This window comes from Knoellia terrae (genome assembly GCF_048606435.1).
In the GTDB taxonomy this organism is placed as follows: domain Bacteria; phylum Actinomycetota; class Actinomycetes; order Actinomycetales; family Dermatophilaceae; genus Knoellia; species Knoellia terrae.
Window position 1 is genome coordinate 57,672 of sequence record NZ_JBMBWH010000005.1, and the last position, 112,452, is coordinate 170,123.

General features: G+C 71.5%; 111 protein-coding genes and 1 pseudogene (2 of these 112 running past the window's edge). 41 read left to right on the top strand and 71 right to left on the bottom strand.

What is annotated here, in order from left to right:
• Window positions 1–963, top strand: the 3' portion of a protein-coding gene (locus ACOJV9_RS08620; RefSeq protein WP_420184789.1) for a LacI family DNA-binding transcriptional regulator. The gene continues 48 nt to the left of window position 1, outside the view; the window shows 963 of its 1,011 coding nt (coding positions 49–1,011); the start codon falls outside the window, past its left edge; the stop codon is at window positions 961–963.
• A 119-nt stretch (window positions 964–1,082) separates the two neighbouring features.
• On the opposite strand, the gene ACOJV9_RS08625 is transcribed toward ACOJV9_RS08620, so the two are convergent.
• Both ACOJV9_RS08625 and ACOJV9_RS08630 read right to left on the bottom strand, forming a co-directional pair.
• The gene (locus ACOJV9_RS08625; protein ID WP_420184790.1) at window positions 1,083–2,552 is read right to left on the bottom strand and encodes an APC family permease; all 1,470 of its coding nucleotides are present in this window, start codon (window positions 2,550–2,552) and stop codon (window positions 1,083–1,085) included.
• A 115-nt stretch (window positions 2,553–2,667) separates the two neighbouring features.
• Window positions 2,668–4,815 carry a DNA gyrase/topoisomerase IV subunit B gene (locus ACOJV9_RS08630; protein ID WP_420184791.1) on the bottom strand — a complete coding sequence of 716 codons (2,148 nt, stop codon included), beginning with the start codon at window positions 4,813–4,815 and terminating at the stop codon, window positions 2,668–2,670.
• 233 nt (window positions 4,816–5,048) lie between these two features.
• On the opposite strand from ACOJV9_RS08630, the gene ACOJV9_RS08635 reads away from it, so the two are divergent.
• The gene (locus ACOJV9_RS08635) at window positions 5,049–5,267 is read left to right on the top strand and encodes a DUF7455 domain-containing protein (protein ID WP_420184792.1); all 219 of its coding nucleotides are present in this window, start codon (window positions 5,049–5,051) and stop codon (window positions 5,265–5,267) included.
• A 7-nt stretch (window positions 5,268–5,274) separates the two neighbouring features.
• Complete coding sequence (locus ACOJV9_RS08640; protein ID WP_420184793.1) at window positions 5,275–5,769, top strand: DUF456 domain-containing protein; 495 nt, start codon at window positions 5,275–5,277, stop codon at window positions 5,767–5,769.
• A 149-nt stretch (window positions 5,770–5,918) separates the two neighbouring features.
• Here ACOJV9_RS08640 and ACOJV9_RS08645 read toward each other — a convergent pair whose 3' ends face one another.
• The 8 genes from ACOJV9_RS08645 to ACOJV9_RS08680 all read right to left on the bottom strand — a co-directional run bounded on the left by ACOJV9_RS08645 (window position 5,919) and on the right by ACOJV9_RS08680 (window position 16,016).
• Entirely contained in the window at window positions 5,919–6,314 is a 396-nt protein-coding gene (locus tag ACOJV9_RS08645; protein WP_420184794.1) for a DUF3040 domain-containing protein, read from the bottom strand.
• 106 nt (window positions 6,315–6,420) lie between these two features.
• Window positions 6,421–7,674, bottom strand: coding sequence for a DNA polymerase IV (gene dinB, locus ACOJV9_RS08650; protein WP_420184795.1), 1,254 nt, complete (start codon window positions 7,672–7,674; stop codon window positions 6,421–6,423).
• Between the two features lie 8 nt (window positions 7,675–7,682).
• Window positions 7,683–8,459 (bottom strand): methyltransferase domain-containing protein, encoded by a 777-nt coding sequence (locus ACOJV9_RS08655; RefSeq protein ID WP_420184796.1) that lies wholly within the window; start codon window positions 8,457–8,459, stop codon window positions 7,683–7,685.
• A 163-nt stretch (window positions 8,460–8,622) separates the two neighbouring features.
• On the bottom strand, window positions 8,623–10,899 hold the full coding sequence (gene katG, locus ACOJV9_RS08660) for a catalase/peroxidase HPI (RefSeq protein ID WP_420184797.1): 2,277 nt from the start codon (window positions 10,897–10,899) through the stop codon (window positions 8,623–8,625).
• Window positions 10,896–11,387: a Fur family transcriptional regulator gene (locus ACOJV9_RS08665; RefSeq protein ID WP_420184798.1), complete on the bottom strand. Its 492-nt coding sequence runs from the start codon at window positions 11,385–11,387 to the stop codon at window positions 10,896–10,898. Before ACOJV9_RS08665 ends, katG begins: the two co-directional genes overlap by 4 nt.
• 41 nt (window positions 11,388–11,428) lie before the next feature.
• Window positions 11,429–15,235 carry a DNA polymerase III subunit alpha gene (locus tag ACOJV9_RS08670; RefSeq protein ID WP_420184799.1) on the bottom strand — a complete coding sequence of 1,269 codons (3,807 nt, stop codon included), beginning with the start codon at window positions 15,233–15,235 and terminating at the stop codon, window positions 11,429–11,431.
• Complete coding sequence (locus tag ACOJV9_RS08675; RefSeq protein WP_420184800.1) at window positions 15,232–15,678, bottom strand: SAV_6107 family HEPN domain-containing protein; 447 nt, start codon at window positions 15,676–15,678, stop codon at window positions 15,232–15,234. Before ACOJV9_RS08675 ends, ACOJV9_RS08670 begins: the two co-directional genes overlap by 4 nt.
• 5 nt (window positions 15,679–15,683) lie before the next feature.
• A complete protein-coding gene (locus ACOJV9_RS08680; RefSeq protein ID WP_420184801.1) occupies window positions 15,684–16,016 on the bottom strand; it encodes a DUF6504 family protein in 333 nt (110 codons plus the stop codon).
• 124 nt (window positions 16,017–16,140) lie between these two features.
• Here ACOJV9_RS08680 and ACOJV9_RS08685 point away from each other — a divergent pair, with 124 nt between their 5' ends.
• Entirely contained in the window at window positions 16,141–16,662 is a 522-nt protein-coding gene (locus ACOJV9_RS08685) for a YbaK/EbsC family protein (protein ID WP_420184802.1), read from the top strand.
• Window positions 16,663–16,829: 167 nt separating this feature from the next.
• Here ACOJV9_RS08685 and metF read toward each other — a convergent pair whose 3' ends face one another.
• Window positions 16,830–17,717, bottom strand: a complete 888-nt coding sequence (gene metF, locus ACOJV9_RS08690) for a methylenetetrahydrofolate reductase [NAD(P)H] (RefSeq protein ID WP_420184803.1) — start codon at window positions 17,715–17,717, stop codon at window positions 16,830–16,832.
• Between the two features lie 71 nt (window positions 17,718–17,788).
• Between metF and ACOJV9_RS08695 the strand changes: the two genes are divergently transcribed.
• Window positions 17,789–18,874, top strand: a complete 1,086-nt coding sequence (locus tag ACOJV9_RS08695) for a polyprenyl synthetase family protein (RefSeq protein WP_420184804.1) — start codon at window positions 17,789–17,791, stop codon at window positions 18,872–18,874.
• A gap of 333 nt (window positions 18,875–19,207) precedes the next feature.
• Here ACOJV9_RS08695 and ACOJV9_RS08700 read toward each other — a convergent pair whose 3' ends face one another.
• A complete protein-coding gene (locus ACOJV9_RS08700; RefSeq protein ID WP_420184805.1) occupies window positions 19,208–19,597 on the bottom strand; it encodes an Rv2175c family DNA-binding protein in 390 nt (129 codons plus the stop codon).
• A 130-nt stretch (window positions 19,598–19,727) separates the two neighbouring features.
• Between ACOJV9_RS08700 and ACOJV9_RS08705 the strand changes: the two genes are divergently transcribed.
• The 3 genes from ACOJV9_RS08705 to ACOJV9_RS08715 are packed head-to-tail and all read left to right on the top strand — an operon-like array spanning window position 19,728 to window position 23,786.
• Complete coding sequence (locus ACOJV9_RS08705) at window positions 19,728–20,843, top strand: lytic transglycosylase (RefSeq protein WP_420184806.1); 1,116 nt, start codon at window positions 19,728–19,730, stop codon at window positions 20,841–20,843.
• A 59-nt stretch (window positions 20,844–20,902) separates the two neighbouring features.
• A complete protein-coding gene (gene pknB, locus ACOJV9_RS08710) occupies window positions 20,903–22,849 on the top strand; it encodes a Stk1 family PASTA domain-containing Ser/Thr kinase (RefSeq protein ID WP_420184807.1) in 1,947 nt (648 codons plus the stop codon).
• Window position 22,850: 1 nt separating this feature from the next.
• Window positions 22,851–23,786: a DMT family transporter gene (locus ACOJV9_RS08715; RefSeq protein ID WP_420184808.1), complete on the top strand. Its 936-nt coding sequence runs from the start codon at window positions 22,851–22,853 to the stop codon at window positions 23,784–23,786.
• A gap of 74 nt (window positions 23,787–23,860) precedes the next feature.
• Here the strand turns inward: ACOJV9_RS08715 and ACOJV9_RS08720 are convergent, their stop codons facing one another.
• The 5 genes from ACOJV9_RS08720 to ACOJV9_RS08740 form a co-directional block, all read right to left on the bottom strand.
• A complete protein-coding gene (locus ACOJV9_RS08720; protein ID WP_420184809.1) occupies window positions 23,861–24,940 on the bottom strand; it encodes a threonine aldolase family protein in 1,080 nt (359 codons plus the stop codon).
• Entirely contained in the window at window positions 24,937–26,292 is a 1,356-nt protein-coding gene (locus ACOJV9_RS08725; protein WP_420184810.1) for a class II 3-deoxy-7-phosphoheptulonate synthase, read from the bottom strand. The genes ACOJV9_RS08720 and ACOJV9_RS08725 overlap by 4 nt, the downstream gene beginning before the upstream one ends.
• Before the next feature lie 74 nt (window positions 26,293–26,366).
• Window positions 26,367–27,053 carry a response regulator gene (locus tag ACOJV9_RS08730; RefSeq protein ID WP_420184811.1) on the bottom strand — a complete coding sequence of 229 codons (687 nt, stop codon included), beginning with the start codon at window positions 27,051–27,053 and terminating at the stop codon, window positions 26,367–26,369.
• Complete coding sequence (gene macS / locus ACOJV9_RS08735; protein ID WP_420184812.1) at window positions 27,050–28,264, bottom strand: MacS family sensor histidine kinase; 1,215 nt, start codon at window positions 28,262–28,264, stop codon at window positions 27,050–27,052. The genes ACOJV9_RS08730 and macS overlap by 4 nt, the downstream gene beginning before the upstream one ends.
• On the bottom strand, window positions 28,239–29,051 hold the full coding sequence (locus ACOJV9_RS08740; RefSeq protein ID WP_420184813.1) for a lysophospholipid acyltransferase family protein: 813 nt from the start codon (window positions 29,049–29,051) through the stop codon (window positions 28,239–28,241). The genes macS and ACOJV9_RS08740 overlap by 26 nt, the downstream gene beginning before the upstream one ends.
• Before the next feature lie 119 nt (window positions 29,052–29,170).
• Between ACOJV9_RS08740 and ACOJV9_RS08745 the strand changes: the two genes are divergently transcribed.
• Window positions 29,171–29,791, top strand: coding sequence for a hypothetical protein (locus tag ACOJV9_RS08745; RefSeq protein WP_420184814.1), 621 nt, complete (start codon window positions 29,171–29,173; stop codon window positions 29,789–29,791).
• A gap of 12 nt (window positions 29,792–29,803) precedes the next feature.
• Here the strand turns inward: ACOJV9_RS08745 and ACOJV9_RS08750 are convergent, their stop codons facing one another.
• From ACOJV9_RS08750 to ACOJV9_RS08770, 5 genes are read right to left on the bottom strand one after another with little or no spacing between them, the layout of a single operon-like run.
• Window positions 29,804–30,601 (bottom strand): endonuclease/exonuclease/phosphatase family protein, encoded by a 798-nt coding sequence (locus ACOJV9_RS08750; RefSeq protein ID WP_420184974.1) that lies wholly within the window; start codon window positions 30,599–30,601, stop codon window positions 29,804–29,806.
• Complete coding sequence (locus ACOJV9_RS08755) at window positions 30,598–31,560, bottom strand: ROK family glucokinase (RefSeq protein WP_420184815.1); 963 nt, start codon at window positions 31,558–31,560, stop codon at window positions 30,598–30,600. Before ACOJV9_RS08755 ends, ACOJV9_RS08750 begins: the two co-directional genes overlap by 4 nt.
• Complete coding sequence (locus ACOJV9_RS08760; RefSeq protein ID WP_420184816.1) at window positions 31,557–31,940, bottom strand: hypothetical protein; 384 nt, start codon at window positions 31,938–31,940, stop codon at window positions 31,557–31,559. The genes ACOJV9_RS08755 and ACOJV9_RS08760 overlap by 4 nt, the downstream gene beginning before the upstream one ends.
• Entirely contained in the window at window positions 31,930–33,150 is a 1,221-nt protein-coding gene (locus ACOJV9_RS08765; protein WP_420184817.1) for an ArsA family ATPase, read from the bottom strand. The genes ACOJV9_RS08760 and ACOJV9_RS08765 overlap by 11 nt, the downstream gene beginning before the upstream one ends.
• Before the next feature lie 31 nt (window positions 33,151–33,181).
• Window positions 33,182–33,634, bottom strand: a complete 453-nt coding sequence (locus ACOJV9_RS08770) for an SRPBCC family protein (RefSeq protein ID WP_420184818.1) — start codon at window positions 33,632–33,634, stop codon at window positions 33,182–33,184.
• A 119-nt stretch (window positions 33,635–33,753) separates the two neighbouring features.
• Here ACOJV9_RS08770 and ACOJV9_RS08775 point away from each other — a divergent pair, with 119 nt between their 5' ends.
• Window positions 33,754–35,544 (top strand): AMP-dependent synthetase/ligase, encoded by a 1,791-nt coding sequence (locus tag ACOJV9_RS08775; protein ID WP_420184819.1) that lies wholly within the window; start codon window positions 33,754–33,756, stop codon window positions 35,542–35,544.
• Window positions 35,525–36,922 (top strand): hypothetical protein, encoded by a 1,398-nt coding sequence (locus ACOJV9_RS08780; RefSeq protein WP_420184820.1) that lies wholly within the window; start codon window positions 35,525–35,527, stop codon window positions 36,920–36,922. Before ACOJV9_RS08775 ends, ACOJV9_RS08780 begins: the two co-directional genes overlap by 20 nt.
• Here the strand turns inward: ACOJV9_RS08780 and ACOJV9_RS08785 are convergent.
• Window positions 36,873–37,886, bottom strand: coding sequence for a hypothetical protein (locus ACOJV9_RS08785; protein WP_420184821.1), 1,014 nt, complete (start codon window positions 37,884–37,886; stop codon window positions 36,873–36,875). The two genes, ACOJV9_RS08780 and ACOJV9_RS08785, sit on opposite strands and share 50 nt — an antisense overlap.
• Before the next feature lie 23 nt (window positions 37,887–37,909).
• Entirely contained in the window at window positions 37,910–38,167 is a 258-nt protein-coding gene (locus ACOJV9_RS08790; protein ID WP_420184822.1) for a hypothetical protein, read from the bottom strand.
• A 119-nt stretch (window positions 38,168–38,286) separates the two neighbouring features.
• On the opposite strand from ACOJV9_RS08790, the gene ACOJV9_RS08795 reads away from it, so the two are divergent.
• Entirely contained in the window at window positions 38,287–40,002 is a 1,716-nt protein-coding gene (locus ACOJV9_RS08795; RefSeq protein ID WP_420184823.1) for a DEDD exonuclease domain-containing protein, read from the top strand.
• A gap of 129 nt (window positions 40,003–40,131) precedes the next feature.
• Complete coding sequence (locus ACOJV9_RS08800; RefSeq protein ID WP_420184824.1) at window positions 40,132–40,410, top strand: Lrp/AsnC family transcriptional regulator; 279 nt, start codon at window positions 40,132–40,134, stop codon at window positions 40,408–40,410.
• Window positions 40,411–40,531: 121 nt separating this feature from the next.
• Here ACOJV9_RS08800 and trpD read toward each other — a convergent pair whose 3' ends face one another.
• Window positions 40,532–41,602, bottom strand: a complete 1,071-nt coding sequence (gene trpD / locus ACOJV9_RS08805; RefSeq protein WP_420184825.1) for an anthranilate phosphoribosyltransferase — start codon at window positions 41,600–41,602, stop codon at window positions 40,532–40,534.
• Window position 41,603: 1 nt separating this feature from the next.
• Window positions 41,604–42,062, bottom strand: coding sequence for a response regulator transcription factor (locus ACOJV9_RS08810; RefSeq protein ID WP_420184826.1), 459 nt, complete (start codon window positions 42,060–42,062; stop codon window positions 41,604–41,606).
• Between the two features lie 100 nt (window positions 42,063–42,162).
• Here ACOJV9_RS08810 and ctaE point away from each other — a divergent pair, with 100 nt between their 5' ends.
• The 5 genes from ctaE to ACOJV9_RS08835 all read left to right on the top strand — a co-directional run bounded on the left by ctaE (window position 42,163) and on the right by ACOJV9_RS08835 (window position 47,232).
• A complete protein-coding gene (ctaE, locus tag ACOJV9_RS08815; RefSeq protein WP_474544484.1) occupies window positions 42,163–42,813 on the top strand; it encodes an aa3-type cytochrome oxidase subunit III in 651 nt (216 codons plus the stop codon).
• A 64-nt stretch (window positions 42,814–42,877) separates the two neighbouring features.
• Window positions 42,878–43,681 carry a cytochrome bc1 complex diheme cytochrome c subunit gene (gene qcrC / locus ACOJV9_RS08820; RefSeq protein ID WP_420184827.1) on the top strand — a complete coding sequence of 268 codons (804 nt, stop codon included), beginning with the start codon at window positions 42,878–42,880 and terminating at the stop codon, window positions 43,679–43,681.
• Between the two features lie 50 nt (window positions 43,682–43,731).
• Window positions 43,732–44,862 carry a cytochrome bc1 complex Rieske iron-sulfur subunit gene (gene qcrA / locus ACOJV9_RS08825; protein ID WP_420184828.1) on the top strand — a complete coding sequence of 377 codons (1,131 nt, stop codon included), beginning with the start codon at window positions 43,732–43,734 and terminating at the stop codon, window positions 44,860–44,862.
• On the top strand, window positions 44,859–46,676 hold the full coding sequence (gene qcrB, locus ACOJV9_RS08830; protein WP_420184829.1) for a cytochrome bc1 complex cytochrome b subunit: 1,818 nt from the start codon (window positions 44,859–44,861) through the stop codon (window positions 46,674–46,676). The genes qcrA and qcrB overlap by 4 nt, the downstream gene beginning before the upstream one ends.
• Window positions 46,677–46,878: 202 nt before the next feature.
• On the top strand, window positions 46,879–47,232 hold the full coding sequence (locus ACOJV9_RS08835) for a metallopeptidase family protein (protein ID WP_420184830.1): 354 nt from the start codon (window positions 46,879–46,881) through the stop codon (window positions 47,230–47,232).
• Between the two features lie 114 nt (window positions 47,233–47,346).
• Here the strand turns inward: ACOJV9_RS08835 and ACOJV9_RS08840 are convergent, their stop codons facing one another.
• From ACOJV9_RS08840 to ctaC, 3 genes are read right to left on the bottom strand one after another with little or no spacing between them, the layout of a single operon-like run.
• On the bottom strand, window positions 47,347–47,751 hold the full coding sequence (locus tag ACOJV9_RS08840; protein WP_420184831.1) for a cytochrome c oxidase subunit 4: 405 nt from the start codon (window positions 47,749–47,751) through the stop codon (window positions 47,347–47,349).
• A gap of 3 nt (window positions 47,752–47,754) precedes the next feature.
• A complete protein-coding gene (ctaD, locus tag ACOJV9_RS08845) occupies window positions 47,755–49,476 on the bottom strand; it encodes an aa3-type cytochrome oxidase subunit I (protein WP_420184976.1) in 1,722 nt (573 codons plus the stop codon).
• A gap of 23 nt (window positions 49,477–49,499) precedes the next feature.
• Window positions 49,500–50,390: an aa3-type cytochrome oxidase subunit II gene (gene ctaC / locus ACOJV9_RS08850; RefSeq protein WP_420184832.1), complete on the bottom strand. Its 891-nt coding sequence runs from the start codon at window positions 50,388–50,390 to the stop codon at window positions 49,500–49,502.
• A 92-nt stretch (window positions 50,391–50,482) separates the two neighbouring features.
• Between ctaC and ACOJV9_RS08855 the strand changes: the two genes are divergently transcribed.
• Both ACOJV9_RS08855 and ACOJV9_RS08860 read left to right on the top strand, forming a co-directional pair.
• Complete coding sequence (locus tag ACOJV9_RS08855) at window positions 50,483–51,610, top strand: cysteine desulfurase family protein (RefSeq protein WP_420184833.1); 1,128 nt, start codon at window positions 50,483–50,485, stop codon at window positions 51,608–51,610.
• The gene (locus ACOJV9_RS08860) at window positions 51,607–51,831 is read left to right on the top strand and encodes a sulfurtransferase TusA family protein (protein WP_420184834.1); all 225 of its coding nucleotides are present in this window, start codon (window positions 51,607–51,609) and stop codon (window positions 51,829–51,831) included. Before ACOJV9_RS08855 ends, ACOJV9_RS08860 begins: the two co-directional genes overlap by 4 nt.
• 3 nt (window positions 51,832–51,834) lie before the next feature.
• Here ACOJV9_RS08860 and aat read toward each other — a convergent pair whose 3' ends face one another.
• A complete protein-coding gene (aat, locus tag ACOJV9_RS08865) occupies window positions 51,835–52,521 on the bottom strand; it encodes a leucyl/phenylalanyl-tRNA--protein transferase (RefSeq protein WP_420184835.1) in 687 nt (228 codons plus the stop codon).
• Window positions 52,522–52,531: 10 nt separating this feature from the next.
• On the bottom strand, window positions 52,532–53,512 hold the full coding sequence (locus tag ACOJV9_RS08870) for a carbohydrate kinase family protein (protein ID WP_420184836.1): 981 nt from the start codon (window positions 53,510–53,512) through the stop codon (window positions 52,532–52,534).
• Between the two features lie 79 nt (window positions 53,513–53,591).
• Here ACOJV9_RS08870 and ACOJV9_RS08875 point away from each other — a divergent pair, with 79 nt between their 5' ends.
• Together ACOJV9_RS08875 and ACOJV9_RS08880 are read left to right on the top strand one after the other, a co-directional pair.
• Window positions 53,592–53,948 (top strand): PadR family transcriptional regulator, encoded by a 357-nt coding sequence (locus tag ACOJV9_RS08875; protein WP_420184837.1) that lies wholly within the window; start codon window positions 53,592–53,594, stop codon window positions 53,946–53,948.
• Entirely contained in the window at window positions 53,945–54,493 is a 549-nt protein-coding gene (locus tag ACOJV9_RS08880; RefSeq protein WP_420184838.1) for a hypothetical protein, read from the top strand. Before ACOJV9_RS08875 ends, ACOJV9_RS08880 begins: the two co-directional genes overlap by 4 nt.
• Window positions 54,494–54,578: 85 nt before the next feature.
• On the opposite strand, the gene ACOJV9_RS08885 is transcribed toward ACOJV9_RS08880, so the two are convergent.
• From ACOJV9_RS08885 to ACOJV9_RS08895, 3 genes are all read right to left on the bottom strand, one after another.
• Window positions 54,579–54,953, bottom strand: coding sequence for a HesB/IscA family protein (locus ACOJV9_RS08885; RefSeq protein WP_035937310.1), 375 nt, complete (start codon window positions 54,951–54,953; stop codon window positions 54,579–54,581).
• Window positions 54,954–55,072: 119 nt separating this feature from the next.
• The gene (locus tag ACOJV9_RS08890) at window positions 55,073–56,236 is read right to left on the bottom strand and encodes a glycerate kinase family protein (protein WP_420184839.1); all 1,164 of its coding nucleotides are present in this window, start codon (window positions 56,234–56,236) and stop codon (window positions 55,073–55,075) included.
• Between the two features lie 93 nt (window positions 56,237–56,329).
• Entirely contained in the window at window positions 56,330–57,943 is a 1,614-nt protein-coding gene (locus ACOJV9_RS08895) for a M28 family metallopeptidase (protein WP_420184840.1), read from the bottom strand.
• Between the two features lie 159 nt (window positions 57,944–58,102).
• Between ACOJV9_RS08895 and nadA the strand changes: the two genes are divergently transcribed.
• Window positions 58,103–59,302 (top strand): quinolinate synthase NadA, encoded by a 1,200-nt coding sequence (gene nadA, locus ACOJV9_RS08900; protein WP_420184841.1) that lies wholly within the window; start codon window positions 58,103–58,105, stop codon window positions 59,300–59,302.
• Here the strand turns inward: nadA and ACOJV9_RS08905 are convergent.
• The 5 genes and pseudogenes from ACOJV9_RS08905 to ACOJV9_RS08925 form a co-directional block, all read right to left on the bottom strand.
• Window positions 59,208–60,029 carry a hypothetical protein gene (locus tag ACOJV9_RS08905; RefSeq protein WP_420184842.1) on the bottom strand — a complete coding sequence of 274 codons (822 nt, stop codon included), beginning with the start codon at window positions 60,027–60,029 and terminating at the stop codon, window positions 59,208–59,210. The two genes, nadA and ACOJV9_RS08905, sit on opposite strands and share 95 nt — an antisense overlap.
• Entirely contained in the window at window positions 60,026–60,325 is a 300-nt protein-coding gene (locus ACOJV9_RS08910) for an RNA polymerase sigma factor (protein WP_420184843.1), read from the bottom strand. Before ACOJV9_RS08910 ends, ACOJV9_RS08905 begins: the two co-directional genes overlap by 4 nt.
• Window positions 60,326–60,354: 29 nt before the next feature.
• Window positions 60,355–60,588 (bottom strand): annotated as a pseudogene (locus ACOJV9_RS08915) (RNA polymerase sigma factor); the annotation flags it as partial.
• A gap of 97 nt (window positions 60,589–60,685) precedes the next feature.
• Entirely contained in the window at window positions 60,686–61,729 is a 1,044-nt protein-coding gene (locus ACOJV9_RS08920; protein WP_420184844.1) for a glutathione S-transferase family protein, read from the bottom strand.
• A 2-nt stretch (window positions 61,730–61,731) separates the two neighbouring features.
• Window positions 61,732–63,105 carry a dipeptidase gene (locus tag ACOJV9_RS08925; RefSeq protein WP_420184845.1) on the bottom strand — a complete coding sequence of 458 codons (1,374 nt, stop codon included), beginning with the start codon at window positions 63,103–63,105 and terminating at the stop codon, window positions 61,732–61,734.
• Window positions 63,106–63,168: 63 nt separating this feature from the next.
• Between ACOJV9_RS08925 and ACOJV9_RS08930 the strand changes: the two genes are divergently transcribed.
• Entirely contained in the window at window positions 63,169–63,750 is a 582-nt protein-coding gene (locus ACOJV9_RS08930; RefSeq protein ID WP_420184846.1) for a DUF3043 domain-containing protein, read from the top strand.
• Window positions 63,751–63,754: 4 nt separating this feature from the next.
• Here ACOJV9_RS08930 and ACOJV9_RS08935 read toward each other — a convergent pair whose 3' ends face one another.
• The 3 genes from ACOJV9_RS08935 to gcvT are packed head-to-tail and all read right to left on the bottom strand — an operon-like array spanning window position 63,755 to window position 65,577.
• Complete coding sequence (locus ACOJV9_RS08935) at window positions 63,755–63,970, bottom strand: hypothetical protein (protein ID WP_420184847.1); 216 nt, start codon at window positions 63,968–63,970, stop codon at window positions 63,755–63,757.
• Window positions 63,967–64,461: an OsmC family protein gene (locus ACOJV9_RS08940; RefSeq protein WP_420184848.1), complete on the bottom strand. Its 495-nt coding sequence runs from the start codon at window positions 64,459–64,461 to the stop codon at window positions 63,967–63,969. The genes ACOJV9_RS08935 and ACOJV9_RS08940 overlap by 4 nt, the downstream gene beginning before the upstream one ends.
• Window positions 64,462–64,464: 3 nt before the next feature.
• A complete protein-coding gene (gene gcvT, locus ACOJV9_RS08945) occupies window positions 64,465–65,577 on the bottom strand; it encodes a glycine cleavage system aminomethyltransferase GcvT (RefSeq protein WP_420184849.1) in 1,113 nt (370 codons plus the stop codon).
• Window positions 65,578–65,677: 100 nt separating this feature from the next.
• Here gcvT and ACOJV9_RS08950 point away from each other — a divergent pair, with 100 nt between their 5' ends.
• The gene (locus ACOJV9_RS08950) at window positions 65,678–67,219 is read left to right on the top strand and encodes a leucyl aminopeptidase (RefSeq protein ID WP_420184850.1); all 1,542 of its coding nucleotides are present in this window, start codon (window positions 65,678–65,680) and stop codon (window positions 67,217–67,219) included.
• A gap of 148 nt (window positions 67,220–67,367) precedes the next feature.
• On the opposite strand, the gene ACOJV9_RS08955 is transcribed toward ACOJV9_RS08950, so the two are convergent.
• Window positions 67,368–67,559 carry a DUF5302 domain-containing protein gene (locus ACOJV9_RS08955; protein ID WP_420184851.1) on the bottom strand — a complete coding sequence of 64 codons (192 nt, stop codon included), beginning with the start codon at window positions 67,557–67,559 and terminating at the stop codon, window positions 67,368–67,370.
• A 196-nt stretch (window positions 67,560–67,755) separates the two neighbouring features.
• On the opposite strand from ACOJV9_RS08955, the gene ACOJV9_RS08960 reads away from it, so the two are divergent.
• The gene (locus ACOJV9_RS08960; RefSeq protein ID WP_420184852.1) at window positions 67,756–68,541 is read left to right on the top strand and encodes a matrixin family metalloprotease; all 786 of its coding nucleotides are present in this window, start codon (window positions 67,756–67,758) and stop codon (window positions 68,539–68,541) included.
• 26 nt (window positions 68,542–68,567) lie between these two features.
• Here ACOJV9_RS08960 and ACOJV9_RS08965 read toward each other — a convergent pair whose 3' ends face one another.
• Entirely contained in the window at window positions 68,568–68,903 is a 336-nt protein-coding gene (locus ACOJV9_RS08965; RefSeq protein WP_420184853.1) for a hypothetical protein, read from the bottom strand.
• 202 nt (window positions 68,904–69,105) lie between these two features.
• On the opposite strand from ACOJV9_RS08965, the gene lpdA reads away from it, so the two are divergent.
• The 3 genes from lpdA to ACOJV9_RS08980 are packed head-to-tail and all read left to right on the top strand — an operon-like array spanning window position 69,106 to window position 73,478.
• Window positions 69,106–70,485 carry a dihydrolipoyl dehydrogenase gene (gene lpdA / locus ACOJV9_RS08970; protein ID WP_420184854.1) on the top strand — a complete coding sequence of 460 codons (1,380 nt, stop codon included), beginning with the start codon at window positions 69,106–69,108 and terminating at the stop codon, window positions 70,483–70,485.
• 39 nt (window positions 70,486–70,524) lie between these two features.
• A complete protein-coding gene (gene sucB / locus ACOJV9_RS08975) occupies window positions 70,525–72,576 on the top strand; it encodes a 2-oxoglutarate dehydrogenase, E2 component, dihydrolipoamide succinyltransferase (RefSeq protein ID WP_420184855.1) in 2,052 nt (683 codons plus the stop codon).
• Between the two features lie 5 nt (window positions 72,577–72,581).
• Window positions 72,582–73,478: a TIGR01777 family oxidoreductase gene (locus ACOJV9_RS08980; protein ID WP_420184856.1), complete on the top strand. Its 897-nt coding sequence runs from the start codon at window positions 72,582–72,584 to the stop codon at window positions 73,476–73,478.
• A gap of 18 nt (window positions 73,479–73,496) precedes the next feature.
• On the opposite strand, the gene ACOJV9_RS08985 is transcribed toward ACOJV9_RS08980, so the two are convergent.
• Window positions 73,497–75,011: a serine/threonine-protein kinase gene (locus ACOJV9_RS08985; protein WP_420184857.1), complete on the bottom strand. Its 1,515-nt coding sequence runs from the start codon at window positions 75,009–75,011 to the stop codon at window positions 73,497–73,499.
• A 51-nt stretch (window positions 75,012–75,062) separates the two neighbouring features.
• Window positions 75,063–75,689, bottom strand: coding sequence for a DUF5701 family protein (locus tag ACOJV9_RS08990; RefSeq protein WP_420184858.1), 627 nt, complete (start codon window positions 75,687–75,689; stop codon window positions 75,063–75,065).
• Window positions 75,690–75,787: 98 nt separating this feature from the next.
• On the opposite strand from ACOJV9_RS08990, the gene ACOJV9_RS08995 reads away from it, so the two are divergent.
• Window positions 75,788–76,522: a Type 1 glutamine amidotransferase-like domain-containing protein gene (locus tag ACOJV9_RS08995; RefSeq protein ID WP_420184859.1), complete on the top strand. Its 735-nt coding sequence runs from the start codon at window positions 75,788–75,790 to the stop codon at window positions 76,520–76,522.
• Between the two features lie 7 nt (window positions 76,523–76,529).
• Here the strand turns inward: ACOJV9_RS08995 and ACOJV9_RS09000 are convergent, their stop codons facing one another.
• From ACOJV9_RS09000 to ACOJV9_RS09010, 3 genes are read right to left on the bottom strand one after another with little or no spacing between them, the layout of a single operon-like run.
• The gene (locus ACOJV9_RS09000; RefSeq protein WP_420184860.1) at window positions 76,530–77,123 is read right to left on the bottom strand and encodes a DinB family protein; all 594 of its coding nucleotides are present in this window, start codon (window positions 77,121–77,123) and stop codon (window positions 76,530–76,532) included.
• 1 nt (window position 77,124) lies between these two features.
• Window positions 77,125–78,180 carry a Gfo/Idh/MocA family protein gene (locus ACOJV9_RS09005; RefSeq protein WP_420184861.1) on the bottom strand — a complete coding sequence of 352 codons (1,056 nt, stop codon included), beginning with the start codon at window positions 78,178–78,180 and terminating at the stop codon, window positions 77,125–77,127.
• Window positions 78,181–78,189: 9 nt separating this feature from the next.
• Entirely contained in the window at window positions 78,190–80,436 is a 2,247-nt protein-coding gene (locus ACOJV9_RS09010) for an MMPL family transporter (protein ID WP_420184862.1), read from the bottom strand.
• A 60-nt stretch (window positions 80,437–80,496) separates the two neighbouring features.
• Between ACOJV9_RS09010 and lipB the strand changes: the two genes are divergently transcribed.
• Window positions 80,497–81,129 (top strand): lipoyl(octanoyl) transferase LipB, encoded by a 633-nt coding sequence (lipB, locus tag ACOJV9_RS09015; protein ID WP_420184863.1) that lies wholly within the window; start codon window positions 80,497–80,499, stop codon window positions 81,127–81,129.
• Between the two features lie 29 nt (window positions 81,130–81,158).
• Here the strand turns inward: lipB and ACOJV9_RS09020 are convergent, their stop codons facing one another.
• On the bottom strand, window positions 81,159–81,611 hold the full coding sequence (locus tag ACOJV9_RS09020; RefSeq protein WP_420184864.1) for a hypothetical protein: 453 nt from the start codon (window positions 81,609–81,611) through the stop codon (window positions 81,159–81,161).
• 179 nt (window positions 81,612–81,790) lie between these two features.
• Between ACOJV9_RS09020 and lipA the strand changes: the two genes are divergently transcribed.
• Together lipA and ACOJV9_RS09030 are read left to right on the top strand one after the other, a co-directional pair.
• On the top strand, window positions 81,791–82,816 hold the full coding sequence (gene lipA, locus ACOJV9_RS09025; RefSeq protein WP_420184865.1) for a lipoyl synthase: 1,026 nt from the start codon (window positions 81,791–81,793) through the stop codon (window positions 82,814–82,816).
• Between the two features lie 68 nt (window positions 82,817–82,884).
• Window positions 82,885–83,619 carry a DUF4191 domain-containing protein gene (locus tag ACOJV9_RS09030; protein WP_420184866.1) on the top strand — a complete coding sequence of 245 codons (735 nt, stop codon included), beginning with the start codon at window positions 82,885–82,887 and terminating at the stop codon, window positions 83,617–83,619.
• A gap of 8 nt (window positions 83,620–83,627) precedes the next feature.
• On the opposite strand, the gene ACOJV9_RS09035 is transcribed toward ACOJV9_RS09030, so the two are convergent.
• Window positions 83,628–84,068 carry an RDD family protein gene (locus tag ACOJV9_RS09035; RefSeq protein WP_420184867.1) on the bottom strand — a complete coding sequence of 147 codons (441 nt, stop codon included), beginning with the start codon at window positions 84,066–84,068 and terminating at the stop codon, window positions 83,628–83,630.
• Between the two features lie 169 nt (window positions 84,069–84,237).
• Between ACOJV9_RS09035 and glnA the strand changes: the two genes are divergently transcribed.
• Entirely contained in the window at window positions 84,238–85,662 is a 1,425-nt protein-coding gene (gene glnA, locus ACOJV9_RS09040) for a type I glutamate--ammonia ligase (protein ID WP_420184868.1), read from the top strand.
• A 132-nt stretch (window positions 85,663–85,794) separates the two neighbouring features.
• On the opposite strand, the gene ACOJV9_RS09045 is transcribed toward glnA, so the two are convergent.
• Window positions 85,795–86,496, bottom strand: coding sequence for a GntR family transcriptional regulator (locus ACOJV9_RS09045; RefSeq protein ID WP_420184869.1), 702 nt, complete (start codon window positions 86,494–86,496; stop codon window positions 85,795–85,797).
• Window positions 86,497–86,640: 144 nt separating this feature from the next.
• Here ACOJV9_RS09045 and ACOJV9_RS09050 point away from each other — a divergent pair, with 144 nt between their 5' ends.
• From ACOJV9_RS09050 to ACOJV9_RS09070, 5 genes are all read left to right on the top strand, one after another.
• On the top strand, window positions 86,641–87,888 hold the full coding sequence (locus ACOJV9_RS09050; RefSeq protein ID WP_420184870.1) for an NRAMP family divalent metal transporter: 1,248 nt from the start codon (window positions 86,641–86,643) through the stop codon (window positions 87,886–87,888).
• Window positions 87,889–87,894: 6 nt separating this feature from the next.
• On the top strand, window positions 87,895–88,662 hold the full coding sequence (locus ACOJV9_RS09055) for a LamB/YcsF family protein (protein ID WP_420184871.1): 768 nt from the start codon (window positions 87,895–87,897) through the stop codon (window positions 88,660–88,662).
• A 5-nt stretch (window positions 88,663–88,667) separates the two neighbouring features.
• Window positions 88,668–89,324 (top strand): 5-oxoprolinase subunit B family protein, encoded by a 657-nt coding sequence (locus ACOJV9_RS09060; RefSeq protein WP_420184872.1) that lies wholly within the window; start codon window positions 88,668–88,670, stop codon window positions 89,322–89,324.
• Window positions 89,321–90,187: a 5-oxoprolinase subunit C family protein gene (locus ACOJV9_RS09065; protein ID WP_420184873.1), complete on the top strand. Its 867-nt coding sequence runs from the start codon at window positions 89,321–89,323 to the stop codon at window positions 90,185–90,187. The genes ACOJV9_RS09060 and ACOJV9_RS09065 overlap by 4 nt, the downstream gene beginning before the upstream one ends.
• 227 nt (window positions 90,188–90,414) lie before the next feature.
• Window positions 90,415–90,627, top strand: coding sequence for a dodecin (locus tag ACOJV9_RS09070; protein ID WP_420184874.1), 213 nt, complete (start codon window positions 90,415–90,417; stop codon window positions 90,625–90,627).
• 39 nt (window positions 90,628–90,666) lie between these two features.
• Here the strand turns inward: ACOJV9_RS09070 and ACOJV9_RS09075 are convergent, their stop codons facing one another.
• Together ACOJV9_RS09075 and ACOJV9_RS09080 are read right to left on the bottom strand one after the other, a co-directional pair.
• Window positions 90,667–91,257 carry a TetR/AcrR family transcriptional regulator gene (locus ACOJV9_RS09075; RefSeq protein WP_420184875.1) on the bottom strand — a complete coding sequence of 197 codons (591 nt, stop codon included), beginning with the start codon at window positions 91,255–91,257 and terminating at the stop codon, window positions 90,667–90,669.
• 92 nt (window positions 91,258–91,349) lie between these two features.
• Entirely contained in the window at window positions 91,350–92,003 is a 654-nt protein-coding gene (locus ACOJV9_RS09080) for a TetR/AcrR family transcriptional regulator (protein WP_420184876.1), read from the bottom strand.
• Window positions 92,004–92,312: 309 nt separating this feature from the next.
• Here ACOJV9_RS09080 and ACOJV9_RS09085 point away from each other — a divergent pair, with 309 nt between their 5' ends.
• Window positions 92,313–93,503 (top strand): flavin reductase, encoded by a 1,191-nt coding sequence (locus ACOJV9_RS09085; RefSeq protein ID WP_420184877.1) that lies wholly within the window; start codon window positions 92,313–92,315, stop codon window positions 93,501–93,503.
• On the opposite strand, the gene ACOJV9_RS09090 is transcribed toward ACOJV9_RS09085, so the two are convergent.
• The 17 genes from ACOJV9_RS09090 to ACOJV9_RS09170 all read right to left on the bottom strand — a co-directional run bounded on the left by ACOJV9_RS09090 (window position 93,493) and on the right by ACOJV9_RS09170 (window position 111,427).
• Complete coding sequence (locus ACOJV9_RS09090; protein ID WP_420184878.1) at window positions 93,493–94,815, bottom strand: FAD-binding protein; 1,323 nt, start codon at window positions 94,813–94,815, stop codon at window positions 93,493–93,495. The genes ACOJV9_RS09085 and ACOJV9_RS09090 overlap by 11 nt on opposite strands.
• 54 nt (window positions 94,816–94,869) lie before the next feature.
• Window positions 94,870–95,676: an aspartate/glutamate racemase family protein gene (locus ACOJV9_RS09095; RefSeq protein WP_420184879.1), complete on the bottom strand. Its 807-nt coding sequence runs from the start codon at window positions 95,674–95,676 to the stop codon at window positions 94,870–94,872.
• Window positions 95,673–97,199, bottom strand: a complete 1,527-nt coding sequence (locus ACOJV9_RS09100) for an FAD-dependent oxidoreductase (protein WP_420184880.1) — start codon at window positions 97,197–97,199, stop codon at window positions 95,673–95,675. The genes ACOJV9_RS09095 and ACOJV9_RS09100 overlap by 4 nt, the downstream gene beginning before the upstream one ends.
• Window positions 97,196–97,849, bottom strand: a complete 654-nt coding sequence (locus tag ACOJV9_RS09105) for a cysteine hydrolase family protein (RefSeq protein ID WP_420184881.1) — start codon at window positions 97,847–97,849, stop codon at window positions 97,196–97,198. The genes ACOJV9_RS09100 and ACOJV9_RS09105 overlap by 4 nt, the downstream gene beginning before the upstream one ends.
• Entirely contained in the window at window positions 97,846–98,619 is a 774-nt protein-coding gene (locus ACOJV9_RS09110) for an SDR family NAD(P)-dependent oxidoreductase (protein ID WP_420184882.1), read from the bottom strand. The genes ACOJV9_RS09105 and ACOJV9_RS09110 overlap by 4 nt, the downstream gene beginning before the upstream one ends.
• Window positions 98,613–100,085, bottom strand: coding sequence for an FAD-dependent oxidoreductase (locus tag ACOJV9_RS09115; RefSeq protein WP_420184883.1), 1,473 nt, complete (start codon window positions 100,083–100,085; stop codon window positions 98,613–98,615). Before ACOJV9_RS09115 ends, ACOJV9_RS09110 begins: the two co-directional genes overlap by 7 nt.
• Complete coding sequence (locus ACOJV9_RS09120) at window positions 100,082–101,029, bottom strand: isocitrate lyase/PEP mutase family protein (protein ID WP_420184884.1); 948 nt, start codon at window positions 101,027–101,029, stop codon at window positions 100,082–100,084. Before ACOJV9_RS09120 ends, ACOJV9_RS09115 begins: the two co-directional genes overlap by 4 nt.
• Before the next feature lie 7 nt (window positions 101,030–101,036).
• Complete coding sequence (locus tag ACOJV9_RS09125; RefSeq protein WP_420184885.1) at window positions 101,037–101,969, bottom strand: VOC family protein; 933 nt, start codon at window positions 101,967–101,969, stop codon at window positions 101,037–101,039.
• Between the two features lie 33 nt (window positions 101,970–102,002).
• The gene (locus tag ACOJV9_RS09130; protein WP_420184886.1) at window positions 102,003–103,175 is read right to left on the bottom strand and encodes an acyl-CoA dehydrogenase family protein; all 1,173 of its coding nucleotides are present in this window, start codon (window positions 103,173–103,175) and stop codon (window positions 102,003–102,005) included.
• A 46-nt stretch (window positions 103,176–103,221) separates the two neighbouring features.
• Window positions 103,222–104,073: an alpha/beta fold hydrolase gene (locus ACOJV9_RS09135; RefSeq protein WP_420184887.1), complete on the bottom strand. Its 852-nt coding sequence runs from the start codon at window positions 104,071–104,073 to the stop codon at window positions 103,222–103,224.
• A gap of 418 nt (window positions 104,074–104,491) precedes the next feature.
• Window positions 104,492–105,664 (bottom strand): acyl-CoA dehydrogenase family protein, encoded by a 1,173-nt coding sequence (locus ACOJV9_RS09140; RefSeq protein WP_420184888.1) that lies wholly within the window; start codon window positions 105,662–105,664, stop codon window positions 104,492–104,494.
• A 53-nt stretch (window positions 105,665–105,717) separates the two neighbouring features.
• A complete protein-coding gene (locus ACOJV9_RS09145) occupies window positions 105,718–106,809 on the bottom strand; it encodes an ABC transporter permease (protein ID WP_420184889.1) in 1,092 nt (363 codons plus the stop codon).
• On the bottom strand, window positions 106,802–108,343 hold the full coding sequence (locus ACOJV9_RS09150) for a sugar ABC transporter ATP-binding protein (RefSeq protein WP_420184890.1): 1,542 nt from the start codon (window positions 108,341–108,343) through the stop codon (window positions 106,802–106,804). The genes ACOJV9_RS09145 and ACOJV9_RS09150 overlap by 8 nt, the downstream gene beginning before the upstream one ends.
• 2 nt (window positions 108,344–108,345) lie before the next feature.
• Window positions 108,346–109,521 carry a sugar ABC transporter substrate-binding protein gene (locus ACOJV9_RS09155; RefSeq protein WP_420184891.1) on the bottom strand — a complete coding sequence of 392 codons (1,176 nt, stop codon included), beginning with the start codon at window positions 109,519–109,521 and terminating at the stop codon, window positions 108,346–108,348.
• Between the two features lie 160 nt (window positions 109,522–109,681).
• Window positions 109,682–110,521: a fumarylacetoacetate hydrolase family protein gene (locus ACOJV9_RS09160; RefSeq protein ID WP_420184892.1), complete on the bottom strand. Its 840-nt coding sequence runs from the start codon at window positions 110,519–110,521 to the stop codon at window positions 109,682–109,684.
• Entirely contained in the window at window positions 110,518–110,991 is a 474-nt protein-coding gene (locus ACOJV9_RS09165) for a VOC family protein (protein ID WP_420184893.1), read from the bottom strand. The genes ACOJV9_RS09160 and ACOJV9_RS09165 overlap by 4 nt, the downstream gene beginning before the upstream one ends.
• Complete coding sequence (locus tag ACOJV9_RS09170; RefSeq protein ID WP_420184894.1) at window positions 110,975–111,427, bottom strand: VOC family protein; 453 nt, start codon at window positions 111,425–111,427, stop codon at window positions 110,975–110,977. The genes ACOJV9_RS09165 and ACOJV9_RS09170 overlap by 17 nt, the downstream gene beginning before the upstream one ends.
• A gap of 217 nt (window positions 111,428–111,644) precedes the next feature.
• Between ACOJV9_RS09170 and ACOJV9_RS09175 the strand changes: the two genes are divergently transcribed.
• A protein-coding gene (locus tag ACOJV9_RS09175) for an alpha/beta fold hydrolase (RefSeq protein WP_420184895.1) crosses the window boundary here: on the top strand, window positions 111,645–112,452 show its 5' portion. 38 nt of this gene lie beyond the right edge of the window; only the first 808 of its 846 coding nucleotides appear in the window; its start codon is at window positions 111,645–111,647; the stop codon falls past the right edge of the window.

Consider the following 112,452-nt stretch of genomic DNA (forward strand, 5'->3'; position numbering starts at 1 on the left):
ACGGTCTCCCGCGCGCTCCGCGGCCTCGACCGCGTGAGCCCACGCACCAGGGAGCGAGTGTTCAGGGTCGCCCAGCGCCTCGACTACGTCGCGAGCCCCACGGCCACCTCGCTGGCGTCCGGGCGCACCCAGGTCGTGGGAGTGGTCGCCCCCTTCCTCACGCGGTGGTTCTTCGCGACGGTGGTCAGTGCGATCGAGAAGACGCTGCGCCAGCACGGGCACCACGTCCTGCTGTTCGACCTCGAGGACGAGTCCTACGACCGGCGCCTCCCGCTCTCGCAGAGCATGCTCTGGAAGCGCGTGGACGGGGTCATCACCCTCAACCTGCCCATGACCGCCGACGAGCTCGAGCTCGTCGACCGGCTCGGCCTGCCGCTCGTCGCGATCGGCACCCCGGTCGCGGACCGGCCGAACGTCCGCATCGACGACGACCTGGCGATGCGGACGGCGACCGAGCACCTCGTCTCGCTCGGGCACGAGCGCATCGCCTATGTCGGCGCGGTGCCCTCCAACGTGGCGCACATCCAGACGCCTCAGGCCAGGCTCGACGCCTTCCGCGACGTCATGCGCACCCACGGGCTGACCGAGCACAAGCAGTGGGTGCTCGGGTCCGACTGGACCGCTGACAGCGCCGCGGTGGACACGACACGGCTGCTGCGCGCCCCTGACCGGCCCACGGCCGTCGCCGCCGCCTCCGACGAGATGGCCATCGGCGTCATGGCAGCCGCCCGAGCCCAGGGGCTGCGCATCCCGGAGGACCTCTCGGTCATCGGGATCGACGACCACGCCCTGAGCAACGTGCTCGGCCTCACGACGGTCCGTCAGGACGTGACCGCCCAGGGCCACCTCGCCGGCGAGATCCTGCTGCGCCTCCTCGGGGTCGTCGCGGGCGAGGACCTCGGCGACAACGTCGTGGTGCCGACCGAGCTCGTGGTCCGGGCCAGCACCGCTCCCCCGTCCTGACCCGCCTCACCTTTCCCGCCTCATCACGGAAGCTGCCCCTTCCCCCCGGATCAGTTCCGGGGGAAAGGGGCAGTTTCCGGGGGTATGCCGGCGTCACCGGTCGCCACCCCGGCTGCGGCTCAGTGGTGGGCGTGGTCCGGGTCCTCGAGCTCCTCCGGGTCGCGCATGTAGGTCTTCTTCGCGAAGAAGAACCGGTTGGCGATCCAGGTGAGCGCCCAGAGGACGACACCGATGGCGAGGAGCCAGCCGGCGATCCGGTACTGGATCGTGTCACGTCCCGTCCAGGGGCCGACCATGAAGGCACAGAGCAGGGCACCGATCACCGGCAGCGCGGTGGGAGCGACGAAGTGCTTGCGGTCGATCGGGTTCTTGCGCAGCACGAGGACGCAGATGTTGACGATGGTGAAGACCCCGAGCAGGAGCAGGGCCGTGGTGCCACCGAGGGCCGCGATGATCTCGGAGTCGGACTGGGTCGACACGAAGTAGATGAGTCCGAAGGAGATGGCCGTCGTGAAGAGGATGGCCACCCACGGGGTGCGGCGGCTCCGGTGGACCCGACCGAGGACCGGCGGGAGCACCTCCTGCTTGGCCATGCCGTAGAGCAGCCGGCTGGCCATGAGCATGTTGATCAGCGCCGAGTTCGCGACGGCGAACATCCCGATGAACGGGAAGACCTTGTCGAACGGGAAGTTGGGGGCCCCGGCGGCGACGACTTGCGTCAACGCGGACTCGTTGTCCGGGTTGGCGAGCTCCCCCACCGGCACGAGTGCGACCGCGGTGATCGACACGAGGACGTAGATCAGCCCGGTGATCCCGAGCCCGGTGAGCATCACTCGCGGGAAGTCGCGCACCGGGTCCTTGGTCTCCTCAGCCATGTTGACGGAGTCCTCGAAGCCGACCATCGCGAAGAAGGCGAGGGACGTCGCCGCGGTGATGGCGAAGAAGGTGCTCTTGTCGCTCGGGCTGTCGAAGACGACGGCGCGGGAGAAGTCCGCCTTGCCCTGGGTCACGGCATACAGGCCGATGAAGATGATGAGCAGCAGACCGGAGAGCTCGACCATCGTGAGGACGACGTTGGCCTTGACGCTCTCACCGACACCGCGGAAGTTGATCGCCGCCACCAGGGCCATGAAGCCGAGGGCGATGAGGAGCAGCGGGGTGCTGCCCGCCACCCAGTCGGTCCCGAGCCCGTCGCGCAGGAAGCCCGCGAAGGCGTTGGAGGCGGTGGAGGCCGAGGTGATGCCCGAGCACATGACGGCGAACGCGACGAGGAAGGTCACGAAGTGGATGCCGAACGCCTTGTGCGTGTAGAGCGCGGCGCCGGCGGCCTGCGGGTACTTCGTCACGAGCTCGAGGTAGGAGAAGGCGGTGATCGTCGCGATGACGAAGGCCACGAGGAACGGTGCCCACGCTGCTCCACCGACCTCGCCCGCGACGGCACCGGTGAGGGCGTAGACGCCCGTGCCGAGGATGTCGCCGACGATGAAGAGGAGGAGCAGCCGGGGTCCCATGACCCGGTTGAGCTCCGGCTCGCCGTGGTTCCGCTCGTCGAGAACTCCCGTGCCGCTGCGGTCGTCCGTGGAACTCATCTGCAGGCCTCCTCGCCAGGGCCCCGGAGTGGGACCCTTTCACCGGCTTACTGTGTCCCACATCACGCCTCAGGGCAACGCACACGCGCGGTGCGCCGCGCGGCAGGTTCGCAGGTCAGGCGTCGATCCGCTCCCGGTCGAGCTGGGCCGAGCCGCGGACGATGAAGTCGCGGCGGGGAGCGACCTCGTTGCCCATGAGCAGCTCGAAGACGCGCTCGGACTCCTCGGCGTCGGCCATCGTCACCTTGCGCAGCGTGCGGTGGCGCGGGTCCATCGTCGTCTCCGCCAGCTGGTCGGCGTCCATCTCGCCCAGGCCCTTGTAGCGCTGCATCGGCTGCTTGATGGTGCGACCACGCTTCGTGAGCGACGCGACGGTGCGGCGCATCTCGCCCTCGGAGTAGGTGTAGAGCAGCTCGCCCTTGCGGGCACCGGCCGCGGAGACCTCGATGCGGTGCAACGGGGGCACGGCGGCATACACCTTGCCGGCCTCGACGAGCGGACGCATGTAGCGGAAGAAGAGCGTCAGCAGCAGAGTGCGGATGTGGGCGCCGTCGACGTCGGCGTCGGTCATGATGATGACCTTGCCGTAGCGGGCGGCGTCGACGTCGAAGCTGCGTCCGGACCCGGCCCCGATGACCTGGATGATGGCCGCGCACTCGGCGTTGCCGAGCATGTCGGTGAGCGAGGCCTTCTGGACGTTGAGGATCTTGCCCCGGATCGGGAGCAGGGCCTGGACGTCGGAGTCGCGGGCGAGCTTGGCGGTGCCGAGCGCGCTGTCGCCCTCGACGATGAAGAGCTCGGTGCGCTCGATGTCGTTGCTGCGGCAGTCGGCCAGCTTCGCCGGCAGCGAGGAGGTCTCGAGCGCGTTCTTCTTGCGCTGGGTCTCCTTGTGCAGCCGCGCGCTGATCCGCGACTTCATCTCGGCGGTGACCTTCTCGAGGAGCAGGGCGGCCTGCTGCTTCTCACCGCGCTTGGTCGAGGTGAGGGCGGCGCTCAGCTCCTTCTCGACCACCCGCGCCACGATGGCGCGCACGGCGTTGGTGCCGAGCACCTCCTTGGTCTGGCCCTCGAACTGCGGCTCGGCCAGGCGGACGGTGACGACGGCCGTGAGCCCGGCGAGGATGTCGTCCTTGTCCACCTTGTCGCTCCCCACCTTGAGACGGCGGGCGTTGAGCTCGAGCTGCCTGCGGAACACCTTGAGCAGGGCCTGCTCGAAACCGGCCATGTGGGTGCCGCCCTTGGGCGTGGCGATGATGTTGACGAAGGAGCGGACCTTGGCGTCGTAGCCGGTCCCCCACCGGACGGCGATGTCGACCTCGCACTCGCGCTCGACGTCCTGCGGTGACATGTGGCCCTTGGCGTCGAGCACGGGGACGGTCTCGGTGAAGTGCCCGCTGCCCTGAAGCCGCCAGACGTCGGTGACGGACGGGTCGGGTGCGAGGAACTCGGCGAACTCGCTGATGCCGCCGTCGTGGACGAACACCTCCTCGTGCGGCCCGGCCTCGCCCGGTGTGCCGGGCAGCTGCCGCTCGTCGCGGACCACGAGGGTGAGGCCGGGGACGAGGAACGAGGTCTGGCGGGCGCGACCGACCAGTCCGTCGTAGTCGAACGCGGCGTCCTTGAGGAAGATCTGCGGGTCGGCCCAGTAGCGGACCCGGGTGCCGGTCGCCCCGCGCCTGGCCTTGCCGATGACGGCGAGCTCGCTGGTCCGCTCGTAGGGGGTGAACTCGTGCTCGGGGCTCTTGTCGGAGCTCGCGACGTCGGGGAAGTAGCCGGGCTCGCCGCGCCGGAAGCTCATGGCGTAGGTCTTGCCGCCGCGGTCGACCTCGACGTCGAGGCGGGCGGAGAGCGCGTTGACGACGGAGGCGCCGACGCCGTGCAGGCCGCCCGACGCGGTGTAGGAGCCGCCCCCGAACTTGCCGCCGGCGTGCAGCTTGGTGAAGACCACCTCGACCCCGGTGAGGCCGGTCCGGGGCTCGATGTCGACGGGGATGCCGCGGGCGGTGTCGCGCACCTCGACGGACCCGTCCCGGTGGAGGATGACCTTGATGCGGTCGCCGTGCCCGCCGAGGGCCTCGTCCACCGCGTTGTCGATGATCTCCCAGAGGCAGTGCATGAGGCCGCGGCTGTCGGTCGACCCGATGTACATGCCCGGCCGCTTGCGCACGGCCTCGAGGCCCTCGAGGACCTGGAGGTGGTGGGCGCTGTAGTCGGACGACGACTTGCTCGTCGCCACCTTCTTGGCCGTGGACGCGGGGGGCATGCGGTCCTCTCGAGGGGCGGGTGCGGGGCGGAGGCCTCAGGCTAACCGGGGCCGCTGACCACCCCGCCGAGGCGCGCTGTCGGACCCGCCGGGGAGAATGGTCGGGTCGGCATCGGAATGGTCACATCACGAGCGCCTCCCCCTCGGGAAGACCTGCGCGTGTTTGACTGTTGCAACGCTCGACGCCACGCATCCGCGTGGACCCCCTGCCACGATCTGCCGAGGAGGCCGATGTGACGACCGCACTGGCACCCACCCTGACCACCGCGGACCGCTGCGACCGCTGCGGAGCCCAGGCCTATGTCCGAGCCACGCTCCACGTCGGCGGTGAGCTGCTCTTCTGCGCCCACCACGGCCGTGAGCACCTGCCGAAGCTCCGCGACCACGCCGACATCGTCGACGAGAGCGACCGACTGACGGAGCCGCCCGCGGCCGCGGACATCGACGCCTGACACCGGCTTGAACCTCCTGCCGGAGGGCACCAGCGTCTGGGTGCCGGCGATCCTCATTCTCGTGGGGATCGTCGGCATCGTCGTTCCCGTGGTCCCAGGGCTCCTCGTCGCCGTCCTGGGAGTGCTGCTCTGGGCGACCGAGACGGGCGGGTCGACCGCCTGGACGGTCTTCGGCCTGTGCGTCGCGATCTACCTCGCCGGCATGGTCGTCCAGTTCCTCGTGCCGGGCCGGCGCCTGCGCTCCCAAGGCGTGACGACGTCGACCCTGCTCCTCGCCGTGCTGCTCGGCATCGTCGGGATGTTCGTCATCCCCGTGGTCGGGTTCGTCATCGGCTTCGTCGGCGGCATCTTCCTCGTCGAGCAGGGGCGCAGCCGTGACCGGGCCCAGGCCTGGACCCGCACCAAGAACGCCGTCGTCGCCGTGATGACGAGCATGGGCATCGAGCTGTGCGCCGGTGTCCTCATCACCGTCACCTGGGTCGTCGGGGTCCTCGCGACCTGAGGCGGCACGGCGCACGCCGGCCGAGCTGACCTGCCCGGGACTTGACGGGGCGGGGTGTCGGGGATCCGGGGGCATTCCGGGGCAGATGGGCCGACACCCGGGCATCGACACCACGCGACGTCATCGCGACGTCGGAGGAGGGCTGTGGGTCAGCTCCAGCCGTCGCGGCCGCGCCGGTCCCAGCGGTCGTCGAGCTTGTCCATGAATCCGGAGCCGCTCTTCTGCTTGCGACCCGAGGTGGCCGGGCCGGTGCTGCCGTCACCGCGCACGACGGCGAGCTTGCCGCGGCGCGGAGGGGTGAGGGCGAACGCCACGGCGGCGACCATCACGGCGAAGCCGGCCGCGCCGACCCACATCGTCGTCTGGATGCCGACGAGGACGAGGGCGAGGCCGAGGACCACACCGGTGACGCCGAGGATCCAGCGCAGTCGCGTGGGACCGCCACGGCGAGTGCCCTCCATGCTCGAGGCGAACTTGGGGTCCTCCTCGGCCAGGGCCTGCTCCAACTGCTCGAGCATCCTCTGCTCGTGCTCTGACAGCGGCACGGCGTCCTCCTGGTGTGCAACGTGTGGCGTTCTCTGGTGAGCCTTCACCAGGGACAACGCGCAACGTCGCCATTTCGTTGCATTCGCCAGCGTGGTGCTGGTCCTCTCAGGATAGGTCGCGATTGGCTCCCGTGGAAGGTTGGCCCCGGGTGATCAGGCTCGCAGGTCTGACCGACCCGGCTCCGAAGCGCGCACTGGCCCTGTCGACGGCCCGGTCCGCCTCGCGCCAGCCGTGTTCGGCCTCGCCGAGCATGCCCTGGATGGGGGCGGCCTCGACGGCGACGAGCTTCTCGAGCCGGACGCCGACGAGGCGGATCCGGGCCCGCTGGAGGCCGAGGGCGTCGTAGAGCGCGGTGGCGGTGTCGTAGATCTCGCGGCTGGTGTCGGTCGGCTCCCGGAGCGTGCGGGCCCGGGTGATGGTCGTGAAGTCGGCGAAGCGGACCTTGATCGAGACGGTGCGGCCGGTCAGGCCGGCCGCACGGAGCCTGGCGGCCACCCGGTCGCTGAGCTTGAGAAGGTGCCGGTGGATCTCGCGCGGGTCGTCGATGTCGTACTCGAACGTCTCGTCCGCTCCGACGCTCTTCTCCCGGTGCTCACGCTGCACGGTGCGCGGGTCGCGGCCCCAGGCGAGCTCGTGCAGGTGGTGGCCGGTCGCCTCCCCCAGCCCGCGCACGAGCGTGGGCAGGGGCGTGTGGGCGATGTCGGAGACGGTGCGGAGGCCGAGGCGGGTCAGTTGCTCCTCGGTCTTCTCCCCCACGCCCCAGAGCGCCCCCACCGGCAGCTGCTGCACGAAGGGGATGACCTCGTCACGCGGGACGACGACCATCCCGTCGGGCTTGGCCAGCCCGGAGGCGATCTTCGCGACGAACTTCGTCGAGGCGACCCCCACCGAGCAGGTGATGCCCTGCTCGTCGTGGACGGTGTCCCGGATCAGGGCGCCGATGCTCGCGGGTGAGCCGAGCCGGCGCACCGCACCGGCCACGTCGAGGAAGGCCTCGTCGAGCGAGAGTGGCTCGATGTCGGGGGTGACCGAGCGGAAGGTCTGCATCACGGCTGCCGAGATGTCGGCATACAGGCGGTGGTCGGGAGGAAGGACCGTCGCCTGCGGGCAGAGCCGCCGGGCACGCGTCATCGGCATGGCCGACGCGACCCCGAAGCGGCGTGCCTCGTAGGTCGCCGACAGGACGACCCCGCGGTTGCCCCCGCCGATGATGACAGGGGTGCCGACGAGCTCGGGGTGGGACAGCAGGGTCGCCGAGGCGTAGAAGGCGTCCATGTCGACGTGCAGGACGGTGCACCCGGTGTCGTCGGGCGGTTCGCTCGACGAGCGCTGGGGAAGGCTGAACTGGCGACGGCTCACGGCCGCTCTCAGGCTCGGGTGGCGATGACGTGCAGGGAGGTGCCGAGGTCGGCGAGGACGGCGAACTCGGGGTGGGTCGCCACGGCGCGCTCGAGGTCGAGCAGGGCCGCCCGGTCGGCATCGGAGTCGACGAGGGCGCCGGGCACGAGGTCGCTGAAGAGGCGTATGCCGTGTGCTCGCGTCGCCGTGAGCCCGGCGGTCTCGAGCAGGGCGAGGACTCCGGCCCGGTCGAACCGTCGCGGCACCGGGTCGGCGTCACCCCAGCGCCCGTCCGCGCGGTCCATCGCCGCACGCGCCTGGGCGAACTGGCCGGCGAGCGCTCGCGCGAGCACGGCGGCCGCGCGCTGTGGCACGACGAGGCTGAGGATGCCTCCGGGCGGCAGGACGGCGGCCACATGGGCGAGCGTGACCTCGGGGTCGTCGACGTACTCGAGGGTGCCGTGGCAGAGGACGAGGTCGGGCCGGTCGTGGCCGACGAGCGAGGTGAGGCTCTCGGCATCACCCTGCACCGCGCTGACCCGGGAGGACGCCTGGGCCTCTGCGGCCCGGCGGCGCAGCGACGCGAGGGCGTCGGGGCTGGGGTCGACGACCGTGACGTGGTGGCCGGCCACGGCGAGTGGCACGGCGAGCCCTCCGGTGCCGCCACCGAGGTCGAGAACCCTCAGCGGTCGCTGCAGCTCCGCTGCACGAGCCCGGACCACCTCGTCGACGGCCGCCCACATGGCGGCGGTCCGCGGGGAGGTCGAGACTCCCGTGCGACGGGTGCTCGACGGGTCCTCGCTCACGGTGTCACCTCTCGTGTGGGTCGGTCGGTCGGCCGCAGCCGACGGCGCGGCGTGCGCGCCCCGAGCCTAGTTGGCTCGGCGGACAACCGGCCGCCGGCGACCCGGGGAACGGCCCTCTCGGGCCGCCCCCGGGTGTCGCCGGGACGTCACGTCCGGGCGGGACTCAGGACAGGTCGAACCGGTCGAGCTCCATGACCTTGGTCCAGGCGGCGACGAAGTCGTGCACGAACTTCTCGCCGGCGTCGTCGCTGGCATAGACCTCGCAGAGCGCCCGCAGCTGCGAGTTCGCCCCGAAGACGAGGTCCACGGCCGTGGCCGTCCACCGGAGGTCCCCCGTGGCGAGGTCGCGGATCTCGTAGACGTTCTCCTCGTCCTTCGAGGCCTTCCACTGCATGCCCGGAGCGAGCAGGTTGCGGAAGAAGTCGTTGCTGAGGACGCCGGGCCGGTCGGTGAGGACACCGTGGGCGACACCACCGTGGTTGTTGCCGAGCGACCTGAGGCCGCCGACGAGGACCGTCATCTCCGGGCCGGTGAGGTTCAGCATGTAGGCGCGGTCGAGCAGGAGCACCTCCGGCTGCATCTTCTCGCCGGCGCGGATGTAGTTGCGGAACCCGTCGGCGCGGGGCTCGAGGACCCGGAACGACTCCACGTCCGTCTGCTCCGGCGTCGCGTCGGTGCGGCCGGGGTGGAAGGGCACGGTGACCTCGACGCCGGCGTCCGCGGCCGCCTTCTCGACCGCGGCGGAGCCGGCGAGCACGATGAGGTCGGCGAGCGAGACCTGGGCTCCGCCCCGGCCGTTGAAGTCGGCGCGCAGTCCCTCGAGGCGCTCGAGGACCCGGGCGAGCCGCTCGGGGTCGTTGGCCTGCCAGCTGCGCTGGGGCTCCAGACGGATCCGCGCGCCGTTGGCGCCACCGCGCTTGTCGGTGGTGCGGAAGCTCGCGGCGGAGGCCCAGGCGGTCCAGACGAGGTCGCCGACCTCGAGACCCGAGCCGAGCACCGCGTCCTTGAGCGACGCGATGTCGGCGTCTCCGACGACCTCACCGTCGTGCTCGGGCACGGGGTCCTGCCACAGCTGGGGCTCCGGCACCCACGGTCCGAGGTAGCGCGACACCGGACCCATGTCACGGTGGAGGAGCTTGTACCAGGCCTTGGCGAACGCGAGGCGGAACTCCTCGGGGTTCTCGAGGAAGCGGCGCGAGATCTGCTCGTAGACCGGGTCGACGCGCAGTGCGAGGTCGGACGTCAGCATCGTCGGCCGGTGCTTGGTGTCGGGGTCGAACGCGTCCGGGATGATGCGGTCGTCGGTCGTGGCGACCCACTGCTTGGCCCCCGCGGGGCTCTCGGCCAGCTCCCACTCGTAGCCGAAGAGGATCTCGAAGAAGCGGTTGCTCCACTGCGTCGGCAGGTCGGTCCAGGTGACCTCGAGACCGGACGTGATGGTGTCCTTGCCCTTGCCGGTGCCGTAGTCGCTCCTCCAGCCCAGTCCCTGCTCCTCCAGCGGCGCCGCCTCGGGCTCCGGACCGATGAGGTCGGGGTCGCCGATGCCGTGGGTCTTGCCGAAGGTGTGGCCACCGGCGATCAGCGCGACGGTCTCCTCGTCGTTCATGGCCATCCGGGCGAAGGTGTCGCGGATGTCGCGGGCCGAGGCGGCCGGGTCCGGGTTGCCGTTGGGTCCCTCGGGGTTGACGTAGATCAGGCCCATCTGGACCGCGCCGAGGCGCTCCTCGAGCTCGCGCTCGCCGGAGTAGCGCTCATCGCCCAGCCAGGTGTCCTCCGGACCCCAGAAGATCTCCTCCGGCTCCCACACGTCCTCACGCCCGAAGGCGAACCCGAAGGTCTCGAAGCCCATGTCCTCGAGGGCGACGTTGCCGGCGAGCACGAGCAGGTCGGCCCACGAGATCTGGCGGCCGTACTTCTGCTTGACCGGCCAGAGCAGGCGACGGGCCTTGTCGAGGTTGGCGTTGTCGGGCCAGCTGTTGAGCGGCGCGAAGCGCTGTCCGCCGTCACCGGCTCCTCCACGACCGTCGTAGATGCGGTAGGTGCCGGCGGCGTGCCAGCTCATCCGGATCATGAGTCCGCCGTAGTGGCCGAAGTCCGCGGGCCACCAGTCCTGCGAGGTGTGGAGCACCTCGGCGATGTCACGCTTGATCGCCTCGACGTCGAGGGTGGCGACCGAGGCGCGGTAGTCGAAGTCCGGCCCCAGCGGGTTGCCCTTCGACGAGTGCGCGTGCAGCACGGAGAGGTCGAGCTGGTTGGGCCACCAGTCCTTGATGCCGTGCGGACGACCACCCGTCTGCGGCGTCGGCGAGTCGATCGCCGGGTTCTCGCTCTCGCTCCCCTGCGCCGTCACGGAGTCGTGCATCACGGGGCACCCGCTCGCCTCCTTGCGGTCCACCCCCTGGGGGCTCACCGGGGTGCTGTCGTCATGGCTGTCGGTCATGAGTTCCTTCTTTCGCGCTGTGCGGACTGGTGGGGGTGCTGGGGTGTGGGGGCGTTCGGGGAGTCGGCGTCACCGAGGGTCGCGCAGTCGCCGCAGGTCCCCCAGAACACGACCTCCGCCTCGTCGACGACGAAGCCGTGCTCCGTCGTCGCGCTGAGGCAGGGGGCGCGCCCTGCGGCGCACTCGACGTCGGTGATGGCGCCGCACGAGCGGCACACCGCGTGGTGGTGGTTGTCGCCGACCCGGACCTCGTAGCGGGCCGTCGTGCCCGCCGGCTGGATCCGGCGCACGAGCCCGACCTCGGTGAGCGCCTTGAGGACGTCGTAGACCGCCTGGTGGGACACGGTGCCGTGGGTCTCGCGCACCCGGCTGATGATGCCCTCGGTGGCGAGGTGCGGGTGCTCGCGCAGGACCGACAGCACGGCCAGCCGCGGCTTGGTCACCCGCAACGACGCCCGGTGCAGCTCATTCACGAGGTCGGTCGACACCCGAAAAGCATTCTCCATTTTCTAGAGTCAGTCAAGTTTTCTCAATGGCCAGAGCTGCCGGGGCTGGAGTGCCACAGCTTGCGGGGTGAGGTGCCGTGCTCGGGGACGGCGAGGGAGGCGACGAGGCGCCCGTCGCTCGTCGGCGACCCGGCCGGCTTGATGTCGGCGTAGGGCGACTGCGCGAAGCCGGAGGCGTGGACGAGCACCCGGCGACCGTCCTGTCGCTCCGCTGCCTGGAGCTCCCCCGCCTCCGCCCGGGCCACGGCCTCGGCGTCGGCCGCCTCGAGCGCTCGCACGACCGCCGGGTGGCCACCGTCCCGCCACGCGTCCCACAGGCCGGCGAGCTCCCAGGCGCCGGTCGCCCGGACGGAGATCCCCCGGGGACCGGTGCGGCGGACGACACCACGGACGAGGAGGAGCCACGAGTGGAAGATCGTGGCGGCATACGGGCCCTGGACGTCCTCGAAGAAGGTCGCGTCGACCGGTCCGGTCGCGTCGTCGAGGGTGAGGAAGACGACCCGGCGACCGGTCCGGATCGGCGGGGTCTGGGTCGCCACCTTGACACCGGCGATCCACACCTCGCTGCGACTTCGGCTGCGGAGCAGGTCACGGCTCCGGACCACCCCGAGGGCGTCGAGCATCGGGCCGTAGAGCTCGACCACGTGCGCCGAGGCGTCGAGGCCGAGGACGTCGAGCTCGGCGCGGACCCGTTCGGGACCGGTCATCTCCGGCAGACCGGTGCCGGGCGTGAGCTTGGGGCGGTCGCCGAGGTCGAGGGTGAGCTGGACGGACTGGTCGGGAGCCGCGACGACCGGCCGGGCCGCCTGCGACTGCGCCGCCGCCCGCTCCCGCACCTGGTCGCTGCCCAGGGATGGTGGCGGAAGCCGGCGACGCGACGACCGGCCGGTGCTCGCCCGCTCCCAGCGGTCGAGCTCCCCGACGTGGAGCAGCAGGTCGCGCCGGGTGATGCGCCCGCGTCGGCCGAGCCCGGAGCCGGTCGCACCGATGCCGTGCATGGAGTCGAACCCGCCGGCGAGGACCAGCCGCTCGACGACGGGCCGGCTGACGGTGGCGCGCGCCCAGAAGTCACCCAGGCTCGAGAACGGCTGCCCGGCGACGATGCTCGCCACCTCGGCCTCGCTGATGCCCTTGACGTCGGCGAGCGAGAGGCGGATGCCGTGGCCGCTCGCGTCGGGCAGGTCGGGATGCACCGGGGTGAAGCCCGGGTCACGGCCCCGTCCGTCGAGCCGCTCGACCCGGTAGGTGTCGCCCGAGGCGTTGACGTCGAGGCCGAGGACGGCGATCCCGAGCGAGCGGGCGTCGTCGAGGATGAGCCGCTTGGGATACATCCCCGGGTCGTGGGTGAGCACCCCCGCGAGGAAGGCCGCCGGGTGGTGGGTCTTGAGCCACGCGGAGTGGTAGGTCGGCAGGGCGAACGCCGCGGCGTGGGCCTTGCAGAAGCCGAAGGACGCGAAGGACTTGAGCACCTCCCAGATGCGGTCGACGTCGGCCGGGGCATAGCCGCGTGCCCGGGCCGCCGGCCGCCACCACGCCTCGATCTCGGCCTGCCCGTGGGAGGTCCCCATCGTCCGGCGCACCTCGTCGGCCTGCGCGAGGGTGACCCCCGTCGTCTCGGCGACGATCCGCAACACCTGCTCGTGGAAGACGACGACGCCCTCGGTCTCGGCCAGGGCCGGCTCGAGCGAGGGGTGCAGCAGCCGGCGCCTGCTCCAGCCGTGCCGGCTCTCGAGGAACGGCGTGATCATGTCGGACTTCACCGGTCCGGGCCGGAAGAGCGAGATGTCGATGATGAGGTCGCCGAACCGCTCCGGACCGAACTTGCCGATGAGCTCGCGCTGCCCGGGGCTCTCGATCTGGAAGCACCCGAGGGTGTGCGTCGAGCGGATGAGCCGGAAGGTCGCCTCGTCGTCGAGCGGCACCTGCGCCTCGTCGTCGAGGTCCACGTCGACCGCGTCGACCCGCTTCACCTCGGCCACGGCGTGGGCCATCGCCGACTGCATACGGATGCCGAGGACGTCGAGCTTGAGCAGCCCGAGGGTCTCGACGTCGTCCTTGTCGAACTGGCTCATCGGGAAGCCGAGCCAGCTCGCCTCGACCGGGGTGCGGTCGAGCAGTCCGGCGTTGGACAGCACGACGCCGCACGGGTGCAGGGCGATGTGGCGTGGCAGCCCGTCGAGCCGCTCGACGAGCTCGAAGAAGGTGTCGAGCCGCGGCGCGTCCAGCCCGCGGGAACGCAGCTCGGGCAGGTCGGCGATGGCGCGGCGGGCGTCACGGGCACGGATGTGCGGGAAGGCCTTGGCGATCTCGTCGACCTCGACGGGGGGCATGCCGAGGGCGGCGCCGACGTCGCGGATGGAGTGGCGCACCTTGTAGGTGTCCATCATCGACACGCAGGTCACCCGGTCGCCGCCGAAGCGGTCGAGGATCGCCTGGTAGATCTCGGTGCGCCGGGCCGACTCGACGTCGACGTCGATGTCCGGGAGCTCGGCCCGCAGCGGTGAACAGAAGCGCTCCATGAGCAGGTCGTGCCGGATCGGGTCGACGCCGCTGATGCCGAGGAGGTAGTTGACGAGCGACCCGGCCCCGGAGCCGCGCGCGGCCACCCGCACCCCGCGGGCCCTGATGAGGTCGGTCACCTCCGCGACGGTGAGGAAGTAGGTGGGGTAGCCGAGGTCGGCGATGACGCGCAGCTCGTCCTCGAGGCGGGAGAGCACGCCGTGCCGTGCGGCGTCGCCGGCACCCGGGAAGCGGGTGCCGACTGCGTCGCGGCACCGCTCGGCGAGCACCCGCTGCGGGTCGTCACCGGGGTCGATGCCGAGGATGCTCGGCTCGGGCAGGTGGACGGCACCGATGCCGAGGTCGGTGCGGGCGTCGAGGATGCACTCCCCCGCGATCGCCCGGGTGGTGGCGACGAGCCGGGCGGCCCGGTCCGGGTCGCCGGCGACGGCGAGGGCGCGTGCCCACATCTCCTCGCTGCTCGCGAGGTGACCGGCGTCGGTGACCCGGTCGAGGTGTCGGGAGTCGAGGACGACCAGCCGGCGAGCCGCGTCGAGGACGTCGACGGTGCGCACGCCGTCGCGGTCGGCGTGCCGCACCGCGGCGGTGAGCACGGCCGGGACCCTCAGCTCGTCGGCCAGGCCGAGCATGCGCCGTGAGTGGGCGCGCGAGCCGGGCGAGCCCTCCGGCCCGCCGCCCATGACGATCTCGACCGCGAGCGCCTCGGCGGGCAGGAGCGCACGCCACCGCTCGAGCAGCGTGCGCGCCTCGGTCGGCCGGCGGGCCAGGACGGCCCGCCCGACGTCGGAGTCGGGGCCGAGGAGGACGCGCAGCCGGCTCGGCTCGGGGTGCTGCGCCCACTCCTCGCGTCGCGCCCCACCCCGGGACCAGCGGGCCAGCAGGTCGGGCAGGGTCACCGGGGTGCCACGCTCCCCCCGCAGGTGGGTGTCGGTGACGAGGCGGCACAGGGCCGCCCACCCCAGACCCCGCTCGGTGCCGGCTCCCCGTCCCCGGGCGAGGACGGTGACCCGGGGCAGCCGTGGGTCGACGACCGCACCACCGCGCACCGGCGCCCGGACCGTCGGCACGCGACGGCCGGGGACGGGCGTCTGCCCCACGGCGAGGTCGACCCCGAGGATCGGGGAGATGCCGGCCCGCCCGCAGGCCATCGCGAAGCGCACGGCGCCGTAGAGCCCGTCGCGGTCGGTGAGGGCGAGCGCGTGCTGGCCGTGCTCCGCGGCCCGCTCGACGAGGTCCTGTGGCGTCGAGGCGCCGTAGCGCATCGAGAACCCGGAGGCGACGTGGAGATGGACGAAGTCGGTGTCGCTCACGCGCTCTCCCGGACGGCGGCCAGACGACGGACGGTGCGCTCGCCCCGTGGCATGCCGAGGGTGACGGCGACGAGCTCCACGAAGGTCTCGGCGGCACGCAGGAGGTCGTCGGCCTCACGGACCGGCACCCGCACCGGGCACCGCTGGTGCGCGCGCCGGTCCGCGGAGAGGAGCTCGGGGCAGAGGGTCTCGAGCTGCTGGCGGCGCACCGCGGCGAGCGCGAAGACCTCGGCCCACTCGGCGAGCTCGGGGCTCTGGGCGGCGAGCAGTGGCCACAGGTCCTGGGGGCCACGCGTCCCGCGGCCGGCGACGAGGGCCGCGGCGGCGCGCATCGCGGCGTCCTGCGAGGTGACGAGGCGCACGGCAGCCAGCTCTGCGGCATACGCCTGGGCGAGGCACTGGCGGGACTGTTCGAGCAGGGCGAGGGCGGGACCGGCGTTCACGGCGCTCAGTCCTGGGCCCGCAGCAGGACCCACGGGTCGCTGCAGCCGTCGGCGGCGTCGGAGGCGAGGTCGTAGACCCCGGTGCCGGCGGCGCTGCCTGCCTCGACGCGCCACACGTGCCGCTCGGGCCGCTCGGGCCGCTTCCCGAGGTCGGGCTCGCCGAGGTCGCGCCACCACGACCGGCGCTCGCTCCAGTCGTCGAGGACCTCGCGGACCACGAGGATCCGGCCCCGCCAGACGAACGCCCGGGGGCGCTGCCGGACCGCGAGCGGCCCCGGGGTCCCGGCCGTCTCGGCCTCGACCCGGACGTCGACAGGATCCTCGTACCGGCGCACCACGACATGGCCTCCTCAGGGGCAGAATGGGGTCGGGAGGTCGAGCCTTCCCATCGTTCGAACATCTGTTCGAACACCTCCACTGTACAACCCGCGGACGTCGCGCCGTCAAGCCCTACGCTGAACCATGGCCGAGCCCGGAGATCCCGTGTCGCAGAGCGACCTCAGCTCGCACCCCTCCGTCGCCGTGGTGCTCGAAACCCTTGCGGCACACCATGTCCGGACGACCGTCCGCTACCTCCCCGACGCCGTGCGCACCGCCCGCGCGGCGGCCGAGGCGCTCGGGATCACCCCCGCCGAGATCGCCAACTCCCTCGTCTTCGCGGGGCGCCACCACGACGGCTCGGTCGAACCCCTCCTCGTCCTCGCCTCGGGTGGTCACCGTGTCGACCAGGACCGCATCGCCGGGCTCCTCGACCTCGCCGCCCTCGACAAGGCGACCCCCGACCAGGTGCGCGGGTGGACCGGCTTCACCATCGGCGGGGTCGCCCCCGTCGGCCACCCCCTCCCCCTGCGCACCGTCGTCGACGTGACGCTCGGTGCCCACGAGCACGTGTGGGCCGCGGCCGGGCACAGCCACTCGGTCTTCCGGACGACCTACGACGAGCTGCTGCGGATCACCGGCGGCAAGGCCATCGAGGTCGACTGACCGGCCACGGGACGGCCGCGTCGCCGGGATGACGAGCGCCCCTCCACACTCGCCGACCCGGCCACGCGGCCGCGGCAGCAACTCTGGTCCGAACGGGTGGTGGCGGGATCAGTACGGATACTCAGGTCGCCCGTGACGACGTACTCAGGTCGACGACCTGCCGGGGTTCAGCGAGCGCCTGCGGACAGACCGAGGTTCTCGTAGACCTCCAGCGTGGCCGTCGACCGGTTCATCGTGATGAAGTGCAGGCCGGGGGCGCCCTCGGCGAGCATCCGCTGGGCCAGCTCGGTCGCGATCTCGACCCCCACGGCGCGCACCGACTCGGGGTCGTCGGCCACGGCCTCCAGCCGGTCGACGACCGGTCGGGGCAGCGGCATCCCCATGAGCTCGGACATGCGCGTGATCTGGCGCAGGTTGGTCACCGGCATCAGCCCGGGGGTGATGGGGAGGTCGCGTCGCTCGGCGACGCGGTCGCGCAGCCGGAGGTAGCTGTCGGCGTCGAACACCATCTGGGTGACCGCGAAGGAGGCGCCGGCGTCGGCCTTGCGCACCATGATCTCGACGTCGTGGTCGAGGTCCGGAGAGGCCGGGTGCACGTCGGGGAAGGCCGCCACGCCGATCGTGAAGTCGCCGAGGGTGCGGATGAGGGCGACGAGGTCGGTCGCGTGGTTGAGGCCCTCGGGGTGGGCCACCCACTCCCCGCCGGGGTTGCCCGGCGGGTCACCGCGCAGGGCGAGGATGTTGCGGACGCCCGCCGCGGCATACTGCCCGACGACGCGACGGATGTCCTCCACGGAGGCGCCGACGCAGGTGAGGTGCGCCAGGGGGGTCAGCGTCGTCTCGCGGGCGATGCGCTCCGTCACGCGGACGGTCCGGTCCTGGGTCGAGCCGCCGGCGCCATAGGTCACCGAGACGAAGTCGGGGCGCACTCGCTCGAGCCGACGGATGGCGTCCCAGAGCGCCGCCTCGGACGCGTCGTCCTTGGGCGGGAAGAACTCGAAGCTCACCGACGGCCTGTCGGCGGCCAGCAGAGCGGGGATGGTGCGGGGTCCCATGCAGGTGAGATTAGTCCAGTGGGCAGGCCGTAGGCTCGCCACACACACCACCTGAGATGCGAGGAGCGTCCGTGACCAGTCCGCTGGACGAGGCCGACCTGCGCGCCCGCGTCCAGGCCTGCATCGACGACGAGCTGCTCCACCAGGCCTCGGTCCTCGACGAGCTGGGCCCCGACGTCACCGACCTCCTCGACCGCATCCGGTCCCTCCTCGCAGGCGGCAAACGGCTGCGCGCCGCCTTCCTCTACTGGGGGCACCGCGCCGCCGGCCGCCCCGACTCGGACGCGCTCGTGCGCCTCGCGACCGCCATGGAGTTCTTCCAGGCCGCCGCGCTCCTCCACGACGACGTCATGGACGACTCCGACACCAGACGGGGTATGCCGGCCGCGCACCGCGCGCTCGCCGCCGCCCACACCGAGCGTGGCTGGGGCGGTGACGACGAGCGCTTCGGCCTCGCCGGAGCGATCCTCGCGGGCAACCTCTGCCTCAGCTGGACCGACGAGCTCGTTGCCACGTCCGGGCTCCTCGTCGAGGATCTCGCCCGGGGCCGCGAGGTCTTCGACCGCATGCGCACCCAGCTCATGGCCGGCCAGTTCCTCGACGTCGTCGACTCGGTCCGACCGTGGGACGACCTGCCCGCGGACGAGCGCATCGACCGGGCCCAGCGGGTCATCCGCTACAAGAGCGCGAAGTACACCGTCGAGCACCCCCTCCTCATCGGCGCCGCCTCGGGCGGCCTCGGCGCCGACGACCTCGCCCCCCTCTCCTCCTACGGTCTCGACCTCGGGCACGCCTTCCAGCTCCGCGACGACGTCCTGGGCGTCTTCGGCGACCCGGAGTCGACCGGCAAGCCGGCCGGGGACGACCTGCGGGAGGGCAAGCGCACCGTGCTCATCGCCCACACCCTCAGCGGCACCGACGACGCCGGCCGCGCCCTCCTGCGGACCCACCTGGGCGACCCCCACCTCGACGCCACGACGGTCGGCCACCTCCGCACCCTCATCACCGAGTCCGGTGCCGTCGACGCCGTCGAGGCCGAGATCACCCGCCTCGCCACCCGCGCCCGCACCTCCCTCGCCGCCGCCACCGGCCTCTCCCCCGATGCCCGCCCCGTCCTCGACGCCCTCATCGACGTCTCCACCGCCCGCACCGCCTGACCAGAGGTCCGTCCCCCGCCGCCGACAGGATCGCCTCACCTCACAGACGCCGAGGACGCCACGCGCCCCTCACCGTGACGCCAGTCCCTCGCCACCCACAGTGGTTCGCGAGCCCCGTATGCCGTCCCGAGCCGGATCGATCAGGCCCGCGAGACGAACAAGGGCTCACGAACCAAGAGATGAGCCGAAAACCGAGCCGGGACATGCCGGTTCGCCGCTGGCTGGGCCTGGCGGGAGCCGTGAGTGCGCGCAGCGCGCGAGGGGCGGATGGGACTGCGGCGAACCGGCATGTCCCGGCGACGGGGTGCGCGAGGTGAGCGAGGTCGTGCGGGACTAGAGAGCGAGCTCCATGGCCCGTCGCCGCACCTCGGTCTTGAACCCCGCCCGCAGCGCGTCGATCGGCGCACCCTCGGCGGGCAGCGTGGTGTCGGGGGTGAACAGCCAGCGCAGGCTCTCGTCGTCCTTCATGCCGCCGTCGGCGAGCACCGTGAACGTCCCCTTGAGCGCGGGGAGGACGCCCTCGTCGTCGAGGAACTTCTCGGGGACGGCGACGACGTGGCGCTCGCCGATCCGGGCGGACAGCAGCTCGCGGTCGTCGATGAGCTTGCGCACCGCCGAGAGCGGGATCGAGAGCCGCTCGGCGAGGTCCGGGACGGTCAGCCACTGGCCGACGAGGGTCTCGAGGTCGGTGTCGTGGTCGGTCACGAGGCCAGCGTGCCACATCCCACCACGCCCGGAGTGCAGCCGCTACTGTGTCAACCGCCTGTCACATCCGTCACGCCAGTCACACCGACACCATGACGCCGAGAACCGACGACGACACCCGTCGCCTCCCCGGAAAGGACGACCACCGATGGTCATCGCCCTCCCCCCCGCGACAGTGCCCCCCGTCGCTCTCGTACCGACCCACACCGTCAGCCACGCCACCCCCGCGCCCCACGGGTGGACCTCCTACACGGTGCGCAGCGGTGACACCCTCATCGGCCTCGCCGCGACCTTCCGGACGACGCCGCGCGCGCTCGCCGTGAAGAACGGCCTGCAGGACGCCCGCCGGCTGTGGGCCGGGTCGACGATCCAGGTGCCCGGCCGTGCCGGGTCCACCGCCAAGGCGGCCCCCCGCTCCACCGCCCGCACTGCGGGGACGCACCGGGTGCGTGCCGGCGAGACGCTGACGAGCATCGCCGCCCGCTACGGGACCACGGTGCCCTCCATCGCCAAGGCCAACGGCATCTCGCCGCGGTCCTTCATCTTTCCCGACCAGGTGCTGCGGCTGTCCTCGTCCTCCCGGGCCTCCGCCTCGCCGGCCGCGACGCCCGCGAAGGCGCGCGGGACGGCATACCGGGTCCGTCCCGGTGACACGCTGCTCGGCATCGCGGGCAGGCACGGCCGCACCGTCTCCGCCATCGTCAAGGCCAACGGGCTGCGCGGCACCGTCATCCAGGCAGGTCAGCGGCTCGTCATCCCGGCCGCCGCGAAGCGCAAGGCGGACGCGTCCAACACCTTCTTCGGCATCCGCTACTCCGACAAGGTCGTGGCTAACGCCGCCCGCAACCGCGCGATCCTCGCGGACCGGCAGGTGCCGACCCGCTCGCAGACCAAGGCGATGATCATCAGGACGGCCCGCCGGCACGGCGTCGACCCCAGGCTCGCCCTCGCCATCGGCATGCAGGAGTCGGGCTGGAACCAGCGCGCGGTCTCGGTCGCCAACGCCGTCGGCATCATGCAGGTCATCCCGTCCGGGGGCGAGTGGGCCTCCTCCCTCATCGGTCGCCGGCTCGACCTGCTCAACGCCCAGGACAACGTCACAGCGGGCGTGGTCATGCTCCGCGCCCTGACCCGGGCCGCACCGTCCGAGGACATCGCCATCGCGGGCTACTACCAGGGACTGTCGTCGGTGCAGTCACGCGGGATGTACAGCGACACCAAGCGCTACGTCGCCGGGATCAAGGCGCTGAGGGGCCGTATGTGACTTCCCCGACGCGGGCCGGGCTGCACGGGGCGCCGGCGGGTGGTCCGTACACTCGTCGGGTGTCCACCGCTCATGCCGACGGCCTCGTCGGAGAGGTCCTCGACGGCCGCTACCGGGTCCTCGAGCGCCTCGCGGACGGCGGGATGGCGACGGTCTACCTCGCGCTCGACACGCGGCTCGACCGTGAGGTCGCGCTCAAGGTCATGCGTCCCCACCTCGCGCAGGACGAGACGTTCCGGTCCCGCTTCCACCGCGAGGCGCGCTCGGCGGCCCGCCTCTCGCACCCGGGGATCGTCGCCGTCTACGACCAGGGCGAGGACGACGGTCACATGTTCCTCGCGATGGAGTACGTCCCGGGCCAGACCCTGCGTGAGGTCCTCGACGCCGAGGGGGCACTGACGCCCCGGGCCGCGCTCGACATCGTCCTGCCGGTGCTCGACGCGCTGGCGGTGGCGCACCACGCGGGCATCATCCACCGCGACGTGAAGCCGGAGAACGTCATCCTGCGCGAGGACGGCGCCGTCAAGGTGGCCGACTTCGGCCTGGCCCGCGCTGTGACGTCCCAGACGGTGACGTCCTCGACCGGGATGCTGCTCGGCACCGTCGCCTACCTCTCACCGGAGCAGGTCGAGCGCGGCATCGCCGACGCGCGCAGCGACGTCTACGCCGCAGGCCTCGTGCTCTTCGAGATGCTCACCGGCGCCAAGGCCTTCGAGGGTGACACCGCGATCAACGTGGCCTACCAGCACGTGTATGCCGGTGCGCCCCGTCTGCTGTCGCGTGCGCCGGAGGCAGCCCCGGTGCTCGACGAGCTCGTCGCGACGGCGACCTCCCGGGACCCGGACGGGCGCCCCGACGACGCCGCGGCCTTCGCGAGCATGGTGCGCACCGCCCGGCGGGAGCTGACCGCGGACGAGCTGGACGACCGCCCTGACGCCGGCGGTGCGGCCGCGGCGGTGTCGGTGGCCACCCGCACGACGGCTCTGCCGATCGACCGCCAACGCCCCACGCAGGCTCTGCCCGCGACCTCGCTGCGCGACCAGGTCCGTGGAGCGCCGCCGGCCACTGCTGGTGCGGCCGGGCACACGGCGGGCCGGCGCCCGCCACGCGAGCCGCGGCGTGCCGTGTGGCCGTGGGTCCTCGTCGTCATCTCGGCGGCGATCGCCTCGGCCACGGCGTGGTTCTTCCTCGCCGGGCCCGGCGCACCGACCGTCGTGCCGGCCGTCGTCGGGACCCCTGTGGCCACGGCCGAGTCGGCACTGCGCGCCCAGCACCTCGACCCCACCCGTCAGGACGCCTTCAGCGAGACCGTGGCCAAGGGCCTCGTCCTCTCCACGACGCCGAAGGCCGACGCCGAGGTCCGGCGCGGAACGGGCGTGACCGTCGTCGTCTCCCAGGGACCCGAGAGGTATGCCGTCCCGACCCTCACCGGGATGAGCCTGGCGGACGCCACGTCCGAGATCACCGGCGCCAACCTCGTGCGGGGCAAGGTGAGCGAGAAGTTCGACGAGAAGGTCCCGGCCGGCCAGGTGATGGCCTCTGCCCCCGAGGCAGGCACGTCGCTCAAGCGCGGGGCCGTCGTCGCGCTCACGGTCAGCAAGGGGCGGCAGCCGATCCAGGTCAAGGACTTCACCGGCCGCCCGCTCGACGCCGCCCGGGCCGCGTTCGACAAGGCCGGGCTGGCCCTGGAGGTCACCGGTGAGGAGAACAGCGACACCGTCCCGGCCGGCTCCGTCCTGCGGCAGGAGCCCGTCGACGGCACGCTCTTCAGGGGGGACGAGGTCTCCGTCGTCGTGTCCAAGGGACCGGTCCTCGTTCCCGTCCCCGGCGGGCTCGTCGGCAGCCAGGCGACCGCGGTGCGGCAGACGCTCGAGGCGGCCGGCTTCGTCGTGAAGATCGTCCAAGGGGGCATCCCCGGCATCAACTTCGGCACCGTGGGCAAGGTGGACCCCGGCCAGGGAACCAAGGTTCCCCGGGGCTCCACCATCACCTTGACGACGGTCTGAGGTGAGCATCTCTCCCCCGCCGGCCACCGACCGGCGGGCCCGCCTCGCCGTGCTGCTCCTGCTCGCGGTCACGGCGGTCTGGGGCTCCACCTTCTTCCTCATCCGCGACCTCGTGGACCACGTGCCGTCGGCCGACTTCCTCGCGGTGCGCTTCGGCATCGCGGCCGTCCTGATGTTCGGGCTCTTCCACCGCCAGACCCTGGCGCTCACCCGGCGTGAGGCCCTGCTGGGCGCGGGTCTCGGCCTGCTCTACGCCGCGGCCCAGCTCCTGCAGACCGTCGGGCTGGAGACCACCGCGGCCTCGGTCTCGGGCTTCCTCACCGGCACCTACATCGTGCTCACGCCGGTCCTCGGCGCGCTGCTCCTGCGTGACCACGTCCCGCCCGTCGCCTGGGGAGCCTCGGTGCTGGCGACGGTGGGCATCGGCGTGCTGTCGCTGCAGGGCCTGGCCATGGGCTTCGGTGAGGCACTCACCCTCGGGTCGGCCGCGGTCTACGCGCTGCACATCCTCGCGCTCGGCCGCTGGTCGACCGGGTCCACCGCGCTCGGCCTGTCGACGGTGCAGGCGGGCGTCATCGCGGTGACCTGCTCGGTGGGCGCGTTGCCGGGTGGGCTGGCGTTGCCGGCCACGGGCGGGCAGTGGACGTCGCTGGTCTACATGGCCGTCGTCGCCGGGGCCGGGGCGCTGCTCGCCCAGACGTGGGCGCAGGCCCACCTCACGGCGACGCGCGCGGCGATCGTCATGGCGATGGAGCCGGTCTTCGCGGCCGTCTTCGCGGTGCTCTTCGGGAACGAGTCGGTGACCCTGCGCCTGCTGCTCGGCGGTGGCCTCGTGCTCGTGGCGATGTACCTCGTGGAGCTCAGAAGCGGCTCTCACCCCGACGACGCGTCAGCCCTCGAGGACCCACCCGTGGAGATCCTGCACCACGACGTCTGACCTCCGCTTCTTGCCGGTTTGGGTCAGGGCGAGCGCAGCGAGCCGTGACCCAAACCGGCAAGAAGTCGGGGGGGTCAGGCGAGCAGGTCGGTGAAGACCTCGACGGCGGCGTCGGTCGCGGCGTCGTCCACGTCGAGGTGCCAGACGAGGCGCACGGCGGCCGGCCCAGCGGCATACGTCCTGATGCCGCGCGCTGCCGCGGCCTCGACGAGCTCGGCGGGGGACCACCGGGTCCCGGGCAGCTGGAGCATGACGATGTTGGTCTCGACGAGGGCGGGGTCGACGACCGCGGGGGCGACGGCGCCGACGGCGGCCGCGAAGCGAGAGGCCCGCGCGTGGTCGTCGGCCAGCCGCTCGACGTGGTGGTCGAGGGCGTGCAGGCCGGCAGCAGCCAGGATGCCTACCTGACGCATGCCACCACCGAAGCGCTTGCGCCAGACCCGCGCCCGCGCCATCAGCTCGGCCGATCCCACGAGGACGGAGCCCACGGGAGCGCCGAGACCCTTGGACAGGCACACGCTGATGGTGTCGAACTCGCGGCCGTAGTCGGCCAGCGGGACCCCCGTGGCGACGTGGGCGTTCCAGAGGCGGGCACCGTCGAGGTGCATGGCGACGCCGGCCTCGCGGCTCGCCTGCCGGACCTCGCGGATCGCGTCGAGGGGCTGGATCGTCCCACCCCCGAAGTTGTGGGTGTTCTCGACGACGATGAGCGCGGTGCCGACCTGGTAGGGCCCGGCGCCGGTGCTCATCAGCCCCAGCGGGGCGGACGGCACGAGCCGCCCCCGATCCGCGGCCCAGCTGCGCGAGGAGATGCCGGACAGCACTGCGGCGGCGCCCAGCTCGGCGCGCAGGACGTGCGCGAGGGAGTCGGCGATGACCTCCTCGCCGGCCTCGACGTGCAGCCGCATGCCGAGCTGGTTGGCCATCGAGCCGGTCGGTGTGTAGAGCGCCGCCTCGTGACCCAGCAGCCCGGCGACCCGGGACTCGAGGGCGGCGACCGTCGGGTCCTCCCCGAAGACGTCGTCACCGACGGGGGCCTGCGCCATCGCGGAGCGCATGGCAGGCGTCGGCTGGGTCAGCGTGTCCGAGAGCAGGTCCGCGACCCAGCGACGCGGCATACCGGGCTTCGCTGCGGACGCCAGGGCCGTGCTCACGGCTCGCGGCTGAGCATCTCGGCGACGAGGAAGGCCAGCTCCAGGCTCTGCTGGTGGTTGAGACGCGGGTCGCAGACCGACTCGTAGCGCTTGTTGAGGTCGGCGTCGAGGATCTTCTCCGAGCCTCCGATGCACTCCGTGACGTCGTTGCCGGTCAGCTCGACGTGGATGCCGCCCGGCACCGTGCCCAGCGACTGGTGGACCTCGAAGAAGCCGCGCACCTCGTCGACGACGTCCTCGAAGTCTCGCGTCTTGTAGCCGGAGGCCGACTCGAACGTGTTGCCGTGCATGGGGTCGCAGATCCACGTCACCGCGGCGCCGCTCGCCGTCACCTTCTCGACCACGGCCGGGAGCGACTCGCGCACCTGCCCGGCGCCCATCCGGGTGATGAAGGTGAGGCGGCCGGGGGTGCGCTCGGGGTCGACGAGGTCGATGAGCCGCAGCAGGTCGTCGACGTGGGCCTTGGCCGAGACCTTGACACCGATGGGGTTGTGGATGCGGCTGACGAAGTCCAGGTGGGCCCCACCGATGTCACGCGTGCGCTCACCGATCCAGATGAAGTGTCCCGAGGTGTCGTAGAGGTTGCCCGTGCGGGAGTCGACCCGGGTCAGGGGCCGCTCGTAGTCGAGGATCAGCGCCTCGTGGGCGGCGAAGAACTCGGTCGTGCGCATCGCCTCGAAGTCGGCGCCGCAGGCCGCCATGAACTTCATCGCCTTGTCGATGTCGCGGGCGAGCTTCTCGTAGCGCTGGTTCGCGGCGTTGGCGACGAAGCCGCGGTTCCAGTCGTGCACGTGCCTCAGGTCGGCGAACCCACCCGTGGTGAAGGCGCGCACGAGGTTCAGCGTCGCGCTGCTCGCGTGGTAGGCCCGCACGAGCCGCTGGGGGTCGGGGTGCCGGGCGGCCGGGGTGAACTCGAAGTCGTTGACCATGTCGCCGCGGTAGGCCGGCAGGGTCACGTCCTCGCGGGTCTCGGTGTTGCTGCTGCGCGGCTTGGCGAACTGGCCGGCCATGCGGCCGACCTTGACCACGGGCACCGAGGCGCCGTAGGTGAGGACCGCGGCCATCTGCAGGATCGTCTTGATCCGGTTCTTGATGTTGTCCGCGGTCGCACCGGCGAAGGTCTCGGCGCAGTCGCCGCCCTGCAGCACGAACGCCTCGCCACGGCCGGCCGAGGCCATGCGGTCGCGGAGCACGTCGCACTCGCCGGCGAAGACGAGGGGCGGATAGACCGCGAGCTCCGCGACGGCGGCCTGGAGGGCGGCGGCGTCGGGCCACAGGGGCTGCTGGGCAGCGGTCAGGCCGGGGGTCGCCTCGAGGAGAGTGCGTGCATCAGCGTCCGTGGTCAGGCTCACCCGTCAAGGATAGGCGCGTGGCCGCAGGGACAGACGGCCGCCCGTATGCCGGTCAGTCGCCGCCCGTGCTCGGCTCAGGCCGGCCCGTCCTCCAGTCCCCGGGCGAGGGCGAAGCGGACCAGCTCGACACGGTTGTGCAGGTGCAGCTTGCCGAGGGTGTTCTGGACGTGGTTCTGCACCGTGCGGTGCGACACGACGAGCTCGGCGGCGATCTCCTTGTAGGACATGCCGGTCGCGACGAGGCGCAGCACCTCGGTCTCGCGGTCGGTCAGCTCGGGGATCGGCCGGCCCGCCGCCCGGGGCGCCGCCTCGGCCTCCACGTCGCCTGCCGCCATGCGGCGGAACTCGCCCAGCACCAGCCCGGCGAGGCCGGGGGTGAAGACCGCCTCACCGCGCGCGGTCGCGGTCACCGCGTCGACGATCTCGCGGCCGGAGGCGGACTTGACGAGGTAGCCGGTCGCTCCGGCCTTGATCGCCGCCAGGACGTCGAGCTGCTCGCCGCTGGCCGAGAGGATGAGGACCCGGGTCTCGAGGTCGCCGAGCGCACGGCACACCTCGTCGCCGCGCAGTCCCGGCAGGTTGAGGTCGAGGACGAGGACGTCGGGCCGCGTGGCCCGGGCGCGTCGCACCGTCGCCGGACCGTCGGCCGCGGTCGCGACGACCTCGAGCCCGGCCTGCACGAGGTCGCGCTCGAGGGCGCCGAGCCACAGGGGGTGGTCGTCGGCGACGAGCACCGTCGTGCGTCGGGGGATGTCGGTCATGCGCTCTCCTCACGAGGCACGGTGATGACCACGCGGCAGCCGCCGCCCGGTCGGGTGATGACGTCGGCTCCGCCGCCGAGGTCGCGCGCGCGGCCCACGATCGACTGGCTCACGCCGAGCCGTCCGCGCTCGCCCGCGGTCAGGAGGTGCTCGGGTTCGTCACCGATGCCGTTGTCGCGCACGGTGACGGTCACGCTGTCGCTGTGGTTCTCGAGGAGCAGCCATGCCCTGGCGTCCTCGCCCGCGTGGAGGGTGACGTTGTCCAGGGCCGCGCTCACGGCAGCGTCGAGCTCCTCCGCACGCTGCTGCTCCAGCAGGACCGGCACCCCGGGCAGGGACACACTGACCCGCTCGCCCTCGTGCGCACCGAGGAGGACCCTCAGGTCGACCTGCGCCTCACCGCCCCCCGACGTGGCGGGGCGCGACCCGGTCACGTCCTGCGTCACCATCCGGCGCAGGGCACGCTCCTGCTCGGCGGCCAGGGCGCCCAGCTCGGCAGCCGGGCCGCCGATCTCGTCGCCGCGCCGGTTGATGAAGGCGAGCGTCTGGAGCACACCGTCGTGGACCACCCGGGCCAGCCGCTCGCGCTCCCGAAGCCGCTCACGCTCGGCGAGGACCCGCTCGTAGCGCTGGAGGCCCTCGCGGGCGAGGTCCACCGCCACGCCGATGAGGCCACCGAGGAGGAACAGCAGGAGGATGTTGTGCCAGGTGCCGGCGTTGGGCTCGCCGATCTCGAGAAGGTCGGCGGCGGCCACGATGGCGGCGACGACGAGCCCGCCCCGGCTGCCGTGCAGGACGGCGGCACCGACGACGCACCCCGCCGCCCACATCGTCGGGAGCGTGAGCGTGCCTGCGGCGACGTCCTGGGGACGGTCGGCGAGCAGCGTCGCGAAGATGCCCCCGACGGCGAGTGCCACCTCGACGGCGAGCAGCCACGTCGTCCGGCGCCGGTAGAGGAGGAGGAGCAGGCTGAACCCCATGAGGACGGCGATGACGGTGAACGCCACCCACGGGCGCAGCATCGTCTCGTGCCGACCCCAGACGAGCAGTCCGGCGTAGCCGGCCGCAGCCGGACGGAACCAGTCCAGCCCGCGGGAGAAGGCCTCGACGACGACCGGCTCCGACCGACCGGTGCGGACCGACCTGTCGGTGACCCCGAAAAGCGCCCCCCGACGGTGCGCGTGCTCAGCCGGCGCGTTGCTCGTCGGCACCGCGGGTCCCGTCGGAGGCCTCGACACCGTCGAGCTCCCGCTCGAGCTCGTCGACGGCGCGGCCGGGCCGGGCGGCCTCCGCCTGCTCCTGCTGGCGGAGGCGCTTGGCGCGGCTGATCCGGTCCTTCATCGACCCGGCGTACATGTCGACGTACTCCTGGCCGGAGAGCTCCATGAGTGCGTACATGACCTCGTCGGTGATGGAGCGCAGGACGAAGCGGTCGTCCTCCATGCCCTGATAGCGCGAGAAGTCGAGCGGCGTGCCGATCCGGACGCCGACCTGCATGACCTTGGGGATGACCTGGCCGGTCGGCTGCGCCTTGTCGGTGTCGATCATCGCGACGGGGATGACCGGGACGCGTGCCTCGAGGGCCATGCGCGCGACACCGGTCTTGCCCTTGTAGAGGCGCCCGTCGGGCGAGCGGGTCCCCTCGGGGTAGAGCGCGAGCACCTCACCGCGGCGCAGGATCTTCAGACCGGAGCTGAGGGCCGCCTCGCTGGCCTTGCCACCGGAGCGGTCGACGGGCACCTGGCCCACACCGCGGAAGAAGGCCGCCGTGAGCCGGCCCTTGATGCCGACGCCGGTGAAGTAGTCGGACTTCGCGAGGAAGGTCACGCGGCGGTGCACGACCAGCGGCAGGAAGATCGAGTCCGAGAACGACAGGTGGTTGCTCGCGAAGATGGCGCCGCCCGTGTCGGGGACGTGCTCCTCCCCCTCGACCCAGGGTCGGAACAGCAGCTTGAGCAGCGGCCCCAGCACCAGCGTCTTGAGCACCCAGTAGAACACCGGCGTCCTTTCGTCGAATCACAGCGACTCTAGTGCACCGGATGTGCGCCCCAAGGCTGTCTCGCCGCCGTCGACGTGGCACGATTTCGGTGTTCGTCCCCAACTCCCCCGAGGCAGCCATGAGCGACCGTGAGATCGACGCGCAGTTCGACGCGATCGTCGCCCGGTGGGACGACGAGGCTCCCCCGCCCCCCTGCCCGCGCACCGTCCAGGACATCACGACGGCGTATGCCGCACTCACCCGTGACGAGCCCAGCAAGCCCGACGAGCCCAGCGAGCCCAGCGAGCCCGAGGAGACGACCCGTCCCGACCCGCTCGGGGACCGCGACGGCACCGAGGACGCCGTCACGGGGGGGCGCGTGGCGGCGGCCGGACCCGTGCCGTCGGTGCCGTCGGTGCCGACGACGGCACCCGCACCGGGAGGGGGGACCGGGTCCGACATCGGACCTGCCGCTGCCGAGTCGTGGCGCCAGGGCCCGAGCATCGACGCCGAGGACGACCACTTCGAACCGGGTCCGGTGAGCCTGCCGCCGGGTGAGGACATCGGCTACTGGGGAGCGCTCCTCGGCCTCGTCGGTGGGCCGCTGCTGCTCCTCTGGGTGGCCCTCAGCTCCCCGTTCCACGCCGGCTGGTGGGTCCTCGGCGGCATCGCCCTCTTCCTCGGCGGCTTCGGCCTGCTCGTCCTGCGCCAGCCGGCTCACCGCGACCCCTTCGACGACGACGACGGCGCCCGCGTCTGACCGCCGCCCCGCTCAGGCGACGTCAGGGGATCCCGCCGAACCCGGCCCGCCGGACTCCGCGTGCTGCACCATCTCGTCGGTCACCGACTCGCTGACCTCCTCCGCCGCCGCGTCGGCCCGGTCCTGCGCCGCCGTGGGCTCGTCCAGGCGGATGTCGACCCACGTGGGCCGGTGGTCGCTGGCCGCGACGAGGTCGGCCTCGGCGATGTCCAGCGGCACGTGCGGCTCCGCCTGCAGACCGGGCGAGGCGAAGATGACGTCGAGGACCCTGCGCGGACGGGCGGCCGGATAGGTGGGGGTCAGCGGCGAGACCGGGCGCATCACTCCTGCGAAGGCCTGCCAGGCCTGCCCCGACTCGTTCTCGTTGAGGTCCCCGGCGAGCACCACCTCGCCGCCGACGTTGACGGCCGCCAGGATGACCTGCGCGTGGGCCGCGCGCTCGCGCGCGTCGAGGCTGAGGTGGACGCTGGCGACGGCGATCGGCTCCCGGCCAGGGGCGGCCACGCGGGCGAGCGCGAACCCGCGGGTCCGTTGGAGGAACGCGACGCGCAGGCGGGTGTGACGCGACTCGACGACGTCGACGCGCAGCGACGTGAAGATCGTCGTGCCACCGCTGCCGCGGTGCCGGCCCGACCAGTACATCCCGCAGTGCTTCGCGAAGTTCGCGACGCGCTGGGTCGAGAAGAGCCGTCGCGGCACCTCCTGGAGGCAGAGCACGTCCGGGTCGATCGCCCGCACGACCCGCGCCGCGGCATACGGATCCTCGAGGAAGTCGCGGGTGTTGTAGCTCGCGACCCGGATCGTCGTCAGGAGCCCGCGTCCTTGCGTGCGAGGTCGGCGGCACCGATGAGCCCGGCCTCGTTGCCGAGGCGGGCCGCGACGATCTGCGCCTCCGGCCGGTAGCCGCGCCCGGTCAGCCGTCGGCGGAAGGTCTCGCGGGCCGGCCCGAGGAGCAGCTCGCCGGCGGCCGAGACGCCGCCGCCGATGACGAAGGTGCCGGGGTCGAAGGCCGCCGCGAGGTTGGCGATGCCGATGCCCAGCCAGTGCCCGATCTCGGCGAGGAGCTCGATCGAGGTCGGGTCGCCCTCCCGTGCCGCCTCGGTGACGATCGGTCCGGTGAGGTCGTCGGCGCGACCGCCGACCCGGGCGGCGAGGTCGGAGGCCACCGGGGAGTTGGCGAGGATCATCGCGCGGGCCTCGCGCACGAGCGCGTTGCCGGAGGCGTACTGCTCCCAGCACCCCCGGTTGCCGCACTCGCACCGCTGGCCCTCTGGCACGACCTGCATGTGGCCGAACTCGCCGGCGATGCCGTAGCGGCCGCGGATCACCTCGCCGTGCATGACGATCGCGCCCCCGATGCCGGTGCCGAGGTTGACCATGACGACGTGCGACTCGCCCTGGGCCGCCCCGAAGCGCCACTCGGCCCAGCTCGCCGCGTTGGCGTCGTTGTCGACCATGATCGGGACGTCGATCCGCTTGCGCAGCGCGTCGCGCAGCGGCTCGTCGCGCCACGACAGGTGCGGGGCGAAGACGACCGTGGCACGGTCGGCCGCGACGAAGCCGGCCGCACCGATGCCCACCGCCTCCACCGACGGCTCCTGTGACATCAGCTCGTGGACGACGTCGACGATGGTGTCCTCGACGACCTGGGGCCGCTTCGAGCGGTGCGGTGTGTCGCGACGTGCCCGGGCGCGGATCTCACCATTCTCGTCGACCACGCCGCCGGCGACCTTGGTCCCGCCGATGTCGATCCCGATGGCCAGGCTCACGACAGCTCCTCCTCGTCGACGACGGGTATGGGTTCGGTGCGCGTCGTCCGGTCGGCGGGCTCGCCTCGTCCGTGAGCGCCCTCCTCCGTGTGCCGGGTGGCCAGGTCGGCGAGCACCGTCGCCGCCGCACCGGCCAGGTCGGCGAGCCGGCTCAGGGTCTCCGGGCTCACGCTGCGCAGCACGCCGACCGAGCGGCACACGGGGCACCAGGTGCACGTCTCCCCATCACCCATGGCGACGTGGGCGTGCTCGAGGTCCTCCTCCTCGTCGGTCGGATCCTTCATGGACGATGCGGAGGTGCGGCCGAGCGCCTCGAGCAGCCGGGTCGCCTCCTCAGCCACCGAACCCACGGCGGCATCGAGTCGCGCGTCAGCGTCCACGGGGCCACACCTCCTCGTCGCGCACGAACCTCACCCGGAGCTCTCCGGCGCGCACCCCTGCATTCTTGACGATGCAGCGTCGGAGCACCGACGGGAGGGCGATGACGCGCCGCACACCCCCGACGTCGACGACGAGGTCGTCACCGCGGCGGGCCAGGTCCACGTCACCGGACCGGGCCAGCGGGAGCGGCAGCAGCAGGACGAACTCCTCGCCGTCGGGCTCGACCCGCAGCCCGCCACCTCGCACCGGTGCGTCCAGCGGTGGCAGCTCGCCGTCGAGGGCATCGGTCCGGCCGGCGAGGTCGGCGAGCGCGTCGGGTCCGGTCGGCTCGCCCGCGAGGTACGGCGCGACGAGCACAGGCGTCCCGTGGAAGGACTCGACGATCGTGGCGAGGCCGGCGCTCTGCGCCGCGTTCCACGCGGAGCGCCACGGGTCGTCGTCGACCGGGATGACCCGGTTGACGACGACGGCGTCGACGGCATACCCGTGCAGTGACAGGGACGTGAGGATCCGGCGTGCCTCGGCGATGACGACGTTCTCCGGCGTGAGGACGATCCGCACGCTCGCCCGCTCGGAGGTGAGCAGCGAGCGGACGTCGGCCATGTGCGCGCGCCAGGTCGTCAGCACGTCGAGCACCGCGTTGCCCGGCATGGGCAGCCCCGCGGCTGCGGCCGCGGCCGGGCGCATCGCCGTGAGGAGGCGGCGCTGCGTGGGCAGGAGCCGGTCGAGGTGCCAGCCGAGCAGCTCGGGCAGGGCGAGCAGGCGCAGCGTCTCGGCCGTCGGCGCGCAGTCGACGACGACGACGTCCCACGCCCCGCTCGTCGCATGGTGACCGAGCGTGAGCAGGGCACTGATCTCGTCGGCCCCAGGCAGCGCCGTCAGCTCCTCGGCGACCACCGGGTCGACCCCGAAGGAGCCCAGCACCGTGAGGAGGTAGTCGCGCATCGTCGCCCAGTCGGCGGCCACGCTCGTGCGCGACCCGACGGCCTGGGCGTGCAGGCGCCGCTCGACCTCGACCGTCTGCTCCCAGCTCGGCGAGGTGCGCAGGTCGATCTCCAGGGCGTCCCCCAGGCTGTGGGCGACGTCTGTCGACATGACGAGCGTGCGCCGGCCGGCCCGCGCCGACTCGACCGCGAGCGCCGCGGCCGTCGTCGTCTTGCCGACGCCGCCCTTGCCGGTGACGAGGACGATGCGCGGGGGCGGGCTCACAGCAGGCGGGGCGAAGGACGTCGTCGTGGGCTCAGGCGACGGACTCGACGCGCTTCTTGAGCTCCTTGAGCGCCGTGTCGACGATGAGCTTCTCGGCCTTGCGCTTGAGCATGCCGATCATGGGGACGCGGACGTCGACGGCCAGGGCGTAGTCGACCGTCGTCCCCGTCTCGTCCTGGCTGAGCGTGTAGGCGCCGTCGAGGGCCTTGAGCACCCCGGCCCGCACGAGCTTCCAGGAGACCGAGCCGGAGCCGTCCTCGGCGACCCGGTCCCAGTCGTACTCGAGCACGTAGGTGTCCTTGATCGCACCGGCGTCGAGGACGTACTCGACCTGGTCGGCCCAGCCGTCGCCGTCCTCGCTGAGGACGGTCGCCGTCTTCACCTGCTCGGCCCACTCGGGGTAGGACTCGAAGTCGGCGATGACGTCGAGCACCGCGCCGGCGTCGGCGGCGATGTGGATGGAGGAGGACGTGCGATCGGTCATGGGCGCAGGCTACCCAACCTGGGCTACCCCTAGGATCGCAGTGGTGGATGGCGCATCCACCGTCCGCCGCTGGCGACCTGGACCGACGAGGGCGTCGGGACCAGCCGAAGGAGACCACATTGCTCGAGAAGTCCACCCCCACGCTCGTCCCCACCACGACCGAGGGCAGCCTCGCCGACCTCCCCGCGAAGCATCGCCGCGAGACCCCGTCACGCGCCCTGTTCTCCGTGCGCGACGGCGACGGCTGGAAGGACCTCACCGCCCAGGAGTTCGGAGACCAGGTCGACGCGCTGGCCAAGGGCTTCCTCGCGGCGGGCGTCACCCCGGGCAGCGCCGTCGGCATCATGTGCCGCACCCGCTACGAGTGGACCCTCGCCGACTTCGCCCTGTGGACCGCCGGGGCCGTGCCCGTCCCGATCTACGAGACCTCCTCGCCCGAGCAGGTCGAGTGGATCCTCAAGGACTCCTCCGCGGTGGGCGTCGTCGTCGAGAGCGACAAGCACCGGCGGTCCGTCGACAGCATCTCGGGAAACCTCACCGCCCTCGCCCACACCTGGGTCATCGACACCGGTGACCTCGACACCCTCGCTGCATCTGGAGCGGCCTCCGACGACGCGGCGCTGGAGGCGGCGCGGGCCGAGGTCGACCGGCAGTCGGTCGCGACGATCATCTACACCTCCGGGACCACCGGCCGGCCCAAGGGCGTCGAGCTGACCCACGGCAACTTCCTCGACCTCGCCGAGAACACCACGGCCAGGCTCTCGGAGGTCGTCTCGGCCGACGGTGCCTCGACCCTGCTGTTCCTCCCCCTCGCCCACGTCTTCGCCCGGTTCATCGAGGTGCTCTGCCTGGCCTCGGGCGCGAAGATGGCGCACTCCGCCGACATCAAGACGCTCCTCGACGACTTCGCGAGCTACCAGCCCACCTTCATCCTCGCCGTGCCGCGGGTGTTCGAGAAGGTCTACAACTCCGCCGAGGCCAAGGCCGTCGCGGGTGGCAAGGGCAACATCTTCGCCAAGGCCGCCGAGACCGCGATCGCGTGGTCCGAGGCCACGGAGAAGGGCTCGGTCGGCTTCGGCCTCCGGGCCAGGCACGCGGTCTTCGACAAGCTCGTCTACGGCAAGCTCCGCGACGCCATGGGTGGCAAGGTCCAGTACGCCGTCTCCGGCGGCGCGCCGCTCGGCACCCGACTCGGCCACTTCTTCCGCGGCATCGGCGTGACGATCCTCGAGGGCTACGGCCTCACCGAGACCACCGCCCCCATCTGCGTCAACCTGCCCGGCGCCCTCAAGATCGGCACCGTGGGCCCGCCGCTGCCCGGCACGACGATCCGCATCGCCGAGGACGGCGAGATCCTCGCCAAGGGCGTCAACGTCTTCGGGACCTACCGCAACAACGCCGACGCGACCACCGAGGCCATCCGTGACGGATGGTTCCACACGGGTGACATCGGCGAGCTCGACGAGGACGGCTACCTGCGGATCACCGGTCGCAAGAAGGAGATCCTCGTGACGGCCGGCGGCAAGAACGTCGCCCCCGCCGTGCTCGAGGACCGCCTGCGGTCCCACCCGCTGGTCTCCCAGTGCATCGTCGTCGGGGACCAGAAGCCCTTCATCTCCGCCCTCCTCACGCTCGACGAGGAGATGCTGCCGATGTGGGCGGCCAACCACGGCCTCGAGGGCATCACGCCGGCCAAGGCGCGCACCGACGAGACGGTGCTGGCCGAGCTGCAGAAGGCCGTCGACGACGCGAACTCCGCCGTGTCCAAGGCGGAGTCGATCCGCAAGTTCACCGTCCTCGAGAACGACTTCACCGAGGAGTCGGGCCACCTCACGCCGTCGCTCAAGCTCAAGCGCAACATCGTCATGCGCGACTACGCGGACGAGGTCGATGCGCTCTACGGCGGCTGACCCCACCCCCTCCCCCGACGAACCCCGTCAGACCCCGTATGCCGCGTACGCGCTCGCGGTGGGCTGGCTCGCCTACCTCGGCGTGCTCCAGTGGAGCGTCGTCCGGTTCCGCGTGCCGATCGTGCTCACCCTCACGGTGTGCGCGGTCGGGCTCGGGCTGTGGCTGGCGCGGCGCACCCGGGTCGACTCGGCCCCGCGGTGGCTCGTCCCGGTCGTGCTCGTCGCCTCGGTCGGGATCACGTGGGCCGTCCCGCTGTTCAGCTACCTGCGTGACGGGGCGCTGACCGCATCGCTGGCGACGCTGGGGGTCGTCGGCGTGGGGGCCGCCGGGCTGCTGGCGCGGCCGACAGCGGTTCGGGCGCGGACGGCATACGGGCTGGCGGTCCTCGGCCACGTCATCACCGCGACCATCACGACGCTCGGCGACCCCGCCCCGAAGATCGACGTGTGGGTCACGCTGCAGCAGGCGAGCGACGCGCTGGCCCGCGGCGAGAACTTCTACGACATGACGTGGACCGACTCCCCCGGCATCCAGGACGCGTTCACCTACCTGCCGTGGACCACGGTGCTGCTCGCGCCGGGCCGCTGGCTCGGCGGCGACGTGCGGTGGGCGCTGGCCTTCTGGTCGGTCGTGCTCTTCGCCGGCATCTGGGCCCTGGCCAGGCCGACCGCCGGAGACGCACCGCGCACCCCCTGTACGACCGCCCTGCGCGCCGCGCTGCCCGTCACGGCGCTCGTCGTCGCCCCGGGCACCCTGACCCAGATCGACCAGTCGTGGACGGAGCCGCTGCTGGCTGCGGGGATCGTCTGGTGGGCGGTGCTCGTGCGGCGCGGGCACGCCTGGTGGGCCGTGGCCCCGCTGGCGCTGGCGTGCGCGAGCAAGCAGCACCTCGCGCTGCTCCTGCCGCTGCTCCTGCTCTGGAAGCCGTTCGGCCCGCAGAGGGCGATCGCGACCGGGGCGCTCACCGGAGTCCTCATCGCCCCGTGGTTCCTCGCCTCGCCTGCCGACTTCGTCCACGACACGGTCACCCTGCTGCTGGGCTTCCACCCGATCCGGTTCGCGAACACGTGGTACCTGTACTTCCTCAACGAGCACGGGGTGACGCTGCCGTTCTGGGTCACCGGCGTGGTCGTGCTCGGGGCGCTCGGGGTCGCAGGGTGGCTGGTCCACCGTCGCCAGCCCGGCACGGACGAGCTGCTGCGGTGGTTCGCGTTCGTCCTGCTCGCCGCCAACCTCGTCAACAAGCAGGCGTTCTACAACCAGTACTGGCTGAGCGCCGCCCTCGTCGCCGTGTCCCTGGCCGTGCCGGCGCGCACGGAGCCGCAGGTCACTTCGGGCCGGCGAGCAGAGCCAGCTCGGAGAGCCAGCGCCGCGTGAACTCGGCGCGAGTCGTGCCGAGCACCTCGGCGAAGGCACGGTCCGTCGCCGCCTCGGCCTGCGCCGGGGAGCCGTCGACCACCGACGCCTCGTAGAACCGCTGCAGCGTCGCCGCACCGTGGCGGCGGGCGACGAGGTCGACCGCGAGCCACGAGGCGAGGTAGGTGGGAGCGATCTCGCCCTGGGCCGGGTCGAAGTCGGCCAGCGTGGGCAGGCGGGTCGGCCCCCTTCCCGCGTCCACCTCGGCGAGCAGCGCGGCCGCGAGCTCGGTCGTGCGGCGCCCGGAGCCCGAGTAGCCGACGTGGTCGGCGTACCCCTCGGTCAGCCAGAGCGGGGCGGCACCGGCCAGCGAGGACCGCACGGCGACGTGCGTGCCCTCATGGGTGAGCACGAACTGCCGGCCGGTGGTGGTCAGGGTCGCGAAGGCGTCCGGGTTGAGGACGATGCGGTCGGCGCTAGCCAGGCCGGTCGTGGGGTCGAGGGGTCCCTCGGTGACGGCTGCGACCTGGCTGAGGTCGTCCGGTCGGCCGACCAGCTCGCGGAAGGCACTCGTGTCGGCGGGGGCCACGACCGTGAGGCGTCTGGACCAGGGGCGCGTCCAGTGCCGTTCGACCTGCGCGACTGCCCGGTCCGCCATCGTGGCGTATGCCGTGAGCGTCGCCTCGTCGACGGTGCCGCTGACGGTGCTGAACCGGCCGATGACGGTGCGGGCGCCCGGTAGCGGCGCCGGCGCGAGGTCGGTCCCGGGCGTGCGGGGGGCGAGGGTGGGCCGGGGAGTGGGCGCCGGCTCCGGGGTGGCCGGGAGCTCCGTGGCAGCGCTGCGGCCGCTGGGGGTCGTGGTCGTCGGCTCCGGTGGACCGTCGCTGCAGCCGCTCGCGCCCAGGGTGGCAGCACCGACCAGGGCGGCCACCGTGACGCGGGCGCGCAGGGCGCTCCACGGCATACGGCATCGGCGGGCGGGCACGCGACCATGGTGTCAGGCGGGGCTCACCCGACCGCACGGCCGATGTCGAACGGCACCCGCTCGGAGCGAACGGTCGCCGCCGCCTCCGCCGAGAGAAGTCCCGCACGCACGCACGCCGTCACGGCAGCGCGTTCGTCCGCGTCGAGCGGGAGCTCGGTGCCGAGCCCCATCGCCGCAGGGTCCACCATCGCGGTCACCATGCAGTCCCCGCAGTGGAGCTCGCGCACCGGGCAGCGCGAGCAGAGGATGGTCAGGCTGTCACGGGTCAGGTCGGACGTCATGTCGTCACCCCTTTCATCGGGCACCGCCTACGCTAGGAGCGGGCACCGACAGCCCTTCTCTCTCCCGGCCCGGCCCGGCCTCCGCGGGTCTGTCGGCGCCCGCACCTAGCCTCCCTCCCATGCGGATGGTCCAGGGCACCCTCGACGACCTGGGCACCCCCCTGTCCGACGTGACGTTCGTCGTCGTCGACCTCGAGACGACCGGCGGCAGCCCGAGCGAGTGCGGCATCACCGAGATCGGTGCGGTCAAGGTCCGCGGGGGTGAGGTGCTCGGCGAGTTCCAGACCTTCGTCAACCCCGGCGAGCCGATCCCCGCCTTCATCACGGTGCTCACCGGCATCACCGACGCGATGGTCCGCGACGCCCCGCGCGTCGAGCCCGCGCTCGTCGCCTTCCTCGAGTTCGCCGCCGGGTCGGTGCTCGTCGCCCACAACGCCGGCTTCGACATCTCCTTCCTCAAGGCGGCCTGCGCGAGGGCTGACCGTGACTGGCCCCGCTTCCCCGTCGTCGACACCGTGCACCTGGCCCGCCAGCTCGTGTCCCGTGACGAGGTGCCCAACCACCGGCTCGGCTCGCTCGCGCGGCTCTTCGGGGCCACGACCGTGCCCGACCACCGCGCCCTGCACGACGCCCGCGCCACGGTCGACGTGCTGCACGGCCTCATCGCGCGCGTCGGCTCGCTCGGGGTGCACTCGCTCGAGGAGCTCAAGGGCTACTCCTCCCGGGTGCCGAGCGCCACGCGGCGCAAGCGCCACCTCGCCGACCACCTGCCCGAGGCCCCGGGGGTCTACCTCTTCAAGGACGGGCAGGGGCGCGTCCTCTACGTCGGGACGTCGGTGTCGATCCGCACCCGGGTGCGCAGCTACTTCACCGCCTCCGAGCAGCGCCGGCGGATGGCCGAGATGGTCCGCATCGCCGAGTCGGTCACCCCCATCGTCTGCGCCACGCCGCTCGAGGCCGAGGTGCGCGAGCTCCGGCTCATCAAGGAGCACAAGCCGCGCTACAACCGCAGGTCCCGCCACCCGGAGCGCGCCTGGTGGGTCAAGCTCACCGTCGAGCCGTTCCCGCGCCTGTCCATCGTGCGCGACGTCGCCGCCGACGGCGCCCGCTACATCGGACCCTTCGCCTCTCGAGGCTCGGCCGACGACGCGGTCGCCGGGGTCCACGAGATCGTGCCGCTGCGCCAGTGCCTCGAGCGCCTGTCGGTCACCCGGATGCGCTCGGCGTGCGCCCTTGCCGACATGGGCCGGTGCGGCGCCCCCTGCAACGGCAGCCAGAGCGTCGACGAGTACGCCGAGGTCGTCGCCGAGGCGGTCGAGCTGCTCACCGGCGACGCGCGGTCCGCGGTCTCGACCTGGCGGCACCGGATGGACCACCTGGCCGAGCAGCAGCGCTTCGAGGACGCGGGCGTCGTGCGCGACCGGATGATCAGCCTCGTCCGGGGGGCCTCGCGGGCGCAGCGCCTCGACCCGCTGGCCCGCACCGCCGAGCTCGTCGCCGCACGGCGCAGCGAGACCGGGGGCTGGGAGGTCATGTGCATCCGCTACGGCCGGCTCGCGGGAAGCACGTCGTCGCCCCGCGGCGCGGACCCGATGCCCTACGTCGAGGCGCTGCGGGCGAGCGCCGAGGTGGTGCCCGCACCCCTGCCCCCGTCCACCGCCGCCACGCCCGAGGAGAGCGAGAAGGTCCTGCGATGGCTGGACGCTCCCGGGGTGAGGATCGTCGACATCGTCGGTACGTGGACCTGCCCCGTGGGTGGGGCCACCGGCGTGCGGCAGGAGCTCGAGCCGGTGGAGGCGTCGAAGTGGAGCACCCCCGGGTTCCGCTCGGCCTAGTCTCGGGGCCCGACGGCATCGACCCGCGGCGACAGGAGTGTGCGCAGGAGAGGGAGGACCAGCGCGCCGAGCTCATGGCCTGCCACGACAACGTCTGGGCGCCGGACCGAGCCGACTACGCTGCGAGGCGTGATCACTGCCATCGTCCTCATCACCGCCGACGTCGACCGGATCCCCGAGGTGGCCCAGGAGGTCGCCGAGCTCGACGGCGTCAGCGAGGTCTACTCGGTCGCCGGTGACGCCGACCTCATCGCCATGGTGCGGGTGCGTCAGCACGACGAGCTCGCCAGCGTCATCGCCGACCGGCTCAACAAGGTCGTCGGCGTGACGGGCACGGCGACGCACATCGCCTTCCAGGCCTACTCCAGGCACGACCTCGAGGCCGCCTTCAGCCTCGGCCTCGAGTAACCGCCTCCCCCGCGTCATCCCAGCTTTCGCTCCTCATGGGCGGAATGTGGGCGTCCGGAGGGAACCGAAGCCTCCGGACCCCGCAGGTTCCCGCATGCGGAGCAAAAGCTGGGACCGAGGGTCAGGCGGACACGACCGCGCGGCTGGCCGTGACCCACCGGTCCAGCTGGGCGGCGGCCTCCCCGGAGTCGATCACCTGTGCCGCCCTGGACACGCCGCTCCGGATGGCCTCGTGGACCTCGGTCGCGGAGCTGCCCGTGGACCCGGCAGCAACCGCGAGGGCCGTCCCGACGTTGAGGAGGACCGCGTCACGGGCCGGGCCCCGGTCACCGGCGAAGACGCGACGGGCGACCTCCGCGTTGTCCTCGGCCAGGCCCCCCTTGATGCTGTCGATGCTCGACACGTCGAGGCCGACATCGGCGGGGTGCACCGAGAGCTCGCTGACCGCGCCGTCACGGACCCACAGCACCGTGGTCGGGCCCGCGATCGACATCTCGTCGAGACCCTCGTCACCGCGGAAGACCGCGGCCGACGAGCCACGGTCCGCGAACACACCGGCGATGACAGGGAGGAAACGGGCGTCCGCGACGCCGACCGCGGCATACGTCGGCTGTGCCGGGTTGGTCAACGGGCCGAGCAGGTTGAACGCGGTGGCCACCCCGAGCTCGGCGCGGGCCGGTCCGGCGAAGCGCATCGACGGGTGGAAGGTCTGCGCGAAGCAGAAGGTGATGCCGGCGTCGAGGGCCACCTGCCGGACCTGCTCAGGGGTGAGGGTGAGGTTGACCCCGAGGGACTCGAGGACGTCCGCCGAGCCCGACTTCGACGAGGCGGCGCGGTTACCGTGCTTGACGACCCGCAGGCCGGTGGCCGCGATCACCACGGACGACATCGTCGAGATGTTGACCGTGCCGAAGCGGTCACCCCCCGTGCCGACGATGTCGATCGTCTCGCCCGGCACCTCGATCCGGCGCGCGTGCTCGAGCATGACGTCGGCGAGCCCCCGCACCTCGGCGACCGACTCGATCTTGGACCGCAGGGCCATGAGGAAGCCGGCCACCTGGGCGACGCTCGCCTCGCCGCTCATGATCCGGTCCATCGCCCACCGTGACTCCTCGAGCGAGAGGTCCTCGCGGGCGAGGAGGCGGGTCAGCAGGTCGGGCCACGTGGGGCCCGAGGCCGCCGTGGCCGACACGTCAGAGCGCCGCGGCGCGCGTGCGCGCGAGACCCGCGATCGCCTCGGCGACCTTGATCGGGTCGAGAGGATGCGGGACCGCGTCGTCCGCCAGCGACCACGCGGCGAGCCAGCCGTCCTGGGGGCGACCGGTGAGGACGAGGACCGGGGGGCACTGGTAGATCTCGTTCTTGAGCTCGCGGCACAGTCCCAGGCCACCGTTCTTGGCCGCCTCGCCGTCGAGGACGACGACGTCCCAGCCGCCGGCGTCGAGCGCCTCGGTCACGGCGAACGCAGTCGCGCACTCGAGCCAGCGGGTGATCTCGACGTCGCGTGCGGGGCGACGCCCGGCCGCGGCGCGGACGGCGTCGCGAGTGGTGATGTCGTCGCTGTAGAGCAGGACCGAAACCCGGTGGACTCCGTCGGCCGAGCGGGTCCCGGGTCCGGTCTGCGCAGGGGCAGCCGCGTGCGGTGAGGTCATGCCGTCATCCTAGTCACGGGAGGTTTGCCCCGACGGACCCACCGAGTCGGGGGTCGGTGCAGCGCTCCACAGGGATAACGGCCATAATGACCGGGTGGCGATAGAAGCAGCGACTCGAGTCTCCGGTCCGGTCCCCAGCATCCCGGACTACGGTCCCGCGACGCGGCCCAACATGGTGGCCGTGGGCACCATGGTGTGGCTCGCCAGCGAGCTCATGTTCTTCGCCGCCCTCTTCGCCTTCTACTTCTCCCTGCGGGGCAACCTGCCGGGCCAGTGGGCGGAGCGCACGGAGCAGCTCAACGTGCCGTTCGCGGCCGCCAACACCCTCGTCCTCGTCATCTCGTCGGTCTGGTGCCAGCTGGGCGTCTGGAAGGCCGAGCGCGGCCAGGTCGCCCGCACCGGCGGCCTGCTCGACGTCAAGGGCTGGGGCATGCGTGAGTGGTACGTCCTCACCTACGTCTTCGGCTCGATCTTCATCGCCGGCCAGGTCTACGAGTACGCGCACCTCGTGCACGAGGGCATCACGCTCAGCACCGACTCGTACTCGTCGATCTTCTACCTCGCCACCGGCTTCCACGGCATGCACGTGACCGGCGGTCTCATCGCCTTCCTGCTCATCATCGGGCGCACGTTCACCACCCGCCGGTACTCGCACCTTCAGGAGACCGGCGCCATCGTCACCTCCTACTACTGGCACTTCGTCGACGTCGTCTGGATCGCGCTCTTCGCGATGATCTACCTCCTGCAGTGAGGCTGTCGGACGTGAGCCTCAGAATCGGACCATCCCCCTTCGAGACCCCCGACAGGACCGCACCGTGAACGCACTGGCCGCCCGCCGCCGGCACCCGGCAGCGATCGCCCTTCTGCTCATGCTCGGCCTCCTCGTGACCGGGTTCGCCTACGCAGCCGTGGCGCCCCAGCCGGCCCAGGCCGAGGCGAGCAGCACCGAGGACGTCGCCGCCGGCAAGAAGCTCTTCGTCGCCAACTGCGCCTCGTGCCACGGCGTCAACGCCGAGGGCCGCGCCACCGGGGTCGATGACCAGATCGCCGGACCCCCGCTCGCCGGCGTGGGTGCCGCGGCGGTGGACTTCCAGGTGGGCACCGGTCGTATGCCGATGCGCCAGCCCGCGGTCCAGGCCCCCCAGGGCACGGTGCAGTTCGACCAGGAGCAGATCGACCAGATGGGCGCCTACATCGCCTCCCTGGCTCCTGGTCCGGCCGTCCCCTCCGAGGAGGACGTCGACCCCGCCGATGGTGACCCTGCCAAGGGCGGCGAGATCTTCCGGGTGAACTGCGCCATGTGCCACAACTTCGCCGGCTCCGGTGGGGCGTTGACGCGCGGCAAGTACGCACCGTCCCTCGACGGCGTCTCCCCCAAGCACATCTACGAGGCGATGCAGACCGGTCCCCAGCAGATGCCGGTCTTCAACGACGCCAACATCGCCCCCGAGGAGAAGCGGGACATCATCGCCTTCCTCAAGGTGATCGACGACGCTCCCCAGCAGGGTGGACACGCCCTCGGCTCCCTCGGCCCGGTGACTGAGGGCTGGTTCGCCTGGTTCTTCGGACTGGGCATCCTCATCGCCATCTCCGTGTGGCTCGGCCAGAAGTCCGCCTGAGCCATGCAGCCCACCGCCTCCCACGCTCCGTCGACAGGATCGAACCTCCGATGAACGAGAAGGACAGCCACCCCACCGAGGGCGAGGTCACCCCGCAGGGTGAGTTCGGCTCCACCGCCGTTCGGCTCGACCAGGGTCACGTCGTCGGCGACGGCGGCATCCCGGCACGCTTCGAGAACCCGGGCTTTCCTCCGCACGCCCACCGCACGGCCGACCTCAGCGAGGTCGGCGCCAAGACGGCCGAGCGCGTCGTCGGCGGACTCTTCATCCTCTCCATCCTGGGCACGCTCGGGTTCATCGTCGCGTACTTCGCCGTGGACTCCGAGGCGACGATGTTCATCCCGGGCATCGGTCAGACCAACGCCCTGCACGCCCTGCTCGGCGTCACGATGGCGCTGTCCCTCCTCGGCATCGGCTTCGGCGCGGTCCACTGGGCCAAGACCCTCATGCCCGACCAGGAGGAGGTCGAGGACCGGCACCCGATGCGCTCGGCCGACGAGGCGCGCACCGACTTCGTGCAGATCCTCGGCGACGGCGCCGAGACCGCGCACCTCACCCGCCGCCCCCTCATCAAGTACGCCCTCGGCGGGGCCCTCGGCCTGTTCGCGGTCCCGGTCGTCCTCCCGGTTCTCGGCGGCCTCGGCCCGCTCCCGGGAGACGACCTCTCCGTGAGCTTCTGGAACGGCCACAAGGAGGAGGACGGCAGCTACCCCAACGCGCCGCTCCGCCTGATGCGGGACCCCCAGAACACCCCGATCAAGGCCAGCGAGGTAACCATCGGCTCGGTCTTCCACGTCATGCCCGAAGGACTGCTGGACCTCGAGGAGCACGTGCTCGAGGAGAAGGCCAAGGCGGCTGTGCTCGTCATGCGCCTCGACCCGGACGACATCAAGTCCCAGAAGGAGAAGGACTGGGGCCACCAGGGCATCGTCGCCTACTCCAAGATCTGCACGCACGTGGGATGCCCGGTCGGGCTCTACGAGCAGCAGACCCACCACCTGCTGTGCCCGTGCCACCAGTCGACGTTCGACGTGACACAGGACTGCAAGGTCATCTTCGGCCCGGCCAAGCGACCTCTGCCCCAACTGGAGATCACGGTCGACGACGAGGGCTACCTCATCTCCAAGGGCCCCTTCAAAGAGGCCGTTGGTCCGAGCTTCTGGGAGCGTGGTTCAGCATGAGCACCGACACCGTCCCCGCCGGGCGCCCGGCAGACCGTCTGCGCGACGGCGACACCAGGCCCCGGCACGAGGGTCCCAGTGCGGGCGCGCGCAAGGTCGGCGGAGTCGCCGGCTGGATCGACGACCGCACCGGCTCGGCCAAGGGCATCAACTACCTGCTGCGCAAGGTCTTCCCCGACCACTGGTCGTTCATGCTCGGCGAGATCGCGATGTACTCGCTGATCATCTGCTTGCTCTCCGGTGCCCTGCTGACTCTCTGGTTCGTGCCCAGCGCCACCCAGGTCGTCTACGACGGCTCCTACGTCCCGCTGCGCGGCGTGACCATGTCCGACGCCTACGCCTCGACGCTGAACATCTCGTTCGACGTCAAGGGCGGGCTCCTCGTGCGCCAGATCCACCACTGGGCCGCCCTGATGTTCGTCGTCGGCCTCACCGTGCACATGTTCCGCGTGTTCTTCACCGGCGCGTTCCGCAAGCCGCGTGAGCTCAACTGGGTCATCGGCACGGTCCTCGCCCTGCTCGCGGCCATCGAGGGCTTCGCGGGCTACTCCCTCCCGGACGACCTGCTCTCGGGCACCGGTCTTCGCGCCATGGAGGGCTTCGTCCAGACGGCCCCGGTCATCGGCTCCTACCTCGCCTACGGCATCTTCGGTGGCCCGTTCCCCGGCGAGGCGATCATCCCGCGCCTCTACAGCGCGCACGTGCTGCTCCTGCCCGCGATCATCGTCGGCCTCTTCACCGCGCACATCGTGCTCGTGGCGGTCAACAAGCACACCCAGTTCCCCGGCCCTGGCCGGACCAACGACAACGTCGTGGGCTACCGCGTCATGCCGGTGTATGCCGCCAAGGCCGGTGGGTTCTTCTTCATCGTCTTCGGGATCATCGCCCTCATCTCGGCGCTGTTCACGATCAACCCGATCTGGGCCTACGGCCCCTACGACCCGTCGCCGGTCACCGCCGGCTCCCAGCCCGACTGGTACATGGGCGCCTACGACGGTGCGCTGCGGCTGCTGCCGGGCTGGCTCGAGTTCGAGATCCTCGGCTTCACGCTGTCGCTGAACATTGCGCTCGGGGCCCTGGTGCTGCTGCCACTGGTCTACATCGTGCTCGGCGCCTACCCCTTCGTGGAGCGCTGGGTCACGGGTGACACCGGCGAGCACCACCTGCTCGACCGACCGCGCAACAACCCGACCCGGACCGGCATCGGCATGGCCGGCATCGTCGCGTACTCGGTGTTCATGTTCGCTGCCGGCAACGACATCATGGCGATCAAGCTCGGCATGTCGATCAACGACATCACCCGGGCGTTCCAGATCGCTCTCTTCGTCGGGCCACCGCTCGCCTTCTGGGTGACCAAGCGAATCTGCCTCAGCCTGCAGCGCCGTGACCGTGACCTCGCCCTGCACGCTCGCGAGTCGGGACGCATCATCCGTGGCGCGGACGGCTCCTTCCACGAGCGGCACGACGCGCTCACCGACCAGGAGCGCTGGATCCTCGTGCAGCACGAGCCGGTGGCCCCGCTCCAGCTCACCGGTGGCGTGGACGAGAACGGTGTCGAGCGTCCGCTCAAGCTCAAGGACCGCCTGCGGGTCAAGATGTCGCACTTCTACTTCAAGGACGCGGTCAACCCCGTGACCCCGGCGGAGCTGGCGGCGGCCCACCACGACGGGCAGCAGGCGGAGGCCATCGAGGCACCCTTGGACTACGAGCACATCGACGGTCGCCAGGACCACGGCCCCGACGACGGTGGTCACGGTGCCGACGTCCCCTCGGAGTCCCGTGGAGTCGGCAGCGCCAGTCGGATGAAGGAATGAGCTGACGAGCCTCCCGGCTCACCCGCTCCCCCAGCGGCCTCGAGGACCCTCGTCCTCGGGGCCGCTGTTCTGTGTGGACAGGGTTCGAGGTCGGCGGATCACTGTCGTCCGGGAGTTCCCCCAGGCAAGCACGCCCAGCTCGCCCGCACACCGTCCCGCCCCCTGCGGGAAGGACCTGAGCGGACGTGACAGGGTGGGGCCGGTGCAGCCGATTGATCCCGCCGCGTTCGAGGCCATCGTCGAGGAGTCGCTCGACGAGGTCCCCGAGGAGCTCATGGCGATGCTCGACAACGTCGTCTTCCTCGTCGAGGACGAACCCCCCACGGACGACCCGGACCTGCTCGGTGTCTACGACGGGGTTCCGCTGACCGAGCGGGACGCCGGCTGGGGGTTGGGAAACCTGCCGGACCGCATCACGCTGTTCCGGGGACCGCTCACGCGGATGTGTGAGGACGTCGAGGAGCTCCGTGAGGAGATCGCCGTGACGGTCGTGCACGAGATCGCCCACCACTTCGGCATCGACGACGACACCCTGCACGAGCTCGGCTGGGGCTGAGCTCCGACCCGGCCGGAACGAGCCTCAGCGGTTCGAGCTCAACCCCGCGCAGAGCCGCGGCGGCACACGTGCTCCGTCAGCCAAGCAGCCCGCTCAGAGGGCGTGCGAGCGCGCTCAGAGGGCGTGCGGGCCCTTCCAGTACTCGTAGACCCACCCGACCAGCGCGGGGACGGTGAGGACCGCGCCGAGGGCGACGATCCACCAGCCGATGGCCAGACCGAGGAAGATGAGGGCGCTGGACGCGGCCAGCCACAGCGGCCACCAGCTGTGCGGGCTGAAGAAGCCGTAGTCACCGGCGATGTCGCTGATGTCGCCCAGCGGGTCGTCCTCCGGGGGGACACCCTCGAGCTTGCGCCGGGTGATGGCCAGGTAGCCGGCGATCATGAAGCCCAGGAGCGCCCCGAGCGTCAGCCCGGTGACGCCGACCGGCTCGGTCCAGTCGCTCCAGAACCCGTACAGCAGCGCCATGGCGGTGGCGAAGACGCCGAGGAGAATACCGATCCGTTCCATCGCCAGCATCGGTCAGGACTCCTTGTCAGTTGCGGACATCGAGTCGCCACCCAGATCGGCTGCGCCGAGGGCCTTGACGAGCCCGGACGACTCGTAGCCGGCCGGTGCCGCGTCAGGGTGGTTGAGGTCGAACGCCGGGCGCTCCGAGCGGATGCGCGGGATCGAGTTGAAGTTGTGGCGTGGCGGCGGGCAGGACGTGGCCCACTCCAGCGAAGCACCGTAGCCCCACGGGTCGTCGGTCTCGACCAGCGGCGCGTAGCGCCACGTCTTCCACACGTTGTAGAAGAACGGGATCATCGAGGCGCCCAGGATGAAGGCACCGACCGTCGAGACCTGGTTGGCGAACGTGAAGCCGTCCTCCGGGAGGTAGTCGGCGTAACGACGCGGCATACCCCAGATGCCCAGGAGGTGCTGGATGAGGAAGGTCGTGTGGAAGCCGATGAAGAGCATCCAGAAGTGGATCTTCCCCAGCGGCTCGTCCAGCATCCGCCCGGTGAGCTTGGGCCACCAGAAGTAGAAGCCACCGAACATCGCGAACACGACCGTGCCGAAGACGACGTAGTGGAAGTGCGCCACGACGAAGTAGCTGTCGGTGAGGTGGAAGTCCAGCGCCGGGCTGGCGAGGATGACACCGGTGAGGCCACCGAAGAGGAAGGTCACGAGGAAGCCGATCGCCCACAGCATCGGGGTCTCGAAGGTGAGCTTGCCGCCCCACATCGTGCCGATCCAGTTGAAGAACTTCACCCCCGTCGGCACGGCGATGAGCATCGTCATGATCGCGAAGAAGGGCAGCAGCACCTGACCGGTGCCGTACATGTGGTGGGCCCAGACCGAGACGGACAACGCCGCGATGGCGATGGTCGCGTAGACGAGCGTCTTGTAGCCGAAGATCGGCTTGCGCGAGAACACCGGGAGGATCTCCGAGATGATCCCGAAGAACGGCAGGGCGATGACGTAGACCTCTGGGTGCCCGAAGAACCAGAAGATGTGTTGCCAGAGCATCACACCGCCCGCCTCCGGGTCGAAGATGTGCGCGCCGAACCGGCGGTCGGCGCCGAGCGCGAAGAGTGCCGCGGCGAGGGCCGGGAAGATGAGGAGCACGAGGATCGAGGTGATGAGCACGGTCCACGTGAAGATCGGCATCCGGAACATCGTCATGCCGGGCGCGCGCATGGTGAGGATCGTCGTGATGAAGTTGACCGCACCGAGGATCGTCCCGAAGCCACCGAGGGCGAGGCCGAAGACCCAGAGGTTGCCGCCCATGCCGGGGCTGTAGGCGGTGTCCGACAGCGGCGTGTAGGCGAACCAGCCGAAGGACGCCGCGCCGCCGGGCGTGAGGAAGCCGCCGGCCGCGATGAGCCCCCCGAAGAGGTAGAGCCAGTACGCGAACATGTTGAGGCGGGGGAACGACACGTCGGGCGCGCCGATCTGGAGCGGCATGAGCGCGTTGGCGAACGCCGCGAACAGCGGCGTCGCGAACAGCAGCAGCATGATCGTGCCGTGCATCGTGAACATCTGGTTGTACTGGTCCGGGTTGTCCACGATCTGCATGCCGGGCTGCATGAGCTCGGCGCGGATGACCAGGGCCATGAGCCCGGCCAGCAGGAACCAGACGAAGGAGGTGATGAAGTAGAGGTTGCCGATGACCTTGTGGTCGGTGGTCGTCATCCACTTCACGACGGTGGCGCCGGGCGCAATCCGCGCCCGTGAGACGGACTGACGCTCTCGAAGCATCGTCCGGGTGTCGGTTGCAGCACTCATCGGTTCCTCAGTTCCTCGGGGAGCTTCGCCATCTCCTCCGGAGTGAATCCCTCGCGGTTGAGGTCGGTCCCGAGCAGCCCGGTCTGACCCCGCGACCTCAGGTCCTCCAGGTGCGCGTCGAACTCGGCGCGAGGCACGACCTTGACGTTGAACAGCATGTTGGCGTGGTAGGCGCCACAGAGCTCGGCGCACTTGCCCTTGAAGGTGCCCTCCTCGGTGGGGACCACCTGGAACTTGTTGACCCGGCCGGGGATGACGTCGAGCTTCTGCAGGAACTGGGGCACCCAGAACGAGTGGATGACGTCGCGGGCGGTCAGAACGAACTCGACGCGCTCGTTGACCGGTAGGTACATCGTGGGGATGGTCTCCTCGGCGCCGGGCTCCCCCGTGAGGATGGCCTGCGTGCCGACCTCGTGGACGTCGCCCTCGAGGTAGTTGAAGTCCCAGGCCCACTGCTTTCCGACGACGTTGATGGTCACGGCGGGGTCCTGCTCGGTGTCGAGCAGCGCGCTCTGCTCACGGGCGGTGTAGAAGAAGAAGACGGCGACCATGAAGATCGGGACGATCGTGTAGAGGATCTCGAGCGGCACGTTGTAGCGCAGCTGCACCGGCAGCTCGTTGTCGTCGCGACGCCGGCGATAGGCCACCACGCACCAGGCGGTCAGCCCCCAGACGAGCGCTCCGACCGCGAGGCAGGCGATCCACGCACCGACCCACAGGTCGCGCACGCGCTCGGAGTTCTCGGTGATGCCGTTGGGCAGGTATCCGTCCTTGAACTCCCCCAGCTCACAGCCGCTGAGCGCCAGCAACGCCGCCACCGACACCACGGCCCACGTGGCCAGTCGCCGACCGCGCGTGCGGGGGTTGATGTGGTCGTGCTGAGGCACCGGAGCACCCTCCTGCGTCGTGGGCTGGAACAGCACAAACACTAGTGCATGCAGGCCCGGCGGCCGGGGACGGGTCGGGTTACGGTCGGCACGTGCTCGACGCCACCCGCAGTCCCCTGCACCCGTCCGCCCGGGCCACCCTGCTGGCCGCTCTGGACGCCGGATGGGCCGACCCCCGACGCCTCCACCGTGACGGCCGGCGGGCCCGCCTGCTCCTCGACCAGGCACGCGAGAGCGTCGCCGCGTCGATGGGTGCCCGACCGGGCGAGGTGTCCTTCCACCCGAGCGGCGCCCACGCCCTGCGGCTGGGCGTGGCCGGCCTGCGCCACGCCCGTCGCCGCGTGGGCACCCGGGTCCTCACGACGGCGGTGGACCAGGCGGTCCTGCTGCACGAGGCGCACGACGCGGACCCGGGCTGCGTGCCGATCGCCGTCGACCGGTGGGGGCGCGTCGAGCCGGCCCGCGTGTCGAGCGCGCTGCACGGCCCACCCGTGGCGGCGGTCGCCATCCAGCAGGCCAACGGCGAGGTGGGCACCACCCAGCCCGTCGACGAGATCTTCGCCGTATGCCGCGCTGCTTCCGTCCCGCTGCTCGTCGATGCCACCGCGGCCCTCGGCCGGGTGGCGCCGCCGAGCGGCTGGGACGTCCTCGTCGGCGATGCGGCCACCGTCGCCGGCCCCCCTATCGGGGTCCTGGCCGTGCGCACCGGGACCCGCTTCGACGTGCCCGGTCCACGCTGGGAGCCCGAGCACGGGCGCGAGCCCGCCGACCCGTGGGTCCCCCTGGCGCTCGCCGCCGCAGAGGCATGGCGACAGGTGGACCATACCCGGGCCGCGGAGGAGGCCTCGGCGCGTGCCCTCGTCGACCGCATCCGCACCGCCGCGGCGGCCGTCGCCGACGTCGAGGTGGTGGGCGACCCCGTCGACCGGCTCCCCCACGTCGTGACGTTCAGCGCGCTCTACGTCGACGGGGAGAGCCTCGTGGACGCCCTCGACCGCCGGGGCGTCGTCGTGGCCTCGGGGTCGGCGTGCACGTCCAGCCGGCTCGAGCCGAGCCACGTCCTCGCGGCCATGGGCGCGCTCACGCACGGCAACGTCCGCGTCACCCTCCCGCTGGAGGCGGTCAGCCCGGACCGGGCACGGGACGTCGACGCCCTCTGCAGCGCGCTGCCGGACGTCGTCGCCGAGCTCAGGGGGCGCCTCGGGGTGGACGGGCTGTGACCGCCCACATCGATCTCGACGCCCGCGGCCTCAGGTGCCCCCTGCCGGTCATCCAGCTGGCCCGCCTCGCCCGGGACCGGCCCCCGGGCACCACGCTCGTGGCTCTCGCCGACGACCCAGCCGCCGAGGCGGACATCCCCGCCTGGGCCCGCATGCGCGGGCACACCGTGACGCTCGAGCGTCGAGATGCGCACACGGCATACGTCGTCGTTCTCGGCTGAGCGTCAGCCGAACCGGATCGGCGGCGCGTCGAGCGCCGTCCCGAGGGCCTCGAGGTAGCGCTCCCGGGTCCACTCGGCCACGCCCAGGCCGCGCAGGTGCTCGGTGGCCCACTGCACGTCGATGAGGCGGCGGAGGTCGCCGTCGGCCCGCACGAGGTCGACGAGGGCGGCCAGCGCGACCTTGGACGCGTCCCGCTCGGCGTGGAACATCGACTCTCCGGCGAAGAGGCCGCCGATCGCGATGCCGTAGAGACCCCCGACGAGGCGGTCCTCGCGCCACGTCTCGATGCTGTGCGCCCAGCCCAGCCGGTGCAGCGCGGCATACGCCTCGACGATCTCGTCGGTGATCCAGCGGCCCTCGCGCTCCGGGTCCGCGCACCGGTGGACGACGTCGACGAAGGCCGTGTCGACGCGGATCTCGAAGCGGGCGCGGGCCTTCCTGAGCGAGCGGCGCTCGCGGAACGTCCGGGGCTCGAGCACGCCGCGGGGCTGTGGCGACCACCAGCCGAGCGGGCGGCCTCCGTCCGGGCCCAGACCCATGGGGAACAGCCCGGAGCGGTAGGCGGCGAGCACCGTGCCGGGTTCGAGGTCGGCACCGGCGCCGACGAGGTCGTCGTCCGGGGTGGGTCGCAGGCGGCCGAGCTCCCACTCGCTCGCAGGCGGCTCGACCGGCGGGAAGGGGACGGTCACGGTGGTGCGGTCAGTGCCCCGAGCAGGTGATGTGCGGCTCGACGTCGGCAGCCGAGTCGTCGCCGTAGGCGCGGGCGAGGCGGTCGAGGAAGGCGCGCTTGTCGAGCGTGTACTCCTGCGTGCCGACGGTCTCGAGGACGTAGGTCGCGAGCAGGGAGCCGATCTCCGCGCAGCGGCGGTGCTCCAGCCCGGCCGACAGGCCGGTGAGGAAGCCCGCGCGGAAGGCGTCACCGACCCCCGTGGGGTCTGCGCGACGGGCCTCGAGCGCGATGGGGACCTCGATCGGCTCCTCGCCGCGGGTCTTGATGACCGCCCCGTCCTTGCCCTTGGTGATGACGCGGGTCGTCACCTGGGCGTCGATGTCGGCCTCGCTCCAGCCGGTCTTCTGCTCGGTGAGGTGCGCCTCGTACTCGTTGGTGAAGAGGTAGTCGGCGCCCTCGATGAGCCGGCGGATGAACGGCCCGTCGGCGAAGGCCAGCTGCTGCGAGGGGTCGGCGACGAAGGTGATGCCACGCGTGCGGCACTCCTCGGTGTGGCGCAGCATGGCCTCGGGGTCGTTGGCGCCGATGAGCACCATGTCGAGCCCGCCCTCGGCGATGGGACCGATCTCGATGAGCCGGGCCTCGCTCATGGCGCCCGCGTAGAAGGTCGCCATCTGCGCCATGTCGTCGTCCGTCGTGCAGACGAAGCGGGCCGTGTGCTTCGTCGACGAGACGAGGACGTGGTCGCAGTCGACACCGTGCCGGGTGAGCCAGCTGCGGTAGTCGGCGAAGTCCTCACCCGCTGCGCCGACGAGCAGCGGTCGCTGCCCGAGGGCGGCCATGCCGAAGCAGATGTTGCCCGCGACTCCCCCGCGCCGGATCTCGAGGGTGTCGGCGAGGAACGAGACCGAGATCTTGTCCAGCTGCTCGACGACGAGCGAGTCCGCGAAGCGGCCGCGGAAGGTCATGAGGTGGTCGGTCGCGATGGACCCGGTGACTGCGATGCGCACGGCCTGAACCTACCTCGCCCACGAGGGGTGGACATACGCAGGTACTTGACAATGCCCAGTACTCGGCGAAGAGGGGCCCATGCCGGCCCATGACGCACAGATGCTCAAGGGAGTCCTCGGGCTCCTCCTGCTGAGCATGCTGTCGACCGGCGACCAGTACGGCTACGGGATCGTCACCCAGCTCCGCCGGGCCGGCTTCGAGGACCTGGCCGAGGGAACCGTCTACCCCGGTCTGACCCGGCTCGAGGCCGCCGGGTTCCTCGAGTCCTACCTCCTGCGCAGCGACTCCGGTCCCGCGCGGAAGTACTACCGGCTCACCGACACCGGCCGCGCCGAGCTCACCCACCGCCAGACGGCGTGGGGCGACCTCGTGCGGTCCGTCGCGACGGCCACTGCCGCAGTCCACGCCGCTCGTCCGACAGGGGAACCCGCATGACCGTCCAGGACCGCCTCCGCATCGAGAACGCCCTGCTGCGCTACGACTTCTGGCTCGAGATGCGGGGGGTGCGCGGGTCACGCAGGCGTGAGCTGCGCCGCGAGCTGCGCGCCAACCTCGTCGAGGCGAGCGCCGACGTGGGCACGACCCGGGCCCTGTTCGGCATCGGCTCGCCCAAGGAGCTCGCGCATGCCGCGAACGACGGCGACCCGACCCGGCCGCGCTGGTCGCAGGGGGCGGTGTGGGCCTCAGGGGTCTTCACGCTGGTGCTCTTCTCGCTGATGTTCACCGCCACCGCGTTCACGGCCGGGGTGGAGGCCAGCGGGGTCACCGGGGAGACCGTCCGCGGCTTCGTCTTCCCGTGGTTCGGCATCGACTTCGCGGCCCGGGTCGAGCCGGACGGGCGTGGGTTCGCCGTCGGCGCAGGCGGCTCGTTCGTGCCCGTCGTGGGGCTACCGCTCCTGACCTTCGTCGTGGTATCGAAGGCCTGGCGAGTCCTGAGCCGAGGGGACCGGTCGGCCGTGGCGTCCATGGAACGCGCCTGACGGCATACATCCCCCCCCGACACGGGAAGGGCCTCCCCACCGTGATGGTGGGCAGGCCCTTCTCGTGCGGCGCGGGGGCCGCGGCTCAGCCGAAGCTGTCGCCGCAGGCGCAGGAGCTGCCGGCGTTGGGGTTGTCGATGGTGAAGCCCTGCTTCTCGATGGTGTCGGAGAAGTCGATCGTCGCGCCCTCGAGGTAGGGGCCGCTCATGCGGTCGACGACGACCTCGACACCGTCGAAGTCGCGGACGAGGTCGCCGTCGAGGCTGCGCTCGTCGAAGTAGAGCTGGTAGATGAGGCCGGAGCAGCCACCGGGCTGGACTCCCACGCGCAGGCGAAGGTCGTCACGACCCTCCTGCTCGAGCAGGGAGCGGACCTTGCCGGCGGCGAGGTCGGTGAGGAGGACGCCGTGCGCCGGTGCCTCGGTGGTGGTCTCGGGGGCCTGCGTGTCGAGCTCGCTCATGGGGTGACTCCTGTGCTGCGTCGGGGCTCGGGTGGTCGGTGGTCGTGCATCAGGTCGCAACTGCTCGCAACCGTCATCTGTTCCCGTGCGTCCTCCCAGCGTACGTCCCCACGGCGACATCACCGAGCAGGGGACCACGTCCTGGCGACGCGGGCGGCGCGCGCACGCAGGGTGCCCACCGGGTCGAGCATCGCTGCGTCCAGCTGCGCGGGCGTCTCCGCGACGGCGTACGTGCCGCTGATGCCCAGACCCATGGTCTCGCGGCGGCCGACGAGGACCTGTCCGGCGAGCACGACGCTGGGCAGCCCCGCGGCCAGGGCAGCCTCCGCGACCCCCGCGGCGACCTTGCCGCTGAGGCTCTGCCAGTCGAAGGTCCCCTCCCCCGTCACGACGAGGTCGCTGCCCGAGAGGACGTCGTGGAACGCGACCGCGTCGAGCACGAGCTGGACGCCGCTGACCCGGTGCCCGCCGAGGAGGAGCAGCGCATAGCCCAGGCCGCCCGCGGCACCGGCACCCGGTTCGCGGTCGAGGCGCCGAGGTGCGCCGGTGAGCAGGTCGGTGGGTGCGGGCATGGTGCGCGCGACGATCTCGGTGAACCGGCCGAGCGCCGCCTCGAGCTCCTGCGCGACCTCGGGGGTGGCACCCTTCTGCGGGGCGAACACCGCACTCGCCCCCTTGAAGCCGAGCAGCGGGTTGTCGACGTCGGTCGCGAGGACGAGCTCGACCCCGGCGAGCTCCTCGCGCAGCGCCAACAGGCCCTGCAGCGCGTCGTCGGGAGCCGCCGCGAGGGCCCCGCCACCGCGAGCCAGGCTCTCGGCCGGCCCCGCGCCAAGGGCGGCGAGCATGCCGGCCCCGGCGTCGTTCGTCCCGCTGCCCCCGAGACCCACGACGATGCGGTTCGGCCGCTCCGCGAGCGCCGCCCGCACGAGCTGGCCGACACCCCACGTGCTGGTGAGGGCCGGGTTGCGCTCGTCCGCGGCAAGGAGGTGCAGGCCTGCGGCCTGCGCCGACTCGACGTATGCCGTCCGCTCCCCGGCCACGTCCGTCACGAGCACGGCGGCCGGCACCTCACGACCGAGGGGGTCGCTGACGGTGAGCGCCACCGTGGTGCCGTCGAGGGCGTTGGCGAGGACGTCGAGGAACCCGGGCCCGCCGTCGGAGAGTGGCAGCAGCGTCAGGACGTCGCGGGGCGCCGTGTCGTGCCACCCTGCGGCCATGGCCTCGGCGGCCTGCATGGCGGTGAGGGTTCCGGTGAAGCAGTCCGGGGCGATGACGACGTGCACGAAAGGCACGCTAGCGAACGACGGACGCCGGAGGGCCGGCCACCCGTGGGGATGACCGGCCCTCCTGCTGGTGCGGACGTGCTCAGCGGAGCCTCAGGAGAGGTCGCCCTGCTCGTGGTCGTGGTCGTCATGCAGGCCACCGCCACTCGTGGTGCCGACGCCGACCGGCTGGCCCTCGACGTGCTGGCCGGGAGGCGAGGCGGGACGGCCCTCACCACCGTTGACATCGGCGGTGCTCATCGCGTAGGTGACGACGGCGTGCGCCATGGCGTCCGAGTTCTCGTCCATCGCCTTGACGCTGACGTTGTTGATGGTGTCGCAGGCCTGGTGGTAGCAGGGGTCGTAGGCGATGCCTGCCGTTCCGCCGAAGATGGCCGCCTGCTCGGCGGTCTTGACGCCCTCGGCCCCGGTGAAGAGGCCACCGGCCGGGATGCCCTCGGCGATGAAGGGCCCGTAGTCGCTCCGTCCGGAGAACGGCGTCTCCTCCGAGGGGAGGTTCTGCGACGCGAAGTAGTCGTGGAACAGGTCCTCGATGGAGCCCGAGCCCTGCGGGCCCAGGGCCGCGTTGGCGCCGACAGGGAAGCGCGAGTTGTCGCCGTCGTAGACGAACCGGACGTAGTTCGGCGAGCCGACCATGTCGAAGTTCAGGTAGAGGGCGATGTCGGCCAGGCCTTCGGGGTCGTTCTCGACGAGGTCGGCGACGTAGTGCTCGGAGCCGAGCAGCCCGAGCTCCTCGGCGCCCCACCAGGCGAAACGCACGGTGTTCTTGGGGCTGACCTTGGCGAACTGCTCGGCGATCTCGAGCAGCGCGCCGCTGCCGCTGGCGTTGTCGTTGATGCCGGGGCCGGCCACGACGCTGTCCAGGTGCGCCCCCGCCATGACGACGTTGTCGTCGTTGCCCTTGGCGGTCTCGGCGAGCACGTTCCACGTCGTGCGGATCGCGGACTCGGTGCTGGTGCCGATCTTGAGCACCGTCCCTGCGGCAGAGAGCTCCACACCGACCGCGTAGCTCGTGCCGAGCACCGGGATGGTGACGTCGGGCGCGCCGAGCGTGCCGGCGATGACGTCCGTGCGACCTGCCTGGCCCTCGTTCATGATGACGACCGCCGATGCACCGGCCGCCTGGGCGTTCACGGCCTTGACCCCGAACGGGCACGTCCCGCGCTGGATCAGGGCGATGTTGCCGGCGGGGAAGCCGGTGAAGTCGCTTGCCTCGCACCCCGACGTGGAGCTGTTGGCCGCCGGACCGAACGGGATCATCACGTCGACCTTCGTCACGGGAGCGGTGACCTGGTCCGACCCCGAGTAGGTCATCGTCGCGAACTCGGTCCCCAGCTGGTACGTCTTGGCAGTGGGTGCCACGCGCTCCATCGTCGCGTCACCGAGCTCGCGGTAGAACGGGAACTCGAAGGCCTGGACGGTGGGTGAGTAGCCGGCCGCCTTGAGCCGGTCGACGACGTAGTCGCGCGACGCGGTGTAGCCGGGGGTTCCCGACGCGCGGGTGTCGTCGTTGGCGTCCGCGATCGACTGGAGGTTCTGGAGGTGCTCCATGACGCCGGCCGTGGTGACGGCCTTGCGGAGCTTGGCAGAGGTGTTGTTGGCGGGGTCTGCTCCGGCGGGTGCTGAGGCCGCCAGGACCAGAGCCGTTCCGCCTGCCGCTGCTCCGAGACGGAGCCACAGGGCGCGGGTGATGTCCTGTTTCTTCACGAGTGGTGCCTTTCGAGGATGGCCACCTGCCCCATTGCAGGTGGTCCCGTGGCTCGTCGGGGGTTGAGCCAAGGTCACCGTAGCCGTGGAGGTGCCGTCCCGGATAGGGCTTCCGGGCGGAGGGTTTCGCACCCGGCCACCCGGCATACGATCGATGTCGTGACGACCACACCTGCTGCCCCGCTGCCGCTGCCGCTGCTCGTGCTCGGACGTGGACGTGACCTGCACTCCGAGCGCGGCGTGGAGTGCCCGGGCGACCTCCCGGCACCGTCGGACCCCGGACTGGTCGAGCGTGCGCGCGCCGCCAAGGCGGCCCTGGGCGACAAGGTCTTCGTCCTCGGTCACCACTACCAGCGCGACGAGGTCATCGAGTTCGCCGACGTCACCGGTGACTCCTTCAAGCTCGCCAAGGAGGCAGCGGCGCGCCCGGACGCGCCGTGGATCGTCTTCTGCGGGGTCCACTTCATGGCCGAGTCGGCCGACATCCTCACCAGCAACGAGCAGACCGTCATCCTTCCCGACCTGGCCGCCGGGTGCTCCATGGCGGACATGGCCGCGATCGCCCAGGTCGAGGACTGCTGGGACGAGCTCGTCGAGGCCGGTGTCGCCGACGCGGTTGTCCCCGTCACCTACATGAACAGCTCGGCAGCGATCAAGGCCTTCACCGGACGGCACGGCGGCACGGTGTGCACGTCGTCCAACGCCAGGACGGCGCTCACCTGGGCGCTGTCGGAGCGGGGTGGTCTCGAGGGGGACGGCAAGGTGCTGTTCCTGCCGGACCAGCACCTCGGCCGGAACACGTGGGCCCGGGACCTGGGTGGGTCGCTCGACGACTGCGTGGTCTGGGACCCGCACCGCCGGATGGGCGGCCTCACCGTCGAGCAGCTGCGGGACGCGCGGATGATCCTGTGGCGCGGCCACTGCTCGGTGCACGGGCGCTTCACCACTGAGGCGGTCGATGCAGCCCGCGCCACCATCCCGGGCGTGCGCGTCATCGTCCACCCGGAGTGCCGACACGAGGTCGTCGAGCTGGCCGACGAGGTCGGCTCGACCGAGAAGATCATCCAGACGATCGCGGCGGCGCCCGACGGAACCGCGTGGGCCGTCGGCACCGAGCTCAACCTCGTACAGCGCCTCGGGCAGATGTTCCCCGCGCAGCGGGTCACGTTCCTCGAGAAGAACGTCTGCTACTGCTCGACGATGAACCGCATCGACCTGCCGCACCTCGTGTGGGCGCTCGAGTCGCTCGTCGACGGGCGGGTGGTCAACCCCGTCCGCGTCGACGAGCAGGTCGCCGCGGACGCCCGCGTCGCCCTCGACCAGATGCTCGCGCTGCCGGGCGAGACGTCAAAGGACTGACGCCCGTCAGGTGACCCCGACCCACGTGTGGGGACCCTGTCCCGGCAGGCATCCGCCGGGCGCGCTCGTGGTCGTCATGACCTTCTGGCTCATCCGGTTGGTGGAGAAGTCCAGCACGCGGGCCCTCCCCTGCGTCCGGTTGAAACACCGGCACGCCGTTGTCCGGTACTGTCACGCGACCTCGCTGGTCGGGGTCGCTCGCCCCGTCCCCGTCGTCATCGAGGACGTACCTGAGGACGCTCCCTCCCCACGGCCTGCCGACGGCGAGCACCGTGCCCGTACCGGGATGCAGCCACACTCCGTCGACGACGTCCTTCTCGATGCCGAAGCCGGGCGTCTCCGCGACAGGAGGAATCGAGAGCTCGCCGGCCAGGTACGGCTCCGGAGAGAGCCGCTCGAGCTGCAGCTCACCACGGACGCGCCAGGTCTCCGTGCAGCCCTGCGCCAGGGACACGGTGTAGACGTCGCCCGAGCGAGAGACGAGCCGGTCGCCGGCGAAGCCCTCGAGGTAGGCGGGCGCGTACATGACGGCCAGCATCTCGCCGTCGGCGGCCAGGCTCCAGCGCCGTCGTGCCGGCGTGGTCCCCCGTGGTGCCACCGGGCGTCGTGTCCGTGGCAGGGCCGCCCCCAGCTCGGCCTCCATGCGGGAGATGTCGTCGTCGGTGACGCCAAGGGAGTCGACGGCGTCCTGCAGCGCCTCGCGCGTGCGTTCCTCCACCGTGCTCATGGCGCCACCTCCATCCGGTCGTGCAGGGCGGCCAGCGCCCGGCTGGCGTGCTTCTTGACCGACCCGATGGACACCTCGAGAAGCTCCGCGGTCTGGCGTTCGGTGAGGTCCAGGGAGTAACGGCACACGATGACCTCGCGCTGGCGCTGGGGAAGGCCCCGCACCTGCTCGGCGATGAGGAGCGAGTCCTCGTGGGCGAGGGCCTCGGCATCGGCTCCCGGCCGGGACACGAGCTCCGGCCGGAGCGGCTCGGTGGCCCGGACCGCCGGGCCCTCCCCCGGTGCACGGACCGGCACCGGTTGACCACGGCCGCCCTGAGGTAGGCGTGCATGGCCGATCGGTCGCGCAGCGTGCCCCAGTTGCGGTGGAGCGCGAAGAACGCGTCCTGCACCGCCTCCTCGGCCGCTCCCCTGTCGCCCGTCAGCGCGTACGCGAGGCGGACGAGGTCGGCGCAGTGCGCCCGGAACAGCAGGGCCACCGCCTCGTCCCGGTCGAGGTCGGCCACGGCGGCCGGGGCACCGGAGCCACGCTCACCGGCGACCCGCAGAAGTGGACCCACACCAGCAGAGTCGCACCGTGTGCGGGGAAGGTTGACCTCCAGCGAGAAATGGTCCGCGCCTGGTCACGGCGGAACCGCGGCGAGCGGCCCCGAAGGGTCAGGCGGTGATGAGGCCGTCCGCGCCCACGTGCGGGTTGTGCTCGGCGGGGACGCGCTCCGACTCCGGCGGCGGGTCGGGCGGCGTGCCGTCCCCGAAGGGGCGGCCGCCGAGCGACTCGCGCTCGTGCGGCGTCGCCCAGCCCGACAGGTCCGGACCGGCGGGCACCACGCCGGTCGGGTTGATGTCCCGGTGGACCTCGTAGTAGTGGCTCTTGATCTGCACGAAGTCGGTCGTGTCGCCGAAGCCCGGCGTCTGGAACAGGTCGCGCGCATAGGCCCAGAGGACCGGCATCTCAGTGAGCTTGGTGCGGTTGCACTTGAAGTGGCCGTGGTAGACCGCGTCGAAGCGGGCGAGCGTCGTGAACAGCCGCACGTCGGCCTCGGTGATCGTGTCGCCGACGAGGTAGCGCTGGGAGGACAGCCGCTCCTCGAGCCAGTCCAGGGCCGTGAACAGCCGCTCGTATGCCGCGTCGTACGCCTTCTGCGTCCCCGCGAAGCCGCACCGGTAGACCCCGTTGTTGACCTCGGTGTAGACCCGCTTGTTCACCTCGTCGATCTCGTCGCGCAGGGCCTCGGGGTAGAGCACCGGCGCCCCGTCACGGTGGTGCTCGGTCCACTGGGTCGACAGGTCGATCGTCATCTGCGGGAAGTCGTTGGTGACGACCTTGCCGCTCGGCACGTCGACGACGGCCGGGACCGTGATGCCCTTCGGGTAGTCCGGGAACCGGGCGAGGTAGGCGTCCTTGATGCGCGGCATGCGCAGCACCGGGTCGAGCCCGTCCGGGTCGAGGTCGAAGGTCCACGAGTCGGAGTCGTGGGTCGGCCCGCAGATGCCCATGGAGATGGCGTCCTCGAGTCCGAGGAGGCGTCGCACGATGATCGCGCGGTTGGCCCACGGGCAGGCCCGGGCGACGACGAGGCGGTAGCGACCGGCCTCGACCGGCCACGGCCCGGCGTCCGCGGTGATTCGGTCCTCGATGTAGGTCGTGTCCCGCTCGAACTCGGGCTCGACGTAGGTCCCCTGGCTCGTGGTCTCGGGCATGGTCAGCTCCTCCCCATCGCGCCGAGGCGGGCGAAGAGCACGGCCTCGGCCACACAGACGTTCTCGAACTCGCCGAGGTGCAGCGACTCGTTGGCCCCGTGGGCCCGGGTGTCGGGGTCCTCGACCCCGGTCACGAGGATGGCCGCCTCCGGGAAGCGCTCGGCGAAGGCCGCCACGAACGGGATCGACCCGCCGACGCCGATGTCCACCGGGTCCGTGCCCCAGGCGTCGGCGAAGGCTACCCGGGCCTGGTCGTAGACAGGACCGTGGGCGTGGGCCGCGAAACCGGCGCCCTGGTCGTCGAGGTGGACCTCGACCTTGGCTCCCCACGGCGCGTGCTCGCGCAGGTGGGCCTCGAGCGCGGCGTACGCGTCCGTCGGCTCCTCGTCGGCGGCGATGCGCATCGAGAGCTTGGCCGAGGCGGACGGGACGAGGGTGTTCGACGACCGCTCGACGGTCGGGACGTTGAGCCCGATGGTCGTCAGGGCCGGCTTGGTCCACATCCGGGACAGCAGCGACCCCGATCCGATCGTCGACACGCCGTCGAGCAGGCCGGACTCCTCGCGCAGCCGCTCCTCCGAGAAGTCGAGGTCCGCGGCCTCGCCCGACTTCAGCCCGGCCACCGCGACGTTGCCCTCGTCGTCGTGGAGGGTCGCGATGAGGCGCACGAGCGCGGTGATGGCGTCGGGCACCGCGCCGCCGAACATGCCCGAGTGGACGCCGTGGTCGAGCGTCGAGACGGTGACGACGACCCGGACGAGGCCGCGCAGCGTCGTCGTCAGGGCCGGCGTGCCGATGTCCCAGTTCATCGAGTCGGCCAGGACGATGGCGTCGGCGCGCAGCTTGTCACCGTGGCGATCGAGGATGGTGAGGAGGGAGTCGGAGCCCACCTCCTCCTCCCCCTCGACGAAGACCGTCACGCCGACCGGGAGGTTGCCCGCGTGGGCCCGCAGCGCCGCGACGTGGGCCATGATCCCGGCCTTGTCGTCGGCGGCGCCGCGACCGTAGAGGCGGCCGTCCCGCTCGGTCGGCTCGAACGGTGCGCTGTCCCAGTCGGCGTCGTCACCGGGCGGCTGCACGTCGTGGTGCGCGTAGAGCAGGACGGTCGGCGCGCCCTCGGGGCCGGCGATGTGCCCGATGACGGCCGGGGCGCCCCCCTCCCGGACGATCTCGACCTCGAGGCCCTCGGCGCGCAGCAGCTCCGCCGTCGCCAGGGCCGAGGCGTCGACATGGGTCTGGTCGAAGGCCGGGAGCGAGACACTGGGGATCCGGGTGAGGTCCTCCAGGTCGGCACGCAGCCGGGGCATGAGCCCGCGCACGGTCTCCCGGATCGCAGAAGGGTCAGCCAGGGCGGTCGTCTTGCTGGGATCGGTCACGTCCCGACCCTACTCAGCGCGATGGGCTCGGAGGGACCCAGCCCGGCGGCATACACTCAACCGGTGTTCGGACGCAGCAGGACCACCAACGAAGAGCTCGCGGAGCAGGCCGTCACGGCCACCCGCGCCGGCGCCAAGAACCGCCCCACGCCCAAGCGGCGTGACCAGGAGGCGGCGCGCAGACAGCCCCTCGTCGTCACCGACCGCAAGGCTGCGCGGAGCACCGACCGAGCCAGGCGTCGCGAGGCCATGGTCAAGCAGCGTCACGCGATGCTCACCGGCGACGAGACGCACCTGCCGCCGCGCGACAAGGGACCGGTCAAGCGCTACATCCGCGACTACGTCGACGCCCGCTGGGGCGTGGCCGAGTTCATGCTCCCGGTGATGCTCATCGTGCTCGCTCTGTCGTTCGTCCGGCAGCCGTGGGCGATGCTCGTCGTGTTCGCGCTCGTCTACGGCCTCATCACCGCCGCGGCGATCGACACGTTCCTCATGTGGCGACGCGTCAAGAAGAAGATCGAGGCCAAGCACGGCGAGGCGGCCGTGAGCCGCGGCGACGGGTTCTACGCGGCCATGCGGGCGTTCCAGATGCGCCGGACCCGGATGCCGCGCCCGCTCGTGGAGCGCGGCGACTACCCGAGCTGACCGCTCACGCGGATGCGTCGAGACGCATCGGGCCGTAGACCTTCTCGCCGTCGCGGTGCAGCGACACGGCAGCGACCCCGGCCTCGGCCAGTTCGCGCCACACCTCTCCGAACCAGTTCTCGGCATCCGACTGCGTCGGGAACGCCGTGTCGGTGGTCGGCTCCCCGGCCACCTCCGCGCCCTCGCTGTCCTCGTAGGTCCAGGTCCACGACTCGGTCATGACGGGTTCTCCTTGGGTGCGACCTCGACCGTCGCCTCGACGACGACCTCGGTGGTGAGTGAGTTGGCGATGAAGCAGCTGGCGTGCGCCTCGTGCACGAGGGCGTGGAACCGGCTGACGTCGCTGCCCACGGCGACGAGCACGCGAGGGCGCAGCGTGATCCGGGTGAGGCGCAGGGGCCGCACGTCCTCCGGCATGACGCCCTCGGCGTCGTCGGTGTAGTCGAGCACGTCGAGGCCGGCGCTCGCCGCCACGTGGAGGAACGAGAGGAGCTGGCACGAGCTCGCCGCGAGCACGAGCAGCTGCTCGGGGTTGGCCCGTGTGGCGTCACCCCGGAAATGGGGGTCGGCGCTGAGCGCGAACCCCTCGGTCGCCGGCGGAACGGCTCCCTCGTGCTCCCGTGCGTATGCCGTGTAGCCAGCTCCCGTGGAGCCCTCCCACGCGAGCGTGGCGCGGTAGGTGTGGGCACCGGCGCGGTGCTCGGCCGACACGGCTCAGGCCTCGCGGACGCCGACCTCGACGAACGGCGGCTTGGTGACCGTGGCGGGCACCTCGCGACCGCGCACGTCGATGACGACCTCGTCGCCGACCGTGACCGAGCGCTCCAGCTGGGCCAGGGCGATGCCTTCCTTGCGCGTCGGGCTGAACGTCCCCGAGGTCACCTCGCCGACGACCTCGCCGTCCTTGAGGACGGAGCAGTGGGCGCGCGGGATGCCCCGGCCGGTGACGACGAGGCCCCGCACCAGACGGGAGGTCTTCGCAGCGCGCTGCTCGGTGAGCGCCTCCTTGCCCCAGAAGCTCTGCTTGTCCCAGCCGACGGCCCAGGCGGCGCCCGCCATGACGGGCGTGATCTCGGTGCTGAGGTCGTTGCCGTGGAGGGGGTAGCCCATCTCGGTGCGCAGGGTGTCGCGGGCACCGAGACCGGCCGGCATACCGCCGTGGTCGGCGACCGCGGCGGCGAGCGCGTCCCAGAGCGCGCCGGCGGCGTCCCACGTGGGGACGAGCTCGTAGCCGCGCTCCCCCGTGTAGCCGGTGCGGCACACGATGACGGGGGCGCCCTGCCACTGCGCCTCGACGAACGACATGTAGTCGTGGCCGACCGGCAGGCCCAGGGAGGTGAGGACCTCGTCGCTGAGCGGACCCTGGACGGCGAACACGGCATACGCGTCGTGCAGGTTCTCGACCGTCAGTCCCTCGGGCGCGGCGAGCCGGAGCAGGTCGACGACCGCGGCGGTGTTGGCGGCGTTGGGGATGAGGAAGACGTCCTCGTCGCTGCGGACGTAGGCGATGAGGTCGTCGACGACGCCCCCGTCGTCCTGGCAGCACATCGTGTACTGGGCCTGACCGGGACCGATGCGGCGCAGGTCGTTGGTGAGGCAGGAGTTGACGAAGTCGAGCGCGCTGAGGTCGCCGGCACGACCGCTGACCCGCGCCTTGCCGAGGTGGCTGACGTCGAAGAGGCCGACCCGCTCGCGCACCGCCGTGTGCTCGGCGACGACACCGCCGCCGGGGTACTCGATCGGCATCTCCCACCCGCCGAAGTCGGCCATCTTCGCGCCCAGGGCGACGTGCCGGTCATGGACGGGAGAGTGCAGCAGCTCGGTCATGTGGGCACGGTATCGCGAGGTCCCGACGAGGGCCGCGGCTAGGGTGCGGGTCGAAGGGCGACGACCTCGCCCGGGTCCCAGACGAGCCAGGAGTGACAGAGTGACCGCAGCACCCAGCCTGAACCTGACCACGCGTGACGCCGCCGGCCTCAAGGTCGACGCCCTCGTCGTCGGCTCCGTGTCCACCGACTCCGGAGCGCAGCTCGCGGCCGGGCACGGACTGCCCTCCGCGGCCGCGAAGCACCTCGCCGCGGTCCTCGCCGACCTCGAGGCCAAGGGCAAGCCCGGCGAGGTCGCGCGCGTCGTCGCCGTCCCCGACGTCAAGGCGACCGCCGTCGTCGTGACCGGCCTCGGTCCGGCGGACGAGGTCACGGCCGACGTCCTGCGCTCCGCCGCCGGCACCGCCCTGCGCTCGGTGTCGACCAAGGCCTCGGTGGCGGTGGCCCTGCCGGCCCCGGACGAGGCCGCGCTCGCCGCCGTCGCCGACGGTGCGTATGCCGGCTCGTACACGTTCGACGCCGCCTCCACGAAGGTGTCGACCGGGACCGCCAAGGCGTCCCCCTCGCCGAAGAAGCCCTCCTCGGCGCCGGAGATCACCGTCGTGTCGTCGGTCGGCCAGGGGAAGTCGGCGAAGGCCGCCGTCGAGCGTGCGGCCGTGATCGGCGCCGCCCGCGACCTCGCCCGCGACCTCGTCAACACCCCGCCGAACCTGCTCACGCCGCAGGCGTTCGTCGACCGGGTCAAGGCCGTCGTCGCGGCCTCGCCCGGCAAGGTCACCGTCTCCGTGCTCGATGAGAAGGCCCTGGCCAAGGGCGGCTTCGGTGGCATCGTCGGCGTCGGCCAGGGCTCGGTCAACCCGCCACGGATCGTGACGATGACCTACTCGCCCGGTCGCACCCGCTCGTCCAAGGGTCCCTCGGTGGCACTCGTCGGCAAGGGCATCACGTTCGACTCCGGCGGCCTGTGCATCAAGCCGGCCGGCAGCATGCTGACGATGAAGTCCGACATGGCCGGGGCCGCAGCCGTCGCCGCGACGGTTCTCGCCGCGGCAGAGCTCGGTGGTCCTGTCGCGGTCACCGGCTACCTCTGCCTGGCCGAGAACATGCCGAGCGGCACGGCCCAGCGCCCCGGCGACGTCGTGACGATGCGCAACGGCACCACGGTCGAGATTCTCGACACCGACGCCGAGGGCCGCATGGTCCTGGGCGACGGCCTGTGCCTGGCCAGCGAGGCGAAGCCCGACGTCATCGTCGACATCGCCACCCTCACCGGTGCGCAGATGGTCGCGCTCGGCAGCCGCGTCGCCGGCGTCATGGCCAACGACGACGACTTCCGGGCCCGCGTCGTCGACGCGGGGGCAGCCGAGGGCGAGGACTCGTGGCCCATGCCGCTCCCGCGTGAGCTGCGCGCCGGCCTCGACTCCGTCGTCGCCGACCTCGCGCACAAGGCGGACCGCTGGGGCGGCATGCTCACGGCCGGTCTCTTCCTCCAGGAGTTCGTCGGCGAGGGCATCCCGTGGGCGCACGTCGACATCGCCGGACCGTCGTTCAACGAGAAGGAGCCCGACGGGGTCATCCCCAAGGGGGGCACCGGCTACGGCGTCGCCACCCTCGTGCGCCTCATCGAGGACCACGCCGGCTGACCCACGGCCAGCCCTCACGGGGCTCGAGCTTCCCAACCCCCTTCGCTGGAGGCAGTTTTGCGCCTGATCACGCAAAGTGACCCTTCCCCCCGGAAATGTTCCGGGGGGAAGGGTCACTTTGCGTGATCGGGCGGGAAAGGTTCGGGACTCAGCCGGACTTGCGGCGGAACATCTGGTCGCGGCCGGAGGTCTCCGGACCGTGGCCGTGGTCGACCTTGGACCGCTCCGAGTGGTCGGAGACGTCGGCCCCACCGTGCGCGTGCTTCTTGTCCAGGGCCTCCCTGAACTTCTTCTTCATGTCCTCGCTGGGCGTCGGACGCGGGCTCTTCGACTCGGACACAGGGCCTCCTGGATCGGTGGTGCGGTCGGCTCACTCTGGCACGCCGAGCCTTCCGCATCCATCGGGATTCCCGTGAAGTCACCGAAAGGGCGGACACCGCGGCAGGGGGGATGTCATCTTGGGGCGCATGTCGATGGGCGGGTGGACGGACCGGGAGAGCGGCGGGGTCGCTCCGCCACCCCGCCGACGGGGCGGCGTGGGAGGCGTCCTCCCCCTGCTCGTGGTCACCGTGGCCGTGACCGGCGGGTTGCTCTGGCTCCGGGAGGCTGCGAGCGAGCAGCTCGACCACGTGGCGCAGATCATCAGCGTCGCCGGTGGCCGGCCCCCGCTGCCCGCCGACGCCGGGCTGTCGCGACTCGTCGCGGCGCCCCTGCCACCCGCAGGGGCGGACGGCTACTCCCTGCTCCTCACCAACACCCGCGGGGTCGCGGCCTACGACCCCTGCCGGCCGCTCCACCTCGTGGTCAGCTTCGAGGCCGCGCCCCCGACGGCCCAGCGCATCCTCGACGACGCGATCGCGATGGTCTCCCCGGCCGCCGGGCTGCGCCTCGTCGTCGACGGGGCGACCGACGAGCTCGCCGCCGAGGAACGGCAGCCGATGGACCGGGCCCGCTACGGCAACCGGTGGTCGCCGGCCCTCGTGGCCTGGACCACGCCGGAGCGGGTGCCGACGCTCGACGGGTCCATCGCGGGGATGGGAGGAAGCGTGGCCGTTGCCGACCGGTCCGAACGGCTCCACAACGTCTCCGGGATCGTCCACCTCGACGGACCCGAGCTCACGAGGATCAGCGGGCAGAGGGGCGGTCACGAGCTGGCGGTGGCGGTCGTTGCCCACGAGCTGCTCCACCTGATCGGCCTGGACCACTCGGAGGACCCCGCCCAGCTGATGTTCGCGGAGAACTCCGGCCAGACCCGGCTGGGTGACGGCGACCGCCGGGGGCTGGCTGCCCTGGCGAACGTGCCCTGCCGCCGGGAGTTCTGACCCGCTCCGAGGCGACCGAGTGCAGGTCAGCGTCCGCGCTGGCGCGCGTTCCAGTCCCGCATGCGCTGCGGGTAGCCGGTCTGGTTGACGTCGTAGGTCGGGAGCTGCATCTCGGTCGCGATCCGGAAGGCGTCCTCCCGGGAGGCCACCGCCCGGCGCGTCCACTCGCCGTCATGGGCGATGAGGATGACCGTCGTCGCGGTGACGTGGGTGGCCGGCTCGACGAAGGCCTCGACACCGCGTCGCGTGGCGGCGAACTCGGTGAAGTGCGTGCGGGCCCGTTTTGCGTCGTCCTTGGAGGGCGCCACCGAGCCCGGCGCGGCCTTGCGACCCCCACCCTTGCGCCTGCTCCACCACGCCATGGCGACCACGATACGGGCGGAGGTCGAGAAGGGGCTGAGGGTTCGCTGGACACGCGGACGGCATACGGAGGGTCCCGACGCCCAACGGTCCGACCTCGTGTGACGGCCGACACGGCGCAGTGATTGGATGGGCGCCACTGGCGCCCGGTCGGCGAGACCCGCTCGGCGCGCGCCCCGTCAGCGAACCGAGGGAGCAGCACCGATGCCGGCCACCGCCGAGGACACCTACGACGTCGTCATCCTGGGCGGGGGCAGCGGGGGCTACGCCTGCGCCTTCCGTGCGGCCGAGCTCGGCATGCGCGTGGCCCTGGTCGAGAAGGCGAAGCTCGGCGGCACCTGCCTGCACGTGGGCTGCATCCCGACCAAGGCCCTGCTGCACGCGGCCGAGGTGGCCGACTCCGCCCGTGAGAGTGCGCAGTTCGGCGTGCGCGCCACGTTCGAGTCGATCGACATGGCCGGCGTCAACGCCTACAAGGACGGCGTGGTCGGTCGGCTCCACAAGGGCCTCCAGGGCCTCGCCAAGGCGCACCGCGTCGAGGTCGTCGAGGGCACCGGGCGGCTCGTGGACCGCAGCACCGTGGAGGTCGACGGGCGCCGCGTCACCGGTCGCCACGTCGTCCTCGCCACCGGCTCCTACCCCAGGACGCTGCCCGGCCTCGAGATCGGCGGCCGGATCATGACGAGCGAGCAGGCGCTGCAGCTCGACCACGTCCCCGACCGCGTCGTCGTCCTCGGTGGCGGAGTCATCGGCGTCGAGTTCGCGTCGGTCTTCCGCTCCTTCGGCTCCGAGGTCACGGTCGTCGAGGCCCTCCCGCGGCTGGTCGCCGCCGAGGACGAGGCCGTGTCCAAGGTGCTCGAACGCGCCTTCCGCAAGCGCAGGATCACCGTCAGGGCGGGCGTGACGTTCACCGGCGCCAGCCAGGAGGGCGAGGTCGTCACCGTCTCGCTCGAGGACGGCACGAGCATCGAGGCCGACCTGCTGCTCGTCGCCGTCGGCCGTGGCCCCGTCACGGACGGCCTCGGCTACGAGGAGGCCGGCGTCACGATGGACCGCGGCTTCGTCACGACGGACGACCGGCTGCGGACGAGCCTCGAGGGTGTGTATGCCGTGGGCGACATCGTGCCCGGGCTCCAGCTCGCGCACCGCGGCTTCCAGCAGGGCATCTTCGTCGCCGAGGAGATCGCCGGGCTGGCTCCCGCGACCATCGTCGAGACGAGCATCCCCCGGGTCACCTACTGCGACCCCGAGATCGCCTCGGTCGGGCTCACCGAGGCCCAGGCCCGCGAGGTCCACGGCGAGGTCGAGACGTACGAGTACAACCTCGGCGGCAACGGCAAGTCGCAGATCCTCCAGACCCAGGGCTTCGTCAAGCTCGTCCGCACCAAGGACGGACCCGTCGTCGGCGTGCACATGGTCGGCGCCCGCATGGGTGAGCAGATCGGCGAGGCCCAGCTCATCGTCGGCTGGGAGGCCCACGCCGAGGACGTCGCACCCCTCGTCCACGCGCACCCGACGCAGAACGAAGCGCTCGGGGAAGCCCATCTGGCACTTGCAGGCAAACCCCTGCATGCTCACAACTAGAGTTGACGAACGCCACCGTCTCGAAGGAGAACTGACACCATGTCCGAACGTGTGACCATGCCCGCCCTCGGCGAGTCCGTGACCGAGGGCACCGTCACCCGGTGGCTGAAGAACGTCGGCGACCAGGTCGAGGTCGACGAGCCGCTGCTCGAGGTCTCGACCGACAAGGTCGACACCGAGATCCCCTCCCCCGTCTCCGGCACACTGCAGGAGATCCTCGCCGAGGAGGACGAGACCGTGGCCGTGGGCGCCGACCTCGCCGTCATCGGTGACGGTGCCGCCCCGAGCGGGGGCGACGACGCGCCCGCCGAGGAGTCCGCCTCACCCGACGAGCCCGCACCGGCGGCCACGACCGAGGACAACACCGGCCAGTCCGGCGACGGTGACGCCATCGACTCGCCGAAGGACCAGGACGCCGTCACGCAGGCCGGTGACGAGGGCGGCCAGGAGCCGGCCCAGCCGCAGCCCGACGAGGCGAAGGACGCCCCCGCCCAGGACGCGCCGGCGCCCTCCACCCCGGCCCCGCCCTCCGGCGGCGGCGGCGGTGGCGACGGCGGCGGTGGTGGCACGACCGTCACCATGCCTGCGCTCGGCGAGTCGGTCACCGAGGGCACCATCACGCGCTGGCTCAAGGCCGAGGGCGACGAGGTCGCCGTCGACGAGCCGCTCCTCGAGGTCTCGACCGACAAGGTCGACACCGAGATCCCCTCCCCGGTCGCCGGCACCCTCAGCAAGATCCTCGTCCAGGAGGACGAGACCGTGCCCGTCGGCGCAGATCTCGCCGTGGTCGGCGGCAGCGCCGGCGGAGACGCCGCGGCCTCGGACAACACCGACACGTCACAGGCCGCCGCACCGGCCCAGCCCGCCGCCGAGGAGGCCGCACCCGAGCCGGGCTCTGCCAGCCCCGGTCAGTCCGCAGAGCCCGAGGCCGCGCCCCAGCAGGCCGAGGAGCCGAAGCAGCAGGAGCAGCCGAAGCAGCAGGAGCAGGCGCCCGCGGAGAAGCCGGCCGCCGAGAAGCCGGCCGAGACGACCAGCGACCAGCCCACGGAGGCCCAGCGCGTGGCACCCGACGAGCCGGCTCCCTCGCAGGGCGAGGTGGCCGAGGCCACCGCTCCGGCACCCGCCTCCGGTGGGTCCGAGGAGTCGCAGGACGCGTTGGCCTACGTCACCCCGCTCGTGCGCAAGATCGCCTCCGAGAACGGCATCGACCTCGGCACCGTCAAGGGCACCGGCGTCGGCGGCCGGATCCGCAAGCAGGACGTCCTCGCCGCCGCCGAGGCGGCGAAGGCACCGGCTCCCGAGCCCGCTGCGGCTCCTGCCGCGGCCCAGGCGGCCCCGGCAGCGGCCAAGCCCGCCTCCGGTGGCGACACCGACCTGCGCGGCACGACCCAGAAGATGAGCCGCCTGCGCAAGATGATCGCCACGCGCATGGTCGAGTCGCTCCAGAGCTCGGCCCAGCTCACGACGGTCGTCGAGGTCGACGTCACCAAGATCGCCCGCCTGCGTGACCGCGCGAAGGCCGACTTCGCCAAGCGCGAGGGCACGAAGCTCAGCTTCCTGCCGTTCTTCACCGTCGCGGCGATCGAGGCGCTCAAGGTCCACCCGACCGTCAACGCGAGCATCGACGGCGACACGGTGATCTACCACGGCAGCGAGAACATCGGCATGGCCGTCGACACCCCCAAGGGACTCATCGTCCCCGTGGTCAAGAACGCCGGCGACCTCAACATCGCCGGGCTCTCGCGCAACATCGCCGACCTCGCCGAGCGCACCCGCACCAACAAGATCACGCCCGACGACCTGGCCGGTGGCACCTTCACCATCACCAACACGGGGTCGCGCGGCGCTCTGTTCGACACCCCGATCATCAACATGCCGCAGGTCGCCATCCTCGGCACCGGTGCCGTGGTCAAGCGTCCCGTGGTCGTCAAGGACGCCGACGGGGGCGAGACGATCGCCATCCGGTCGATGGTCTACCTGGCGCTGTCGTACGACCACCGCATCGTCGACGGTGCGGACGCCGCCCGCTTCCTCGGCACCGTGAAGGAGCGACTCGAGGAAGGCGCCTTCGAGGCGGACCTGGGTCTCTGAGCACCATGACACAGCGCATCGCCGTCGCAGGTTCGTCCGGGCTTATCGGCGGTGCGCTGTGTCGCTCCCTGCGTGCACGGGGGGACGAGGTCGTGCGCCTGGTCCGTCGCCCGTCCGAGCACGTCTCGGAGGTCCAGTGGGACCCCTCGACCCGCCACCTCGACCCCGCGGTGCTCGACGGCGTCGACGCGGTCGTCAACGTCGCCGGGGTGAGCATCGGCGCCCACCGCTGGAACCCCGAGTTCAAGAAGGAGCTCATCTCCTCACGCACCGACGGCTCCACCGCCCTGGCCACGGCGATCGCCGAGACCGGTCGGCCCATCCACCTCGTCAACGGCTCCGCGGTCGGCTACTACGGCGACCGGGGGGACGAGCTGCTCACCGAGGAGAGCCCCGGTGGCTCGGGCTTCCTCGCCGACCTCGTCCGAGCCTGGGAGGGCTCGACCGAACCCGCTCGCGCCGCGGGCGCCCCGGTCACGCTGGCGCGCACCGGCATCGTGCTCGCGCCCACCGGCGACGCGATCAAGCTGCTCCTGCTGCTCACCCGCTTCGGGCTCGGCGGACCGCTCGGCAACGGGCGGCACTACTGGCCGTGGATCACCCTCCAGGACGAGGTGCGCGCGATCGAGCACGTGATCGACCAGCGGCTCGAGGGGCCGGTGAACATCACCGGCCCCGACCCGGCACGCCAGCGCGACATCGTCGCCGAGATGGGCCGGCAGCTGCACCGCCCGACCGTGCTCCCTGCTCCGAAGCTCGCCCTCAAGCTCATCGTCGGGGAGATGGCGGACGACATCACGTCGAGCCAACGAGCGGTGCCGAAACGGCTGCAGGACAGCGGTTTCGTCCACGACCACGCGACCCTGCCCGACGCGGTTCGCTGGCTGCTCGCCAACCGCTAGGTCGCTCGCGCCAGGCACCTATGGAAGCTCCCTGACCTCGTGGACCCGCCACCCGGTCGGCGTGTGCACGAGGTCGAGGATCACGGCAGCGTCCGAGGTCGCCGGGCGAGGCTCCTCCCCTCGTGGACTGCGCACCAGGTGCGCCCCCGTGTCGATCCGGGTCCGGATGCTCGCCACGCCGTCGCCGCGACGGGAGACCACGGCCTCACGCACGTCGAACGTCAGGCCGACGTAGCGCTGCTGCGCCCGCTGGACCCCGGCCAGGACCTCGGTGTCTCGCGCCAGTGCGGGTGAGCCGGGCGCATCGACCTCGACGAGGCGAGCCGCGATCCCGGTCTCCCACGCCCGGGCCCGCGCCGCGGCCAAGGCCCGCACGAGGCCGAGCGGGTCCCGCTCCGGTGCGTCGGCGAGCATCCGGAGGTCTCCCGGTGGCCTCGGTGGCGCGGGTGACGCCTGACCCTGTGCCCCGCTCCCGGGGGCGTGCGCCCACCACACGGCCCGGTCCGCCGCCAGGACCACGAGGAGGGCGGCGCAGGACACGGCCAGGACGAGACCGGACGACAACCGCCCGGGCCGACGAAAGGCCCGGACGCGGGAGACCAGGGAGCGCACCCAGAGACGGCGCCGATGACCGCCCGACGGTGGGGCCGGCGCGGCGCGGGCCGCGGCACGGATCCGCCGCGTGAGCAGGCTGACGTCGTCACGGCCCTGCGTGAGGGGAAGCGGCAGCGCCTCGACGCTCTCGTAGAGGGCCAGGGCCAGCTCGTCGGCCCCGGGCCGGTCCGCGGGGTCGAGCCGCAGGGCCCCCTCCACCGTGGTCACGAGGGCCCCGGGCAGCCCCGGCACCCGCTCGGCGAGGCGCCCCCGCACCGCGGCCGGGTCGGGCACGCTGCCGGTGAGGCAGAACCACGCGAGCGCCCCCACCGCGTGGACGTCGGAGGCCGCCGTCGGCGACGCTCCCAGGGCCACCTCCGGTGCGACGAACCCCTCGGTCCCCCGCACCTCCGACAGCCGCTCCCCGACGATCCGCGCCACGCCGAGGTCGGCGAGGTACGGCCGCCCGCCGCCGTCGAGCAGGACGTTGTCGGGTGAGACGTCACCGTGGACCACCCCGACCGCGTGCAGGCGGGCCAGCGTCGACGCGATCGGGACCAGCGCCGTGACCACCTCGCCGGCCGCGAGGTGACCGCGGGCGCGCACCACCGCACCCACGGTGCCGCCGGTGAGGTGGTCCATCACCAGGGCCACGTCCCCCGACGGCAGCGCCACGGCCTCGTGCAGGCGCACGAGGTGGGGGTCGGCGATGCGGCCGAGCACCGCCAGCTCGACGAGCGCGTCGTCCGCGTCCGCCGCCGGGACCACCTTGATCGCCACCGGCTGGCCGGAGGCGTCGGTCGCCGCCCACACCGTGCCCGACCCGCCACGGGCCAACGGCCCGAGCACCTCGTAGCCGGCCACGCGGGGAGCGAGGTGGTCCTCGAGCCGGTGCCGGCCGGCATACGCCGTCGGAGCGGTCAGCGGCGAAGTTTCCATCGCCTCACTCTGGCGGAGGCAGGGAAACCAGCCGCCGAGTTCTCCACAGGGTCAGGCGACCCGCTCCGCGGCCGACGCCACACCGAGCCACGAGTGCGGGTTGCCGTCCCAGCACCAGCCCAGCTTGGGCGCCCGGTCACTGATCCACATCGCCGGCACCCGACGGTCCGCCCGGCGCGATCCCGAGAGCATGAAGCACCGGTTCTTCTCGAGCAGCTCCGGAGCGTGGGTGACGACGGCGATCCCCTCGTCGATGGTGAGCGGCGCGCGACCCCGTCCGCGGATCACCGGCAGTGCCTCCTCCGGGCGCACCCCGCAGAACTCCTCACCACGGTCCACGTCGACCAGTAGGTACGCCGCGGACGCCGGCACCTCCAGCTCCGGCAACGGGTCGTAGGTCGCGAGGTCCCCGACCGCGTGGTTGCGGTCGACGACACCGGGCCTGCGGCTCCCGACGAGGCGAAGCAGCGGGACGGTCGTCGTCGGGTCGACGAGCGTCCGGGTGACGACGACGACGTATGCCGTCCGCCCCGGTCGGTCCTCCCCGCCCGCCGCGTCGAGACGGTGCGCCTGCGTGGCGAGCGGAGCGAGCACGTCACGGAAGGCCGCCTCCTCCAGCCCGGCCAGCGCCGGGTACCCCATCGTCACGAGCCGGTCGACCTGGTCCTCGAATGACATGCGTCCCCCTCTGCGTTGTCGGCGAAGGCTCAACGCGTGGGGTTCCCGCGTCGTTCCCGGGCGGTCGGGCCGGACCGGCGCGTCATAGGGTGCGGGGCATGCCTGCCGACCAGCCGACGATCCTCGCGACCTCGGGCGGCTACCGCCCGGCCACCCGGACCCACCTCGAGTTCGACGCGCTCGTGCACCACGCCGTCGAGCTGTCGGGCGTCTCCGGGCGGCGGCCCCGGATCACCGTCCTCGGCACGGCCAGCGGGGACCAGCGGTTCTTCAACGACCACCTCCACCAGGCGGCCCGGGTCGCCGGGTTCGAGCTCACGACGCTGGACCTGTTCCCGATGCCGAACCTCGACGACGTGCCCGGGCACATGCTCGAGCAGGACGTCGTCTGGGTCAACGGCGGCTCGGTCGCCAACCTGCTCGCCGTGTGGGCCGTCCACGACCTCGGCCCGGCCATGCGGTCGGCCTGGGAGGCCGGGGTGGTCCTCTCCGGTGTCTCGGCGGGGTCCATCTGCTGGTACGTCGGCGGCACGACCGACTCCTTCGGTCCCGAGCTGCGCGCCGTGACCAACGGTCTCGCCCTGCTCCCGTGGGGCAACGGCGTCCACTACGACTCGGAGGAGCGTCGACGACCGCTGGTCCACCGGCTCGTCACGGACGGGACCCTGCCCACCACGCACTGCACCGACGACGGCGTGGGGCTGGTCTACCACGGCACCGAGCTCGTCGAGGCGGTCTCCGAGCGTGACGGCAAGGGCGCCTGGGTCGTGACCCGCGACGGCGACCGTGCCGTCGAGGAGCGTGTCGACCCGCGGCGGCTCCCCACCCCCTGACCGCTCGTCAGGCGAAGCGGTCGGCCACGTCCTGCAGGCGCTGCCGGTGCCGTGCCCAGGAGTCGGCGTCTCCGTCCGGGAGGTTGGTCGCATCGGGCCGCATCCCGGCCGCGCCGTCGACGAGCTCGCGGACGATGTCCATCTGCCCCGCGTGCCGGTTCGTCTCGGCGACCATGTGCACGAGGAACCACTGCAGGGAGACCGCCTCTCCGGCCTCGCCCCACCACGGGACGGTGCCGGTGGCGTCGAGATCGAGCTCGCCGATGACCGCGTCGGCGTGCGCGGTGACGCGCCGGTAGAGCGCGACGACCGACTCCCGGGACTCGTGCTCGCCCGCCCACATGTCGCCGTTGTCCTCGAGCGTGTCGGTCATCATCTGCGCGTACCACTCCGGCATGTCCGGGACGGGCCGGCCCAGGCAGTCGCCGAAGTAGCCGGCCTCCACCCCCGCGAGGTGCTTGACCACCCCGAGGAGGTTCGTGCCCGTCGGGGTGAGCGGCCTGCGGGCGTCGTGCTCCGACAGGCCCTCGAGCTTCCACAGCACGGCCTCACGGGCCCGGGCCAGGTAGCGATGGAGGACGGCCTTGGCGTCGTCGGACACGTCAGACCTCCTCGGCGTGGCCGGGCCGGGTCCCCGGCGTGATCACCTCGACGACGCGCTGCGCCTCGGCGCTCGTCCGGGCTGCGTCGATGACGGCGAGCGTGTGCACGGCGTCGCGGGGGTCGACCGGCATGGCGGCCTGCGGGTCCGGCGCCGACAGGGCCGCGCCCACGGCCCGGTAGAACTCTGCCGCGCTCGAGTTCGTCTTCGTCACCGGCTCGCGCTCGCTCTCGCGATAGAGCCAGCCGCAGTGCTGCTCGTCGAGGTCGGCGGTGTCGGGGAAGACGTTCGGCTCACCGTTGAAGTCGTTCTGGACGTATGCCGCACCCCGCCCGAGCAGTCGAACGCGCGGCCCTGCGGCCCCCGACAGCGAGGTGGCACCGAGGTGCGACGTCACGCCACTGTCGTGGCGGCATACGAGGAAGGCGTCGTCGTCCGACGTCGTGCTGCGGGCGTCCACCGTCGCGAAGACGGTGACCACCGGGCCGAAGAGCTGCACGGCCATGTCGACGAGGTGCGAGTGCAGGTCGAGCAGGATGCCGCCACCCTCGCTCGGCAGGGCGTTCTCGCGCCAGCGGTCCTTGGCGACCGGCCGCCAGCGCTCCCAGCGCAGCTCGCACCGGAAGGGCTCCCCCGCGAGACGGTCTCGCACGACCGTCGCCAGGGTCGTGAACTGCGGGTCGTAGCGCCGGTTCTGGAAGACCGTGAGCGCAACGCCCTCGCGCTCGGCCAGGTCCACGAGGGTGAGCGCGTCGTCCGCGGTGACGGCGAGCGGCTTGTCGACGACGCACGGAAGGCCGGCCTCGATCACCCGCTGGGTGTGGGCCAGGTGGCTGCCGGTCGGCGTGGCCAGGACGACGACGTCGAGCCCCTCGACGGCGAGCAGCGAATCGAGGTCGTCCACGGCCTGCGCCCGCGGGTGGTCCCCGGCGAGCTCGGCACGGCGCTCGGGGTTGGAGGTGGCCACCGCGGCCAGCTCCAGCCCGGCCTCCGCCAGGAGCGGCGCGTGGATCTGGCGCCCTGCCGATGCGTACCCTGCGAGACCGACTCTGACCATGGCTGGACCCTAGTGGGCCAGCGGCTGCGCAGCCTCGGAGGTCTCGTCCGATGCGGTGCCGCGGGTGCCCTCCTCAGGCTCCCGCCGGTCTCCCGCAAGCCGCGCCGGCCACCACGTCCGAGGTCCGAGGTCGTAGGCCAGGGCCGGGACGAGCAGGCTGCGGACGACGAAGGTGTCGAGGATGACGCCGAAGGCGACGATGAAGGCCACCTGGACGAGGAAGACCAGCGGGAGCACCGACAGCGCCGAGAAGGTGGCGGCCAGGACGATGCCGGCACTCGTGATGACTCCCCCGGTGACGGCCAGCCCGACGAGGATGCCCGGGCGTGTGCCGCGGTGCACCGACTCCTCCCGGACGCGGGTCATGAGGAAGATCGAGTAGTCGATCCCCAGCGCCACGAGGAAGACGAAGCCGTAGAGCGGGATCGCGGGGTCGCTGCCGCCGAAGCCGAGGACGTGGTCGAAGACGAGGGCGGCGATCCCTATGGTCGCCGCGAACGACACGACGTTGGCGACGACGAGCAGGAGCGGGGCGACGAACGAGCGCAGGAGCAGGCAGAGCACGAGGAAGATCACGACGAGGATGGCGGGCACGATGACCCGGAGGTCCCGGCCGCTCGCCTCGAGCACGTCGAGGTTGATGGCCGCCTGGCCGCCGACGAGGGCCTCGTCACTGACGTCGTCGAGCGCGACGCGCAGCCGGCGCACGGTCTCCTCGGCCTCGGCGCTGTCCGACGCGCCCGTCGCGGTGCCCTGCACCAGCTGGAGCCCGTCGACGGGCTCCGCGGCCGGTGCGGGCCGGCCGGGGACCGGCGGGGTCAGCCCGACGAAGGCGCCCTCGATGCCGGCGTCGGCGTCGAGCACCTCGCGCGCGGCCTCGGCCTGCTCGGCCGGCACGACGACCTGCACCGGACTCCCGGAGCCGGCGGGAAAGTGGCGCTCGATGGCCGCCTGCGCGTCCACCGAGTCGGTCGCGGTGAGGAAGGTGTCCTTGATGCTCACGCCCTCGGCGGAGAACGTGGGAGCGAACGCCGCCGCCGCGAGGAGGGCGGCCAGCGTGGCCACCCAGACCCGCCGGGGGTGACGACCGACGAGGCCCGAGACGCGGCCCCACAGCGAACGCGTGCCGACGACGTCCTCCGCGTGCACGTTGTCGAGCCGGGGAGCGAACGGCCAGAACGCCTTGCGTCCGATGACGAGCAGCACCGCGGGCAGGAACGTCAGGGAGGCGAGCAGTGCGCCGGCGATGCCCAGAGCGCCCACGGGGCCGAGGCCCGCGGTGTTGCGCAGGTCGGCGAGCAGCAGGCACAGCAGCCCGAGGATGACGGTGGCCCCGGAGGCGGCGATGGGCTCGACCGATCCGCGCCAGGCCCGGCGCATGGCCACCCACGTGCTCGGCTCGCCGTGCAGCTCCTCGCGGAAGCGGCTCACGAGGAGCAGCGCGTAGTCGGTGGCGGCGCCGACGACGAGGATGAAGAGGATGCCCTGCGACTGCCCGGAGAGCTCGATCGTGCCGTTCTCGGCGAGCGGCCGGACGACGAGCGCGGCGAGGCTGAGCCCGAGCACGGCGCTGAGCAGGACGGCCACCGGCAGGATCGGGCTGCGGTAGACGATGAGCAGGATGACGAGCACGACGGCGAGAGCGACGAGCAGGAGGACGCCGTCGATGCCCGCGAAGGCCGCCGAGAAGTCCGCGACCAGCCCTCCCGGTCCACCGACGCTGGATGTGAGCCCCGTGCCGGACAGGACGATGCGTGCCTTGACCCGCACCTCTTCCGCCGCCGCGATGATCGGCGACTCCCCGTCGACGACCTCCGAGACCGCCGCCTCGGTGAGCGGGATGATGACGAGGACGGCCTTGCGGTCCTCGCTCGGGACCGGCTGGAGCCGCGTCCCCTCGACGATGTAGTCGCCGAGCGTGCGGTCTGTGCCGGGCAGCGGGATGCCCGGCAGGTCCTCCGTGAGCCGGAGGAGGGCGAGGCCGTCGGCCTGGTCGAGCTCGCTGCCGTCGCGGTCCTCGGCGACGAGGATGAGGGGGACCTCCTCCTCGTCGCTGAAGGCGCCCACCCTGTCGAGGACGGCGGTGGACTCGGCGTCGACGGGGAGGAACGAGGCATTGTCGTTCTTCTGCACCTCGGAGAGCCGTCCGGTCGCCGGGCCACCGACGGCTCCGACCGCGAGCCAGCAGAGGATGACGACGATGGCGCCGACGAGCACGGACCTGGGCCGGCCGGGGCGGGCGCTGCGCTGGTTCACCCGATCACCCTAGGTCCCCGCGGCGACGCGGCAGTCGGTCGGACGGCATACGGTGGGGGCATGCGGTTCGTGCACCTGGGCTTCGCTCCCGACTACGTCGACTACCTCGACGGCTGGGAGAAGCAGCGGGCCGTGCACGCCGCGGTCGCGGAGGGTCGCGAGCCGGACATCACGCTGCTCCTCGAGCACGCGGCCGTCTACACCGCAGGCAAGCGCACCCAGCCCGAGCAGCGCCCGTTCGACGGCACACCGGTGGTCGACGTCGACCGCGGCGGCCTCATCACCTGGCACGGTCCGGGGCAGCTCGTCGGCTACCCGATCGTCGCCCTGCCGGAGGTGCCCATCGACGTCGTCGCCCACGTCCGCCGGCTCGAGGACGCGATGATGCGGATGACTCGTGAGTTCGGCGTCGAGACCGTGCGCGTCGAGGGGCGCAGCGGTGTCTGGGTGCTCGCCGACGACCGCGGTCCCGACCGCAAGCTCGGGGCGATCGGTGTGCGGGTCAGCCGTCGCGTGACCATGCACGGCTTCGCGCTCAACTGCGACGCCGACCTGTCGTGGGCCGACAACATCGTCGCCTGCGGCATCGCCGACGCCGGGGTGTCCTCGATCACCCGTGAGGCCGGTCGCACGGTCACCGTGCAGGACCTCCTCCCCTACGCCGAGAAGCACCTCACCGACGTCCTCGGCTGAGTCCCCGACACGGTGTATGCCGGGGCGCGTCACCCGCTCCCGTCGCACCGCAGCGGGTCCGGCAGCGCCGAGACCCGGCCGCACAAGACCCGCGTCAGCCTCGGCTCGCCGCCGAAGCGGTCCTGGCTGCTGTCGATGTCGGCGGTCAGCGTCCCGTCGTCGGCGAGCGTCCACGAGGTGACGATGGGGTCGCCCTCGACGGTGGGCTCGGTGACCGACAGCGTCGCTCCGCGCCCGTCCCGCAGTGCCTCCTCGAGACACGCCCGCTCCTGCGAGCCGACGACCTCGAGCCGCTGCCCCTGGGCCAGGACGACCTTGCCGCAGTCGGTGTCGGTGCCGGGGCCGGGCTTGGGGGCGGGGCCGGGGCCCGTGCTCGTCGACGCGCCGGGCGTGGAGGCCGGGCCCGGGACGTCGCCGACGTCGCTCACCGACCCGCACGCCGCAAGCACACCGGTCAGTCCGAGCGCAGCCAGTCGTCTCATGTCCCTCCGACGTCGGCCGCCCTCCCTCGGTTCCCTGTCCGGGCACACCGCGCGGCATACGGATCTTCTCGTCGGCTCGTCGAGCGTCACGACCCGGCGGACGACGCCGGTTGCCGCGCCGCGTGCCCTCGCCACCGGCGGGTTCAGGGCTGTCCGGGCCCGGGCGTACTCTGGAGTGCGTGACTGTCGCACCCGAAGGACGTCGTCTCCTGCGTGTCGAGGCCCGCAACGCCGAGACCCCGATCGAGCGCAAGCCCGAGTGGATCCGGACCACCGCGAAGATGGGGCCGGAGTACACCCAGCTGCACTCGATGGTGAAGAAGGAGGGCCTCCACACGGTCTGCCAGGAGGCCAGCTGTCCCAACATCTTCGAGTGCTGGGAGGACAAGGAGGCGACCTTCCTCATCGGCGGTGACGTGTGCACCCGCCGCTGCGACTTCTGCGACATCGCCACCGGCCGCCCGACGAGCCTCGACCTCGACGAGCCCCGCCGCGTCGCCGAGTCGGTCCGGTCGATGGGCCTGCGCTACTCGACGGTGACCGGTGTCGCGCGTGACGACCAGCCCGACGGCGCCGCCGGCCTCTACGCCGAGACGATCCGCCAGATCCACGCGCTCAACCCCAACACCGGCGTCGAGATCCTCCCCCCCGACTTCGGCGCCAAGCCCGAGCTCGTCGGGCAGGTCTTCGACGCACGCCCCGAGGTGTTCGCCCACAACCTCGAGACGGTGCCGCGGATCTTCCGCCAGATCCGGCCCGCGTTCACCTACGAGAAGTCGCTCAAGGTGCTCTCGATGGCACGCGAGGCCGAGCTGGTGACGAAGTCCAACCTCATCCTCGGGATGGGTGAGGAGGACCACGAGGTCGAGCAGGCCATCGCGGACCTGCACGACGCGGGCTGCGACATCCTCACGATCACCCAGTACCTCCGCCCCTCCAAGCTGCACCACCCGATCGACCGCTGGGTCAAGCCCGAGGAGTTCGTCCACTGGAGCTCCGTGGCCGAGGACATGGGCTTCAAGGGCGTCATGGCCGGTCCGCTGGTGCGCTCCTCCTACCGCGCCGGCCGCCTGTGGGCGACCGCGATGACGAAGTGGGGCCGCCCGATCCCCGAGCACCTGTCGCACCTCGCGCAGGCCGCCGGCGACCCCGCCCGCCAGGAGGCCGCGTCGCTGGTGGCGCGCTCCGCGCGGGCCGTATCCTGATCCTCGAGAACGTTTCCGTTCCGGCGCGCGACGTGCGCGCCACACCCTGACGCAGGAGCGCGCACCCCGTGGCCAAAGAGACCACCACCGCAGAGAAGAAGCCCGGGCGGTTCGCCGAGATCCGCCAGGGCTACCGCGCCATCAAGCAGCTCGACCCGAAGATCGGGTGGTTCATGCTGGGGGCTGCGCTCCTGACCTTCGCGGTCATCGTCGGGATCGGCTTCCTCCTCGGGGGACTGTGGCGCTGGTACCTCATCCTCATCGCCATCCCCGCCGCGCTCCTCGCCGCCACCTTCGTCATGAACCGGCGCGGCAACAAGGCCATGTACGGCATGCTCGAGGGCCAGACCGGTGCCGCCGGCGCCGCCCTCCAGAGCATGGGTCGGCGCGGCTGGTACGCCTCGACCGAGCCGGTGGCCGTCGACGCCGCCCGCGCCTCCAAGCCGAGCGACCTCACCGGCGCGGCGATGGTCTTCCGCGCCCTCGGCCGTCCCGGTGTCGTGCTCCTCGGCGAGGGTCCACGGCAGCGTGCCCTCAAGCTGCTCAAGGCCGAGGAGAAGAAGGTCAACCGCGTCGCGCCGGGCGTGCCGGTCCACCTCTGGGTCATCGGCGACGGGGACGACGACGTCAAGGTCAGCAAGATCAGCTCGAAGCTGACCCGCATGCGCCCGGTCCTCACCAAGGACGAGACCTCCGTGGTCAACAAGCGCCTGAAGTCGCTCGGCGGCCTGCGCACCGGCGTCCCCGCCGGCATGGACCCCACCCGCGCCCGGGTCGACCGCAAGGCCATGCGCGGCAAGTAGCCCGAGGGTCACGCACGCTCTGAGCGCACTCCCCCTCGTCGGACGATGACCGTGCCGGCCGCCGCGTCGTGGAAGCCCCGGCCGTGGCGGTCGGACAGGGCGGCCGGGACGAAGAGGCACAGCAGGACCGTGCGGATGAGGACCTGGAGCGCGAAGGAGCCGGGCCGGACCTGGAGCACCTGCATGCCGAGCAACGCCTGCCCCGGCGTGGCGGCGAACGCCGTGATGCTGAGGACGTTGAGGACGGCGAGGATGCCGAGCGGCACGAACGCCTGCACTCCTCCAGCGCCGAGCTCGGCGCCGAAGGCGAGCGCCGAGAGCAGCTGCACGAGGCCCCAGTCGAGGAGCAGCCCGATCGCCCGACGCCACAGCGGAGCCATCGACCCCGGACCGGCGGCCGGCATGCCGAGCTGCTGGCCGGCATACTCCTGCGGTTCCGTCGTCCTCACAGCAGGACTGTATGCCGTCCGCCCGAGACGGCCCGACGCGGGCATGGAGGCCTCTGGCAGGGTGTAACACCGGTGAAACATCCGGGTCATGGACGAGAAACCGGTGCCCCCTAGGGTCGGTGCCATGCCCGGGGCGCCGCCCCGCCCGCCCCAGCCAAGGAGACCCCACGTGTTCAGCTCTGCTGACGAGGTCCTGTCGTTCATCAAGGACGAGGACGTCAAGTTCGTCGACATTCGATTCTGTGACCTGCCCGGAGTCATGCAGCACTTCAACGTGCCGGCCCACACCCTCGACGAGGCGTTCTTCACCGACGGCCAGGCGTTCGACGGGTCCTCGATCCGCGGTTTCCAGGCGATCCACGAGTCCGACATGAAGCTGCTCCCTGACGTCCGCACCGCCTACCTCGACCCGTTCCGTGAGCACAAGACGCTCATCATGAACTTCTCGATCGTCGACCCGTTCACCGACGAGCCCTACAGCCGCGACCCGCGCAACATCGCCGCCAAGGCCGAGGCGTACCTCACGTCGACCGGTATCGCCGACACCGCCTTCTTCGGCGCCGAGGCCGAGTTCTACGTCTTCGACGACGTCCGGTTCGAGACCAAGGCGAACGCGTCGTACTACTACCTCGACTCGGTCGAGGCGGCGTGGAACACCGGTCGCGAGGAGGAGGGGGGCAACCAGGGCTACAAGACCCGCTACAAGGGCGGCTACTTCCCCGTCCCGCCGGTCGACCACTTCGCCGACAGCCGCGACAACATCTGCCTCAACCTCGCCAAGGTCGGCCTCAACGTCGAGCGCAGCCACCACGAGGTGGGCACCGCCGGCCAGCAGGAGATCAACTACCGGTTCAACACGCTGCTCCAGTCGGGCGACGACATGATGAAGTTCAAGTACGTCGTCAAGAACACGGTGTGGCAGGACGGCAAGACGGCGACCTTCATGCCGAAGCCGCTCTTCGGTGACAACGGCTCGGGCATGCACACGCACCAGTCGCTCTGGAAGGACGGGGAGCCGCTGTTCTACGACGAGCGCGGCTACGGCGGCCTGTCCGACCTGGCCCGGTGGTACATCGGTGGCCTGCTCAAGCACGCCCCCGCGGTCCTCGCCTTCACGAACCCGACCGTGAACTCCTACCACCGCCTCGTCCCCGGCTACGAGGCGCCGGTCAACCTCGTCTACTCGGCGCGCAACCGCTCCGCGTGCGTCCGCATCCCGATCGCCGGCGACTCGCCCAAGGCCAAGCGCATCGAGTTCCGCATCCCGGACCCGTCGTGCAACCCCTACCTCGCGTTCGCCGCGCAGCTCATGGCCGGCCTGGACGGGATCCGCAACCGCATCGAGCCGCCCGAGCCCGTGGACAAGGACCTCTACGAGCTGCCGCCGGAGGAGCACGAGGCCATCGAGCAGGTGCCGGGTTCGCTGCCGGCCGTGCTCGAGGCGCTCGCGGCCGACCACGAGTTCCTGCTCGAGGGCGACGTGTTCACGCAGGACCTCATCGACACGTGGATCGAGTGGAAGACCAAGAACGAGGTCGACCCGATCCGCTTCCGCCCGCACCCGCACGAGTTCGAGATGTACTTCGACATCTGAGCACAACCGCAGTCGGAGGCCTCTTCGCCTGCCGCAGTTCTTGACGAGTCCTCACGAGCATTCCGCGCCACCACCACGGCGGCTCGTGAGGACTCGTCCGCGTCCAACTGACGGCGACGACGTCGACGCCGGTCAGGTGTCGGCGGTGTCGCCCAGCGCGGACTGCAGGTGTTCACGGGCGTCGCTCAGGTAGTCCCGCAGGGCCTGGGCCGCCGCGGGTCGACCGTCGTCGACGAGCCGCCGGACGATCTCGGCGTTCCGCTCGAGGTAGGGCTCGTGGAACCGCGAGTCGTCGTCCATGAGGTGGAAGACGAGCCGCATCTCGGCAAGCAGACCTTCCATGAGGAGGTCGATCCGGCGGCTGCCGTTGATGCCGGCGATCGCGCGGTGGAACTCCTGGTTGGCCTGCGCCACCCCGGCCATGTCCTGGCAAGCGTGCGCCGCGCGAGCCGCGTCGACGATCCCCTGCAGCTGCTTCGGGGTGTCCTGCGTGAAGGCCGGTCCGTGCGCCAGTGCGGCGGGCTCGATGGCCAGGCGGGCGGCATACAGGTCGTGGACGTCGGTGAGCGTCGGCGTGGCGACGAAGACACCGCGGTTCGGCTCCCGGACCACGAGCCTCTCGGCAGCCAGCAGCGCGAAGGCCTCGCGAATCGTGTTGCGGGAGAAGCCGAGTGACGCGCTGATGGTCTCCTCGGTCAGTCGCGTACCGGACCGCAGCGCACCGTCGACGATCTGCGTGCGCAGGATCGCCACGATGCGCTCCGCCGCCGACGGGTGGACGCCGTGGTCGCTGGGGATGCGGTCGAGGGCCGCCGCGAGGAGTCTGTTGGGCACGACCTCACTGTATGCCGCCGCGCGTAGAATTGTTGAACAAAACTCTTGTCCGATTGTTCAACAATCCGCTACGGTCAGTCCTGACCACAACGTCGTGGTCGACCCCCACGTCAGGGCATTGGCGTCCCAGAGGTCGGAGCCCCCATGGATCCCAGGACCACACCAGTTCCTCCCGCAGAGCCGGCACCGCCGAGCGAGGCGGAGCAGAAGGCCAAGGGCCGCAGCGCCCTCCTCGGCGCGATGTTCCTCATGGCCACGTCGGCCATCGGTCCGGGGTTCATCACGCAGACCACGAACTTCACCGTGCAGCTGGGCGTGGCGTTCGCCTTCGCGATCGTCGTCTCGATCCTCGTGGACATCGCCGTGCAGATGAACGTGTGGCGCGTGATTGGCGTCTCGGGCCTGCGCGCCAACGAGCTGGCCAACCGCGTCGCGCCCGGTCTCGGCTGGGCTCTGGCCCTGCTCATCCTGCTCGGTGGGCTCGTCTTCAACATCGGCAACATCGCCGGCACGGGCCTGGGGACCGACGCCATGATCGGTCTGGACCCCAAGGTCGGCGCGATCCTGTCCGCCGCGATCGCGATCGGGATCTTCCTCGTCAAGCGCGCCGGCGCGGCCCTCGACAAGGTCGTCGTCGGTCTCGGCCTCGTCATGATCGGTCTCACGACCTACATCGCCTTCACGAGCGCCCCGCCGGTCGGGCTCGCGCTGAAGAACACCGTCCTTCCCGAACAGATCGACATCCTCGCCATCACCACCCTCATCGGAGGCACGGTCGGCGGCTACATCACCTATGCCGGTGCCCACCGCCTCATCGAGACCGGCAACACCGGTCCGCAGCACGTGCGCGAGATCGCCAAGGGCTCGGTCTTCGGGATCATCGTCACCGGTGTCATGCGCGCGATCCTCTTCCTCGCCGTCCTCGGGGTCGTCCACGGCGGGGCCAAGCTCGCCGCCGACAACCCGGCTGCGAGCGCCTTCGAGCAGGCGGCCGGCGACTTCGGGCTGCGGGCGTTCGGCATCATCTTCTGGGCGGCGGCGATCACCTCAGTCATCGGCGCGAGCTACACCACCGTCTCGTTCCTCACGACCCAGCAGACGTCTCCGCGCACCCGCAACCTCGCGACCGTCGCGTTCATCGCGGTCTGCACGGTGCTCTTCCTCGTGCTCGGCAAGGCCCCGGTCAACCTGCTCGTCTTCGCCGGCGGGTTCAACGGCCTGATCCTGCCCATCGGCTTCACCGTGATCCTCTGGGTGGCCTGGCGGCGGCGCGACCTCCTGCGCGGCTACGCCTATCCGAAGTGGCTCCTCTCCGTCGGCGTCCTGGCGTGGCTGCTCACGCTGTGGCTCGGCTACCAGTCGATCACCGGCCTGCGCGCCCTCTGGGGCTGAGCCGCCATGGTGACCACCCGGATCGACCTCAACTCGGACCTCGGCGAGTCCCTCGGCACCTGGCAGCTCGGGAACGACACGGCGATGCTCGACCTCATCACGAGCGCCAACGTGGCCTGCGGCTTCCACGCCGGCGACAGCCTGACCCTGCGGGAGACCTGCGCGCAGGCCGTCGAGCGTGACGTGGTCATCGGCGCCCAGGTGGGCTACCGCGACCTCGTCGGCTTCGGCCGCCGGTTTATCGACATGGACCCCGCCGAGCTGACGGCCGACGTCATCTACCAGGTCGGTGCCCTCCAGGCGTTGGCGGGGGTGGCCGGGGGCCGCGTCGCCTACGTCAAGCCGCATGGCGCCCTCTACAACGCGATCGTGCACCACGAGGCCCAGGCGGAGGCCGTCGTCCGGGCGGTCGTCGCCGTCGACGTGACCCTCCCGGTCCTGGGCCTGCCGGCGTCGGTGTTTCTCCGCCGGGCCGAGGCCGCCGGACTGCGGACCGTCACCGAGGCGTTCGCCGACCGGGCCTACACCCCCGAGGGCACCCTCGTGTCGCGGCGGGAGCCCGGCGCCGTCCTGCATGACCCGCACGACGTCGCGCAGCGCATGGTGCGGCTCGCCACCGACGGGGTCGTCACCGCGGTCGACGGCACCGAGGTGGCCGTCCGGGCCGACTCGATCTGCACCCACGGCGACTCCCCCGGGGCCGTCGAGATGGCCGGGGCTGTCCGCGCCGCCCTCACCGGGGCCGGCGTCACCATCGCCGCCTTCACGAGGTAGCCCTCGTGTCGACTGGCATTCCCGTGCGGTTCCTCCCGATGGGCGAGACGGCGTGGCTCGTCGAGACCGACGACATCGACGCCGTGCTCGCCCTCGACTCCGCCCTGGCCCCGCTCGCCCGGGCCGGCGAGGGTGTCTGGGCCGACGTCGACGACCTCGTGCCCGCGGCTCGGACGCTGCTCGTCGTCGCGCGACCGCGCACGAACCTCGCCGACCTGGCCACCGAGATCCGCTCGGCCGCCGCCCGCGCGAGCCGGAGTGCCACCCGCAGCGAGGCTGCCGTCATCGAGGTCCCGGTCCGCTACGACGGTCCCGACCTCGAGGACGTCGCCGCGCAGACCGGCCTCAGCGTCGCCGAGGTCGTCGACGCCCACACCGGCACCCCGTGGCGGGTGGGGTTCGGCGGCTTCGCGCCGGGATTCGCCTACCTCGTCGGTGGGGACCCCCGGCTCGAGGTCTCCCGGCGGGCGGAGCCGCGCACGCGCGTCCCCGTCGGGGCGGTGGCGCTGGCCGGGACGTTCAGCGGCATCTACCCGCGAGAGTCGCCGGGCGGCTGGCAGCTCATCGGGAGCACGGAGGTCGTGCTCTGGGACTCGGACCGTGACCCTCCCGCGCTGCTCGTCCCCGGTACCACGGTCCGCTTCACGCGGGCGGGGTCATGATCCGCAGCGTCGAGGTCCTCGCCCCCGGCCCCCTGACCCTGCTGGAGGACGTGGGTCGGATCGGGCACCTCGCCGTCGGGGTCGGCCGCGCGGGCGCGGCCGATCTGGGGTCATACCTCCTCGGCGGCCGCCTGCTGGGCAACGTCACGGGGACCGCCGCGCTCGAGGTGACGATGGGGGGACTGCGGGTGCGGGCGTCCGGGGACCTGCTCGTCTGCCTCACGGGCGCCACCACACCCGCGGAGGTCGACGGCCGGCCGGTGCCGCGAGCCGCACCCTTCCAGGTCCGAGACGGTCAGGAGCTCTCCCTGGGTATGCCGGTGGCCGGGCTGCGCACCTACGTCTCGGTGCGCGGTGGCTTCGCCGTCCCGGCAGTCCTCGGCTCCGTCTCGTACGACACGATGTCGGGACTGGGCGCCGAGCCGGTGCGAGCCGGGCAGGTGCTCCCCGTCGGGACGAGCACCGCGCACTTCCCCCACGTCGACGTCGCCGGAGTTCCCGAGGCTGCAACGGGCGCGGTCGAGCTCGACGTCCTGCCCGGTCCACGCCTGGACTGGTTCGCCCGCCCGGAGCGGCTCGCGCAGACGACCTGGGCCGTCTCCTCGCGGAGCGACCGCAAGGGGATCCGCCTCGAGGGGGAGCCCCTGGAGCGCACTCCCGATCTGCGCGACGCGGAACTGCCGAGTGAAGGCATGGTGCGCGGCGCCATCCAGGTGCCCCCCAACGGGCAGCCGGTCATCTTCCTGAACGACCACCCGGTCACCGGCGGCTACCCGGTCATCGGCATCGTGCGAGCGGCCTCCGTCGACCGGGCGGCACAGCTCCAGCCCGGTCAACCGGTGAGGCTCCGCTGGAACCTCTGAACCCGATCGGCTTCAGCGATGGTGGAGGTCGGCCTCTCGCCCCGGGGCCGTCCGTCGCCGACCGTGGCCGACCGGGCCCCGAAGGCACCCTCATGGTCGTCCCCGGCGAACGGCGCACTTCTCGCTCGGCGGAGGACGCTGCCGACGGGTGACGGCGAAGCGGTCCCGGGTCTACGTTGGGGCCACAGCCGGACGATCGGCGTCCGGCGCAACGCCCGGAGGCACCCATGGCCAATCACGTGTACGCGATCTCGGAGCTCGTCGGAAGCTCACCCGAGAGCATCGAGGCGGCGGTGGGGATGGCCCTCTCCTCCGCGAACGAGTCGGTCCGCAACCTCCACTGGTTCGAGGTGACGGAGATCCGCGGGCACCTCGGGGACGACGGTCAGGTCGCCGACTGGCAGGTGGGTCTCAAGCTGGGGTTCCGCGTGGAGAAGTGATCCGAGTGTCGGCGGTGTCACCGGCCGCCGACGGAGGACTCAGGAGCGGGACTCGATGGCCGAGGCGATCGTGCCGGCGAGGAGAGTGACGTACTCGTCCGGTTCCCAGCTCGGGTAGACCTGCGACCCGACCACCATGCCGTCGGAGAAGGCCACGACGAGCCCAGCGAGGTCCTCGGCGGTACGTGTCCCGACGTTCTCGGGAAGGAGGTCTCCCATCCAGGCCGCGATCATGTGGCCGACCTGCTCCCGGACCTGGAGGTAGGCCTCACGGGTCTTGACGTTCTGCTCGCCGGTGTCGAGCAGCACCTGCATGCCGATCCTCAGGAAGGCTGGCATGTCGGTGAACGTGCGAGAGGACTGACCGAGCACCCGCCGCAGGCCCTCCTCGATCGTGGTGTCGGCGGTGACCTCCCAGCGCGGGACGGTCACCAGCCACCGGGCGAAGCTGGTGCGGATCACCTCGGCGAAGAGGTGGTCCTTGTCCTCGAAGTGCCAGTAGACCGACGACACCGGCAGACCGGACCGTTGGCAGACCTGGGCGATCGTCGCCCCAGCGACTCCGCGCTCCTTGGCCAGCTCCGACGCGGCGGCCATGATGCGGTCGCGCGACCGCTCGGTCGGTGCCACTGCTGAGGTCCCATCCGGCGTCGAGGCGTTCGCTCTCGCCCGCGCCTTCGCCGTCGTCGCAGCCGGCGAGCTCGGTTCGGTGATCCTCGGTGTCATGACGCCGCTCCCATGCGCTCGAGGTGCCGCGCCAGCCCACGTGCGGCGAGCGACACCAGCCGCTTGACGTCCTTGTGGTCGGAGGAGCGGACCTGGAGGAAGAGGCCGTCCATGAACATCATGTGGAACCGCGCGAGTCGCGTGGTCAGCTCCGGGTCGCCTTCCCCGGCTTCGGGAGTGAGCACCGACGTCCACCAGTCGCGGATCGCCCGCTCCGTGTCCTGGCGAACCTCCGCGTAGAGCCGTCTCGCCGCGGGCTCCTTGACGCGCTGCTGAAGGGTCAGCAGCAGCCCCAGGGACCAGAACTGGGGCGACGCCGTCAGGGAGTGGGCGGCGCGTTGGAAGCGTCTCTCGACCCGGTCCTCGAAGTCCTCCGGCTCCGGCGCGGCCTTCCACGTCGGAGCCGTCGCCCGCCAGGACAGGTAGGAGTGCTCCAGGGTGGCGGCGAGCAGCTGGTCCTTGCTGCCGAAGTGCCAGTAGATCGAGCTCGCCGGCAGCCCGGTTGCCTCCTGCACGAGCGCGACGGTCGTCCCGTCATAGCCCCGCTCGGCGGCGATCTCCAGGGTCGCGTCGAGGATCGCCAGGCGCGACTCGTCGCCCTGCCGGTGCCGCCGGCCCGTCTTGGCCGTCTTGGCGGTCTTGGCCGTCATGTGATCCGCCTTCTGCTGTCCCGTGTCGCACCCGTTGTCCAGCCGGTTGCCCGCGCTGGTGCGGCGAGCGCCTCGAGATGCCTGGTGTGCGTTCCCTGTAGTAAAACACCGCCAGCAGGCTGTCGTTGCGCACGGTGTCGCGTGCCACGCCAGTGAGAAGACGAGGGGGTCTTGCCCTCACGGCTGCGGTGCTCTACCTTCACTGTAGTAGACACTACAGTGACGTAGCGAGCAAAGGTGCGAATTGTGACCGCGGACGGATCAGCTCCAGAAGCCCAGGCCCTCGACCCAGCACACTATCGCGAGGTGATGGGCCACTACCCGACCGGCGTTGCGGTCGTCACCGGCACCTCCCCCGACGGCGAGCCGATCGGGATGGTGGTCGGGACGTTCACCGCCGTCTCCCTCGATCCACCGATCGTCGCGTTCATGCCCACGACGACGTCCGGGACGTACGGGCTGATGAAGGACTCACCGGCATACTGCATCAACGTCCTCGCGCACGACCAGCTCGACCTCTGCCGACTCATGGCGGCACCGCGTCCCGGCAAGTTCGACGACGTCGCGTGGTCCCCCTCGGCGTACGGTGCGCCCGCCCTCGAGGACGCCGTGGCCCACATCCACTGCCGTTCGCAGGACGTCGTCACTGCAGGGGACCACTTCATCGTCCTCTGTGACGTGCTTGCGATGGAGGTGAGCCGTCCCGCGACTCCCCTGCTCTTCTTCCAGGGCGGGTACGGCGGCTTCTCCAGCCGTGGAATGAGCGCCAAGGGTGACGGCGAGCTCATCGAGGCGGTCCGTCTCGCCGACCTCGCCCGTCCCGAGGCCGGCAGGGTGGCGCGCTCGCTCGGGTGCGAGGTCGCCGTGCTCGCTGCCGCCAACGACCACGAGCTGACCACCGCCGCCTCGGCGTACGGGGACAACGCCCATGCCCTCGAGCCGCTCGGCGTCCGTGTCCCGCTCATGCCTCCGCTCGGCGAGGCCTATGTCGCATGGTGCGACGACGCAGCCGTCGAGGCCTGGCTGGGGCGAACCTCGAGCCGGGACCCCGAGGTGGTCGACAAGTACCGCCGTCGCCTCGCCCACGTCAGGGAGAGCGGGTTCGCCCTGTCGCGCCAGACCGAGCAGATGCAGCCGCGGTACACGGACCTGCAGGATGCCATGCGTGAGTATGCCGCCGGCGACCTCACCCCGGCACGCGAGCGTGCGGTCCGGGCGGTCATCGCCGAGTCGTCGGCGTTCTTCGAGACGATCGACATCGTGGACGGCGAGACCTACGACCTCGGCGCCATCGTCGTCCCCGTTCTCGGACCCGAGGGCCGCGTGGCGCTGTGCCTCAGGGCGAGCCAGCTTCCCGCCGGTGCCGACGCGCCCACCGTGCGCGGGTGGATCAGCGCCCTGCAGCGCGCGGCTGCCGCTGTCTCGGAAGGGATCTCGCGGGACGGATGGGACGACTACGCGGCCTACCAGCAGTCGATCCCCGGCAACTTCATGATGTAGCGGCGATCCCGTTCCCGACGATCCAGCCCATCCCGAACGCCGAGAGCAGACCGCTTCCCGAGCTGTAACCGGCCGAGTCGGCTCCGGCGAGGCCGACGGCCACACCGCCAGCGGCACGCAGGCCGGGGACGTACGTGCCGTCGACCCGGAGCAGGCGGCCGCTGGTGTCGATCGCCGCACCGCCCTGGGTGGTGAGGACGCCATGGGTCAGCCACGCGTAGTGGTAGGGGCCGGTCAGGGCGCGCCGGCCCGCCCGAGGTGCCAGCGAGGTGGCCAGGGCGACGCGGTCGAACCCCAGCGCGACGGCGAGGCTGTCGAGGTCAGACGCGACCTGGAGGGCGCCGGCGTCCGCCGACTCCCGCATCATCTCCGAGTGCTGGGCGGTCTCCTGCGCCTCGGCGTCCCACACCATGACGGCGCGCTCACGCGGCTGCGCCTGGACGACCCCGGCCAGGCCGGAGTAGCCGTGCGCCTGCTCGTCGGTGAAGCGTTCCCCGTGCACGTTGAGCAGCACGGCGCCCAGCCAGGGCAGGGCGGGGTTGACCCGGGTCCCCCGGAGCGTGACCTGGCCGTGTCGAAGACAGGCACCCATGTTGCGAAGCTCCACGCCGAGGGGGCGCAGCCAGCCGACGGAGTCCCCGGTGGCCGTGCTCACCCCGCCATGGAACGGCTCACCGAGGGCGGCGCAGAACTCGCGCATCAGCTCGCGGTTGCCGGCGAAGCCGTCGGTCGCGAGGACGGTGGTGCCGGCCGAGACCACGAGGTCGTGGTTCCCCTGCCGGCCGGTCACGCCGACGACGGTGCCGTCCTCCACGCGCAGGCCCGTGACGGGGGCCTCGTCGAGAAGGACGACGTTGGCCCGGTCCGTCAGGGTGCGACGCAGGTGGGTCATGAGCGGAGCGCCGCCGAGACGACCCGGATCCGCGTGCAGCCGTGGCACCGACATGCCCTTGCGCGCCATGTCGGTGCCCACGTCCATCGGGTAGCCGAGGTCGTCGGCGATCCAGTGCACGTAGTCCGCCGCCACGCCGCACAGCGCGGCGACGAGGTCCCGGTGCCGCTCGTCACCCGAGTTGGCAAGGATGTCCTCGGTATGACGCTCGGCCGAGTCCTCGATGCCCGCTGCGGCCTGGAAGCGAGTCCCGCCGGCCGCGAGGCTTCCGCTCGAGATGCCGGCGTTGCACCCCTCGGTGAGGCTCTTCTCCAGCACGGCGACGACGAGGTCCGGGTTCTCCGAGGCCCGCAACGCGGCCATGATGCCGGCCGCTCCGGCCCCTGCGACGGCGACGTCGACCTCGATGTCCTCGTGCACGGTGACGTCCTTCCGGAGTGGGTGGTGTCGTGATGTCGGTGGGAGGTGCAGCGGTCAGGAGTCGAGAGCCGCAGGGACGCCATAGAAGTCGCGCGCCCGGTCGACGAGCTCACGTGGTGGCTGCTGGTGGTGGAAGCCGCGCCGTGAGGCGACCAGACCGCTCGAGCGGTACTGCCGGGCCCGCATCTCGGCGACCTGCACCAGGGTGCCCAGGGAGTCGACCACGGGCACGTCGTCGACCCGGGTGATCCCGTGGTCGGCGAGGAAGACGTTGAGGGGACCCTCGCCGGGGACGATCACCGTCGCCCCGGCGTCGATCGCCGCGCGGGCAGCGGTCCGGAACGCCTCGACGAGGCCATCGGGCGCGGCATACGCGCCCATCACGTCGGAGAACTCCGCCGCCACCTGCCGAATCGGCCCCACGATCGTGTCGAGTCCGTAGACCCGCATGTTGCGCCGCAGCTGCGGCTCGAGGGCACCGATGAAGTTGACGATGCCGACGGTCGAGCCCAGCGTCGCGGCGAGGAGCACCGAGGTCTGCCCGAAGGCGACGACGGGGATGTCGACGACGGAACGGCATTCCTCGAAGGCGGTGTCCGGGATCGTCGCGATGAGGAACGCGTCGTAGCCCTCGTCCTGCGCCTGCAGGGCGGCGTGGACGAACTGCTCCTTGTGCAGCCCCGACAGGTAGGCGTAGCCGATGTGCGTCCCCGGGTAGTCGCTGGGGTAGGTGCCCGGCTTCATCCCGTGGAAGGAGATCTCCGTGCCCGGTGCCGCGACCTTGCGCAGGTGCCGGTCGAGCGCATCCCGGTAGTGGGGCACGTCGTCGAGGACCGTGAAGCTCTGGTGCCAGATCCTCATGAGCTGCCCTCGGCGTCCCTGGGCGCGGCAACGGACGGTGACTGCGCGGCAGCGCCCTCACCGGCGATCCGCCCGAACGTGGCCCCCCGCAGGACCGAGGTCGAGCCGGTGTAGTTGGAGTAGTACAGCCCGGTCATCTCCCCTGCCGCGTAGAGGCCGGGGATCGCCCTGCCGTCACGGTCGACCACCCGCGAGGAGGCGTCGACCTTGAGCCCGCCGAAGGTGAAGACGTTGGCGCACATGATCGGGTACGCGATGAAGGGGCCGGAGTCGATGGGCTTCGCCCAGTTGGACTTCGGGGGCTCCACACCGTCGGTCGCGAGGCCGTCGGGGCGGGTGGGGTCCCAGTCACCGTCCGGGCATCCGGCGTTGTATGCCGCCACGGTCGCCTCGAGCGTCGCCGGGTCGATGTCGATCCGGCCCGCGAGCTCGGCCAGGGTGGCGCCCTTGACGGGCGCCTCGTCCGTGCGGATGGCGGTCCTGATGTTGGGGATGGCCTGACCGTGGGCGTCGAGGATCATCCAGGCCATCCCGCGCGGCTGTCTCTGGATGTCACGGGTCGTGCGCTCGTACCACGCGTCGATGGGCCCGCGCGCCTCGTCGACGAACCGCTCGCCGTGGACGTTGACGAGGATCCCGTAGGTGAAGGCCATGATCGCCGCCTCCGGGTCGCCGGACCGCGGGTCCACGGGCTCGGCGTGGAAGAGCGAGAAGTTCCCGGCGGTGGCGGCACCGACGGCCATCGCCATCTCCAGCCCCTCCCCCTTGTTGTAGTTGCCCCCGCGGGCGACGGGCCGGCAGAGCATGCCGAGCTCTCCGTGGTAGCGGGCCATGAGCTCGGCGTTTCCCTGGTAGCCGCCGCTGGCGAGGACGACGGAGCCGGAGAACGTGCGCCGCCGGCCCGTGGGCCCGACCGCCTCGATGCCCGTCACCGTGCCGGAGTCGTCCAGGACGAGGGAGCGGGCGGTCGTCTCGAAGTGGAAGTCGACTCCGAGGGCTCGCGCCTTCGCCCCGAGGGTCTCGACGAGTGCCAGCCCGCCACCCACCGGGGCCATCCTCGTCGTCGAGACGGTGAGGAAGAGTGTGGGCAGCTGGCCGAACCGGATGCCGTGCTGCTCCAGCCAGCGCAGGGTCGGGCCGGCGTTGTCCTCGAACGTCGTGACGTAGTCGAGGTCGACGACGTGGTGGGAGCGCAGCAGCGGGCTGCGCCGCGACCAGTCGAGGGCGGAGTCCGCGGTGATGCCCGGGTCGGGGTGACCCATGAAGTCGTCGACCAACGTCTCGGCGAGCCCGTCGGAGGGCTCGTCGACCGTCTTCATGCGCAGGTAGGCCTCGGTGTAGCGCGTGTTGCCGCCGGTCTCCTCGGCGGTGGCACGCTCGAGCAGGGCGACCGTCGCGCCGTTCTCGCGGGCCGACAGCGCAGCGGACAGCCCGGCGATGCCGCCTCCGACGACGACGACGTCGTAGTCGGTACCGACCGGCGCGCTCCCCTCGACGGTCGGGGCGCTGGTGGCAGCGGTCATGACCAGCTCCCGATGACCTCGTCGGCGGAGACGACGGACCCGAAGAGGGGGAGCGTCGTGGTGACGGCGAACTCGTGGACGGCGGGGTCCGGTGCGGCACACATGTCCTCGACGATGCTCACCTGCAGGCCGCTGTCCGACGCGTGGCGCGCGGTGGACTCGACGACGAGGTGGGTCGCGATGCCCCCGAGGACGACGTGCTGGATGCCCTCGGCTGCGAGGACGTCGCGCAACGGCGTGCCGATGAAGGCGTTGACGGCGCCCTTGTCGACGACCGGCTCGCCCTCGACCGGCGCCAGCTCGGTGACGAACTCCGCCTCCGGGTTGCCCTGCTTCATCTTCTGGTTGGCCGGGTAGCCGTCGAACCGCGCGAGACGGTTGGTCCGCAGGCCATAGGTGGGGTCGAACGCGAGCCGGACGTGGAACACCTTCACCCCCGAGGTGCGGGCGGCGTCGAGGACGCGCCGGGCGGTGGCGACGACCTGACGCTCACGAACCTGGGCGGCGAGAGGGGGTGCGAGGCAGAGCTCCCCCTCCTCGGCGAGGGCGACCTGGTAGTCGAGCATGAGCAGGGCGGTGTGGTGGGACATGAGGCTCTTCTTCTCCTTGCGGGACAACGGCTTGCGGGACAGCGGACGTGGGACAGTCACCAGGCGGACCAGCCGCCGTCGACATAGAGGACCTGCCCGGTGACGTAGGAGGACGCCGGGGAGGCGAGGAACACGACCGGACCGCCGAAGTCGGTGTCCGGGTCGCCGAGGCGTCCGAGCATCGTCCGTTCGGCGAACCAGGAGAGACGGTCGGGGGACTCGGCGAGGGGTGCGGTCATGGCCGTGGGGTAGAAGACCGCCGGGGCGAGGGCGTTGACGGTGACGCCGCTGCGGCCCAGCTCTGCGGCAAGGGACCGCGTGACGTTGACGACCCCGGCCTTGGACGCGTAGTAGGCGCTCTCCGGGACTGGTCCGACCCGCTCCGCGTAGACCGTGGTGAGGTTGATGACGCGGCCCCACCCGGCCTCTGCCATCCGGGGCCCGAACTCACGGCCGACGACCCACGTGCCGGTGAGGTTCACCCTGACGATCCGCTCGAACTCCTCGACCGTCGTCTCTGCGACCTCCTTGCGCAGCATGACGCCGGCGGCGTTGACGACCGCGTCCACCCGGCCGTGGCGCGCGAGGACCTGCTCGGCCAGCTCGCGCACGGAGACCTCTGAGGTGACGTCGACGGCATACGCGGTGGTCGTCCCGCCACAGGCGGCGGCGGTCTCGGCCAGGCCCACCCCGGCGCCGGGCAGGTCGGCGAGCGCGACGGTGGCACCGTGCGCCGTGAGGGCGCGCGCGGCGCGCTCCCCCAGTCCGCCGGCAGCGGCACCGATGACCACGGCGACCCGCCCGTCGAGGTCGAACAGCCCGGTCACCATTCGAGCTCACTCTCCTCGGCGGAGGCAGCGGTGCCCGCGATACGGCCGAAGATGGCGGACTTGCCGATCGATGTGCCGGTCATGTAGCCGGCCCCGTGGAAGCCACCGACGAGCTCACCGGCCGCGTAGAAGCGCGGGATCGGCTCGCCGAAGGGATCGAGGACCCGCATGGACGTGTCGACCGTGACACCGCAGTAGGTCGCGAGCACGACGGTTCCGGACAGCTGGGCGTAGAAGGGCGCCGTGCGGATCGGCGTCCGCTCTCCCACACCACCGACCAGGTGCACCCGGCCGAAGGCGTCCGGCTCCCCGGACGCGATGCGCTCGTTGTAGTCCGCCACGGTCGCCTCGAGGACGCCGGGGTCGGTGCCGAGCCTCGAGGCGAGGTCCTCGATGGTGTCGGCCACCTCGAGCATCCCTGCACGCTCGCGGCCACCGAAGTCGTAGATCGGGACCTCGTCGTTCGACGCGGCCATCACGGTGGCGTCGAAGACCTGCCACGTCCGTGCCGTCGGCTGCGCCAGGCTGGCGTCGCCCAGCGCCTTGTAGGGGATGGACTCGTCGACGAAGCGCCTCCCTGCGCGGTTGACGGCGATCGCACCCTTGTAGACCGCGAGGATGCCGGTGCCGTCCTCGCCCGGGTGCGTCTCGTGGTAGATGCCGTAGGTGCCCTTGACGTAGGGCAGGTCCCGCAGCCCCGCACCGAGCTTCATCGCCATCCGCAGCCCGTCCCCGTGGTTGCCCTCGCCTCCGGCGAGGAGCGCCTCCGCCATCTGGGGGGCGAACCGCTCGAGCATCTCCCGGTCCCGCGAGAACCCGCCCGTGGCCAGGACGACGGCGTCCGCGAGGACCTCGCGCACGCCGCCGGCATGCTCGACGACCACTCCCGTCACGCGGGTCCCGTCGTGGAGGATGCGCTGGACGTCTGCGCCGAGCACGAGGCGCGCTCCGAGCCGTCCGGCGGCCGTGAAGAGGGAGCGCAGCATGGCCGTGGTGTCGCTGGGGTGCGACCGGGGTGCGGACTGGCCCGAGGCGGCGTGGATGTGCCCGTAGCGCACGCCGTGACCCTTGAGCCAGCGATAGGTGTCGAGCTGCTGCTCGCAGTAGAGGTCGACGAGGGCTTCGTCGTTGACGTGGCCGCCGGTCTCCAGCAGGTCCTGCCGCAGCAGCTCGACCGAGTCGGTGATCCCCTGCTCGGCCTGCTCGTCGGTCCCGACGAACGCCGACAGGCCGGCCGAGCGAACGGTCGACCCGCCGAAGGTCCCGGTCTTCTCGAGGAGCACGGCGTACTGACCCGCCTCGGCAGCCGCGAGCAGCGCCGCCGCACCGGCGAGGCCGCCGCCGAGGACGAGAACGCCGACCCGGTCCGGCAGGGTGGTGTCCACCGGGAGCCCCGCGGGGCCGATTCCTGGTTCCTCCCGGGGGACGTCGCCGACGGGCGTCGCCGTGGTCGTGGCGCCCGTCATGGGACGACGGTGGGAGCGTCGAAGTAGGCCTCGGCCGCGGAGAACTCCGGCAGGTGGAAGAGCGACTGCCGCTCCTGCCACGTGGCGATCCGACCGGCATAGGACGCGGTCTCCCCGGTTGACCGCAGGTGCGCGAGCGCCTCGCTGCCGGCCTTGATCGAGGCGCGCATGAGGAAGTTCGCGAAGAGCACGACGCCGAACCCGAGCTCTTGGTACTGGGCCAGGTCGAGCTCGGGCGTCTTGCCGCCCTCGACGACGTTGACGACCAGCGGGACGCCGCTCAGCTCACGCCCGACCCGCTCGAGCTCCTCGACCGTGCGTGGGGCCTCGACGAAGATGACATCGGCACCGGCAGCGACGTAGAGGTGTGCGCGCCGGATCGCCTCGTCGATGTCGTGGACGCTGCGGGCGTCGGTGCGCGCGATGAGGACGGTCGCAGGGTCCTCGAGCGCCTGCCGGACGGCCACGAGCTTGGCCTGCATGTGCTCCGCCGGGATCAGCGCGTGGTGGTCGAAGTGACCACAGCGCTTCGGCATCTCCTGGTCCTCGAGCTGGAGTGCCGCCGCACCGGCGCGCTCGAGGCGTCGCGCGGCCCGCATCGCCATGACGGGCTGCCCGAAGCCGGTGTCGGCGTCGACGACGAGTGGGAGGTGCGTGGCCGAGGCGAGACGCTCGGTGTGGTCGACCACCTCGCCGAGCGAGACCAGGCCGATGTCGGGTATGCCGTACTGCGCGTTGGCGAGGCCGGCGCCGGTGAGGTAGGCGGCCTCGAAGCCGGCCTCCTCGATCAGGCGCACGCCGAGGGCGTCCGTGGCCCCCGGAAGGACCAGCGTCCCTGCGGACAGCAGGGACCGGAGCCGCTCGCGACGGCTCGTGGGAGTCGGGCCGGGGCCGACCCCCACGAGTGTCTCGGCGGCGTCGAAGGGCGCCGGTACGTGAGGCACGGTGCGCTCAGGCCTCGTCCGCCGCCGGGAGCGTCGGCTCCGCGAGCGGGTGCATGATGCCCGGCGGACGACCTTGGGCGTCGGCGTGGGGCTTGTGTCCCCAGACGGCGGTGCGGTCCCACACCCGCGGAACCCAGGTCTCCTCGTCGACCTCGAGGCCGCCGTAGCCGTACTCGACGTGGAAGGAGCTCGGCGTCGAGTGGTAGAAGCTGAACTGCTGGTCGTTGGTGTGCCGGCCGATGGTGAGCGTGATCGGCACCCCCATCTCCTCCGCGAGCTCGTAGCCCGTGCCGACGTCGTCGACCGAGCCGACCTGGATCATCAGGTGGTTGAGGCCGGCCAGGCCGGGAGGGCACTGGCCGAGCGCCAGGGTGTGGTGCCGCGCGTTGCAGTGGTAGAACCGCGCGTTGAGGCGGCCCGGCACGATGATCTTGTCGGAGAGCCGGAAGCCGAGCTTGGTGAAGAACTCGTGGCCCGCCTCGATGTCCGGCATGAGCAGGAGCACGTGGCCGAGGCCCTGCTCCCCCGTGACGAAGCCGGAGATGGCACGTCCCGGGACGAAGGACGAGCGGACGTGGCTGTGGCCCCAGGTGACCTCGTGGCGGAAGCCCCACGGGTCGGTGAAGACGAGGATCCGGTTGACGCCCCGAGCTTCTGCGAGGTCGGTGTCCCCGCGCTCACTCGTGACCCCGAGGTCGGCCAGCGCCTTCTCGACGCGGTCGAGGTCCTCCTCGTAGTTGACTCCCCAACCGAGGTAGGCGGTCTCGTCCTGCTCGCCGGGGTGGACCTGCAGGCGCCAGATGGCGTCGTCGAACTTGAGCCGAACGGCGCCGTCCGGCCCGGGCTCGGTGACCATGGCGCCCCAGAACTTCGTGGCCATCTCGGGCCACTCGTCCTTCTTCGGGGAGTTGATGCCCAGGTAGGCAAGTGAGGTGATCATGAGTGTTCTCCTACGTCGTGAGGTGCGGGTTTTTCAGGCGAAGACGGGCGGGAGCGAGGGCTCGCCACCCAGGTCGTTGGTGGCCCACTCGACGGACACGGCCTCCGAGACGTTGCAGATGTGGCTCAGGCCGGACTGCATGTCGCGCCAGTACCGCTCGTTCGGGTAGCGCTCGTGGATGGCCTGCGCTCCGCTCATCTTGTACAGGCGGTCGACGGCGTCGACCGCGCGCCGGACGGCCCGGACACCGTTGCGTCGGGTCGTGAGCCGCTGGGTCCAGGACACGTCGCCGCCCTTCGCGACGTGGTCGTAGAGCTCGCGCATGTCGTTGAGCAGGACGGTGCGCGAGGCCGCCACGTCGGCTGACGCCTCGGCGTAGACGTTGAGCATGATCGGGTCCTTGCGGGCCACCCGGCCGTCCGCGGACACCCGCTGCTCGAGGTAGGAGCGGAACGTGTCGAGGGCGCCCTGGGCGATGCCGAGCGTGCCGGAGTTGATCGCTGCCGAGAAGACGACCGGGAACTTCAGCTGGTAGAGGGTCTTGCCGGGCTGCCGGTCCTCGTACGCACCGTTGCTCATCTTCATCGCGTCGACCACGCGGTAGTCGGGAATGAACACGTCCGTCATCCGGACGTCCTTCGATCCGGTGCCCTTGAGGCCGAGGACGTTCCACGTGTCCTCGACGATCTCGTAGTCGGTGCGTGGGATGACGAAGTGCCGGATGTCCGGAGGCATCGTGGGCTGCCCGTCGTCGCCGACGACCATGCCTCCGAGGATGACCCATTCCGAGTGATCCGTCCCCGTCGAGTAGGGCCAGGTGCCGGTGAAGAGGAAGCCGCCGTCCACCGGCTTGGCGCGACCGAAGGGTGCGTACGGTGACGCGGTCCAGGTGTCGGGGTCCTCCCCCCAGATCTCCTCCTGGACGCGCGGGTCCATCATGGCGATCTCCCACGGGTGGACGCCGACGACCCCGGTGACCCAGCCGGCGGACGGTGATGCGGCCGCGACGGTCATGGCGGCCTCCATGAACTCCACGGGGTGGGACTCGTAGCCGCCCCACTCCGTCGGCTGGTACATGCGGACGACGCCGCTGTCGCGGAGGACCTGGACGGTCCGGTCCGTGAGCATTCCGAGGTCGTCGCTGGGCGCGGCCTCGTCCTTGAGGACGGGGGCGTCCTCCTTGAGCCTGCTGATCACGTCGGTCATGAGTGGTCCTCTTCTGCGGGACGCCGGGTGGAGTCGGCGTGTCGGGTCAGTTGTTCGAGATGAAGTCGATGACGAGGCGGTTGAACTCCTCGGCGTGCTCGACCTGGGCCCAGTGCCCACAGCGGTTGAGCAGGACGGCGCGCGAGTTCGGGATGTGGGCGAGGAGCAGCAGCGTGTTCTCGTAGTGCACGACCCGGTCGTCACGACCGTGGATGAGCAGGGTGGGGATCTGGACCTTCGGCAGGTCCTCGAGCCGGAACCACTTGGCGATCGGCCCGCCCTGCGCGAAACCGTCGAGATAGTTGGTGAGGTGCACGGGGTGTGCCGTGGCGTTGGCGGCGCGCTCGGCGGCGAGCTCCGGGGTCGCGAAGCGGGCGCTGTCGAAGGTCATGACCTCCGTGAGCCGGGTCATCGACTCGACGGACGGCTCGCGGTAGGCCGCGACGAGCGTCTTCATGCCCTCGGAGAGGCCGCCTGCCGGCGAGAAGAGCTTGGGCTGGGAGCCGGAGCCGGGGCCCATCGTGATGACGTGGCTGACGCGCTCCGGAAACTCCGTCGCGAGCCGGAGCGTGGTGATGCCACCCATCGAGTTGCCGACGAACGCGGCCCTGTCGATCCGGAGCGTGTCCAGCAGGTCGACGGCCGACCGGGCGTGGTCCATATCCGAGCGGGTGACGGCATCCGACCGCCCCCAGCCGGGCATGTCGGGGGCGATGACGTGGAAGTGCTGCGCCAGGGCATCGATGTTGGCCTTGAAGTTGCTCCAACCGGTCGCGCCGGGACCCGAGCCGTGCAGCAGCACCACCGCGGGCGCGGACGGGTCGCCGGCCTCGCTGTAGTGGATGGTCCGGTTTCCGGCCCTCGCGGTGCGACTCGTGTCTTCGAACGTCAGCGCCATTGCTGCCTTCTCTCGCGTTCCTGAGTGGAGTAGTCCGGCGATGCCGGGCCACACTCTGTAGTGCTTACTACATTGAATGTAGAGGTTCAGCCGCGATCGCACAAGGCCTTGACCACAGAATCTGTTCGTCACGCTCCACGGAGCATCGGCGGGCGACGCAGGCCGGACACGGCGAGCGTCCGGCGAGACAGAGACCGAGGAGAACCGACATGCGAGCACGTGTCCGTCCGCCAGCACCTCCCGGGCTCCCACGACGTCGTCCCGGGCCCGCGCCCCCCGGGACACGGACAGGGTGCCGACCGTGAGAGCCAGGAGGAGCGGGATCGTGACGGCAGCGGTCACCGCGTCGTCACCGGCATACGACGGCGAGGACGGCGCGCGCCTGCCGGACGTCTTCCGGTGGCAAGGAGACGTCCCGTCAGTACTGGGCGCTCGCCGGGATCTCGCCGCCGAAGGCATCAAGGCCCCAGGCCAGATAGGAGGGCTCGCGGCTGTTGCAGACGTGCGTCGAGGCGACCTGCAGGTCCCGCCAGTAGCGTTCCAGCGGCGAGCCCTTCTGGATGGAGGAGGACCCCATGAGCCGGTAGAGCTCGTTGACGGCCTCGATGGCCCGGTCGGTGGCGCGCACCTGGTCGACCCGGAAGCGCAGGCGGTCCTTGACCGTGATGTCGCCACCGTTCGCCACGGTGTCGTAGAACCGGGTGATCGTCGACTGGACGTGGGTGATGCTCGCCTCCACGTCGGCCTCGGCCCGGGCGAGGGCGGCCAGGACGAAGGGATCGGCCTTCGATGCGCTGCCCTGCGAGGACACGCGGGCGGCGATGTGGTCCCAGGCCGCCCGGACCGCACCTCGGGCGATTCCGAAGGTTCCTGCCGCGATGGCGAAGGGGAACATCACACCGAACCGCATGGCGTAGAGCGCCTGGCCCGCACGCCACCGGTCGCTGTAGGTGTTGTCGCGGACGAGGACACCGTCGAGGACCCGGTGGTCCGGCACGAACACGTCAGCCATCCGCACGTCCTTGGAGCCTGTGCCGGACAGCCCCATGACGTTCCAGCTGTCGTCGACGATCTCGTAGTCCGAGCGGGGCAGGACGAAGTGCCGCACATCCGGCGGGAGCACCGGCTTGCCGTCGGCGTCCGCCACCATGCCCCCGAGAATCACCCACTCCGCGTGGTCGGTACCGGTCGAGTAGGGCCACTGACCCGTGAAGCGGTAACCACCCTCGACCGGTTGCGCCCGGCCGAACGGAGCATACGGCGATGCCACCCAGGTCTCCGGGTCCTCGCCGTAGACCTCCTTCTGGAGGCGCGGGTCGGCGATCGCGATCTCCCACGGGTGGATTCCCACGACACCGGCGATCCACCCGGCCGACGGGTGGTTCATGCCGACCGCCATCACCCAGTCCATGAAGTCGTTCGGGTGCGCCTCCAGCCCGCCGGAGTCGCCCGCCTGCAGCAGCTTCATCCCGCCTGAGGCACGCAGGATCTCGACCGTGCGGTCGGTGATCCGTCCCAGCTCGTCGCTGGGAACCGCTTCGGCGCGCAGCTCGTCGGCATGGTCGTGGATGTATCGGGTCGACTCGTGCATGGCTGGTCGCCCCCTTTCGTGATGGGTGTGTCTCGTGCGGGTGGGTCGGGCGGTCAGTCCGTCGAGGACCTGTCGCGCACGACCTTGGCGAGGGTCACGGCCACCACGAGACCGGCGCCGTAGAAGACGTTCTGGATCCAGCCGGAGAAGCCGAGCAGCTGGAGCCCGAAGATGCCCGTGGTGAGGAAGTAGATCGCGATCATCGTGCCGATCGGGTTGAACATGCCCGGGTTGACCACGGCAGTGCCGAGGAACACGGCCGCGAGCGCGGGGAGCAGGTAGGTCGCCGACGTCGAGGAGTCGAAGCCGCCGACGGTGGCGACCATGATGACGCCGGCCAGTCCAGCGAGCAGCGAGCCGGCCAGGTAGGCGCCGGCTCGGATGCGCTGGACGCGGATCCCGGCGAGACGAGACACTTCCGGGTTGGCGCCCACGAAGATCATGCTGCGACCCAGAGGGGTCCAGCCCAGGATGTAGGCGATGACGACGGCGAGCAGGATCCCGTAGTAGAAGGAGATCGGCATCCCGAGCACCTCGAGGATCGCGATCTGGCTGAGGGCCGGGCTGTTGACCGACACGATGTTGGAGCCGGAGACCATCTGCGACAGTCCGATGAGCAACGTGCCCGTGCCCAGCGTCACGACGAAGCTGGACACGTCCATGACGACGACGAAGAACGCGTTGACCGCGCCCGCGAGGAGGCAGACGGCGATCGCCACGAGACAGGACAGCCACACGTTCCAGCCGTGGATCCCGGCGAGGACCGGGACCAGCGTGGCGGCGATGCCCATGACCGACGCGATCGACAGGTCGAACTCACCCACCACCAACGTGATCATCGCCGACATCGCGAGGAAGACGAGCACCTGCTGGCTGCCGAAGATCGAGGAGAAGGCCCCCCAGGACCCGAAGCGGGTCGGCATGAGGATGTAGTAGACGAGGGCCATGACGGCCCACACGAGGACGAGGGCGTACTTGCTGGTCACCGTGTGGAGCCAGGCCGGTTCGAACCGGCTGCGCAGGGTGACCCGTCCCGGCGGGGTGCTCTGCTGCTCGGGCGCTCCGCTGTCGCTGAGAATGCGCTCGGTCAACCCGGTCTGCTCGCTCATCCGCTCGGCTGCACTGTGGGTCTTGCTGTCATTCATGGGACGGTCCTCCGGACGTCAGGGCTGACTCGGCATAGATGGCGTGCAGGACCTCGTCCGGGTCCTCCGTGGAGATCTCGCGCAGGCCGTCATGGCCGTGCACGAGGATGCGGTCGCAGACCTCGGTGAGATCCGACGGTTCGATGCTCACCAGGAGCACGCCGACGCCGCGCTGCGCTGTCTCGGTGATCGCTCGCAGGATGTCGACCCGGGCACCCACGTCGACGGCCTGCGTCGGCTCGTGCAGGACGAGAAGGTCGGGTTCGACCGAGAGCCACTTGGCGAACAGCACCTTCTGCTGGTTGCCGCCCGAGAGCTCCTTGACGAGCATCTGCGGCGAACGGGTGCGGATGCCGAGGCGACTGATGGACGACCTCGCCTGCTCCTCCTGCCAGCGTCGTCCCACGTGCCACGGGCGTCCGCGACGACGCAGGCTCGGGACGGCGATGTTGTCGCGGATGCTCAGCTCGACGGCGAGGCCCTCGAGGATCCGCTTCTCGGGGACCAGCGCGGCCCCCAGTGCCATGCAGGTCGCGACGTCCGACTGCGCCAGGTCCACACGACCCGCCGCGGTGGTGAGGACACCAGCCCCGGGCCGGAGTCCGCCCGTGATGAGCTGGGCCACCGCCTCGAAGCCCGACCCCGGAAGTCCGGTGAGCCCGACGACCTCGCCGCGCCTCACCTCGAAGGACAGGTCCTTCGAGCCTGGCAGGCGCAGGCCGTCGACCCGGGCGGCGACCTCGCTGGACCGTGGTGGACGCTCGGTCCGTACCAGGGTCTCGATGGCCTTGCCGAGCATGTGCCGCGCGAGGTCGTGCTCGGTGAGCCCCTCGGTGGCGATGCCGGCAGCTGCGACCGCACCGTCACGCAGGACGGTGACCCGGTCGGCGAGCTGGAGCACCTCGGCCAGGTTGTGGCTCACCATGAGGATCGAGGTCCCGTCGGCGACGACCCGGCGCAGCAGCCCGTGGAACCGCTGCAGCTCCTCGCGCGGCAGGGACCGGGTGGCCTCGTCGAGGATGACGAGCCCCTCCCCCGGGCGCTGGTCGCGCAGGGCGCGAGCGATCGCCACCTCTGCCCGGCGCATCGCGTTGAGAGGGCCGACCGGTGCACGCGGGGACACCGGCACGTCCAGTCGACCCAGGGCCCGGGTGGCGATGGCGTCCTGGGCCTCCCAGTCGATCTTGCGCGAGAGCCGGTGCTGGGCGAAACCGCCGATACCGATGTTCTCCGAGACGCTCAGCTGGTCGAGCAGGCCGAGGTCCTGGTGCACGACCGAGACGCCGGCGTCCGCGGCCTCGCTCCAGCGGACGGGCAGGTTCAGCTCCTGCCCGTCCACCAGAAGCGTTCCGCCGGCATCGGGCTCGTGGTAGCCCGTCAGGATCTTGACGAGGGTCGACTTGCCCGAACCGTTCTGGCCGATGAGGGCGTGGATCTCGCCCGGAGCGACGTCGAGGTCGACGTCCGTGAGGACGACGGTCGACCCGAATGTCTTCGACAGGCTCCTGGCCTCCAGCCTCATCGTGGTGGCCATGGTTACTTGACACCCCAGGCGGTGAGGAACTTCTGCTGGTACGCGCTGCCACCGAACCAGTCGTCAGTCAGGTAGGTCTTCTCGTCGAGGGTGAGGTCGCCGACGTTGTCCTTCGTGAAGGCGCGCGTCACGAAGTCGTCGCCCTTCTCGACCTCCTGGCCGGCGAGCAGCTGGACCATCGCGTTGGAGAACTTCCATCCCTCGAAGAGCACCGGCGTCCCGAGGTCGCTGGCCTGCTGACCGTCCTTGATGCGCTGCAGACCGGCGAGGTCCGAGCTGCCGGAGTGGACCTTGACCTTGCCGGCGAACTTGGCGCTCTGGATGCCCTGGAGCACCGGGGGGACGAAGCTGTCCACCGGCACGATCACCGCGTTGGTGTCCGGGTTCGACACGAGCGCAGCGCTGATCGACGTGGCGAGCTTGTCGACGTTGGCCGTGGTGAACTCCGTGGTGGCGACGCCACAGCTCGGGCACAGCTCCTTGAACTTCTCGATGCCCTTGGCGCTCGCGTCGGTCGTCGTCGTCGAGTCCATCAGGCGGACCCACAGGGCCTTCGTCTCGGCGCCGCCCTCGGCGATGGCGGCCTGCGACATCGCCTCGTGCAGCGCGGTGACTCGGGCGGTGTTGTCGTAGAAGGCCAGGTTGGCGTCGGCCGCCCGGCCACCCGACGGCGCGACGCCGCCGACGATGACCTTGACACCCTTGGCCGCGAGCGCGTCGAACGCGGGGCCGGCCATCTGGTAGTCCACGAAGGCGCTGATGACGCCGTCGACCTTCTCGTCGCCGGCGGACTTGAGGCAGTCCGCGACAGCGGTCGGGTTGAACTTGCCGTCACAGATCTTGACCTCGGCGCCCGCGGCACCGAGCGCCTGCTGGACACCGACACCGACGGCGTGGATGACGGGGATCTGGTCACCCAGGGCCACGTACGTGAACTTCTTGCCGGTGAGGTCGGCCGGCGCGGCGATCTTGGTGACCTCCGGCCACTCGGGCGTCTTGGCCCAGGCGGCCATCGAGTCCTTGGCCGTCTGGATCCCTGCGGCGCTGTCGGAGCTGGCACCCGCGCTGACGGGGGCCACCTCCTTCTCGCCGGCACCACAGGCGGCCAGGAGGGACGCGGCGAGGGTGCTCGCTGCAAGGATCCGCACGGTGCGGGATCGGTGGGGGGAACGAGACATGGGGCGGCTCCTTTGCCGTACGTGGTCCTGCCGGGTCGGCGCCATGGCGAGGCACAACCTCAGTCGTGCCCGGCCATGTAATGCTTACTACAGAGAAGCAGAGTTCCTAGTCGTGTGCAAGGCTTTTCGGAGAAATATCGTGGAGCAGTCACTACGCGTGTCACACCATGGTGTGCGTCATGCTTCCGATCCCCTCCACCCAGGTCCTCAGGACCTGACCCCGCTGCAGGAAGCGGGGCGGGCTCATGCCCATCCCGACTCCGTCGGGTGTGCCGGTGAAGATGAGGTCCCCCGGTCGCAGGACGAGCACGGAGGACAGCTCACTGATCGAACGGGAGATGGAGAAGATCAGGCCGGCAGTGGTGCCGGACTGGACGACCTCCCCGTCCACGCTGCACCCGAGCCGCAGGTCGTCAGGGTCGGCGAGCTCGTCCAGCGAGACCACCCACGGGCCGATCGGCGCAAAGCCCGGATACGACTTGGCCAGCCCGAACTGGGGCGCCGGGCCGGCGAACTGCCGGGTCCGCTCCGAGAGGTCCTGCCCGACCGTCAGGCCGGCTAGGTGGTCGAACACTTCCGACTCCGCGACGTGGTGCATCGGCGTGCCCACGACGGCGACGACCTCGACCTCCCAGTCCACGGTTCCTTCCGGGAGGCGGACCTCCCCCTGCGCCCCCGTGACGGACGACGGGAACTTCGCGAAGACGGGCGGCAGCTCGGTGGGCGGCTCGAACCCCGTCTCCCTCGCGTGCTCCGCGTAGTTGAGGCCGATGGCGATGATCGCCCCGGGCACCGGCACTGGCGCGTCGAGCGCCAGGGCCTCCACCGGCTCTGCGCCTCCCCCGTCCAGTCCCGCGACGAACGAGCGGATCTCCCGGTGACGGGCCCACATCTCCATGGGGTCGGACGAGAAGTGGCCGCCACTGGCTCGCTCGAGGTCCCAGCCCGCCGTGTCGCCGTGGAGGACGAAGGCGCGGCCACCCCGGTTCGCGAACCTCATGGAGTCACCGCCCCCAGATCCCGCAGGATTCCCGGCACGGTGGCGCGACCGACCTCCGTGAGCTCGTGCCCCCACAGCGACGGTCGGTCGTTCGTCGCCGCGATCCAGGTCAGGTCGTCGACCACGATGCCGCCGTGGCCGTACTCGATCTGGAACGACGACGGCGTCAACATGTAGAAGGAGGTCATGAGGTCGTTCGTGTGCCGGCCCAGCCCTCGGAGCACCGGCACTCCGGCCTGCTTGGCAAGGTCGAGCCCGGTGCCGACATCGTCCAGGCTTGCCACCTCGAGCATGAGGTGGTTGAGACCGACCTTCCCCGGCACCTGCGCCACGGCCAAGGAGTGGTGACGGCCGTTGCAGTGGTAGAACCGGACTTTCATGTGGTCCTCGTCGACCCGGTCCGACAGGGTGAAGCCGAGCACGCCACCGTAGAACGCGTCCGCCTCGGCGAGGTCAGGAAGGATGAGCACGACGCCCCAGCCCGAAGTCATCGGCGACGAAGCCCGACAGCTGACGCCCCGGCCAGAAGGTCCCCGGTCGGCGGTGCTGGCCGGAGACGAGCTCGTGTCGGGTCCCCCAGGGGTCGGTCACCCAGAACATCTGTGCCACCGCGCGGTCGGCGCACTCCTGGGCCGTCCCCTCCATGGCTTCGAGCCCGGCGAGCCGCAGCCGCGTCACGTAGGCCGCGAGCTCCGCCTCGTTGGCGAAGGACCAGCCGCAGTAGAGCAGCTCGTCGCGCTTCCCGGGTCGGATCGTGATCCGGTGCACCGCGTCGTCGACGCGCAGGCGCACTGCTCCGTCGGCGCCACGCGAGGCGAGCTGGCAGCCGAGCACCTCGGGTCCGAAGGTGAGCCACTCCTCGTGGCGAGGTGAGGCGACGCCGATGTAGGCAAGTTCCCTGATCATGGGTGATCCCTTCGTCCCCGACGCGCCGTGGTCGAGATTCTCTGTAGTGGTCACAACAGAGCCTGCACCGACTGCGCCGATGCTTCAACACTCTGCTCACACTCTGAACCGCCTCTGATCTCAGCGGCTAGGACCGCCCTTGTCCCGCCCAGGTATGGACGCCTACTCTGTAGTGGTTGCTTTAGACAAGCGAGAATAAAGAGAGGTTGTGTCCTCCATGGCCACCGTCACCAGCACCGACGTCCAGCTCCGCGACGTCACCTACCGCGTCCACTCCACCGGGGAAGTCAGCTCCTCAGCCCTGCTGTTTCTCCACGGCTCCGGACCCGGTGCCACCGGGACCTCGAACTGGAAGGCGGTCATCGAGGAGCTGGGCGAGCGCTACTACTGCCTCGCGCCCGACATGATCGGCTTCGGCGACTCGGAGCACCCGGAGAACCCCCCGTCAGGCATGAAGGCCTTCAACCTGCTCCAGGCCGAGACACTCTGGGAGCTGCTCGACAGCCTCGGGGTGCAGGAGGCCCACTTGGTCGGCAACTCGATGGGCGGCATGATCTCGATCCGCATGGCCCTCTCGCAGCCGGACCGCGTCCAGACGATGTTGCTCATGGGATCGGGGGGTGCGCCTGACCTGCCCATCACGCCGGGTCTGCAGCACCTGCGCACGTTCTACGCGAACCCGACGCCCGACTCACTCAGGGCCCTGCTCGAGTCGTTCGTCTTCGACATGGACACCCTCACCGGCGTCGTCGACCGGGTGGTCGAGGAGCGGATGCCCTACGTCGAGCGCGATGACGTGCGTCGCTCGCACGCGGCCATGTTCGACCCGAAGGCCGGTCCCCCCGCCTTCACGGACGACGAGCTCAGGTCGCTGCCGCACAAGACCCTGTGCGTCCACGGTCGTGACGACATCATCGTCCCCGTCCAGTCCAGCACCTACCTCGCGCAGACCATGCCGGACGCGACCCTGCACATCATCCCCAAGAGCGGGCACTGGACGCAGATCGAGGCCCACGACACATTCG

Excerpts from the sequence above, each read along its gene's own strand:
- ACOJV9_RS08905 (WP_420184842.1), bottom strand. The coding sequence starts at position 60,029 with ATGAGCACGGTGGAGGAACGCACGCGCGAGGCGCTGCAGGACGCCGTC.
- ACOJV9_RS09145 (WP_420184889.1), bottom strand. The coding sequence starts at position 106,809 with ATGAATGACAGCAAGACCCACAGTGCAGCCGAGCGGATGAGCGAGCAG.
- sucB (WP_420184855.1), top strand. The coding sequence starts at position 70,525 with ATGTCCGAACGTGTGACCATGCCCGCCCTCGGCGAGTCCGTGACCGAG.
- lipB (WP_420184863.1), top strand. The coding sequence starts at position 80,497 with ATGCGGTTCGTGCACCTGGGCTTCGCTCCCGACTACGTCGACTACCTC.
- ACOJV9_RS09125 (WP_420184885.1), bottom strand. The coding sequence starts at position 101,969 with ATGATCACCTCACTTGCCTACCTGGGCATCAACTCCCCGAAGAAGGAC.
- ACOJV9_RS08730 (WP_420184811.1), bottom strand. The coding sequence starts at position 27,053 with ATGACCGACATCCCCCGACGCACGACGGTGCTCGTCGCCGACGACCAC.
- ACOJV9_RS08625 (WP_420184790.1), bottom strand. The coding sequence starts at position 2,552 with ATGAGTTCCACGGACGACCGCAGCGGCACGGGAGTTCTCGACGAGCGG.
- ACOJV9_RS08810 (WP_420184826.1), bottom strand. The coding sequence starts at position 42,062 with ATGACCTCACCGCACGCGGCTGCCCCTGCGCAGACCGGACCCGGGACC.
- ACOJV9_RS09005 (WP_420184861.1), bottom strand. The coding sequence starts at position 78,180 with ATGGTCAGAGTCGGTCTCGCAGGGTACGCATCGGCAGGGCGCCAGATC.
- ACOJV9_RS09170 (WP_420184894.1), bottom strand. The coding sequence starts at position 111,427 with ATGATCAGGGAACTTGCCTACATCGGCGTCGCCTCACCTCGCCACGAG.
- ctaD (WP_420184976.1), bottom strand. The coding sequence starts at position 49,476 with ATGCTTCGAGAGCGTCAGTCCGTCTCACGGGCGCGGATTGCGCCCGGC.
- ACOJV9_RS09055 (WP_420184871.1), top strand. The coding sequence starts at position 87,895 with ATGGTGACCACCCGGATCGACCTCAACTCGGACCTCGGCGAGTCCCTC.
- ACOJV9_RS08990 (WP_420184858.1), bottom strand. The coding sequence starts at position 75,689 with ATGTCATTCGAGGACCAGGTCGACCGGCTCGTGACGATGGGGTACCCG.
- ACOJV9_RS09135 (WP_420184887.1), bottom strand. The coding sequence starts at position 104,073 with ATGGCGCTGACGTTCGAAGACACGAGTCGCACCGCGAGGGCCGGAAAC.
- katG (WP_420184797.1), bottom strand. The coding sequence starts at position 10,899 with ATGACCGACAGCCATGACGACAGCACCCCGGTGAGCCCCCAGGGGGTG.
- ACOJV9_RS08705 (WP_420184806.1), top strand. The coding sequence starts at position 19,728 with ATGGTCATCGCCCTCCCCCCCGCGACAGTGCCCCCCGTCGCTCTCGTA.
- ACOJV9_RS08875 (WP_420184837.1), top strand. The coding sequence starts at position 53,592 with ATGCCGGCCCATGACGCACAGATGCTCAAGGGAGTCCTCGGGCTCCTC.
- ACOJV9_RS09085 (WP_420184877.1), top strand. The coding sequence starts at position 92,313 with ATGGGCCACTACCCGACCGGCGTTGCGGTCGTCACCGGCACCTCCCCC.
- ACOJV9_RS08790 (WP_420184822.1), bottom strand. The coding sequence starts at position 38,167 with ATGACGTCCGACCTGACCCGTGACAGCCTGACCATCCTCTGCTCGCGC.
- ACOJV9_RS09095 (WP_420184879.1), bottom strand. The coding sequence starts at position 95,676 with ATGAGGATCTGGCACCAGAGCTTCACGGTCCTCGACGACGTGCCCCAC.
- ACOJV9_RS09140 (WP_420184888.1), bottom strand. The coding sequence starts at position 105,664 with ATGCACGAGTCGACCCGATACATCCACGACCATGCCGACGAGCTGCGC.
- ACOJV9_RS08920 (WP_420184844.1), bottom strand. The coding sequence starts at position 61,729 with ATGCCCGAGACCACGAGCCAGGGGACCTACGTCGAGCCCGAGTTCGAG.
- ACOJV9_RS08745 (WP_420184814.1), top strand. The coding sequence starts at position 29,171 with ATGAGCGACCGTGAGATCGACGCGCAGTTCGACGCGATCGTCGCCCGG.
- ACOJV9_RS09065 (WP_420184873.1), top strand. The coding sequence starts at position 89,321 with ATGATCCGCAGCGTCGAGGTCCTCGCCCCCGGCCCCCTGACCCTGCTG.
- ACOJV9_RS09115 (WP_420184883.1), bottom strand. The coding sequence starts at position 100,085 with ATGACGGGCGCCACGACCACGGCGACGCCCGTCGGCGACGTCCCCCGG.
- lpdA (WP_420184854.1), top strand. The coding sequence starts at position 69,106 with ATGCCGGCCACCGCCGAGGACACCTACGACGTCGTCATCCTGGGCGGG.
- ACOJV9_RS09050 (WP_420184870.1), top strand. The coding sequence starts at position 86,641 with ATGGATCCCAGGACCACACCAGTTCCTCCCGCAGAGCCGGCACCGCCG.
- ACOJV9_RS09080 (WP_420184876.1), bottom strand. The coding sequence starts at position 92,003 with ATGACGGCCAAGACCGCCAAGACGGCCAAGACGGGCCGGCGGCACCGG.
- ACOJV9_RS08885 (WP_035937310.1), bottom strand. The coding sequence starts at position 54,953 with ATGAGCGAGCTCGACACGCAGGCCCCCGAGACCACCACCGAGGCACCG.
- gcvT (WP_420184849.1), bottom strand. The coding sequence starts at position 65,577 with ATGACCGAGCTGCTGCACTCTCCCGTCCATGACCGGCACGTCGCCCTG.
- ACOJV9_RS08840 (WP_420184831.1), bottom strand. The coding sequence starts at position 47,751 with ATGCTGGCGATGGAACGGATCGGTATTCTCCTCGGCGTCTTCGCCACC.
- ACOJV9_RS09150 (WP_420184890.1), bottom strand. The coding sequence starts at position 108,343 with ATGGCCACCACGATGAGGCTGGAGGCCAGGAGCCTGTCGAAGACATTC.
- ACOJV9_RS09100 (WP_420184880.1), bottom strand. The coding sequence starts at position 97,199 with ATGACCGCTGCCACCAGCGCCCCGACCGTCGAGGGGAGCGCGCCGGTC.
- ACOJV9_RS08935 (WP_420184847.1), bottom strand. The coding sequence starts at position 63,970 with ATGACCGAGTCGTGGACCTGGACCTACGAGGACAGCGAGGGCGCGGAG.
- ACOJV9_RS08985 (WP_420184857.1), bottom strand. The coding sequence starts at position 75,011 with ATGGAAACTTCGCCGCTGACCGCTCCGACGGCGTATGCCGGCCGGCAC.
- ACOJV9_RS09110 (WP_420184882.1), bottom strand. The coding sequence starts at position 98,619 with ATGGTGACCGGGCTGTTCGACCTCGACGGGCGGGTCGCCGTGGTCATC.
- ACOJV9_RS08685 (WP_420184802.1), top strand. The coding sequence starts at position 16,141 with ATGGCCGAGCCCGGAGATCCCGTGTCGCAGAGCGACCTCAGCTCGCAC.
- ACOJV9_RS08980 (WP_420184856.1), top strand. The coding sequence starts at position 72,582 with ATGACACAGCGCATCGCCGTCGCAGGTTCGTCCGGGCTTATCGGCGGT.
- ACOJV9_RS08995 (WP_420184859.1), top strand. The coding sequence starts at position 75,788 with ATGCCTGCCGACCAGCCGACGATCCTCGCGACCTCGGGCGGCTACCGC.
- ACOJV9_RS08700 (WP_420184805.1), bottom strand. The coding sequence starts at position 19,597 with ATGTGGCACGCTGGCCTCGTGACCGACCACGACACCGACCTCGAGACC.
- ACOJV9_RS09155 (WP_420184891.1), bottom strand. The coding sequence starts at position 109,521 with ATGTCTCGTTCCCCCCACCGATCCCGCACCGTGCGGATCCTTGCAGCG.
- metF (WP_420184803.1), bottom strand. The coding sequence starts at position 17,717 with ATGGGACCCCGCACCATCCCCGCTCTGCTGGCCGCCGACAGGCCGTCG.
- ACOJV9_RS08630 (WP_420184791.1), bottom strand. The coding sequence starts at position 4,815 with ATGCCCCCCGCGTCCACGGCCAAGAAGGTGGCGACGAGCAAGTCGTCG.
- qcrB (WP_420184829.1), top strand. The coding sequence starts at position 44,859 with ATGAGCACCGACACCGTCCCCGCCGGGCGCCCGGCAGACCGTCTGCGC.
- ACOJV9_RS08770 (WP_420184818.1), bottom strand. The coding sequence starts at position 33,634 with ATGACCGATCGCACGTCCTCCTCCATCCACATCGCCGCCGACGCCGGC.
- ACOJV9_RS08780 (WP_420184820.1), top strand. The coding sequence starts at position 35,525 with ATGCGCTCTACGGCGGCTGACCCCACCCCCTCCCCCGACGAACCCCGT.
- ACOJV9_RS09160 (WP_420184892.1), bottom strand. The coding sequence starts at position 110,521 with ATGAGGTTCGCGAACCGGGGTGGCCGCGCCTTCGTCCTCCACGGCGAC.
- ACOJV9_RS09020 (WP_420184864.1), bottom strand. The coding sequence starts at position 81,611 with ATGAGACGACTGGCTGCGCTCGGACTGACCGGTGTGCTTGCGGCGTGC.
- ACOJV9_RS08795 (WP_420184823.1), top strand. The coding sequence starts at position 38,287 with ATGCGGATGGTCCAGGGCACCCTCGACGACCTGGGCACCCCCCTGTCC.
- ACOJV9_RS08880 (WP_420184838.1), top strand. The coding sequence starts at position 53,945 with ATGACCGTCCAGGACCGCCTCCGCATCGAGAACGCCCTGCTGCGCTAC.
- ACOJV9_RS09070 (WP_420184874.1), top strand. The coding sequence starts at position 90,415 with ATGGCCAATCACGTGTACGCGATCTCGGAGCTCGTCGGAAGCTCACCC.
- ACOJV9_RS09130 (WP_420184886.1), bottom strand. The coding sequence starts at position 103,175 with ATGACCGACGTGATCAGCAGGCTCAAGGAGGACGCCCCCGTCCTCAAG.
- ACOJV9_RS08965 (WP_420184853.1), bottom strand. The coding sequence starts at position 68,903 with ATGGCGTGGTGGAGCAGGCGCAAGGGTGGGGGTCGCAAGGCCGCGCCG.
- qcrA (WP_420184828.1), top strand. The coding sequence starts at position 43,732 with ATGAACGAGAAGGACAGCCACCCCACCGAGGGCGAGGTCACCCCGCAG.